At 66.8% G+C, this 113,316-nt stretch carries 106 protein-coding genes, 2 tRNA genes and 1 other RNA gene (2 of these 109 running past the window's edge); 64 read left to right on the forward strand and 45 right to left on the reverse strand.

Going from position 1 to position 113,316, the window contains the following annotated elements:
- Together QT386_RS04265 and QT386_RS04270 are read left to right on the forward strand one after the other, a co-directional pair.
- A protein-coding gene (locus QT386_RS04265; RefSeq protein WP_367401390.1) for a DUF502 domain-containing protein crosses the window boundary here: on the forward strand, window positions 1–483 show its 3' portion. Its footprint begins 138 nt before the window's first position; only the last 483 of its 621 coding nucleotides appear in the window; its start codon lies beyond the left edge, outside the window; it ends in the stop codon at window positions 481–483.
- Window positions 480–1,703, forward strand: coding sequence for an MFS transporter (locus QT386_RS04270; protein WP_289272503.1), 1,224 nt, complete (start codon window positions 480–482; stop codon window positions 1,701–1,703). Before QT386_RS04265 ends, QT386_RS04270 begins: the two co-directional genes overlap by 4 nt.
- On the opposite strand, the gene QT386_RS04275 is transcribed toward QT386_RS04270, so the two are convergent.
- From QT386_RS04275 to QT386_RS04305, 7 genes are all read right to left on the reverse strand, one after another.
- A complete protein-coding gene (locus QT386_RS04275) occupies window positions 1,704–2,696 on the reverse strand; it encodes a diguanylate cyclase (RefSeq protein ID WP_289272504.1) in 993 nt (330 codons plus the stop codon). It lies immediately after the preceding gene.
- Window positions 2,693–3,265 carry a chemotaxis protein CheB gene (locus tag QT386_RS04280; RefSeq protein ID WP_289272505.1) on the reverse strand — a complete coding sequence of 191 codons (573 nt, stop codon included), beginning with the start codon at window positions 3,263–3,265 and terminating at the stop codon, window positions 2,693–2,695. The genes QT386_RS04275 and QT386_RS04280 overlap by 4 nt, the downstream gene beginning before the upstream one ends.
- Entirely contained in the window at window positions 3,262–4,101 is an 840-nt protein-coding gene (locus QT386_RS04285) for a protein-glutamate O-methyltransferase CheR (RefSeq protein ID WP_289272506.1), read from the reverse strand. Before QT386_RS04285 ends, QT386_RS04280 begins: the two co-directional genes overlap by 4 nt.
- Before the next feature lie 68 nt (window positions 4,102–4,169).
- Window positions 4,170–7,757, reverse strand: coding sequence for a response regulator (locus tag QT386_RS04290; RefSeq protein ID WP_289272507.1), 3,588 nt, complete (start codon window positions 7,755–7,757; stop codon window positions 4,170–4,172).
- Complete coding sequence (locus tag QT386_RS04295) at window positions 7,754–8,188, reverse strand: TerB family tellurite resistance protein (protein ID WP_289272508.1); 435 nt, start codon at window positions 8,186–8,188, stop codon at window positions 7,754–7,756. Before QT386_RS04295 ends, QT386_RS04290 begins: the two co-directional genes overlap by 4 nt.
- Before the next feature lie 21 nt (window positions 8,189–8,209).
- Window positions 8,210–8,935, reverse strand: coding sequence for a hypothetical protein (locus tag QT386_RS04300; protein ID WP_289272509.1), 726 nt, complete (start codon window positions 8,933–8,935; stop codon window positions 8,210–8,212).
- Between the two features lie 60 nt (window positions 8,936–8,995).
- Window positions 8,996–9,673: an alpha/beta hydrolase gene (locus QT386_RS04305; protein WP_289272510.1), complete on the reverse strand. Its 678-nt coding sequence runs from the start codon at window positions 9,671–9,673 to the stop codon at window positions 8,996–8,998.
- 90 nt (window positions 9,674–9,763) lie between these two features.
- Between QT386_RS04305 and QT386_RS04310 the strand changes: the two genes are divergently transcribed.
- From QT386_RS04310 to QT386_RS04320, 3 genes are all read left to right on the forward strand, one after another.
- Window positions 9,764–10,528: a hypothetical protein gene (locus tag QT386_RS04310; protein ID WP_289272511.1), complete on the forward strand. Its 765-nt coding sequence runs from the start codon at window positions 9,764–9,766 to the stop codon at window positions 10,526–10,528.
- Between the two features lie 73 nt (window positions 10,529–10,601).
- On the forward strand, window positions 10,602–12,359 hold the full coding sequence (locus QT386_RS04315) for a hypothetical protein (protein WP_289272512.1): 1,758 nt from the start codon (window positions 10,602–10,604) through the stop codon (window positions 12,357–12,359).
- Window positions 12,360–12,367: 8 nt separating this feature from the next.
- Window positions 12,368–13,189, forward strand: coding sequence for a TatD family hydrolase (locus QT386_RS04320; RefSeq protein ID WP_289272513.1), 822 nt, complete (start codon window positions 12,368–12,370; stop codon window positions 13,187–13,189).
- A 302-nt stretch (window positions 13,190–13,491) separates the two neighbouring features.
- On the opposite strand, the gene QT386_RS04325 is transcribed toward QT386_RS04320, so the two are convergent.
- Window positions 13,492–14,634 (reverse strand): OmpA family protein, encoded by a 1,143-nt coding sequence (locus QT386_RS04325; protein ID WP_289272514.1) that lies wholly within the window; start codon window positions 14,632–14,634, stop codon window positions 13,492–13,494.
- 238 nt (window positions 14,635–14,872) lie between these two features.
- On the opposite strand from QT386_RS04325, the gene sohB reads away from it, so the two are divergent.
- The 9 genes from sohB (at window position 14,873) to QT386_RS04370 (ending at window position 20,731) form a co-directional block, all read left to right on the forward strand.
- On the forward strand, window positions 14,873–15,916 hold the full coding sequence (gene sohB, locus QT386_RS04330) for a protease SohB (RefSeq protein WP_289272515.1): 1,044 nt from the start codon (window positions 14,873–14,875) through the stop codon (window positions 15,914–15,916).
- Between the two features lie 73 nt (window positions 15,917–15,989).
- A complete protein-coding gene (locus tag QT386_RS04335; protein WP_289272516.1) occupies window positions 15,990–16,622 on the forward strand; it encodes a YbhB/YbcL family Raf kinase inhibitor-like protein in 633 nt (210 codons plus the stop codon).
- Between the two features lie 86 nt (window positions 16,623–16,708).
- Window positions 16,709–18,148, forward strand: a complete 1,440-nt coding sequence (locus tag QT386_RS04340; RefSeq protein ID WP_289272517.1) for a DegQ family serine endoprotease — start codon at window positions 16,709–16,711, stop codon at window positions 18,146–18,148.
- A 99-nt stretch (window positions 18,149–18,247) separates the two neighbouring features.
- A complete protein-coding gene (locus tag QT386_RS04345; RefSeq protein WP_117291013.1) occupies window positions 18,248–18,448 on the forward strand; it encodes a hypothetical protein in 201 nt (66 codons plus the stop codon).
- Window positions 18,445–18,771, forward strand: a complete 327-nt coding sequence (locus QT386_RS04350) for a cell division protein ZapA (RefSeq protein ID WP_289272518.1) — start codon at window positions 18,445–18,447, stop codon at window positions 18,769–18,771. Before QT386_RS04345 ends, QT386_RS04350 begins: the two co-directional genes overlap by 4 nt.
- An 84-nt stretch (window positions 18,772–18,855) precedes the next feature.
- Window positions 18,856–19,035: non-coding RNA, 6S RNA (ssrS, locus tag QT386_RS04355), on the forward strand.
- Between the two features lie 19 nt (window positions 19,036–19,054).
- Window positions 19,055–19,609, forward strand: a complete 555-nt coding sequence (locus QT386_RS04360; protein WP_289272645.1) for a 5-formyltetrahydrofolate cyclo-ligase — start codon at window positions 19,055–19,057, stop codon at window positions 19,607–19,609.
- A gap of 4 nt (window positions 19,610–19,613) precedes the next feature.
- Window positions 19,614–20,066 carry an EVE domain-containing protein gene (locus tag QT386_RS04365; RefSeq protein WP_289272519.1) on the forward strand — a complete coding sequence of 151 codons (453 nt, stop codon included), beginning with the start codon at window positions 19,614–19,616 and terminating at the stop codon, window positions 20,064–20,066.
- A 158-nt stretch (window positions 20,067–20,224) separates the two neighbouring features.
- On the forward strand, window positions 20,225–20,731 hold the full coding sequence (locus QT386_RS04370; protein ID WP_289272520.1) for an outer membrane beta-barrel protein: 507 nt from the start codon (window positions 20,225–20,227) through the stop codon (window positions 20,729–20,731).
- A 142-nt stretch (window positions 20,732–20,873) separates the two neighbouring features.
- Here QT386_RS04370 and ilvA read toward each other — a convergent pair whose 3' ends face one another.
- Window positions 20,874–22,433 carry a threonine ammonia-lyase, biosynthetic gene (gene ilvA, locus QT386_RS04375; protein WP_289272521.1) on the reverse strand — a complete coding sequence of 520 codons (1,560 nt, stop codon included), beginning with the start codon at window positions 22,431–22,433 and terminating at the stop codon, window positions 20,874–20,876.
- Between the two features lie 70 nt (window positions 22,434–22,503).
- Here ilvA and proC point away from each other — a divergent pair, with 70 nt between their 5' ends.
- The 6 genes from proC to QT386_RS04405 all read left to right on the forward strand — a co-directional run bounded on the left by proC (window position 22,504) and on the right by QT386_RS04405 (window position 26,872).
- Window positions 22,504–23,325, forward strand: coding sequence for a pyrroline-5-carboxylate reductase (gene proC, locus QT386_RS04380; protein WP_289272522.1), 822 nt, complete (start codon window positions 22,504–22,506; stop codon window positions 23,323–23,325).
- 9 nt (window positions 23,326–23,334) lie between these two features.
- Window positions 23,335–23,889, forward strand: coding sequence for a YggT family protein (locus QT386_RS04385; RefSeq protein ID WP_289272523.1), 555 nt, complete (start codon window positions 23,335–23,337; stop codon window positions 23,887–23,889).
- Complete coding sequence (locus QT386_RS04390; RefSeq protein WP_289272524.1) at window positions 23,886–25,028, forward strand: homoserine O-acetyltransferase; 1,143 nt, start codon at window positions 23,886–23,888, stop codon at window positions 25,026–25,028. Before QT386_RS04385 ends, QT386_RS04390 begins: the two co-directional genes overlap by 4 nt.
- Before the next feature lie 8 nt (window positions 25,029–25,036).
- Entirely contained in the window at window positions 25,037–25,645 is a 609-nt protein-coding gene (metW, locus tag QT386_RS04395) for a methionine biosynthesis protein MetW (protein WP_367401391.1), read from the forward strand.
- Window positions 25,646–26,074: 429 nt separating this feature from the next.
- Window positions 26,075–26,374, forward strand: a complete 300-nt coding sequence (locus QT386_RS04400; protein WP_289272526.1) for a hypothetical protein — start codon at window positions 26,075–26,077, stop codon at window positions 26,372–26,374.
- A 96-nt stretch (window positions 26,375–26,470) separates the two neighbouring features.
- On the forward strand, window positions 26,471–26,872 hold the full coding sequence (locus QT386_RS04405; protein WP_289272527.1) for an Imm39 family immunity protein: 402 nt from the start codon (window positions 26,471–26,473) through the stop codon (window positions 26,870–26,872).
- 70 nt (window positions 26,873–26,942) lie between these two features.
- Here the strand turns inward: QT386_RS04405 and QT386_RS04410 are convergent, their stop codons facing one another.
- The 3 genes from QT386_RS04410 to QT386_RS04420 are packed head-to-tail and all read right to left on the reverse strand — an operon-like array spanning window position 26,943 to window position 28,887.
- Window positions 26,943–27,839: an acyltransferase gene (locus QT386_RS04410; protein ID WP_289272528.1), complete on the reverse strand. Its 897-nt coding sequence runs from the start codon at window positions 27,837–27,839 to the stop codon at window positions 26,943–26,945.
- Window positions 27,839–28,417: a nuclear transport factor 2 family protein gene (locus QT386_RS04415; RefSeq protein WP_289272529.1), complete on the reverse strand. Its 579-nt coding sequence runs from the start codon at window positions 28,415–28,417 to the stop codon at window positions 27,839–27,841. The genes QT386_RS04410 and QT386_RS04415 overlap by 1 nt, the downstream gene beginning before the upstream one ends.
- Window positions 28,414–28,887 (reverse strand): protease complex subunit PrcB family protein, encoded by a 474-nt coding sequence (locus QT386_RS04420; RefSeq protein WP_289272530.1) that lies wholly within the window; start codon window positions 28,885–28,887, stop codon window positions 28,414–28,416. Before QT386_RS04420 ends, QT386_RS04415 begins: the two co-directional genes overlap by 4 nt.
- Before the next feature lie 187 nt (window positions 28,888–29,074).
- Here QT386_RS04420 and QT386_RS04425 point away from each other — a divergent pair, with 187 nt between their 5' ends.
- From QT386_RS04425 to QT386_RS23340, 3 genes are all read left to right on the forward strand, one after another.
- Window positions 29,075–30,877 carry a GspE/PulE family protein gene (locus QT386_RS04425; RefSeq protein WP_289272531.1) on the forward strand — a complete coding sequence of 601 codons (1,803 nt, stop codon included), beginning with the start codon at window positions 29,075–29,077 and terminating at the stop codon, window positions 30,875–30,877.
- 70 nt (window positions 30,878–30,947) lie between these two features.
- Complete coding sequence (locus QT386_RS04430; RefSeq protein WP_289272532.1) at window positions 30,948–31,382, forward strand: Hsp20/alpha crystallin family protein; 435 nt, start codon at window positions 30,948–30,950, stop codon at window positions 31,380–31,382.
- A 135-nt stretch (window positions 31,383–31,517) separates the two neighbouring features.
- Window positions 31,518–32,441, forward strand: coding sequence for a DnaJ C-terminal domain-containing protein (locus QT386_RS23340; RefSeq protein WP_289272533.1), 924 nt, complete (start codon window positions 31,518–31,520; stop codon window positions 32,439–32,441).
- Window positions 32,442–32,524: 83 nt separating this feature from the next.
- On the opposite strand, the gene QT386_RS04440 is transcribed toward QT386_RS23340, so the two are convergent.
- Window positions 32,525–33,535 (reverse strand): class 1 fructose-bisphosphatase, encoded by a 1,011-nt coding sequence (locus QT386_RS04440; RefSeq protein WP_289272534.1) that lies wholly within the window; start codon window positions 33,533–33,535, stop codon window positions 32,525–32,527.
- Between the two features lie 59 nt (window positions 33,536–33,594).
- On the opposite strand from QT386_RS04440, the gene QT386_RS04445 reads away from it, so the two are divergent.
- Both QT386_RS04445 and QT386_RS04450 read left to right on the forward strand, forming a co-directional pair.
- Entirely contained in the window at window positions 33,595–34,851 is a 1,257-nt protein-coding gene (locus QT386_RS04445; RefSeq protein WP_289272535.1) for an FAD-binding oxidoreductase, read from the forward strand.
- A 10-nt stretch (window positions 34,852–34,861) separates the two neighbouring features.
- The gene (locus QT386_RS04450) at window positions 34,862–35,317 is read left to right on the forward strand and encodes a PaaI family thioesterase (RefSeq protein ID WP_289272536.1); all 456 of its coding nucleotides are present in this window, start codon (window positions 34,862–34,864) and stop codon (window positions 35,315–35,317) included.
- A gap of 12 nt (window positions 35,318–35,329) precedes the next feature.
- On the opposite strand, the gene QT386_RS04455 is transcribed toward QT386_RS04450, so the two are convergent.
- The 3 genes from QT386_RS04455 to groES form a co-directional block, all read right to left on the reverse strand.
- A complete protein-coding gene (locus QT386_RS04455; RefSeq protein WP_289272537.1) occupies window positions 35,330–35,752 on the reverse strand; it encodes an SRPBCC family protein in 423 nt (140 codons plus the stop codon).
- 161 nt (window positions 35,753–35,913) lie between these two features.
- Window positions 35,914–37,557, reverse strand: a complete 1,644-nt coding sequence (groL, locus tag QT386_RS04460; RefSeq protein ID WP_289272538.1) for a chaperonin GroEL — start codon at window positions 37,555–37,557, stop codon at window positions 35,914–35,916.
- A 28-nt stretch (window positions 37,558–37,585) separates the two neighbouring features.
- On the reverse strand, window positions 37,586–37,873 hold the full coding sequence (gene groES / locus QT386_RS04465; protein WP_289272539.1) for a co-chaperone GroES: 288 nt from the start codon (window positions 37,871–37,873) through the stop codon (window positions 37,586–37,588).
- Window positions 37,874–38,174: 301 nt separating this feature from the next.
- Between groES and QT386_RS04470 the strand changes: the two genes are divergently transcribed.
- Entirely contained in the window at window positions 38,175–40,460 is a 2,286-nt protein-coding gene (locus tag QT386_RS04470; RefSeq protein ID WP_289272540.1) for a glycoside hydrolase family 3 C-terminal domain-containing protein, read from the forward strand.
- Window positions 40,461–40,469: 9 nt separating this feature from the next.
- Here QT386_RS04470 and QT386_RS04475 read toward each other — a convergent pair whose 3' ends face one another.
- Both QT386_RS04475 and QT386_RS04480 read right to left on the reverse strand, forming a co-directional pair.
- Window positions 40,470–40,709, reverse strand: a complete 240-nt coding sequence (locus QT386_RS04475) for a hypothetical protein (protein ID WP_289272541.1) — start codon at window positions 40,707–40,709, stop codon at window positions 40,470–40,472.
- Between the two features lie 167 nt (window positions 40,710–40,876).
- Entirely contained in the window at window positions 40,877–41,356 is a 480-nt protein-coding gene (locus tag QT386_RS04480) for a DUF962 domain-containing protein (RefSeq protein WP_289272542.1), read from the reverse strand.
- A 114-nt stretch (window positions 41,357–41,470) separates the two neighbouring features.
- Between QT386_RS04480 and QT386_RS04485 the strand changes: the two genes are divergently transcribed.
- The 11 genes from QT386_RS04485 (at window position 41,471) to QT386_RS04535 (ending at window position 52,098) form a co-directional block, all read left to right on the forward strand.
- Entirely contained in the window at window positions 41,471–42,454 is a 984-nt protein-coding gene (locus QT386_RS04485) for a response regulator transcription factor (RefSeq protein WP_289272543.1), read from the forward strand.
- Window positions 42,455–42,490: 36 nt separating this feature from the next.
- Window positions 42,491–42,805 carry a rhodanese-like domain-containing protein gene (locus QT386_RS04490; RefSeq protein ID WP_289272544.1) on the forward strand — a complete coding sequence of 105 codons (315 nt, stop codon included), beginning with the start codon at window positions 42,491–42,493 and terminating at the stop codon, window positions 42,803–42,805.
- Window positions 42,806–42,867: 62 nt separating this feature from the next.
- Complete coding sequence (locus QT386_RS04495) at window positions 42,868–44,196, forward strand: TolC family outer membrane protein (RefSeq protein ID WP_289272545.1); 1,329 nt, start codon at window positions 42,868–42,870, stop codon at window positions 44,194–44,196.
- A gap of 225 nt (window positions 44,197–44,421) precedes the next feature.
- A complete protein-coding gene (locus QT386_RS04500) occupies window positions 44,422–45,789 on the forward strand; it encodes an OprO/OprP family phosphate-selective porin (protein ID WP_289272546.1) in 1,368 nt (455 codons plus the stop codon).
- A gap of 83 nt (window positions 45,790–45,872) precedes the next feature.
- On the forward strand, window positions 45,873–46,871 hold the full coding sequence (locus QT386_RS04505; RefSeq protein WP_289272547.1) for a sulfate ABC transporter substrate-binding protein: 999 nt from the start codon (window positions 45,873–45,875) through the stop codon (window positions 46,869–46,871).
- Between the two features lie 59 nt (window positions 46,872–46,930).
- Complete coding sequence (locus tag QT386_RS04510; RefSeq protein ID WP_289272548.1) at window positions 46,931–47,944, forward strand: sulfate ABC transporter substrate-binding protein; 1,014 nt, start codon at window positions 46,931–46,933, stop codon at window positions 47,942–47,944.
- A gap of 185 nt (window positions 47,945–48,129) precedes the next feature.
- Window positions 48,130–48,360, forward strand: a complete 231-nt coding sequence (locus QT386_RS04515; protein WP_289272549.1) for a molybdopterin-binding protein — start codon at window positions 48,130–48,132, stop codon at window positions 48,358–48,360.
- Between the two features lie 31 nt (window positions 48,361–48,391).
- Complete coding sequence (locus QT386_RS04520) at window positions 48,392–49,015, forward strand: class II glutamine amidotransferase (protein WP_289272550.1); 624 nt, start codon at window positions 48,392–48,394, stop codon at window positions 49,013–49,015.
- 98 nt (window positions 49,016–49,113) lie between these two features.
- Window positions 49,114–49,974, forward strand: coding sequence for a sulfate ABC transporter permease subunit CysT (cysT, locus tag QT386_RS04525; RefSeq protein ID WP_301334146.1), 861 nt, complete (start codon window positions 49,114–49,116; stop codon window positions 49,972–49,974).
- A 27-nt stretch (window positions 49,975–50,001) separates the two neighbouring features.
- Window positions 50,002–50,916, forward strand: a complete 915-nt coding sequence (cysW, locus tag QT386_RS04530; protein ID WP_289272552.1) for a sulfate ABC transporter permease subunit CysW — start codon at window positions 50,002–50,004, stop codon at window positions 50,914–50,916.
- A 63-nt stretch (window positions 50,917–50,979) separates the two neighbouring features.
- Window positions 50,980–52,098, forward strand: coding sequence for a sulfate/molybdate ABC transporter ATP-binding protein (locus QT386_RS04535; protein WP_289272553.1), 1,119 nt, complete (start codon window positions 50,980–50,982; stop codon window positions 52,096–52,098).
- A gap of 327 nt (window positions 52,099–52,425) precedes the next feature.
- On the opposite strand, the gene QT386_RS04540 is transcribed toward QT386_RS04535, so the two are convergent.
- The 8 genes from QT386_RS04540 to prfB form a co-directional block, all read right to left on the reverse strand.
- On the reverse strand, window positions 52,426–55,020 hold the full coding sequence (locus QT386_RS04540; protein WP_289272554.1) for an efflux RND transporter permease subunit: 2,595 nt from the start codon (window positions 55,018–55,020) through the stop codon (window positions 52,426–52,428).
- Window positions 55,017–56,120 (reverse strand): YCF48-related protein, encoded by a 1,104-nt coding sequence (locus QT386_RS04545; RefSeq protein WP_289272555.1) that lies wholly within the window; start codon window positions 56,118–56,120, stop codon window positions 55,017–55,019. The genes QT386_RS04540 and QT386_RS04545 overlap by 4 nt, the downstream gene beginning before the upstream one ends.
- A complete protein-coding gene (locus QT386_RS04550) occupies window positions 56,117–57,958 on the reverse strand; it encodes a DUF1329 domain-containing protein (protein ID WP_289272556.1) in 1,842 nt (613 codons plus the stop codon). Before QT386_RS04550 ends, QT386_RS04545 begins: the two co-directional genes overlap by 4 nt.
- Before the next feature lie 155 nt (window positions 57,959–58,113).
- Window positions 58,114–58,353, reverse strand: coding sequence for a DUF3016 domain-containing protein (locus tag QT386_RS04555; RefSeq protein WP_289272557.1), 240 nt, complete (start codon window positions 58,351–58,353; stop codon window positions 58,114–58,116).
- The gene (locus QT386_RS23345) at window positions 58,320–58,874 is read right to left on the reverse strand and encodes a DUF3016 domain-containing protein (protein ID WP_367401382.1); all 555 of its coding nucleotides are present in this window, start codon (window positions 58,872–58,874) and stop codon (window positions 58,320–58,322) included. The genes QT386_RS04555 and QT386_RS23345 overlap by 34 nt, the downstream gene beginning before the upstream one ends.
- A 108-nt stretch (window positions 58,875–58,982) precedes the next feature.
- A complete protein-coding gene (gene recQ / locus QT386_RS04560) occupies window positions 58,983–60,848 on the reverse strand; it encodes a DNA helicase RecQ (RefSeq protein WP_289272558.1) in 1,866 nt (621 codons plus the stop codon).
- A gap of 79 nt (window positions 60,849–60,927) precedes the next feature.
- On the reverse strand, window positions 60,928–62,433 hold the full coding sequence (gene lysS, locus QT386_RS04565; RefSeq protein ID WP_289272559.1) for a lysine--tRNA ligase: 1,506 nt from the start codon (window positions 62,431–62,433) through the stop codon (window positions 60,928–60,930).
- A gap of 4 nt (window positions 62,434–62,437) precedes the next feature.
- A protein-coding gene (gene prfB / locus QT386_RS04570; protein ID WP_289272560.1) for a peptide chain release factor 2 occupies window positions 62,438–63,533 on the reverse strand; the annotation gives its coding sequence in 2 pieces (ribosomal slippage) (window positions 62,438–63,460 and window positions 63,462–63,533; 1,095 coding nt in all).
- 194 nt (window positions 63,534–63,727) lie between these two features.
- Here prfB and QT386_RS04575 point away from each other — a divergent pair.
- A complete protein-coding gene (locus QT386_RS04575) occupies window positions 63,728–65,215 on the forward strand; it encodes an OmpA family protein (RefSeq protein WP_289272561.1) in 1,488 nt (495 codons plus the stop codon).
- 81 nt (window positions 65,216–65,296) lie between these two features.
- Window positions 65,297–65,668: a YidH family protein gene (locus tag QT386_RS04580; RefSeq protein WP_289272562.1), complete on the forward strand. Its 372-nt coding sequence runs from the start codon at window positions 65,297–65,299 to the stop codon at window positions 65,666–65,668.
- A gap of 127 nt (window positions 65,669–65,795) precedes the next feature.
- Here the strand turns inward: QT386_RS04580 and QT386_RS04585 are convergent, their stop codons facing one another.
- The gene (locus tag QT386_RS04585; RefSeq protein WP_289272563.1) at window positions 65,796–66,971 is read right to left on the reverse strand and encodes an NAD(P)/FAD-dependent oxidoreductase; all 1,176 of its coding nucleotides are present in this window, start codon (window positions 66,969–66,971) and stop codon (window positions 65,796–65,798) included.
- Window positions 66,972–67,122: 151 nt separating this feature from the next.
- On the opposite strand from QT386_RS04585, the gene rluF reads away from it, so the two are divergent.
- Entirely contained in the window at window positions 67,123–67,821 is a 699-nt protein-coding gene (rluF, locus tag QT386_RS04590; protein ID WP_289272564.1) for a 23S rRNA pseudouridine(2604) synthase RluF, read from the forward strand.
- Between the two features lie 156 nt (window positions 67,822–67,977).
- Here rluF and QT386_RS04595 read toward each other — a convergent pair whose 3' ends face one another.
- A complete protein-coding gene (locus QT386_RS04595) occupies window positions 67,978–69,765 on the reverse strand; it encodes an acyl-CoA dehydrogenase C-terminal domain-containing protein (RefSeq protein ID WP_289272565.1) in 1,788 nt (595 codons plus the stop codon).
- 251 nt (window positions 69,766–70,016) lie between these two features.
- Window positions 70,017–72,068: a DEAD/DEAH box helicase gene (locus QT386_RS04600; protein WP_289272566.1), complete on the reverse strand. Its 2,052-nt coding sequence runs from the start codon at window positions 72,066–72,068 to the stop codon at window positions 70,017–70,019.
- Between the two features lie 316 nt (window positions 72,069–72,384).
- On the opposite strand from QT386_RS04600, the gene QT386_RS04605 reads away from it, so the two are divergent.
- The 5 genes from QT386_RS04605 to QT386_RS04625 are packed head-to-tail and all read left to right on the forward strand — an operon-like array spanning window position 72,385 to window position 77,838.
- Window positions 72,385–72,897, forward strand: coding sequence for a MarR family winged helix-turn-helix transcriptional regulator (locus QT386_RS04605; RefSeq protein WP_289272567.1), 513 nt, complete (start codon window positions 72,385–72,387; stop codon window positions 72,895–72,897).
- On the forward strand, window positions 72,887–74,212 hold the full coding sequence (locus tag QT386_RS04610) for a TolC family protein (protein WP_289272568.1): 1,326 nt from the start codon (window positions 72,887–72,889) through the stop codon (window positions 74,210–74,212). Before QT386_RS04605 ends, QT386_RS04610 begins: the two co-directional genes overlap by 11 nt.
- 16 nt (window positions 74,213–74,228) lie before the next feature.
- Window positions 74,229–75,338: an HlyD family secretion protein gene (locus tag QT386_RS04615; protein WP_289272569.1), complete on the forward strand. Its 1,110-nt coding sequence runs from the start codon at window positions 74,229–74,231 to the stop codon at window positions 75,336–75,338.
- A complete protein-coding gene (locus QT386_RS04620) occupies window positions 75,335–76,927 on the forward strand; it encodes a DHA2 family efflux MFS transporter permease subunit (protein WP_289272570.1) in 1,593 nt (530 codons plus the stop codon). Before QT386_RS04615 ends, QT386_RS04620 begins: the two co-directional genes overlap by 4 nt.
- 11 nt (window positions 76,928–76,938) lie before the next feature.
- The gene (locus QT386_RS04625) at window positions 76,939–77,838 is read left to right on the forward strand and encodes an alpha/beta fold hydrolase (RefSeq protein WP_289272571.1); all 900 of its coding nucleotides are present in this window, start codon (window positions 76,939–76,941) and stop codon (window positions 77,836–77,838) included.
- A gap of 112 nt (window positions 77,839–77,950) precedes the next feature.
- On the opposite strand, the gene QT386_RS04630 is transcribed toward QT386_RS04625, so the two are convergent.
- A complete protein-coding gene (locus QT386_RS04630) occupies window positions 77,951–79,348 on the reverse strand; it encodes a PLP-dependent aminotransferase family protein (RefSeq protein WP_289272572.1) in 1,398 nt (465 codons plus the stop codon).
- A gap of 382 nt (window positions 79,349–79,730) precedes the next feature.
- Between QT386_RS04630 and QT386_RS04635 the strand changes: the two genes are divergently transcribed.
- From QT386_RS04635 to QT386_RS04665, 7 genes are read left to right on the forward strand one after another with little or no spacing between them, the layout of a single operon-like run.
- Window positions 79,731–80,213: an MSMEG_0572/Sll0783 family nitrogen starvation response protein gene (locus QT386_RS04635; RefSeq protein ID WP_289272573.1), complete on the forward strand. Its 483-nt coding sequence runs from the start codon at window positions 79,731–79,733 to the stop codon at window positions 80,211–80,213.
- A gap of 28 nt (window positions 80,214–80,241) precedes the next feature.
- On the forward strand, window positions 80,242–81,270 hold the full coding sequence (locus tag QT386_RS04640) for a Nit6803 family nitrilase (protein ID WP_289272574.1): 1,029 nt from the start codon (window positions 80,242–80,244) through the stop codon (window positions 81,268–81,270).
- On the forward strand, window positions 81,270–82,415 hold the full coding sequence (locus tag QT386_RS04645; RefSeq protein WP_289272575.1) for an MSMEG_0568 family radical SAM protein: 1,146 nt from the start codon (window positions 81,270–81,272) through the stop codon (window positions 82,413–82,415). Before QT386_RS04640 ends, QT386_RS04645 begins: the two co-directional genes overlap by 1 nt.
- Complete coding sequence (locus tag QT386_RS04650) at window positions 82,405–82,977, forward strand: MSMEG_0567/Sll0786 family nitrogen starvation N-acetyltransferase (RefSeq protein ID WP_289272576.1); 573 nt, start codon at window positions 82,405–82,407, stop codon at window positions 82,975–82,977. Before QT386_RS04645 ends, QT386_RS04650 begins: the two co-directional genes overlap by 11 nt.
- Window positions 82,974–83,957: a sll0787 family AIR synthase-like protein gene (locus tag QT386_RS04655; RefSeq protein WP_289272577.1), complete on the forward strand. Its 984-nt coding sequence runs from the start codon at window positions 82,974–82,976 to the stop codon at window positions 83,955–83,957. Before QT386_RS04650 ends, QT386_RS04655 begins: the two co-directional genes overlap by 4 nt.
- The gene (locus QT386_RS04660; protein WP_289272578.1) at window positions 83,950–84,231 is read left to right on the forward strand and encodes an MSMEG_0570 family nitrogen starvation response protein; all 282 of its coding nucleotides are present in this window, start codon (window positions 83,950–83,952) and stop codon (window positions 84,229–84,231) included. The genes QT386_RS04655 and QT386_RS04660 overlap by 8 nt, the downstream gene beginning before the upstream one ends.
- A 13-nt stretch (window positions 84,232–84,244) precedes the next feature.
- Window positions 84,245–85,522 (forward strand): MSMEG_0569 family flavin-dependent oxidoreductase, encoded by a 1,278-nt coding sequence (locus tag QT386_RS04665; RefSeq protein ID WP_289272579.1) that lies wholly within the window; start codon window positions 84,245–84,247, stop codon window positions 85,520–85,522.
- Between the two features lie 7 nt (window positions 85,523–85,529).
- On the opposite strand, the gene QT386_RS04670 is transcribed toward QT386_RS04665, so the two are convergent.
- Together QT386_RS04670 and QT386_RS04675 are read right to left on the reverse strand one after the other, a co-directional pair.
- Window positions 85,530–85,982 carry a limonene-1,2-epoxide hydrolase family protein gene (locus QT386_RS04670; protein ID WP_289272580.1) on the reverse strand — a complete coding sequence of 151 codons (453 nt, stop codon included), beginning with the start codon at window positions 85,980–85,982 and terminating at the stop codon, window positions 85,530–85,532.
- 83 nt (window positions 85,983–86,065) lie between these two features.
- Window positions 86,066–86,248 carry a hypothetical protein gene (locus tag QT386_RS04675; RefSeq protein ID WP_289272581.1) on the reverse strand — a complete coding sequence of 61 codons (183 nt, stop codon included), beginning with the start codon at window positions 86,246–86,248 and terminating at the stop codon, window positions 86,066–86,068.
- A gap of 122 nt (window positions 86,249–86,370) precedes the next feature.
- On the opposite strand from QT386_RS04675, the gene QT386_RS04680 reads away from it, so the two are divergent.
- Entirely contained in the window at window positions 86,371–87,339 is a 969-nt protein-coding gene (locus tag QT386_RS04680; protein ID WP_289272582.1) for an NAD(P)-dependent oxidoreductase, read from the forward strand.
- 71 nt (window positions 87,340–87,410) lie between these two features.
- Here QT386_RS04680 and QT386_RS04685 read toward each other — a convergent pair.
- Window positions 87,411–87,486 (reverse strand) — tRNA-Asn (locus tag QT386_RS04685).
- Between the two features lie 149 nt (window positions 87,487–87,635).
- Window positions 87,636–88,823, reverse strand: a complete 1,188-nt coding sequence (locus QT386_RS04690) for a pyridoxal phosphate-dependent aminotransferase (RefSeq protein WP_289272583.1) — start codon at window positions 88,821–88,823, stop codon at window positions 87,636–87,638.
- A gap of 175 nt (window positions 88,824–88,998) precedes the next feature.
- On the opposite strand from QT386_RS04690, the gene uvrB reads away from it, so the two are divergent.
- The 3 genes from uvrB to QT386_RS04705 all read left to right on the forward strand — a co-directional run bounded on the left by uvrB (window position 88,999) and on the right by QT386_RS04705 (window position 91,625).
- On the forward strand, window positions 88,999–91,062 hold the full coding sequence (uvrB, locus tag QT386_RS04695; protein ID WP_289272584.1) for an excinuclease ABC subunit UvrB: 2,064 nt from the start codon (window positions 88,999–89,001) through the stop codon (window positions 91,060–91,062).
- A gap of 3 nt (window positions 91,063–91,065) precedes the next feature.
- Window positions 91,066–91,482 (forward strand): thiol-disulfide oxidoreductase DCC family protein, encoded by a 417-nt coding sequence (locus QT386_RS04700; protein WP_289272585.1) that lies wholly within the window; start codon window positions 91,066–91,068, stop codon window positions 91,480–91,482.
- 66 nt (window positions 91,483–91,548) lie between these two features.
- A tRNA-Val gene (locus QT386_RS04705) sits at window positions 91,549–91,625 on the forward strand.
- Between the two features lie 131 nt (window positions 91,626–91,756).
- On the opposite strand, the gene QT386_RS04710 is transcribed toward QT386_RS04705, so the two are convergent.
- Window positions 91,757–92,785, reverse strand: a complete 1,029-nt coding sequence (locus tag QT386_RS04710; RefSeq protein WP_289272586.1) for a PHB depolymerase family esterase — start codon at window positions 92,783–92,785, stop codon at window positions 91,757–91,759.
- Here QT386_RS04710 and QT386_RS04715 point away from each other — a divergent pair.
- The gene (locus tag QT386_RS04715) at window positions 92,784–93,077 is read left to right on the forward strand and encodes a hypothetical protein (RefSeq protein ID WP_289272587.1); all 294 of its coding nucleotides are present in this window, start codon (window positions 92,784–92,786) and stop codon (window positions 93,075–93,077) included. The genes QT386_RS04710 and QT386_RS04715 overlap by 2 nt on opposite strands.
- Window positions 93,078–93,195: 118 nt before the next feature.
- Window positions 93,196–94,200: an AraC family transcriptional regulator gene (locus QT386_RS04720; protein WP_289272588.1), complete on the forward strand. Its 1,005-nt coding sequence runs from the start codon at window positions 93,196–93,198 to the stop codon at window positions 94,198–94,200.
- Here QT386_RS04720 and QT386_RS04725 read toward each other — a convergent pair.
- The 3 genes from QT386_RS04725 to QT386_RS04735 form a co-directional block, all read right to left on the reverse strand.
- On the reverse strand, window positions 94,197–94,442 hold the full coding sequence (locus QT386_RS04725; protein ID WP_289272589.1) for a response regulator transcription factor: 246 nt from the start codon (window positions 94,440–94,442) through the stop codon (window positions 94,197–94,199). The two genes, QT386_RS04720 and QT386_RS04725, sit on opposite strands and share 4 nt — an antisense overlap.
- Before the next feature lie 38 nt (window positions 94,443–94,480).
- Window positions 94,481–95,485, reverse strand: coding sequence for a PHB depolymerase family esterase (locus tag QT386_RS04730; RefSeq protein ID WP_289272590.1), 1,005 nt, complete (start codon window positions 95,483–95,485; stop codon window positions 94,481–94,483).
- 726 nt (window positions 95,486–96,211) lie between these two features.
- Entirely contained in the window at window positions 96,212–97,831 is a 1,620-nt protein-coding gene (locus QT386_RS04735) for a right-handed parallel beta-helix repeat-containing protein (protein WP_289272591.1), read from the reverse strand.
- Between the two features lie 176 nt (window positions 97,832–98,007).
- Here QT386_RS04735 and QT386_RS04740 point away from each other — a divergent pair, with 176 nt between their 5' ends.
- From QT386_RS04740 to QT386_RS04765, 6 genes are all read left to right on the forward strand, one after another.
- Window positions 98,008–98,322 carry a hypothetical protein gene (locus tag QT386_RS04740; RefSeq protein ID WP_289272592.1) on the forward strand — a complete coding sequence of 105 codons (315 nt, stop codon included), beginning with the start codon at window positions 98,008–98,010 and terminating at the stop codon, window positions 98,320–98,322.
- 222 nt (window positions 98,323–98,544) lie between these two features.
- Window positions 98,545–101,997, forward strand: a complete 3,453-nt coding sequence (locus QT386_RS04745) for a response regulator (RefSeq protein WP_289272593.1) — start codon at window positions 98,545–98,547, stop codon at window positions 101,995–101,997.
- A 13-nt stretch (window positions 101,998–102,010) separates the two neighbouring features.
- A complete protein-coding gene (locus tag QT386_RS04750) occupies window positions 102,011–102,838 on the forward strand; it encodes a protein-glutamate O-methyltransferase CheR (RefSeq protein WP_289272594.1) in 828 nt (275 codons plus the stop codon).
- On the forward strand, window positions 102,835–103,455 hold the full coding sequence (locus QT386_RS04755; RefSeq protein WP_289272595.1) for a chemotaxis protein CheB: 621 nt from the start codon (window positions 102,835–102,837) through the stop codon (window positions 103,453–103,455). The genes QT386_RS04750 and QT386_RS04755 overlap by 4 nt, the downstream gene beginning before the upstream one ends.
- Window positions 103,452–104,555, forward strand: a complete 1,104-nt coding sequence (locus QT386_RS04760; protein ID WP_289272596.1) for a hybrid sensor histidine kinase/response regulator — start codon at window positions 103,452–103,454, stop codon at window positions 104,553–104,555. The genes QT386_RS04755 and QT386_RS04760 overlap by 4 nt, the downstream gene beginning before the upstream one ends.
- A gap of 53 nt (window positions 104,556–104,608) precedes the next feature.
- Window positions 104,609–105,697 (forward strand): DUF6670 family protein, encoded by a 1,089-nt coding sequence (locus QT386_RS04765; protein ID WP_289272597.1) that lies wholly within the window; start codon window positions 104,609–104,611, stop codon window positions 105,695–105,697.
- Between the two features lie 106 nt (window positions 105,698–105,803).
- On the opposite strand, the gene QT386_RS04770 is transcribed toward QT386_RS04765, so the two are convergent.
- From QT386_RS04770 to QT386_RS04800, 7 genes are all read right to left on the reverse strand, one after another.
- Window positions 105,804–106,571 (reverse strand): ABC transporter permease, encoded by a 768-nt coding sequence (locus tag QT386_RS04770; RefSeq protein ID WP_289272598.1) that lies wholly within the window; start codon window positions 106,569–106,571, stop codon window positions 105,804–105,806.
- On the reverse strand, window positions 106,568–107,506 hold the full coding sequence (locus QT386_RS04775) for an ABC transporter ATP-binding protein (protein ID WP_289272599.1): 939 nt from the start codon (window positions 107,504–107,506) through the stop codon (window positions 106,568–106,570). The genes QT386_RS04770 and QT386_RS04775 overlap by 4 nt, the downstream gene beginning before the upstream one ends.
- Before the next feature lie 188 nt (window positions 107,507–107,694).
- Window positions 107,695–108,039: a hypothetical protein gene (locus QT386_RS04780; protein WP_289272600.1), complete on the reverse strand. Its 345-nt coding sequence runs from the start codon at window positions 108,037–108,039 to the stop codon at window positions 107,695–107,697.
- Window positions 108,040–108,088: 49 nt separating this feature from the next.
- A complete protein-coding gene (locus QT386_RS04785; RefSeq protein WP_289272601.1) occupies window positions 108,089–109,063 on the reverse strand; it encodes a metal-dependent hydrolase in 975 nt (324 codons plus the stop codon).
- 34 nt (window positions 109,064–109,097) lie between these two features.
- A complete protein-coding gene (locus QT386_RS04790) occupies window positions 109,098–110,852 on the reverse strand; it encodes an SDR family oxidoreductase (RefSeq protein WP_289272602.1) in 1,755 nt (584 codons plus the stop codon).
- A gap of 28 nt (window positions 110,853–110,880) precedes the next feature.
- A complete protein-coding gene (locus tag QT386_RS04795) occupies window positions 110,881–111,750 on the reverse strand; it encodes a M24 family metallopeptidase (RefSeq protein ID WP_289272603.1) in 870 nt (289 codons plus the stop codon).
- 126 nt (window positions 111,751–111,876) lie between these two features.
- Window positions 111,877–113,316, reverse strand: partial view of an acyl-CoA dehydrogenase gene (locus QT386_RS04800; RefSeq protein WP_301334169.1) — the 3' portion only. The gene runs 348 nt beyond the window's last position; 1,440 of the gene's 1,788 nt are visible here — the last part of the coding sequence; the start codon falls outside the window, past its right edge — the gene reads right to left on this strand; it ends in the stop codon at window positions 111,877–111,879.

A 113,316-nucleotide genomic window follows, 5' to 3' on the forward strand; every position in this document is an offset into this window, starting at 1 on the left:
GGGCTGTACCTGCCGGGCATGGGCCTGCTGGTGTCGATCCTGCTGATCTACCTGGTGGGGCTCGGCATGAAGGGCCTGTTCGTGCAGCAGGCCTTCGGCTGGGTGGAGAGCGCGCTCAATCGCATCCCCCTGGTCAAGACGGTCTACGGCGCCGTGCGCGATCTCACTGGCTTCATGTCGAACAAGCGCGAGCGCAAGTTCGGCCAGGTGGTGCTGGTGCAGTTGCCCAACCTGCCGATCCGGCTGGTGGGTTTCGTGACCGTGGACGACCTGGGCGAAGCCGGCATCTCCGGCTGCGACACCGGCGGCTGCGTGGCGGTGTACCTGCCGATGAGCTACCAGATCGGCGGCTACACGGTGATGCTGCCGCGCGAGCACCTGACGCCGCTGGACATGGGCTTCGAGGAGGCGATGCGCTTCGTCATCACCGCCGGCATGTCGCGGCCCAACGAGGAACCGCCCAAGCCATCTTCGCCTGAATGAACCTGGGCCGCGGCTACAAGCTGGTGCTGCTGGGCAGCCTCTACCTGGCCCAGGGCCTACCCTACGGTTTCTTCACGCAGGCGCTGCCGGTGCTGATGCGCGAGGCCGGCCTGTCGCTGAAGACCATCAGCCTCACCAGCCTACTGTTCCTGCCCTGGGCGCTGAAGTTCCTGTGGGCACCGCTGGTGGACCGCACCGGCACGCGCCGGCAATGGATCCTGCCGCTGCAGCTCGGCGCGGCGGCCGGCGCCGGCCTGCTCGCCTTTGCTGACATCGGCGATTCCTTCATGCTGATCTTCGCGGCGGTGTTGCTGTTCAACCTGCTCGCGGCGATGCAGGACGTTGCCACCGACGGCCTGGCGGTGCGCCTGCTCGGCGAGAAGGAACGCGGGCTGGGCAACGGCCTGCAGGTGGGCGCCTACCGCCTGGGCATGGTGCTGGGCGGCGGCTGGCTGCTATGGGTGTTCGCGCAGTCCGGTTGGCAGGCGATGTTCCTGGCCATGGCCGGCATCCTGCTGCTGACCTGCATGCCGGTGCTGTTCCTGCGCAGCGATAGCGCCGAAAGCCACGCGCCGCCACCAGCCGCCGGACAGATCGCGCTGGGCTGGGCCCGGCGCCTGCGCCAGCCGGGCATGCTGGCCTTCATCGGCCTGATCTGCGCCTACAAGTTCGGCGACAGCATGGTGTCCTCGATGATCGGCCCCTTCCTGAAGGACTACGGCCTGTCCAAGGAGGAGATCGCGCTGCTCAAGGGCACGCTGGGCTCGGTGGCTGGCCTGGCCGGGGCCGCCGCGGGCGGCTGGCTGGCCTGGCGCCTGGGGCGCCGCGCGACACTGCTGGGCTGCGGCCTGCTGCAGACCCTGAGCCTGCTGCCCTATCTCGGCGCGGCGCTGGGCTGGGGCGGCAAGGAGTTGCTGTGGATCGGCTGCATCGGCGAACACCTGCTGGGTGGCATGGCGACGGTGGCGCTGTTCACACTGATGATGGATGCCAGCGATCCCGATCATGCCGGCACCGACTACACGCTGCTGGCCTGTGCGGTGGTCATGGGTACGGGCCTGGCTACCTTCACCGGTGCGGCGATCGCCGACGCGGCCGGCTACGCGCCGATGATGGGGCTGGGGCTGCTGCTGTCGGCGGCGGGCTGCATCGCCCTGGTCATGGCGCTGGATCGCGGCGCGGGGCCGGCGCGCCTGGCGCCAGTCTGGCGCCGGCGCTGATCAGTCGGATCCGCTCAGCACGCAACGGTTCTTGCCCGCGCGCTTGGCGCGGTACATGGCATCGTCCGCAGCGCGGACCAGGGAGTCGCCCGGCGTGGCCGTTCCCTCCACCGGCACATGCGGGTGGCAGGCGACACCGATACTGGCACCCACCGTGACCTCGATGCCCTCACCCAGGTCGTAGGGCTCGCGCAGCAGCAGGCACAAGGCCTCCGCCGCCGACAGGGCCGCAGCCGGCGCCTCGATCGCTTCCTCGAGTATCACCGCAAACTCGTCGCCACCGAGACGGGCGACGGTGTCGGACTTGCGCATACGCCCCAGCAGGCGCGCCGCGATCTGGCGCAGCAATTGGTCACCGACCAGGTGGCCATGGGTGTCGTTGACCGGCTTGAAGCCATCGATGTCGACGTACAGCAGCGCGAACGGCCGCTGCGAGCGACGCGAACGCTCCAGCGCGCCTTCGAGCCGGTCCAGGAACAGCGCGCGATTCGGCAGGCCTGTGAGCGGATCGTGCGTGGCCTGGTGCCGTACCTGCTCCTCGGCCTGCCGGCGGGTCGCCACCTCGTACTCCAGCTCGCTCACCAGCCGGCGCAACTGCTGCTTGCCGCGGTAGAGGTCCAGGAAGACACGCACCTTCGACAGCAGGATAGTGTCGTTGATCGGCTTGGCGATGTAGTCGACCGCGCCGAAGCTATAGCCTTTGAGGCGGTTGAGGTCATCGACCATGGCCGCGGTGACGAAGATCACCGGTGTGTTGCGCGTGCCTTCTTCCTCGGCCAAGTGGCTGGCGACCTCGAAGCCGTCCATGTCCGGCATGTTGACGTCCAGCAGCACCAGTGCGAACTCGTGATCCAGCGTCGCCGCCAGGGCGGCGTTGCCGGAAGCCGCCTCGACCAGTTCCGCATCGACCCTGGCCAGCAGGCGGCGCATGGCCACCAGGTTGGCGGGCGTGTCGTCCACGACGAGAATCTTGGGGCGAGACAGCTGGGTCATGCGTTGGCCCTCCCGGCCAGTTTCAGCAGCATTGGAGCGATTCGGTTCAGCGGCAGCACGTGATCGGCACCGGCCAGGCGCAAGGCCGCCGCGGGCATCTCCGGGGCCTCGGCCTCCTGCGGGTCCTGCACGATGAGCGTGCCGCCCAGGCTGCGCACCAGTGCGGCGCCACGCGCACCGTCGTCGTTGGCGCCGGTGAGCACCACGGCGGCGAGGCGCTCACGCCAGACCTCCGCGGCCGACTGGAACAGCACGTCGGCCGCCGGACGCACGTGGCAGACACGCTCGTCCACCGACAGGGCGAAGCGGTGCTGGCGCTCGACCAGCAGATGATAGCGAGGCGGTGCCAGGTAGACGTGCCCCGGCTGGATCGGCTCGCGTGACTGCGCCTCGCTGACCGGCAGCACACAACTGTCGCGCAGCAGGTCCACCAGCACGTTGAAACCCTCGGTCGCCGTGTGCTGCACGATGATCACGCTGGGGCGGAATCCCTTGTCCAGCCCCCGTAGCAGGCTGCGCAACGCGGAGACTCCGCCCGTGGACGCACCCACGACGCAGGCCTCCATCATGGAGCGTTCCGGGGCGCTGTGCGCCGGAATACCGGCAACTCGCGGCTGAGCAACTGGAAGTCAGAGGCCACGCCAGAGAAGCTCAGCGATTCCTTGATGCCGATGCACAGGTAGCCGCCACGCACCAGGCTGTCGCGGAACAGGCCCAGCACGCGATCCTGCAGCGGATCGGTGAAATAGATCAGCACATTGCGGCACAGGATCAGGTGCATCTCGCCGAACACCCCATCCGATACCAGATTGTGGTTGGCGAAGGTGATGTTGGCGCGCAGTTCGTCGTGCATCTTCAGCAGGTCGTACTTCTCGGTGCAGTAGTCCTGCAGGCGGGCCTTGCCGCCGGCCTTGCGGTAATTCTCCAGGTACAGCGGCATCTCGCGCGCCGGGTAGATGCCTTCCTGGGCCTTGGCCAGGGCCGCGTCACTGAAGTCGGTGGCGTAGATCTGGCAGCGCTCGTACATGCCGGCCTCGCGCAGCAGGATGGCCATCGAGTAGGCCTCCTCGCCGTGCGCACAACCGGCCTGCCAGATGTTGATATGGGGATAGCTCGCCAGCTCCGGCAACACCCGCTCGCGCAGCGCGACGAAGGTCTGCGGCTCGCGGAACAGCTCCGAAACCGGTACCGACAGGCGCTCGATGACGCTGTGGATGAAGGTCTCGTCGTGGATCACCCGCTCGGTCAGTTCGGAGACGGAACGCAGATGCAGGGCCGTCACCAGCCCCAGCACGCGGCGCTTGAAGGAGGCCGGAGCGTACTGGCCGAAATCATAGCCGTGGCGCTTGCGCAGGGCCTCGGTGAAGAGTGCGACTTCGATGTCCTGCCTGTCAGTGAGGTGCATTCTTCACCTTCGATTCATGCCGCCGTCCCGGGCGCGACTGCGATACCTGCGCCACGCGCCGGGGCGTATCAGCTGTCGCCCAGCAAGGCCTGCATCTGGCCGGTCAGCTGCTCGACGTCAATCGGCTTGGAGCAATACTCGTTGGCGCCGGCCTCCAGGCACTTCTCGCGGTCGCCCACCATGGCCTTGGCGGTAACGGCGATGATCGGCAAGGCCTGCCACTCCGACTTTTCGCGAATGCGGCGGATGGTCTCGTAGCCGTCCATGCCGGGCATCATGATGTCCATCAGCACCAGGTCGACTTCCGGGTTCGACTCCAGCTGTGCGATCGCCTTGTAGCCGTCCTGCGCCATCAGAACCTTGAGGCCGCGGCTGCGCAGGGCCTTGGACAGGGCGAAGATGTTGCGCATGTCGTCGTCCACCACCAGCACGGTCTTGCCGCTCAGGCCCGGCGCCACGGCACGCGGTGCGGCGGCAACGGGAGCGCCAACCTTGCGGATGCTGTGCAGGAACAGCGTCACCTCGTCCAGCAGGCGTTGCGGCGAAGGCGCGCTCTTGAGCACGATGGTTTCGGTGTACTCGCGCAGGCGCAGCCCTTCCTCGCGGGTCAGCTCGCGGCCGGAATGGATCACAACCGCCGGCAGCGGCCCGCGGGCGCTGGCGCGCTCCAGGAACTGGAACCCGTCCATGCCGGGCAGGCCCAGGTCAAGGATCAGCAGGTCGTAGGACTCCTGGGCGGTGCGGTCCATGGCCTCTTCCGCGCTGCCGACCTCGTCGATCTGCACCGACTCGCCGCGTAGCATCTCGCGCACCAGGCGCCGGTCCGCAGGGTTGTCGTCGATGATCAGGATGCGCCGCGCGCCGGTGGGAACCCCGGGCAGGCCATCGAAGACACGCTCGACATCTTCACGCGCCACGGGCTTCTTGAGATAGCCGGCGGCGCCGGCCGCGCGTGCGCGGCCCTCGGCGTCGGCGCCGGAAATGAAGTGGACCGGGATGCCGGCGGTCAGCGGGTCCGCCTGCAGGCGCTCCATCACCTGCCAGCCGTCCATCTTCGGCAGGCCGATATCGAGCAGGATGCCGGCCGGGCGATGCTTGCGCGCCAGCGCCAGTCCGGTTTCGCCGTCACGCGCCACCAGCGCCCGGTAATGGCGACCGCGCGCCAGGCCCGCCAGCACTTCGGCGAACTGGGCATCGTCCTCGACGATCAGCAGCGTGGTACCCGGCGGTTCGGCCGGGGGTTGCAGGGCGGCGGCGGGGGCCGCGGACGGGACGGCCGCAGTCTGGGGCGCCGCAACGGCCACGGCGCTCACGGCCGGTTCCGGCGACAGCGCGTCGGTACCGGGCGCCGCGGCCGGTAGGCTCACGGTGAAGGTCGAGCCCTGCCCCTGCTGGCTCTCCAGGCGAACCTCACCGCCCAGCAGCTCGACCAGGGCCTTGACGATGGACAGGCCCAGGCCAGTGCCACCGTAGCGGCGGCTGGTGCCGGAGTCGGCCTGCTCGAAAGCCTGGAAAATGCGCGCGAGCTTTTCCTGCGGGATGCCGATGCCGCTGTCGCGCACCCGCAGCAGCACGCCGCCGGCATGCGGGCCGTCGACCACCGGCAGGATGTCGAGCTTCACGCCGCCCTGGTGGGTGAACTTGAAGGCGTTGGACAGCAGGTTGGCGAGGATCTGGTTGATGCGGGCACCGTCGGAGCGCACCGTGGCGGGCAGGCCCGGTGCGCGGGACACCTCCAGCGTCAGGTGTCGCTGCTCGGCCAGCGCACGGAAATTGCGCTCGATGCCGGCGGCCAGTGCGGCCAGGTTCACGTCTTCCAGGACGACCTGCATCTTGCCGGCCTCGACCTTGGACAGGTCGAGGATGTCGTTGATCAGGTTGAGCAGGTTGCGGCCGCTGTCATGGACGATGCTGGCGCTCTCGATCTGCTCGGCCGTGAGATTGCCCTCCTCGTTCTCCGCCAGGCCCTTGGACAGGATCAGCAGGCTGTTGAGCGGCGTGCGCAGCTCATGCGACATGTTGGCCAGGAACTCGCTCTTGTAGCGGCTGGCCTGCTCCAAATCGACGGCCTTCTCCTCCAGCTCGGCCTGGGCGCGCTCCAGCGCCTGCTTCTGGCCATGCAGGGCTTCGCTTTTCTCCTCGAGGCTGACATTGGCGATGCGCAGTTCCTCGGCCTGGACGCGCAGTTCCTCTTCGCTGGCCCGCAGCTTCTGGCTCTGCTCTTCCAGCAGCCGCGACTTGTCGCGCAGCGCCTCGTTGGTGGCGCGCAGCTCTTCCTGCTGCGCGCGCAGGGCTTCCTCGGAAGCCTGCAGTTCTTCCTTCTGGTACTGCGTCTGGCGCAGCAGCTCCATGGTGGCCAGCCCCCGCTCCAGGGTCTCCAGCACCAGGGCAGCATAGCCGGCAGCCTGCTTCAGGAACTCCGCCTGCAGTGGGCCGGGATCGGCGAAGTAGGCCATTTCCACCACGCCCAGCACGCGCTCGCGCCCTGGCAGCGGCAGCAGCCGCAACGACGGTGGCACGACCTCGCCCAAGCCGCTGCGCACTCGCAGGTAGGACTCCGGCAGGTCGCGCACCACGCGCGGCTCGCCGTCCTGCGCGACCTGGCCCACCAGGCCTTCTCCCCGCGAGTAGCCGCGCGGCCCGCTGCCTCCGGGCAGGCTGTAGCTGCCGGAGGGTTCGTAGCGCTCGCGCGCCTCGTCCCAGCGGAAGAAGACGGTGCAGACCGCGCCACCGGAGAGGCTGAGCCGCTCGCTCAGCCGCTCGCCGAACTCCGCCAGCGTGGTGCAGCCCTGCAGCGCAACCGACAGGCTCGCCAGCTCGGTCTTGATCCACTCGCGTCCGGCCAGGTCCACGGTACTGCGGCGGAAGACCTCCAGGCCACGGGCCAGGGCGCCGATCTCGTCGCCATGTCCGCGATACGGAATATCGACGTCGGTTTCACCGGACGACAGGCGTGACATCAGCGAGGTCAGCTGCGTCACCGGACGCGTCACCGTGCGCGCCACCGCCCACATGGCCAGTGCCACGAAGGCAATGCCCGCCAGCAGCATCAGGTAGGTCAGTTCGCGGGTGCGGTCGAGCCGCGCCTGCAACCGTGAAGACCGCTCGTGCAGCAGGCTGCGCTCATGATCGCGCATCTGCTGGACCAGCACGCGGATGCCGTCGACGATGCGCTTGCCCTTGCCGGTGCGCACCAGCGCCAGTTCGGAGGCTTCGTCGTTGCGTCGCTTGTAGTCCAGCACCAACTCGGCGAAGTCGCCGCGCCAGCGCCGCATCTCGTCGCGCCACTGCTCCAGCGGCGCCTGCTGATTGGGGTTGTCGGCGGTCAGGGCCTTGAGCTCCCGCCAGGACTTCTCGAATTGCTCGCCGCCTACGCGGTAGGGCTCGAGGAACTCGTCACGCGAGGACAGCAGGTAGCCGCGCAGGCCGGTCTCCTGATCCAGCACCAGCACCAGCAAGCTGTCGATGGCCTGCAGCACCAACTCCGAATGATCCGTGGCTTGCCGGGCTTCCTCGACCTCGGTGAGGGCCGCGCGGAACATCAGGGCGCTGCCGGCGAATAGCAGCAGGATCACCGCGAACGCCAGGCCCAGGCGCGTCTGGATACCCAGCACTCCGCGCAAGGGCGATGGCAGGCTGCGGCGCTCGTTGCTCATGCCGGACCCGAGGCCAGCTTCTGGCGGATGAACTCGTGGTGAGGCACGTACAGCAGGTCGGCCACCCGGCGGATCAGAGCCTCCTCACCGGGATGGACGCGGCCGTCGGCGTGGGCCACGCGCCACATGCCACCGATCAGCTCGCGCTTGTCCTCGGCGGGCAGTACGGCGTTGAGCTCGGCGACGAAGGGATGCAGCGACACACTTTTGCGCACGGTGGCCTCGGCCTCGGCGAGCAGCGCCGCAGAGGCTGCCTCGTCCAGCACGCAAAGCTCGCGCAGGATGCCGCGCGCTGCTACCTTCTCCGCCTCGCCCTCGGCGAAGTCCGCGCGCAGGGTTTCGACGAGCAGCACAGCGATAGCAAGCTCGCGCCGCGGTACGGCCGATTCGACCCTGCCAGCGCCCAGCGCACGAACCAGTTTATCCCACACGAAGGCGGACCCTGCCCCTGATCAGAACGAAGCGCCAATCAGCAGGTTGAAGGTGTCGCGGCCCTCGATGTGCTCGTATTCCGGGGTGATGTCAAAGATCGCCAGGCCAAAGCGCAGGCCGGCGAAGAAGCGGCTGGCATCGACCTCTTCCTTCTGCAGGCCGACGACGCCCTTGGGGTCGACCTCGGACCAGACGTAGCCGTAGCCAGCGTAGGGCGTCAGGAAGGCGAAACCCTTGGAGATTGAGACGTCCAGGCCCATGGACTCGTAGTCCAGGTCGTCAATGCCACTGCTGCGGGTATAGGTGCCGCGCACGGCCAGGCCCGGCTCTGCGACGCCGCCCTCGAGGATGGCCCAGCGCACCTCACCGCCGAAGAGATCGGCGCTGGCACCCGGTACCGTCGCGTAGAAGGCGCCCAGATCGATGCCGAAGGGCAAGCCCTTGCGCACCACCACACCTGCCATGCCGATGGCATCCACGTCCTCGCCGGTCAGGCGGTTCCAGGCCTGGGGATCGTCCACATCGACGTAGGTCGCGAAGGCGCCGATGCCGATGCCGGTGATGCCGGTGGCTTCGGAAGGGCCCAGCGCCTTGTAGTTGAGCGCCGCGGTGATGTCCTCGGAGATGGAACGGAAATCGGCCTGGCAATTCGGATTGGCCGTGCAACTCAGGTCGAAGTTGGCGTCGAACGCGGTGGCCTGGGTGGCACCGGCGGCAAGGGCAAGGGCAAGCAGAAGACGGCGCATGACGATCTCCTAAAGGGGCAATGGGTTATAGGTCTGATGTGCGTCCGAGAATAGCACCGCTCAGGCACTGACGGACTGCAGGAAAGGTACCAGTACCGCGCTGATATCCTGCAGCCGGCCGTGGAAGAAATGCCCGGCCCCGTCCACCGTCACCAACTGCGGCGGCGGCGTGTAGCCGGCCAGGATTTCGTGGGTTTCGTCGTAGCTGACGGTGTCGTCGTCGCGGCTATGCACGACCAGCCAGGGGCAGCCCGGATGCCGCGGCGGCGCCTCGCCACCGAAGTACTTGCCGAAGGGCGGCGCGATGCTGACCAGGGCATCGGGGCGCAGCTCCGCCGCCGCCTTCAACGCGACGAAGGCCCCGAACGAGAAGCCCGCCAGCACTCGGGGGCCCTCCGGGAGCAGTTCCCGCATCAGTCCCGCCAGGTGCAGCACGTCGGCGGTCTCGCCACGCCCCTCGTCGTGCAGGCCGCCACTGCGGCCGACCCCACGAAAGTTGAAGCGCAGCGTCGCAAGGCCCGCCTGCAGCGCACCGGACGACAGGGTATAGACCACCTTGTTGCTCATGGCCCCGCCGAACAGCGGGTGTGGATGGCAGATTACGGCAAAACCCCGCGGCACCCCGCCCTTCGGCGCCGACAGCAGAGCCTCGATCCGGCCGGCGGGTCCGTCGACCAGCCATTCGCTGTTCTGCCCAGGCTGCGGCCATTGCACCGTCGATTCCTCCGTCGTATCCAAGGCCGCGATTCTGCACGACTCTTGCCTCTGGGAGTACGCCTCCCTATAGTTCAAGACACTTGAACAAATATTGCGTCGGGGGAGTTACACATGCGCACCTGGATCGTCTCGGCAGCTGCTGCCGCTCTGTTTGCGACCGCAGGCTCGGCCGTTGCGGCTGATATCAACGACAAGCAGCCGGAGTTCAAGGCCTACATCGACCTGAAGTTCGACGGCCGCGGCTACCATGCCCAGCAACTGAACTACGGCCTGCGCATGGACCATGATCGCCGCTTCCTGGAAGCGCCGCGTCCGGCCATCGCGCAGCTCGACTTCCGCGCCGGGCGCGAAGCCGGCCTGCAGAAGTTCGAGCTCAACGGCGCCCCGCTGGTGGAGCGCAAGGCCGAGCTGAACCAGGACGGCGAGCTGCAGTACGGCACCCTCGACTGGGCCCTGATCGCCGCGGCGGTGGTGGGCGTGGGCTGGATCGCCTACGAGACCTTCGACAACGGCGAGAGCCCGTCGCCGCCCAAGCCGGACACCCAGAACCCGCCTCCGACCGGCGGCCTGCAGCTGCCGAGCACCGTCGGCGAACTGCTGGAACAGATCCCGACGCTGGGCCCCATCCTCGCGCCTTACGTCGAGGGCGGCCTCACCGCCATCCTGTCGCTGCCGGCCAACACGCCGCTGGAAGGCCTGGTGGGCATGGTCGACGGCGGCGTGGCGACCATCATCCGCCTGCTGCCGGGCGTCGGCGGCAACAGCCTGTCGGAAGAGCTGCGCATGAAGGCGGAGATCGAGCGCAACACGCCGGCCTACCAGGCCTGGCTCGACGGCGGCACCGGCCACATGGGCGATCTGCTCGCGGCACACTAGAATAGGCATGCGTTCCACCCAAGGGGAGCCGCAGGCTCCCCTTGTCGTTTCCGCCGACCGAAAACCGCCGACGATGAGCCCCGACTTCGCCGCACGCCACCCGCGCCTCGCCGAGCTGTTCGGCACCGACCTGCGCAGCCTGGCGCTGTTCCGCTTCCTGCTCGGCAGCATCCTGTTCTGCCTGAGCCTGGGCAGCCTCTGCGATGTATCGGCCCTGTATAGCGATGGTGGTGTGCTGCCGCGCGGCTGGGTTATGGCGTCCGACAGTCCCTGGCGCCTGTCGCTCTACTTCCTCAACGGCACCGCCTGGTTTGCCGGCCTGCTGCTGCTGGCCCAGGCCGCCCTGGCGGCGATGCTAGCCCTGGGCTGGCGCACGCGCATGGCCGCGGTGCTGGGATTCCTGCTGCAGGCCTCCCTGCTGAGCCGCGCGCCGCTGGCGGCGGGGGCCGCCGACCTGCTGCTGACCTGCCTGCTGTTCTGGGCGGCGTTCCTGCCGCTGGGCTGCCGCTGGTCGGTGGATGCCGCGCTGGCGTCCAATCCTCCGGCGCTGCAGGAGCCGCACGTCTCCTGGGCCAGCGCGGGCCTGCTGCTGCAGGTGCTGTCGGTCTACTTCTTCTCCGCCCTGCTGCGCAGCGGGCCGGAATGGCGCGAGGACGGCACGGCGCTCTACTACCTGCTGTCGCTGGACGGCCACGCCACCGCATTGGGACGCTGGCTGCTGCACTACCCGGGCCTGCTGGAGGCGCTGACCTCGGCGCTGTGGTGGCTGTCGCTACTGGCCGCCCCCTTGGCCCTGATGCCGGTGATCAGCCGACATACCCGCCGGCTGCTGCTGCCCCTGCTGGTGCTGATGCAGCTGTTCCTGCTGCTGAGCTTGAGCCAGGGCGCCCTGCCGCTGCTGGGGCTCGCCGGCCTGGTGGTCCTGGTGGGGCCCGGCTTCTGGCAGTGGGCGGCGCGCCGCAGGCCGCAGCCGGTGGGCTTGCGCATCTACCATGACCGCGAACGCCCGGCGAGCCTGCGCCACAGCCTGCTATTGCAGCAGTTCCTGATTTTGCCTCAGGCCCAGATCGCGACGGCGCAGGATGCACCCCGTGCCCGGGCATTGCTGCAGGCCAACCGTTCCTGGGTGGTGATCGACACCGACGACCAGGCCTACCTGCGCTGGGCGGCGCTGGCGGCGCTGCTGCGCCACTCTCCGCTGTTCTTCTGGCTACACCGCCCGGCCCAACTGGGGAGTGTGCAGCGCTTCGGCGATCGCCTCCACGGCTGGCTCGCCTCCCGTCCCGCCAGGCCGGCGCTGTTGCGCCGCGAGGTGGCCTGGGAGGTTTCACCGCGCTGGCAGCGCGTTGCCGCGGTGTTCCTGTGGCTGGTGCTGGGCTGGAACGCCGCCACGGCAGGCCTGCTGCCCGCAGCCACGCAGACACTGCTGGCGCCGGTCATGCAGTCCTTGCGTCTGGACCAGTCCTGGGCCCTGGATGCGCCTTCGCCGCCGCGTGAGGGCGGCTGGTTCGTCGCCGTGGGCCGTACGTCGCAAGGCCGTGAGATCGACCTACTGGAGCCGTCCTCCGCTCCCGACTTCAGCCGCCCGGCGGACTATGGCGATGGCCAGCGATGGCAGCGACTGCGCGCGCGCCTGACCCTGGACGCCTACGCCGCCCACCGCCCCTACTACGCACGCTGGCTGTGCCGCTCCTGGAACGCCGGCGAGCATGGAAAGCTCGCCAGTGTCCGCCTGGTCTACGTGCTGCGCGCCACGCCGCCGCCCGGCGGAGCAGCGGTGCCGCCAGAGCAGCGCATCCTGCTGCAGCAGGACTGCAGCGCACGCGGCTGAGGCTTGAGATGGCAGGACTCATCGACATCGGGGCGAATCTCGCCCACGACAGCTTCGACGCCGACTTCGAGCCGATGCTGCACCGGGCCTGGCAGGCCGGGCTGGAAGCGATCGTGGTCACCGGCAGTTCCTTCGACAGCAATCCGAAGGCCCTGGCCCTGGCGCGGCAGCACCCGGGGCGGCTGTATGCCACCGCCGGAGTGCATCCGCACCACGCCAGTGAGTGGGACGACGCGCACGCAGCGCAGATCCGCGAGCTGGCGCGGCATCCCGAGGTGGTATCGCTGGGTGAATGTGGCCTGGACTACAACCGAAACTATTCCCCGCATGCCAACCAGCAGCGCGCCTTCCGCGCGCAACTGGATATCGCGGTGGAGACCGGCAAGCCGCTGTTCCTTCACCAGCGCGACGCCCATGTCGACTTCCTCGGCATCCTGCGCGAGTACCGCCCGCAACTGGGCGCGGTGGTGGTGCACTGCTTCACCGATACCCGTGAGGCGATGCGGGACTACCTGTCGCTGGATTGCCATATCGGCATCACCGGCTGGGTCTGCGACGAGCGCCGCGGCAAGGCGCTGTACGAGGCGGTGGTCGGCATCCCGGACGATCGGTTGCTGATCGAGACCGACGCGCCCTACCTGCTGCCGCGCAATGCGACGCGCGCCGAGGATGGGCAGCAGTGGCGCCCCCGAGGCGGCGAGCGCCGCAACGAGCCTGCGGCACTCCCGTGGGTGGTGAAGGCCCTGGCCCAGGCGCGCGGCCAGAGCGAGGAGCATGTGGCGGCCATCAGTCGCGACAACGCGCGGCGGTTCTTCGGGCTCGACGCCTAGTCCGGCCGGCAACCCGTGCAGGGAATCTGCCCCGCAGCGTGTCGGCGAAGGCCGGCTACATCCTGAGGTTGGTTACCCCCGAGGGACTGGGGGCCGGCTTTCGCCGGCATGACGCGCCTCGGCGTCCGCAGCCCTGAGCGGACACCCTCCAAGCGCGTTCAAATGAATCCGTGCCCCTGCGGCCTCGCGCCCCAGCGTGTGTCAGGCCCACATCCCAAACGACCCGCACGATTCCGTCACGCCCAAAGAAAAACCCCCGCCATCGCTGGCGGGGGTTTTTTTACTGCTGCCAACCGGGGCGATTACTCGCCGCGGGTGCGAACCTCAACGCGACGGTTCTGGGCGCGGCCCTCGTCGGTCTCGTTGGTCGCGACCGGCTTGGACTCGCCGTAGGCGTAGGTGTTGACGCGCTTCGCATCGACGCCCTTGCGGGTCAGGTACTGCTTGACCGAGTTGGCGCGGCGTTCGGACAGGGCCTGGTTGTAGCCGTCGGTGCCGATCCAGTCGGTGTGGCCGGAGACGTCAACCTTGAGGCTCGGGTACTGCTGCGACAGACCACCGATGGCCTTGGACGCGTTGTCCAGGATCGAGCGGGCGTAGTCGGTCAGGTCGGAGCGGTCGAACTCGAAGTGGACGTCCTCGAAGCGGCGGTTCGGGCCTTCACCGGGGCCATCCTTCGGGCAGCCGCTGGAATCGACCTTCACACCCTTCGGGGTGCCCGGGCACTTGTCGAGCGCATCCGGGATGCCGTCGCCGTCGGAATCGACCGGGCAGCCCTTGGAATCAACCTTCACGCCCTTCGGGGTGTTGGGGCACAGGTCCGCGTCATCCGGAACGCCGTCGCCGTCCGCATCCGGACCGCCGGCATCGCCCGCGCCGCCGGTCTTGGAACCGAGGGCGGCCACCAGACCGATCTTGACGACCGGCTCGAGCAGGGAGTTGTCCAGACCCGGGATATCGGTGTCGACATAGCGATAGCGCACGTCGGCACGCAGGCCGTAGCGGCTCTCGTCGCCGAAGTACTTGAAGAAGCCGACGCCCAGGGTGCCGAACGGATCGGTGTCCTCCGGCTGGCCGGCAGCGGTCTTGTTCTGGTTCTTCATGGCGCCGACGCCGAGGCTGACGTAGGGCGAGAAGGCGCGATCGCGCGAGTAGAAGAACAGGGCATCCAGGTGGCCGCCCAGCTCACGGAAATCATTGGTGCCGCCATTCTCGGCCTGGAACTGGTTCCAGAAGCCGCCGAATTCCACGCCCCAATGCTTGCTCAGGGCCTTGCCGGCGCTGAACGCATAACCATTGCCGTTGTCCGAAGCACGGTCGGCCTGGTCGGCTATGACGGCCTGGTAGCCGCCGAAGAGGTAGGGGCGCGTCTCGTCGGCCGCGACCGCCGGCAGCGTGATCGCCACCATGGCCAGGGTCAGAGCTGCGCGGGTTGTCTTATTCATTTTGAATCTCCAACCTGAAGATGAAAGCTGCCAAGAGTAGGCGGGGGTAATGACCCGCAAGCAAGTGCATTATGCATTTGCTTGTTGCAGCGCAGCAATACCCCTTGCGGAGTCTTTAACTGACTGAAAATATACTTGGATGCCCATTCAGGCTCCCCCGTCAGTGGATTTTGCCTGCGCTTCGGCGGATTTACCAGTCCTTTTTCCAGTCTTTTGATGATCTTCCAACGGATTTCCTGTGACCGAATTCCTTGCTGCATATGGTTTGTTCCTGGCCAAGACCCTGACCTGGACGGCGGCCCTGCTGGCTGTTGCCGCGGGGCTGGTGGCGATTCTGCGGAGTGCCCGGTCCGGCCAGGGGCCGGACCGGCTGGAGGTGCGAAATCTCAATGAACGCTACGAGCAGATGGCGGAAATCCTGAATGCCGACCTGCTGTCTGAATCTGAATTCAAGACCTTGCAAAAGCAGCAGAAGGCCGAGGAGAAGGCACGCCGCAAGGCCGGGAAGCGCGGGGAGCCGGCACCCCGCCCGCGCGTATTTGCCCTGAGTTTCGACGGCGACATCGCCGCCCACGCGGTGGATTCGCTGCGCGAGGAGATTAGCGCCCTGCTGCAGGTGGCCCGCGACAGCGACGAGGTGCTGCTGCGCCTGGAGAGCGAAGGCGGCATGGTGCACGCCTATGGCCTGGCAGCCTCGCAGTTGCAGCGCATCCGCAGCCGCGGCCTGAAGCTGACGGTGGCGATCGACAAGGTGGCGGCCAGCGGCGGCTACATGATGGCCTGCGTGGCGGACCGCATCCTGGCGGCGCCCTTCGCCATCGTCGGCTCGATCGGCGTGGTGGCCCAGTTGCCCAACTTCCACCGGGTGCTGAAGAAGCATGAGATCGATGTGGAGCTGCATACGGCGGGCGAGTTCAAGCGCACGCTGACGGTGTTCGGCGAGAACACCGAGGCCGGCCGTGAGAAGTTCCGCGAGGAGTTGGAGCAGACCCACCTGCTGTTCAAGTCCTTCGTCTCGGGCAACCGGCCACAGCTGGAGATCGACCGCGTGGCCACCGGCGAGCATTGGTACGGCAGCCAGGCCCTGGACCTGAAGCTGATCGACAAGCTGCAGACCAGCGACGACTATCTGCTGGAGCGCAAGGCCGATGCCGACCTGTACGAACTGAGCTTCAAGCGCCGCCACCCGCTGTCCGAACGGCTGGCACAGGGGCTGGTGCGGCTGGGCATGGGCCTGCGCGGCGGCATGGAGAAGGCCTGGTCCAGCCCCGCTCGCGGCTGAGCCACTCTTGAAACGGCCGCGACAGGCCGCAACCTGAATCCCCGACTGGCAACAAAAGAACCTGGAGAAGGACATGAAACTGACCAGCACGAGTTTCCGCAACAACGGCGTACTCCCCGGCCGCCTGGCGTTCTGCGTCAAGGACCCCAAGCATCGGGTACGCCTGTCGAAGAACCTCAACCCCCAGCTGGCCTGGTCCGGCGCGCCGGAGGGGACGAAGTCCTTCGTGTTGCTGTGCGTGGACGGCGACGTGCCGACCCGCCCGGACGACGTCAACCAGCCGGGCCGCGAGGTGCCCTTCGACCTGCCGCGCGGCGAGTTCCTGCACTGGGCGGTGGTGGATATCCCGGCGGACGTGGCCGAGATTGCCGAGGGCAGCTGCTCCCATGGCGTGACCGCCCGCGGCAAGACCGCCCCGGCTGGCCCGGAAGGCAGCCGCCAGGGCCAGAACGACTACACCGGCTGGTTCAAGGGCGACGCCGCGATGGAGGGCAGCTACCTGGGCTATGACGGCCCCTGCCCGCCCTGGAACGACTCGCGCGTCCACCACTACCGCTTCGAACTCTATGCCACCGACCTGGAGTCGGCGCCGGTGAAGGGCGCCTTCGGCCTGGCCGAGGTGCGCAAGGCCCTGGACGGCCACGTGCTGGCCCAGGCCCGCCTGAACGGACGCTACAGCCTGAATCCGCGCTTCAGCCTGAAATAAGCACGCCACGGCAGGAAACTCGCTGCAGGCTGCAAGGTCATAGCGATCGCCGCCCGTTGGCGGCTCTTTCCAGAGAACCACCCGACATGTCACGCAATTTTGCGATCAAAATCTTTGCGCCGCTGGCCGTTTCGGCCTCGATCATCGGCGCTGCGGCATTGCTGTCCGGCAATCCCCAGGCGGCTCGCGCCGACCTGCCGCCGGTCGGGGCCGTGGTCCAGGCCGTACCCCCCGTCCAGCAAGGCGTGCCGTCGCTGGCGCCCATGCTCAAGGTGGTGATGCCAGCGGTGGTCAACATCTCGGTCACCTCCAAGGTCGAAATCCAGAACCCGCTGATGCAGGACCCCTTCTTCCGCCGCTTCTTCGGCGCGCCAGAGCAACAGCAGCAGCCGCAGGAACGCGAGTCCCAGGCCATCGGCTCCGGCGTGGTGGTGGACGCCGCCAAGGGTTACGTGTTGACCAACAGCCACGTGGTGGCCGAGGCCGAGAGCATCTCGGTGCGCCTCAGCGACGACCGTGAATTCGAGGCCAAGCTGATCGGCAAGGACCCGGACACCGACGTGGCCGTGCTGCAGATCAAGGCGGACAACCTGACGGCGCTGAAGATGGCGGACTCCGACCAGCTGCAGGTGGGTGATTTCGTGGTGGCCATCGGCTCGCCGTTCGGCCTGCGCCAGACCGTGACCTCCGGCATCGTCTCGGGCCTGTCGCGCCAGACCGGCATCAGCGAGGGCGGCTACGAGGATTTCATCCAGACCGACGCCTCGATCAACCCGGGCAATTCCGGCGGCGCGCTGGTCAACCTGCGCGGTGAGCTGGTCGGCATCCCCAGCAACATCCTGTCGCGCTCAGGCGGCAACATTGGCATCGGCTTCGCGATCCCCACCAACCTGGCGCGCGAGGTCATGAACCAACTGGTGTCCAATGGCGAGATCCAGCGCGGTCGCATCGGCATCAACGGCCAGGACCTGACCCCGGACCTGGCCAAGGCCTTCGGCCTGACCAGCACCCGCGGCGCGGTCATTACCCGCGTGCTGCCCAAGTCGCCCGCCGACAAGGCCGGCCTGAAATCCGAGGACGTGATCCTGGAGGCCAACGGCCGCGCCGTCGACAACTTCGCCCAGTTGCGCAACCGCGTAGGCCTGATGCGCATCGGCGACAAGGTGACGCTCAAGGTGCTGCGCGAAGGCAAGCCGCGCGAGCTGACGGTCAGCATCGGCAAGGAGGAAGAGATCGCCGCCGATACGGCCAACCTGCATCCGCAGCTCAAAGGCGCCACCTTTGCCCCGCTGGACGAGGCGGCCCGCCAGAACGCTGGCGATACCCGCGGCGTGCTGGTGCAGGCGGTGGAGCCCCGCTCCCCGGCAGCCCGCGCCGGCCTGCGTCCGGGCGACATCGTGATCGCGGTCAACCGCCGCCCGGTCCAGGACCTGGAGGACTTCTCCAAGCTGGCCAACCCCAAGGCAACGGAACTGCTGCTGCACGTGCGCCGTGGCCCGGGAGCGCTGTTCATCCTGATCCGCTGAGGGTGACGGGGAGGCCCTTGTAGGGCACCCCCAACTGTCTAAGAGTGGGCGACGGTCTTATACTCAAGGCCGTCGCCCATTTTTTTGCCCGTGACCGGCATGCTCGAAGAAGAAGTCCAACAGCTCGAGGAACGCACGCAGCGCCTGCTGGCCGCCTACCGGCAGGCCCGGCTGGAACAGAAGCGTGCCCTGCAGGAGCGTGATCGCCTGCTGGCGCTCAACGCTGAATTGCGCCGCCGGATCGAGGGCATCGTCGAGAGAGTCCGCATGCTGGAATCCGAGCAGGAGTCGCCCCAATGAGCCCGACGCCCAAGGACCACAAGGACGAACCCCTGAGCGTGACCGTGCGCATCATGGGCAAGGAATACGCCGTGGCCTGTCCGCCCGAGGAACACGAGGCGCTGGTCAAGTCGGCCGACTACCTCAACGAGCGCATGAGCACCATCCGCAAGCGCGGCAAGGCGTTGGGCAGCGAGCGCATCGCGGTGATGGCCGCCCTGAACATTGCGCGCGAACTGCTTGAACTCAAAGGCGTCGAAGGTGTGACCCAGGTCAACCCGGAAGCACTGGCCAAGCTGCGCCAGATGTCGCTGGACATCGACTCCACGCTGTCTTTGGAGTAAGCGCTCGTCGGTGGCCGCCACACGGTGCGTTGAAGCCGACGACGGAACATCTGCGGAGACATTCGATGGTATCCTTGCACCAGGTGTCTCCTGCGGTGTGCGATGTCGGCTTGGTACCCTTGAGCCTATTTAAACACCCAGGGAGCTTTATCCGTGGCTGGCGTGCAGGCCCACCCCGTAGTGGGAAGCCCAAAGCCCGGTGCGGCGCCCACTTGAGACTCAGTCTCAAGGTCAAAAGTCGATGACGGCACTGGCGGGAGACACCGCTGATTCCAAGGCACAGCTGCGGCGCGAATACCGCCGCCGCCGTGCCGCGCTGGCGCCGGCCGAGCGCCGCCGCGCCGCCAAACGCGCCGCCCGCCGCCTGGCCGCCAGCCCGCTGTTCCGCCGCTCGCGCCATCTGGCGCTGTATCTGGCCCACGGCAGCGAACTCGATACCGAACCCTTGCTGCAACGCTGCCGCGCCGCTGGCAAGACCGTGTACGTGCCGCGTGTGCTGGACGGGCATCGCCTGCACTTCGAGCAGCTACCCCTTTCCGCCCGCATGCGCCGCAACCGCTACGGCATCCGCGAACCGGCGCTGCGGGGCAAGCGGCGCGGCGCGGCGGGCCTGGACCTGGTGCTGTTGCCGCTGAGCGCTTTCGATGCGCAGGGGCACCGCCTGGGTGCCGGCGGCGGCTACTACGATCGCGCCTTTGCGATGCGGCGTGGCGGCGGTCCCTGGCTGGTGGGCTACGCCTATGCGCTGCAACAGGCGCCGGCGCTGCCAGCGGAACCCTGGGACGTGCGGCTGGATGCCGTCGTCACCGACAAGACCTTTCTCGTATTCAGGAGCTGATGCGATGGCCTACTGGCTGATGAAGTCGGAACCCGACTGTTTCTCAATCGACGACCTCAAGGGGAAGAAGACCGCGCCCTGGGACGGTGTGCGTAACTACCAGGTGCGCAACATGTTCCGCGACGACATGAAGCCCGGCGACAAGGCCCTGTTCTATCACTCGTCCTGCGAGGTGCCGGGCGTCTACGGCATCATGAAGATCGCGTCGGTGGCCTACCCCGATCCGACGCAGTTCGACCCCAAGTCGGACCATTACGACCCCAAGTCGAAGCAGGAAGAGCCACGCTGGCTACTGGTGGACGTGAGCTTCGAGCGCAAGCTCAAGCGCCCGGTCACGCTGGCACAGATGCGCGACGACAAGAGGCTGGCCAACTTCCGCCTGCTCGCCACCGGCAATCGCCTCTCGGTGATCCCGGTTGGCAAGGAGCACTGGGACCATATCCTGTCGCTGGAGTGAGACGGCTTTCTGCAAGGAGCTGACAAGCCAACCCTGCATCCGGCATGCATGCGCCGCTGCACAGGACGCTGGGCCCGACCCATTGGTTCCCTCCGTTCAGCGTCGAGCAAGGCGCTGCGTCACAGTCTTGGATCTCCACAAGCACATGGAGGTGCGACATGCGGATCAGGACGATGGCTGCAGCGGTGATGTTGATGACGATGGCAGGTACCGCTGCGGCGGCCGAGATGGGCGGTTACCTCGGCGCCAGCTATGGTCGCGCCAGCTTCGACAACGATAACTTCGACGGTTCCGACGACGGCTACAAGATCATGGCCGGCGGCTATGCCGGCATCATCGGCGGCGAAATCGGCTACGTGAACTTCGGCAACCTGGGCGGCAACAGTGATGGCCCGGACGCCAAGGCCTGGACGCTGGCCGTGACGGCGGGCATCCCGCTGGGCGAGATCGCGCGCATCTACGGCAAGGTTGGCTACGCCTTCGCTGAAGTCGACGGCCAGAACGTGAGCCAGGAGATCGACGACGACAAGGACAACCTGTTCTACGGTGCGGGTTTGACCTTCCCGATCGCACAGAGCTTTGCGCTCAAGGCCGAATACGAACGCTACGAGGTGGGTCGCTCGGATCTCGACATGGTCTCCGCCGGCCTGGAGTTCCGCTTCTAGCCCAAGACGGGACAGGGACGAGGGACTGGCCAGGGACGGCCGGGCACCTGTGCCCTCCGCCAAGGAATAAGCCCGCGGGTGCCATGCATCCGCGGGCTTCTTTGCGCATGGCTCCAGGCCGGGTGAACGGCCCGGTTACCGCTCAGGGCTGGGTGCCCAGGAACAGCTTGTAGGCGGGGTTGTCGCTCTCCTCGACATACTCGTAGCCGAGTTCGTCAAGCGAGCGGCGGCACTCGGCCCATTCCTTCTTCGGCACCTGCAGCCCGCAGAGCACGCGCCCGTAGGCGGCGCCGTGGTTGCGGTAGTGGAACAGCGAGATATTCCAACGCGAGCCCACCGCCTGCAGGAAATCCAGCGCGGCGCCGGGGCGCTCGGGGAATTCGAAGCGGAACAGGCGCTCGTCGGCCAGTCCCGGGCAGCGTCCGCCGACCATGAAACGCACGTGCAGCTTGGCCATCTCGTTGCCGGTCATGTCGGTCACGGAATAGCCAGCCTCGCGCAGGCCCGCGAGCAGCGCCTCGCGCTCGGCCTGGCCCTCGGTCAGCTTCACGCCGACGAAGATGTGGGCCTCCCGGGCCGAGGCAAAGCGGTAGTTGAACTCGGTGACGGTACGCCGCCCGATATGCTTGAGGAAGGCCTTGAAGCTGCCCGGCTTCTCCGGGATGGTCACGGCGAGCAGGGCCTCGGCCTCGTCGCCCAGCTCGGCGCGCTCGGCAATGTGGCGCAGGCGGTCGAAGTTGACGTTGGCGCCGGAGATGACGGCCGCCAGGGTCTTGCCGGTGACACCCCTCTCCTGCACCCAGCGCTTGATGCCGGCCACGGCCAGGGCCCCCGCCGGCTCCGGCAGGGCGCGCTTCTCGTAGAACATGTCGCGAATGGCGGCGCTGATCTCGTCGACGCTGACCTGGATGGTCTCGTCCACCAGGTGGCGGGCGACGCGGAAGGTCTCTTCGCCGATCTGCTTGACCGCGACGCCGTCGGCGAACAGCCCCACCTGCGGCAGCGTGACACGGCGGCCGGCCTTCCAGGCGGCATCGAAGCAGTTGGAGTCCTGCGGCTCCACGGCGATGATGCGGGTCTTGGGGCTCACCGCCTTGATCCAGGCCGCGACGCCGGCCAGCAGGCCGCCGCCGCCCACGGGCACGAACACGGCGTCTATCGGCTCCGGGTGCTGTTCCAGCATCTCCTTGGCGATGGTCCCCTGCCCCGCGATCACTTCCGGATCGTCGTAGGGGTGGACCATGGTCATGCCCTTCTCTTCCACCAGCTTCAGGGCGTGCTCGCGGGCGTCGTCGTAGGCGTCGCCGTGCAGGATGGCCTTGCCGCCCAGCGCCTTGACCGAGTCCACCTTCAGCTGCGGGGTGGTGCGCGGCATCACGATCCAGGCCGTCAGGCCCAGGCGTTTGGCGGCGAGGGCCACGCCCTGGGCGTGGTTGCCGGCGGAGGCGGTGATGACCCCGCGGGCGCGCTCGGCGTCGCTGAGCTTGGCGATCTTGTTGTAGGCCCCGCGCAGCTTGAAGGAATAGACCGGCTGCAGGTCCTCGCGCTTGAGCAGCACACGGTTCTGCAGGCGCGCCGACAGCTTGGGCGCTTCCTCGAAGGGGGAGACGATGGCGACGTCGTAGACCCGGGCCGCCTCGATGCGGCTGCGGTAGCTGGACAGGAGCTTCTGGACGTCCGCGGAGGGCTTTTTCTGGCTCATAGTGTTAGCGGGCAGGGTGCAATATCATACGCTCCCTTTTTGCGCACCCTGCCGGACGCCCCCTAGAACGATGCTGCAGACGATTGCCTTCATTGGCGGTGGAAACATGGCGGCCAGCCTGATCGGCGGCCTGATCGCCGCCGGCCACCCGGTGGAACGCCTGCGTGTGGCGGAACCCGTGGCCGAGCGCGCCGAATGGCTGCGCCGGCAGTTCGGCCTGGAGGTTCGCTCCACGGCCGCGGAGGTGGTGCCCGGTGCCGGCGCCCTGGTGCTGGCGGTCAAGCCGCAGCAGATGGGCGAAGCCCTGGCCGGCCTGCAGGCCGACCCCGGCTGTGTGGTGATCTCCGTGGCGGCCGGCGTGCGCCTGGCCCGGCTGCGCCGCGCCCTGGGCGAGGCCGCCCACTACGTGCGCACCATGCCCAACACCCCGGCCCTGATCGGCAAGGGCATCACCGGCCTGTATGCCGTGGAGGGCACCCCTGCCCCGGCCCGTGAACTGGCCGAGACGGTGCTGGCCACGGCCGGCGCCACGGTGTGGCTGAAGCGCGAGGAAGACATCGACGCCGTCACGGCGCTGTCCGGCTCCGGCCCGGCCTATTTCTTCCTGCTGACCGAAGCCCTGCGCGAGGCCGGCGAGAAGCTGGGCCTGGACCGCGACACCGCCGCCCGCCTGGCGCTGCACACCTTTGCCGGCTCGGCGCAGATGGCGGCCACCGAGGGCGCGCGCGACGTGGTGGAGCTGCGCAGCCAGGTGACCTCCAAGGGCGGCACCACCGAGGCGGCCGTGAAGTCGCTGGAGGCTGCCGGCCTGCGCCGCAGCTTCGACGAGGCCCTGGCCGCCGCGGCCAACCGCAGCCGCGAGTTGGGCGACCTGCTCGACGCACAATCCTGAGGAAAGACCATGGGCGCCAACGCGACCAACGCGCTGTACTTCCTCGTCACGGCGGTGTTCGACATCGTGATGTGGCTGTTCCTGCTGCGCGTGATCCTGCAATACGTGCGCGCGGACTTCTACAACCCGCTGTCGCAGATGATCTTCAAGGCCACGCGCTACCCGGCCGATTCGCTGCGCCGGGTGCTGCCGCCCTGGCGCAACCTCAACCTCGGCGTGCTGCTGGTGGTGTTCCTGATCGCGCTGGTCTACGTGCACACGATCAGCGGCATCCTGAACCTGCGCCTGAGCCGCTACCCGGCGATGTGGTACGCGCTGCTCAAGCTGATCACCATGACGCTCAACCTGTACACGCTGACCATTGCCATCCAGGCGATCCTGTCCTGGCTCGGCCCGGGCGTGAACAACCCGGCCAGCAACGTGCTGTGGAGCATGAACGAGCCGCTGCTGCGCCCGGTGCGCCGCCTGTTGCCGCAGTCTGGACTGGACCTGTCACCGCTGGTGGTAGCCCTGGCACTGCAGGTGGTGGTGCGGCTGGTGCCGCTGCCCGGCATGTTCCGATGAGCGAAGCCTACCCTGCCGACTCGGTCGGCCTGGTACAGCCCTTCAAGGTCCTGATCCGGCATCCGCTGGCACTGGACTGCGGCCGCACGCTACCGCAGCACGAGCTGATGGTGGAGACCTACGGCCAGCTCAACGCGGCGCATTCCAACGCGATCCTGATCTGCCATGCGCTGTCCGGTGACCATCACGTGGCCGGCTACCACGAGGGCGCCAAGAAGCCGGGCTGGTGGGACAACTGCGTGGGCCCGGGCAAGCCGATCGACACCAACCGCTTCTTCGTGGTTGCGCTCAACAATCTCGGCGGCTGCCGCGGTTCCACCGGACCCAATACGATCAACCCGGAGACCGGCAAGCCCTGGGGGCCCGATTTCCCGCTGGTAACGGCCCGCGACTGGGTGCGTTCGCAGGCGCTGCTGGCCGACGAATTGGGCATCCAGAGCTGGGCCGCGATCATCGGCGGCAGCCTGGGCGGCATGCAGGTGATGCAGTGGACCCTCGAGTTCCCGGAACGCGTGCGCCACGCCTGCGTGATCGCCGCCGCACCGAAGATCTCGGCACAGAATATCGCCTTCAACGAGATCGCCCGCCAGGCGATCCTGTCGGACCCGGAATTCCACGGCGGCCATTTCTACGAGCAGGGCGTGGTGCCGGCGCGCGGGCTGAAGCTGGCGCGCATGCTGGGCCACATCACCTACCTGTCGGACGAGGCCATGCGCGCCAAGTTCGGCCGCGAGCTGAAGACGGCCGTGCCCAGCTACAACTTCGACGTCGAGTTCGAGGTGGAGAGCTACCTGCGCTACCAGGGGCAGTCCTTCGTGGACCGCTTCGACGCCAACACCTACCTGATCATGACCAAGGCGCTGGATTACTTCGACCCGGCGCGCGAGTACGGCAACGACCTGGCGGCGGCCTTCCGCCGTGCCAGCGCGCGCTTCCTGGTGGTGGCCTTCTCGTCGGACTGGCGCTTCTCGCCGCAACGCTCGCGCGAGATCGTCAAGGCGCTGGTCGATGCCGGCCGCGACGTGTCCTACGCGCTCATCGACTCGCAATTGGGTCATGACGACTTCCTGATGCCGATCCCGCAGTACCACCGCGTGCTGCGCGGCTACCTGGCCCGCGTGGCTCAGGAGACCGCATGACCACTGCCCTGCGTCCCGACCTTGCGCTGATCTGCGACTGGATCAAGCCGGGCTCGCGCATCCTCGACCTGGGCTGCGGCGACGGCGAGCTCCTGGCGCACTTGGCGCGCACGCACCAGGTCACCGGCTACGGCCTGGAGATCGACCCCGAGAAGGTCGCCTCCTGCGTCGAGCAGGGCATCAACGTGATCCAGGCCGATCTCGACGAGGGCCTCAAGGGCTTCGAGTCGCAGTCGTTCGACTACGTGGTGATGACGCAGGCGCTGCAGGCGTTGCAACGACCGGACCTGGCGATCGAGGAGATCCTGCGCGTCGGCCGCTTCGGCATCGTCACCTTCCCCAACTTCGGGCACTGGCGCGTGCGCATGGGCCTGGCCCAGGGTCACATGCCGGTGACGCCGACGCTCAACGAGCGCTGGTACGACACGCCGAACATCCACCTCTGCTCGGTGGACGATTTCGAGCGGCTCTGCGAGGACATCGGCTGGCGCATCCTGGACCGCCGCATGCTCAACCGCAGCCACCGCGAGGGCTGGCGCATCCGCCTGCGGCCGAACCTGTTCGGTGAGGTGGCGATGTACCTGCTGCAGGACAAGGAGCCAGCACCGGACCGATAGGTGTTGGGTGATTGCTGAAACGGAAAAGGCCCGCGACGCGGGCCTTTTTGCTTCCAGAAGCTTGCATGAACCTCGTCCCCGCTCATCCCGATACCTGATTCGGCCATCAGACTAACCATCGATTCACTGCCTGCTTGTCGCCGCAACGCGGAGGCGCGATAGTGGAGCAAGCATCAGAAAGGTTCAGCCCGTTCTAGCGGCCATTTCCAAATCGATATGGAAGGAGAAATCCATGACGTGTAACTCGACGGTGATTGCTTCTACGTCAAGGACTTGCCAGCACTTGCCCCAGATTAGGCATCAGAATGAAATCTAATTGGCGCTGGGCCTCATGAAACTCAAATACGATCTGGCTTCTCCTGCTCCGCCAAGCGAGATCGCGCGCCTGCGTCACGGCTTCCCCGGCTTGCCTTCCGACTATCTTGATTTTTGGCGCGTTCAAATGGTGGTGAGGGTTTTGTTGGTGTCGAGCCTGGCTACTTCGCATTGTGGCCGTCGGAAGACATTCCGGTCGCCAGCGATCAGTATCAGATAAATATCTATTGTCCCGAATTTATTGCGGTAGGGAGCAATGGCGGCGGAGAGTTATTCGTCTTTGCTCTTTCGGGCACGCCTAAGGGGCTGCATATGGTTCCCGCTATAGGTATGGACCCTAATGATATCTGGTTAGTCGCGCCAACATTCTCGGCGTTCGAGGCCGCGTTTGGCGGCGACTGCGAGAATCCATGATGCAGGACCGTCGACCCAACAGCAGGTTCCAGTGGGACGCCATCGCCTTCGGTGAGGCCGCCCCTGAACCTAAGCGTTGAGCCGCGAAGAACGACCATGAGCATTGAAGAGAAGAGGCGCCAGTTGCTTGTTGGCGGTTCGTCCACCCAGCGAGGCATGGCGCCTCGTAACGTAGGGCAAGCCACATTGCGCGCCCGGAACAACATTGAAGCAGAGCTAGAGAAGCACAACTTCCTGGGCAGCGCCCCGTTCAAGACAGTCAGCTTGATCATGCGATATGTCGATGTGGAGAACCTCAACCCCGAGGGGTGGGACATCAACAAAAAGCACAGCACTTTGAATCTTGCTGTTTCGCTTGATGGCCCACGGCTTAAATCCATGACTGAAGAAGAGCTTGAACTGGCGCTGCGCCTTGCGATGATTGAGGTTCTTTGCGATGTTGCCGCGAACTACGATCTTCCGTACGAATTTCTAGATCGCATGCGAGCTTCTTCATGAGTATCCGGGGAGTCGTGGCCCAAGAAGTTCTTCAAGCCGACGCGGCTGCACCGCGCGGCTTAATCTAGGCTTACTGCCCCGCCAGGATTTCCCCGACGCGCCGGTCCTTGCGCTCCCACAACTCACCGATCCAGGCCTGGAAGCGCTGGCGGAAGGCGGGGTCGTTCTCGTAGTCGCCGTTGTAAAGCTCGTGCGGAATCTTCAATTGGCGCACCTCGACGATGACCTTGGGCACCTGGCCTGACATGAGCCCCCAGATGCCCTGGGCGCCGCCCGGGTAGACGATGGTGATGTCCAGCAGGGAGTTCAGGCGCTCGCCGAAGGCGTTCATGGCGAAGGCGAAGCCGCCGGCCTTGGGCTTGAGCAGGTGCTGGTAGGGCGACTGCTGCTGGCTGTGCTTGGCGCGCGTGAAACGGGTACCTTCCAGGAAGTTGAGCACCATCACCGGCTGGTTGCGGAACTTCTGGCAGGCGCGCTTGGTGGTCTCCACGTCCTTGCCGCGCAGTTCCGGATGCCTGGCCAGCTTCTCGGCGCTGTAGCGCTTCATGAAGGGGTAGTCCAGGCCCCACCAGGCCAGCCCCAGTAACGGCACCCAGATCAGTTCCTGCTTGATGAAGAACTTGAAGAACGGTGCGCGGTGGCCGAAGGTCTTCATCAGCACGACGATGTCGTTCCAGCTCTGGTGGTTGGCGCAGGCCAGGTACTGGCCCCGCGGGTCGAGCTGCCCTTCGACCCGGATGTCCCACTCGGTCTTCATCAGCGTGCCGACGGCCCAGCTGTTGATGCCGGCCCAGGTCTGGGCCAGAGCGGCGGTCCAGCGCGACACGGCATCGCGCGGCGCGCCGGAGGGGGTGACTAGCTTGACCAGGATCAGCAGGTACACCGGCACGATCCAGAAGCAGGTGTTGATCACCAGGAAGCTGAAGATGACGGCGCCGAGCAGCGGCGCGGGCAGGAATTGCAGCATCACTCCCCCTGGGGAAGGTTCGGCGCCGTCGGCGCGGATTCAGGTGCCGGTGCCGGCACGGAGGCCGGAACTGGGGGCACGGCCGCCTTGGGCGGCAGTTCCGGCAGGTCTTCGCCCTCGGCGCGCGGGTGCGCCGAGCGGTGGATGTGCACGATCTTCCAGCCCAGGTCGGTGCGCCGCAGCACCAGGGTCTCGGTGTTGACCAACGCCAGCTTCTGCTCGCCGAAATCACCCGTCACGAAACTCAGCGTCAGCACCCAGGCGACATTGCCGTCTTCCCAGGCGTCGCGCCGCAGGACCTCGCGCTTCACCAGGCTGGCGAAGGTCATGTCGTTGGGCATGGAACCCGCGGCATAAGCATCTCGCCCGCGCTCGACGAAGCCCTGCTCGTAGATCATCAGGTCCGAGGCCAGGTACTGGACCGCGCCCTTGCGGTCGCCGCTGGCCAGGGCGGCCTGGAAGGCGTCCACCACTTCGGTGGGCACCATGCCCGGCTTTGCGGCGGGCGCGGCGGTTTGCGCCGCGGCCGGCAGCATCACCGCCGACAGCAGTAGCCCCCACAGGCGACGCAGGCTCATGGCGCCGCCGCGACGCTGCCGCGCAGGCGGCCGTCCTGGTCGACGATCTCGATGGTGTCGTAGCCCTCCCGCGGCAGACTGACCAGCACGCAGGGGCTGGTGATGGCCTGGGTGGACATGTCGTCCGCGCCCGGGGCCACGAAGGTGCCGCGCAGGATCAGGTCGCCGCTGCGGCGGCCGGCCAAACGGCTGATCGCCAAGCCGTAGCCGCCACTGTTGCGCTCTCCCATCTCCACCAGCGCAAAGGGGCCCTGCGGCAGGCGGGCGCCATTGAAGTCCACGCCGCGCTGCTCCTGCCAGGCCGTGACGGCGGCGGTATCCCGCAGCAGGCTGATGCGCGTTTCGGGCCCCTGGCTGTTGCACTGGGAGGACCGCGCCACCTCGCTGACCTCGACCGAGCTCTCTCGCTGCAGCAGGCCGCCGGCACAGGCGCTCAGCCCGAGGCTGAGCAGCAGGATTCCATACTTCATAGACGCATCCCTCTTGCAGGCCGCGGCCCGGAGGCCACAGCATGATCCAGTCGATCAGGCCGCCGATGCGGCGGCGTACGGGCGGAATTGTGCGGTGCAAAAGCGGGTGGGGCAAATCCTGCGGGGACCATGGGGCGGAACGGTATCGCTTCACAGGCCTCCGGCGCCGGGGTGTAAAGTTGGCGGGATGAACAGACCCATCCCTGAACACCGCCTGGACCTGCCGGAACTGCTCGATGCCCTGCTCGCCGACGGACTGGTAACGCGCGAGGCCACCCGGGAACTGCATATCCGCCTGGCCAGCCACCCCGATACGCGCCATCCGCTGGCGGTGATCGCGTCCGCGGACTGGGACAACCCGCAGATGCCGGGCCGCAAGCTGACCCTTGAGGTGCTGACGCAGTGGCTCGCCAAGCGGGCCGAACTGCCCTACCTGCGCATCGACCCCTTGTCGATCGATGTGGGCAAGGTCACCTCGGTGGTGTCCTACGCGTTCGCGACGCGCGCCCGGATCCTGCCGGTGAAGGTCACCGCCGACGAGGTGGTGCTGGCCACCAGCGAGCCGTACCTGCGCGAGTGGGAGCGCGACCTCCAGCCTCATCTCAAGCAGCAGATCCGCCGCGTGCTGGCCAACCCACTGGACGTGGAGCGCTACCTGGTGGAGTTCTACGCCCTGGCGCGCTCGGTGAAAGCGAGCCAGAAGGAAAGGGCCAGCGGCCCGGCCCTGGGCAGCGTGCAGAACCTGGAACAACTGACCCAGCTCGGGCGCAGCGGCAAGCTCACGGCGGACGATCACCATGTCGTCGCGATCGTCGACTGGTTGTTGCAGTACGCCTTCGAGCAACGTGCCAGCGACATCCATATCGAGCCACGCCGTGACGCCACCAACGTGCGCTTCCGTATCGACGGCGTGCTGCACGATGTCTACCAGGTGCCGGCCACTGTCGGTACCGCCGTGACCAGCCGCCTCAAGATCCTGGCGCGCCTGGACGTGGCGGAGAAACGCAAGCCTCAGGACGGCCGCATCAAGACGCGCTCGCCCGACGGCAAGGAGATCGAACTGCGCGTGTCCTCGTTGCCGACGGCGTTTGGCGAGAAGCTGGTGTTGCGCATCTTCGATCCGGAAGTGCTGGTGAAGGATTTCGCCGAACTGGGTTTTGCGGGCAACGATGGCGTGCGTTGGCAGGGCATGATCGACCAGCCCCACGGCATCATCCTGGTCACCGGCCCTACCGGCTCGGGCAAAACCACCACGCTGTATTCGACGCTGAGACACCTGGCGACCTCCGAGGTGAATGTCTGCACGATCGAGGACCCGATCGAGTTGGTGGAACCGCGCTTCAACCAGATGCAGGTGCATCCTGGCATCGACCTGACCTTTGCCTCCGGCGTGCGCGCGCTGATGCGCCAGGACCCGGACATCATCATGGTGGGCGAAATCCGTGATCTGGAAACCGCCGAGGTGGCGATACAGGCGGCGCTCACTGGACATCTGGTGCTGTCGACACTGCACACCAACGACGCGCCCAGCGCGGTGACCCGCCTGCTCGACCTTGGCGTACCTTCGTACCTGCTACGCTCGACCTTGCTCGGCGTGGTGGCGCAGCGACTGCTGCGCAAGCTGTGCAAGCACTGCAAGAAGCCGGTGGAACCCGATGTAAGCGCCTGGCAGGAACTGGTGGGTGGAGCGAGCATCGAACCGCCGAAGCAGATTCACCAAGCCGTGGGTTGCCTGGAGTGCCGTGAGACCGGCTATCTCGGACGCACGGGCATCTACGAGATGCTGACCATGACCCCGGGCCTCAAGGAAGCGATCCGCGACGACGCCGATCCGGTACACCTGCGCGATGCCGCGATGCGCAGCGGGATGATGCCTCTGCGCGTGGCCGGCAGCCAGAAGGTGTGGACCGGCATGACCACGGTAGAGGAAGTGATCCGCACGACCCCTCCTCCACCGCCGCGTGCTGCCGAGCCGGTCAAGGGGTCTTGAAATCGAGAATGCGATCCTCACCTTCAAAGTCAACGGCGACGGTCGCCGAACTGATCTGAGGAGGTTGTACATGAGCATTCTTCGCTACGAGCCCTGGGGCCTGCACCAGGCGCTGTTCCGTGAGTTCAACCGCGCGGTCGATCGCGCTGCACAAGACGATTCCAGCGGCGCCACCGCCGACTGGGCGCCGGCCGTGGACATCGAGGAGTACGCCGACAGGTTCGTGCTCACTGCCGATGTGCCGGGTGTCGATCCGGCGACGATCGAGCTCACGCTGGAGAAAGGCGTGCTGACGCTCAGCGGCAGCCGCGCTGCGGCCGCGGAGCCGGCGGGCGTCGAACGTCGCCGCGTCGAGCGTGCCACCGGCCGCTTCCACCGCCGCTTCGCATTGCCGGACACGGTGGACTCCGAGGCCGTCAGCGCCACCAACCGCAACGGCGTGCTCCAGATCACGATCCCCAAGCGCCCGCAGGCCCAGGCTCGCAAGATCGCGGTCACGCACTGAAGCGGCAGGCGGTATCCAGGCCGTATCGGGCGGGGCGCGAAAGCGCCCCGTTTTTCGTTGGTCCGCCACCTTGCACGCGCGCCGGTGCATCCCCATCTATGATGGCGATACCTTCACCCTTTTCCCGGAAGCACAGTGGAATACAAGGACTACTACAAGATTCTCGGCGTCGCACGTTCTGCCTCGGCAGACGAGATCAAGCGCGCCTATCGCAAGCTGGCACGTGAGTACCACCCGGACAAGAACAAGGCCGCGGGTGCAGAGGACAAGTTCAAGGAGATCAACGAGGCCAACGAGGTCCTGAGCGACGCCGAAAAGCGCAAGGCCTACGACACCTTGGGCCCCAACTGGAAAGGCGGCCAGCAGTTCACGCCACCGCCGGGCTGGGAGTCGATGTTCGGTGCCGGCGGCGGCCGCGGCCCGCGCGGCGGCGCCCGTGGCGGCCCGGGCTTCGGTGGTGGCGCTGGCGGCGGCAACTTCTCCGACTTCTTCTCGACACTGTTCGGCGGCCAGATGGGCGGCGGCGGCTTCGAGGACATGGGCGGCGGCTTCGGCGGCGGTGCGCCGCAGCCCAGCCGCGCCAAGATCGCCATCGCGCTGGAAGACTCCTACGAGGGAGCGCAGAAGACGCTGTCGGTCAACGGCCGCACGCTCAACGTGCGCATCCCCAAGGGCGTGACCGCCGGCCAGTCGATCCGCTTGTCCGGCCAGGGCAGCCATGGAGGCGACCTGCTGCTGGAGATCGAGTTCGCGCCGAGCGAACGCTTCAAGCTCGACGGCCGCAACGTCACCGTGCACGTGAACCTGGCTCCCTGGGAGGCCGCACTGGGCGCCAAGGTGCCGGTGCCGACGCTGGGCGGCACGGTGGAACTGACCATCCCCGCCGGCACGCAGACCGGCCGCAAGCTGCGCCTGAAGGGCCGTGGCCTGCCCGGCACGCCGGCGGGCGACCAGATCGTCAGCCTGCAGATCGTCACGCCGCCGGCCGAAGGCGACGAGGACAAGGCGTTCTACGAGGAGATGGCGAAGCGGTACGCGGGGTTTGATCCGCGCGCTTGATCCTGCAGCAGCCAGATTGCCGGCTCCCGCGAGAACGAAAAAGCCCCGCTTCAGCGGGGCTTTTTCGTTGCAGCAACGACGGCTTACTTGCCCGCCGCCTCGAGGTGATAGCGCGTGGCCACCTCGATCTCGTTCTTCGAGCCGAGGAACACCGGCACGCGCTGGTGCAGAGCGGTGGGCTGCACGTCGAGCATGCGCTGCAGGCCCGTGGTGGAAGCGCCGCCGGCCTGCTCGACGATGAAGCTCATCGGGTTGGCCTCGTACATCAGGCGCAGCTTGCCTGGCTTGCTGGTGTCCTTGAGATCCTTGGGGTAGATGAAGACACCGCCACGAGTCAGGATGCGGTGCACATCGGCCACCATGGAGGCGACCCAGCGCATGTTGAAGTCCTTGCCGCGCGGGCCGGTCTTGCCGGCCAGGAGTTCGGCGATGTACTTCTTCATCGGCTCCTCCCAGTGGCGCTGGTTGGACATGTTGATGGCGAATTCCTTGGTGTCCTCGGGGATCTTCATGCCCCGCTTGGTCATCAGGAAGCTGCCCAGTTCGCGGTCCAGGGTGAACTCATGCGTGCCGTTGCCCACGGTCAGCACCAGCAGGGTGCTGGGGCCGTAGACGGTGTAGCCGGCGCAGACCTGCGTGCTGCCCTTCTGCAGGTAGTGCTCGACTTCCGGGTCGGTGACGCCATCCGGGCAGTGCAGTACCGAGAAGATGGTGCCGACGCTGATGTTGACGTCGATGTTGGACGAGCCGTCCAGCGGATCGTAGAGCAGCAGGAAGTTGCCCTTGGGATAGACGTTCGGAATCTTGACCGGGTCGTCCATTTCCTCGGAGGCGCAGCCGGCCAGGTGGCCGCCCCACTCGTTGGCTTCCAGCAGGATCTCGTTGGACAGCACGTCGAGCTTCTTTTGTGCCTCGCCCTGGATGTTGCCGGTCCCGGCATCGCCCAGCACGCCGCCGAGGGCGCCCTTGCCGATGGAGTGGGAGATGCTCTTGCAGGCACGAGCGACGACCTCGATCAGCAGGCGCAGGTCGGCGTTGATGCGGCCGGCGCGCTGCTCCTCGATCAGGTAGCGGGTCAGGGAAATCGGTTTCATGGATTACGCGGTTGGGGTGAGGTGGCGCATTTTAGCGCGCCTGAGGGCATCATTCGCACATGAACTCCCGCAACACCGATGTGCTGATCCTCGGCGGGGGGGTAATCGGCCTGGTTTCCGCCCTGCGCCTGCTCCAGGCCGGCCGCAGCGTTACCATCCTGGAACGCAAGACGGTGGGAGCCGGCAGCTCCCACGGCAACTGCGGCACCATCACCCCCAGCCATGCCGCCCCCTTGGCGGCCCCCGGCGTCATCCAGCTGGCCCTGAAGTGGATGACCCAGGCCGATGCGCCCTTCTATGTCCGCCCCCGGGCCGACTGGCGGCTGCTGGGCTGGCTGACGCGCTTCGCCCGCCGCGCCAACGGCCGGGACTACCTGGCCGGCATGCACGCCAAGGCCCTGCTGCTGAACCGCTCCCGGGCCCTGCTGGAGCAACTGGTACGGGACGAGGGCCTGGCCTGCGAGTTCGAGACCGGCGGCACCATGTACGTGTTCCGCGATCTGCAGGCCATGGAGCTGGCCAACCCGCTGCTGGAGCCGCTGCGGGCCGAGGGCGTAGAGGCCCGGATCGTGGATGGCGCGGAGGCGCGGAGGCTGGAGCCGGCGCTGAACGACAGCATCGTGGGGGGGCACTACTACCACTACGACGCCCACCTGCGCCCGGAGCGGTACGTGGACGAGCTGGCGCGGCGCGTGCGTGAACTGGGCGGCCTGATCCTGGAGGGCCAGGAGATCAGCGGGTTCGAGAGCGAGGCAGGACGGCTGACGGCCGTGGTGACGGCCGCGGGCCAGCGCCATGCCGGACGCGAGGTCCTGATGGCCCTGGGGGCCTGGTCGCCGCTGATGGGCCGCCAGCTGCGCCTGGACCTGCCGATCCAGCCCGGCAAGGGCTACTCGATCACCATGAAGAACCCCAAGTCCTGGCCGCGGCTGCCGCTGGTGCTCAAGGAGCGCGGCGTCTGCGTGACCGGCTGGGAGAGCGGTTACCGCCTGGGCAGCACCATGGAATTCTCGGGCTACGACGACTCGCTCAACCGCACCCGGCTGGACGCGCTGCGCCGCGCCGCCGGGGAGTACCTGCGCAACCCGCTGGGCCAGGAGGTGCGCGAGGAGTGGTTCGGCTGGCGCCCGATGGTCTACGACGATCTGCCCCTGATCGGCCGTGCGCCGCGCTGGGACAATCTCTGGCTGGCTACCGGCCATGGCATGCTCGGCGTGACGATGTCGGCGGTGACCGGCGAACTGATCAGCCAGCTCATCACCGGCGCCGCCCCCAGCATCGACCCGAAGATCGTCGCACCCGGCCGCTTTGCCTGAGAACCCGCCCATGGACCGCATCAACCCGGACTACACCGCCGCGCTGTACGAGCTGGTCAACGGGGCGGCATTCCCCAAGCACATCGCCTTCCGCCTGGCGCAGATCGATTTCGACAGCTGCCGTATCGACCTGGACGTGCTGCCGCAGCATTTCCAGCCTTTCGGCATCGTCCATGGCGGCGTGCTGGCGACGCTGATCGACACCGCGACGTTCTGGGCCGGCTTCATGCGCCTGCCGGCCGATGCGGGGCTGGTGAACGTGGACCTGAAGCTCAACTACCTGAAACCGGCCATGGGCGGCCTGCTGAAGGCCGAGGGCCGCTGCATCCGCCCGGGGCGGCAGATCAGCTACACCGAGGCCTACGTGCGCGACGAGAAGGGCGAGTTGCTGGCCCATGGCACGTCGACGCTGATGGCCCTGCCCGGCAAGGGGCTGAAGATCACGGCGGCGAAGTTCCTGGGCTGAACCAGGCTCCGCCTAGACGCCGATCCGCGGCAGCAGCTGCTTCCACACATCGACGTGCTCCTGCGCATGCTGCGCGGAGGGCAGGCCATCATGGGTCAGCGTGAGGCGCGTTCCCTGCCCCTGCGGCTGCAGGTCCAGCGTGATGATGGACTCGCGCAGGTCGGTGCCTGGGGATATCCAGGTGAACATCAGGCGGCTGGGGCGATCGATCTCCAGGTAGGCGCCGCGCAGCGGCACCTCATCGCCCGCGCACTGCAAGCGTATCTCGAAGGCACCGCCGACACGCCGGTCAATCTCGACGCCACTCGGGGGCTCCGCCTCCATGCGCAGCCATTGCGACAACGCCTCCGGCCGTAGCCAGGAGTCGAAGACCTCGCCCAGCGGCAGGCCGTAGTCGTGACTGACGCTGACGCTGTGGAGAACCGGTCGCTGCATGCTGCCTTCTCCTCTATACCGTCTAGAGCGGCTGGAGCCATTCAAGCAATTCCGGATGACAGAAACAACAAGGCCCCGTTTCCGGGGCCTTGCTGATACTACGGACCGCTTGTTTTGAAAGTCGTGGCCAGGACGGCCACGTCTTTCATCAGGGACGATTATTAAAAATCGCCCATGCCGCCCATGCCACCCATGCCGCCACCGGCCGGCATCGCCGGTTCGGACTTCTGCGGCAGCTCGGCGATCATGGCTTCGGTGGTCAGCAGCAGGCCAGCGACCGAGGCGGCGTTCTGGAGGGCCAGACGCGTGACCTTGGCCGGGTCGATGATGCCCATCTCGATCATGTCGCCGTACTCGCCGGAACCGGCGTTGTAGCCGAACGAACCCTTGCCGTCCGCAACCTTGTTCAGGATGACGGAGGACTCTTCACCCGCGTTCTTCACGATCTGGCGCAGGGGCTCCTGGATGGCACGGCGCAGGATGTTGATGCCGACCGTCTGGTCGTCATTGGCACCCTTGAGCTTCTCCAGGACCTTGGCAGCGCGGACCAGCATGACGCCGCCGCCGGCGACGATGCCTTCCTCGACGGCCGCACGGGTGGCGTGCAGGGCGTCTTCCACGCGGGCCTTCTTTTCCTTCATCTCGACTTCGGTGGCAGCGCCTACCTTGATGACGGCCACGCCGCCGGACAGCTTGGCCAGGCGCTCCTGCAGCTTCTCGCGGTCGTAGTCGCTGGTGGAGGCGTCAACCTGGGCGCGGATTTCCTTGATGCGGGCGGCAATCGTTTCCTTCTTGCCGGCGCCGTCGATGACGGTGCTGTTTTCCTTCTCGATCTGCACGCGCTTGGCGGTGCCCAGGTCGTTCAGGGTGGCCTTCTCGAGCGACAGGCCCAGCTCCTCGGTGATGACGGTGCCGCCGGTCAGGATGGCGATGTCCTTCAGCATTTCCTTGCGGCGGTCGCCGAAGCCCGGGGCCTTGACGGCGGAAACCTTCAGGATGCCGCGCAGGTTGTTCACGACCAGGGTGGCCAGGGCTTCGCCCTCGACGTCCTCGGCGATGATCAGCAGCGGGCGACCCTGCTTGGCGACGCCTTCCAGCACCGGCAGCAGCTCGCGGATGTTGGAGATCTTCTTGTCCGTGATCAGGATCAGCGGGCTGTCCAGCTCGCACTGCTGCGACTGGGCATTGTTGATGAAGTACGGCGACAGGTAGCCGCGGTCGAACTGCATACCCTCGACGACGTCGAGTTCGTTGGCCAGGGACTTGCCCTCTTCAACGGTGATGACGCCTTCCTTGCCGACCTTGTCCATCGCATCGGCGATGATCTTGCCGATCTCTTCGTCGGCATTGGCGGACACGGTGCCGACCTGGGCAATGGCCGTGCGGTCCTTGCAGGGGGTGGCGTGCTTCTTGATCTCGGCGGTGACGGCCTCGACGGCCTTGTCGATGCCGCGCTTGATGTCCATCGGGTCGACGCCGGCGGTGACCGACTTCAGGCCTTCGTTGACGATGGCCTGGGCCAGCACGGTGGCGGTGGTGGTGCCGTCGCCGGCCTCATCGGAGGTCTTGGAAGCGACTTCCTTGACCAGCTGGGCACCCATGTTCTCGAACTTGTCCTTCAGCTCGATTTCCTTGGCGACGGAGACGCCGTCCTTGGTGACGGTGGGGGCGCCGAAGCTCTTGTCGAGCACGACGTTGCGGCCCTTGGGGCCCAGGGTGACCTTGACGGCGTTGGCGAGAACGTTGACGCCGGCGACCATGCGCGAACGGGCGTCATCACCAAACTTGACTTCTTTAGCAGCCATTGTTTAATCCTCTTTACAATTCAGTTACTTAGGCGACAACGGCGAGGATGTCATCCTCGCGCAGGACGACCAGATCCTGGCCGTCGACCTTGACCTCGGTGCCGGAGTACTTGCCGATCAGGACGGTGTCACCCTTCTTGACGTCGAGGGCATGGACCTTGCCGTCTTCGGTGCGCTTGCCCGGGCCGACCGCAACGACTTCGGCCTTCAGCGGCTTCTCGGCAGCGGCGTCGGGGATGATGATGCCGCCGGCAGTCTTCTTCTCTTCTTCCAGACGCTTGACGATCACGCGATCGTTCAAAGGACGCAGACTCATTGTAAATCTCCCAAATTCAAGGGTTTATAGACAGATAGCGAGTGCTTCGGGCTTTATCGTTGGCGCCGCTGTTAGCACTCGCCGCACGAGGCTGCTAATTCTTGAGGACGGCCCCAGCAGATTCAAGGGGTGAAGCGAAGTTTCTTTGCCGGGGCCCCTCCCTGGTCTGCCAGCCCCGGTCTGTTCCCGGGGGCGGACGATGGTAGAAAGCCCCTCGTCCAAATGCGGTAATCAGTATAATTTTCAAGCCCCTAGCATAGCTCCGACAGCGTGGCCGCCCGAGCCGCGCGCGGGGGAGAACATGATCATCCGGAATAACCGGAAGCCCGGCGGCCTGGCGGCCGCCGGCATCACCTTGGGCCTGATGCTGGGTGCCTGCGGTTCGTCCGACCCGGTGGGGTCGACGGGCCAGCCGCCCCTGCCCGGCCTGGGCCCCAGCCGCTGCGGCGACGTGCAGACCCGGCCCTGGTGCGATACGCGCCTGAGCCCGGCGGAGCGCACGGCGCTGCTGCTCGGCGAGATGACGCTGTCGCAGAAGCTGAGCCTGCTGGGGGGCGACAACATCGTGGCGGCGGCCACCGGCGATCCCTACGTGGGCATCAGCGAGGGCATCCCCGAGCTCGGCATTCCCGACCTGCGCATGTCCGACGGCCCGGTGGGCGTGCGCGGCAGCCCGGCCACCGCCTTCCCCACGCCACTGGCGCTGGCCTCGAGCTTCAACCCGGAGCTGGCGCGGCGCACCGGCAAGGCCGTGGCCAACGAGGTGCGCCACAAGGGCAACGACCTGCTGCATGCGCCGGTGCTCGACATCATGCGCAACCCGCTGGCGGGGCGGACCTTCGAGACCTACGGCGAGGACCCCTATCTGGCCGAGCGGCTTGGCGTGGCCTGGATCCAGGGCGCGCAGACCGAGGGCATCATGGCCAACGTCAAGCACTACGCCATGAACACCCAGGAGGGCCAGATCGGCCTGCCGCCGATCACCTCGCTGATCGGCGGACGCCAACTGGTCAACCACGTCATCGACGAACGCACGCTGCGCGAGATGCACCTGGCGCCGTTCGAGGCGGCGATCCACGAGGCGGACGTGGCGTCCTTCATGTGCGCCTACGGCTTTGTCAACGGCGCGGCGGCCTGCGGCAGCCACTTCCTGCTGCAGCAGGTGCTGCGCGACGAGTGGGGCTTCGACGGTTTCGTGGTGTCGGACTATGTGCTGGCCGTGAAGGACACGGTGATGTCGCTCAACAACGGCACCGAGATCGAGATGCCGCTGGGCATGTTCTACACGCCGCTGCTGCTGCAGACCGCAGTGCTGACCGGCCTGGTCTCGATGGAGACCGTGGATACACGCGTCGGCAACATCCTGCGCACGCTGTTCCGCTTCGGCTTCTTCGACCGCGCGGACTACGTGCGCAACGATGACCTGGTGGACGTGGAGGGCCATGCCGCAGTGGCTCGGGAGACCGCCGAACAGGGCGCGGTCCTGCTGCGCAATAACGGCGTGCTGCCGCTGGATGCCGCCGCGCTGCGCAAGATTGCCGTGATCGGCAGTTCGGCGGTAGAGCGGCCCAGTGGCGGCGGCTCGTCGGCGGTGGTGCCGCTACGCTTCGTGCCGCCGCGGGACGCGCTGGCCGCGCGCGCCGCCAGCGCCGAGACGCTCTATGCCGACGGCAGCGACGCCGCCGCGGCCGCGGCGCTGGCCGCCACGGCAGACGTGGCGATCGTTTTCGTCGCCGACAAGGCCAGCGAGGGCGTGGACAAGACCTGCCTGTCGCTGGACTGCCCGGCCCTGCCCTTGTCGGTGCTGGTGCCGGGCCTGCCGGAGCTGGGCGGCAAGCCGCAGGACGCGCTGATCCGCGCCGTGGCCGCCACCAACCCCAACACGGTGGTGGTGCTGCAGGTGGCCGGCCCGGTGCTGACGCCCTGGCGGGACCAGGTAGCCGCGATACTGGTGGCCTGGTACCCCGGCCAGGAGGCCGGCGATGCCCTGGCCCACGTGCTGTTCGGCGATACGGACGCGGGCGGGCGGCTGCCGCTGAGTTTCCCCAAGGCCGAGGTGGACACGCCCACGGCCGGCAACCCCCTGCGCTACCCGGGCGTAGCCAACCAGGCTTTCTATACGGAAGGCATCTTCACCGGCTATCGCTGGTACGACGAACAGCAGGTGGAGCCCGCCTTCCCCTTCGGCTATGGCCTTTCGTATACGCAGTTCGCCTACGAAGGCTTGCAACTGGAGGCCCGCAGGGGCCAGTTGCTGGCCAGCCTGACGGTGCGCAACACCGGCAGCCGCGCCGGCTGGGCCACGCCACAGCTCTACCTGGGGCTGCCGTCACCATCGGAATCGGTCCCCCAACCGCAGCGGGTGCTGAAGGGGTTCTCACGGCACTGGCTGGCGCCGGGAGCCTCGGCGCGCGCGAGCTTCATCCTGGACCAGCGGGCCTTCTCCTACTGGCATGTGAGTGCCGGCGGCTGGAAGATTGCTGATGGCTGCTATGCGATCCAAGCCGGCGCGCATTCGCGCGACCTGCCGCTGCGCGCCACGGCATCGTGGACGCAAGGGACGCTCAGGGTCGGCGCCTGTAGTTGAGGCGAGCGATCAGCGCTGCGCGACACGGGAGGGGTCCTCCCCGCGCGCCACGCGCTCGAAGCAGTCGATCTTCTGCGGGCGGCTGGCCAGGGCGTCGCAGTAGTCCAGGGCTTCGACGGCGCTGAGTGAAGTGCGCAAAGCGGGGGGCTCGCTCATGGCGCCGGAGCGGGCCAGCGCATCGCCGCCGCAGCCTGTCAGCAGCGGCGACACGGACAGTCCGAGCAGCAGGAGGGCAAGAGCAGGCCGCATGGTATTCCCCGGTAGATCACGGAGAATTCCCATCACGGTTCGTTCCAGCCCCTGGCACGCGCCAAGCTTTTGTTTTTACAGGGTCACGCCTGTCGTGAGTCGCGCGATTTGCCCGACCGGCGGCGCGGTGCGATGAAAGATGCAGGGGACGGCGCTCGCCGTCCCCGCTAGCGCCAGGACGGTACGCCGCCGACCGGAATCTGCAGGCGGCGATAGCGGTCCGCCAACTGCCACAGTGGTGCGATCAGGAACAGGCGCAGGTGCTGTAGCACCGACGACGGGCGATGCTCGCGACGATGTCCGATCCACTGCAGCAGCAGGGACGAGCCGAACAGCAGCACCGCCAGCGCAAACAACACTCCCGGGCCGCCGACCGCCGACTCCAGCAGCAGCGCCCCGGAGTACATGAAGGCGAATATCATCAGCATGCCCAGCGCCAGCTGCCAGGACAGGCAAAGATAGAACGCCAGCCAGCCGAGCAGCACCAGGCTCGCCGGATTCCACAGGGCGTCGCCGACCGGGATGGCCCGGAAAGCGCAGCACAACGCGAACACGGTCACGGGAATGCAGAGCCCGTGAATGGCACGATTGCCAGGGTCCGCATGGTGCTCGCCGTACTCGGCGAGCCAACTCGTCAGGTTCCTCATCGGGCCTCCCCTCGTATATGTCGCTGGCCGCGTGGGTCAATCCGATCAAGTATGCTTAGACTGTAGGACGGCACCGATAGTAAATAGCCCCCCCAAGCCCAAGTTATCAGGAAGATGACGAAAACCATACCGAACGACACCATCGACCCGGTGGACCGGGTGATTTCGCGCCTGTATCGCTGGGCCATGGCCGTCCCCCCTGGGCAGTACCGCAACTGGGCCCTGGAGCAGGTCGGCCGGGTCATCCCGCATGACGGGGCCCTGTGGGGCAGCGGCTCGCGCAGCACGCTGAAGTTCCATACAGTCACCCTGCAGAACCTGCCCAAGGACTACCCGGCGGCACTGGAAGCCACCACGGCGGTCAACCCGATCCTGCCGCACCTGCTGGAGCAGCTCGACGTGCCGGCGGACATGTCGGAGATGATGGCGGACGAGCGCTTCTACAACTCGGAGATCTACCGCCGCACCTTCCAGCCCTTCGGCATCGAACGCATCCTGTCGATGTCGCACCTGGACCGCCGCAGCGGCATCTATTCCCTGGTGTCGCTGTACCGCAGCGACCGCAGCAAGCCCTTTTCCGACCTGGAAAAGCAGCAGCACAAGCGGATCGCCTTCCACCTGTTCAACGCGGCCTCGCACGCCTACTTCCTGCACCTGCTCAAGACCCAGCCGGAGCGGCCCATGGGTGCCGGCGCGGCGGTGATCGACCAGCACGGCAACTTCCAGGAGACCCAGCCGAGGTTCCTGGAAATGCTCGACGAGCGCTTCCCCAACCGCCAGCCGCAGCAGCTGCCGTTCAAGCTGCCGGACCCCGGCCAGACGGTGGCCTTCCAGGACCTGATGGTGCGCTGCGAGCCGCTCAACGACCTGGCGCTGATCACGATCTGGCCGGCCGGCCCGCTGGACCGCCTGACGGGACGCGAGCGCGAGATCGTCTACTGCGTGGCCCAGGGCCTGTCGTTCAAGCAGGCCGCCAAGAAGATCGGCGTTGCGCCGTCCACCGTGGCCAATCATCTGTACCGCGTCTACCGCAAGCTGGGCGTGTTCAGCCGCACCGAGCTGGCCTCGCTGGTCTATCCGGGCTCCGACAAACAGTAAAAGTGCGGGCGTGGGGCGGTGGTAGACTCCGCCCCCATGAAGATCCTGACCGCCACCGACTTGAAGGCCCGGCTCGACGCCGCCCCGCTGACCGTTCTCGATGTACGCACCGCCGAGGAGCTGGCCATTGCCGCCCTGCCCGGCGCCCTGCACATCCCCATGCAGGAGCTCCCCGCCCGCCTGGGCGAGCTCAATGCCGCCGAGCCGGTGGCGGTGCTCTGCCATCACGGGGTGCGCTCCGAGATGGCCGGCCGCTTCCTGGAGAAAAACGGCTTTGCCGAGGTCTACTCGGTCGGCGGGGGCATCGACGCCTGGTCGACCGACGTGGACGGCTCCGTTCCCCGTTACTAGGTCAACCGATCACCCATGGCTGCGTTGATCCCCCTGTAAACCACAACAAGATCCTGTCGCCCATGCGTCTGAACGCCCTGCTGCTGAGCGCCGCGCTCGCCCTCCCCTGCGCGGCACAGGCCAATGAACTGCTGAAGATCTACGACCTGGCACTGCAGAACGACGCCACCTGGCGCGCAGCTGAGCATGCCCGTGACGCCTCGGTGGAGGCCCGCCCGCAGGCGCGCGCGCTGCTGCTGCCGCAGATCAACGCCAACGCCCAGAAAGGCCGCCAGCTCAGCGAGGTGGACAACGATCCCGGCACCACCACCAGGAGCGACGACGATCCCTGGTCCTATGGCTTGAGCCTGAGCCAGCCGATCTTCGATTGGGGCGCGATCCAGCAACTGCGGCAGGCCGGCGGACAGGTGGCACTGGCGGAAACCAATTACCGCAGCGTGGGCCAGGACCTGCTGCTGCGCGTGGCGCAGGCCTACTTCAACGTGCTGGCTGCCGCCGACACGCTGAGCTCCGCCCAGGACGAGAACAAGGCCGTGGCGCGCCAGCTGGAACTGGCACAGGCCCGCTTCGAGGTTGGCCTGTCGGCGATCACCGAGGTGCAGGAGGCCCAGGCGCGCTACGACCTGACCAACGCCACGGTGATCCAGTCGCAGCAGACGCTGAACACTGCCCAGTCAGCGCTGGCGGAGATCACCGGCCAGCCCTACCTGCCCCAGGCGCGCCTGGTGGATGACCTGCCCCTGACCCCGCCGATGCCCACCGACATCGAGGCCTGGGTCAAGACCGCCCGCGAGGGCAACCTGAACGTGCTGGCCGCCCGCCTGGCCGCCGACATCGCCGACACCGGCATCAGCATCGCCCGCGCCGGGCACCTGCCCACCGTGGACCTCAACGGCAACCACAACATCAGCGGCAGCTCGATCGACGCCAACGGCGGCGGCACGGTGGATCGCGAGATCACGTCGGACCGCGTCACCCTGCAGCTGACCCTGCCAGTCTTCTCGGGCCTGGCGACGCAGTCGCGCGTCAGGCAGGCCACCAGTACCCGCGAGCAGCGCCGTGCCGAGTACGAGGGCGCCCAGCGCCTGGCCGAGCGCCAGACCCGCGACGCCTACTTGGGCGTGCTCACCGGCAGCGCCCGCGTCAACGCGCTGAAGCAGGCAGTGGTGTCCAGCGTCACCGCCTTGGATGCCGCCCGCAGCGGCCAGGAGGTGGGTACCCGCACCTTCATCGACGTGCTCAACGCCCAGCAGCAGCTGTCGGCCGCGCAGCGCGATTATTACCGCTCGCGCTACGACTACCTGCTGGCCGGCCTGCTGTTGCGGCAGGCGGCGGGCAATCTCGGCCAGCCGGACATTGAGGCGGTGGACCGCCTGCTGACCACGCCGTGACCTGACCGGCTGCAGGTGAAAGGCCCGCCTCGGCGGGCCTTTTTTATGGCCTCAACACGCTTCGTAGGCCTCCCAAATGCATGGCAACACCCCTGGATCGGGTGTTTTGAAGGCCTTTATATTCGATATGGAAATATAATACTTCATTAATATTCTTTTACTGACTGACGAACCCCCGGCAAGATGCGCCCACTTTCCACAACGCATCAACTGGGGTTTGCAGAAATGAAAAAGGGAATCAAGCAGGCAGGCGTCGCAACGTTGGCGGTTATCGCCTCCGTGGGAGCGGCCCAGGCTGCCCAGGGCGCGTCCGCTGAGGAGCTGGACCAGCGCATCCGTATCCTGGAACGCAAGCTGGAGCTGGACAAGGAAGCCGCCGAGGCCAAGGCCAAGGACTCGCCCACCGTCAGCATCTCGGAGAAGGGTCTCTCCGTGAAGAAGGGCGACAACGAGTTTAAGTTCAACGCACTGGTGCAGTTCGACGGCCGTACCTACCTGGATGACAAGGCCACCCAGAACGATACCTTCACCTTCCGCCGCATCCGCCCGACCTTCCAGGGCTCGGTGGGTAAGCTGGTGTCCTATCGCCTGACCCCGGAGTTCGCCGGTGCAGGCGCCACCATCGTCGATGCCTACGTCGACCTGAAGTTCGACCCGGCCTACACGCTGCGTGCTGGTAAGGTGAAGGGTCCCGTAGGCCTCGAGCGCCTGCAGGGCGGCTCCGCCATCACCTTCATCGAGCGCGGCCTGCCGACCGAACTGGTCCCCAACCGCGACCTCGGCGTGCAGTTGCAGGGCGATGTGCTGAACAACACCCTGAACTACACCATCGGCTACTACAACGGCACCTCGGACGGCCGTGACGGCAACGCCACCGACACTGACAACCGCAAGGAAGTCGCCGGTCGCCTGTTCGCCGAGCCCTTCAAGAATGCCGGCGGCGTGCTGGAGAAGCTGGGCGTCGGCATCGCGGCCAGCCACGGTACCCAGATCGGCAACAACACCACCAATGCCCTGCCCGGGGGGCTGCGCTCACCCTCGCAGCGCAATTTCTTCGTCTACAACGAAGCCGGCGTCACCGCCAACGGCGACCACACCCGCATCAGCCCGCAGGCCTACTTCTACAACGGTCCGTTCGGCCTGTTGGCCGAGTACGTTCAGTCCACCCAGGAAATCGATCGCGTCACCGGCGGTGCCGTGGTCAACAGTGAGGACATCAAGCTTACGGCCTGGCAGCTGGCCGGCAGCTACGTGATCACCGGCGAGGACATCGGCTTCAAGGGTCTGTCCAAGGTGGCCCAGCCCTTCACCATTGGCGGCGAAGGCTGGGGCGCATTCGAGCTCGCGGCCCGCTACGGCGAGCTGAAGGTCGACGATGCTGCTTTTGACGGCGGTGCGGCCCTGCGCTTCGCCAATCCGGACGCGCAGTCCAAGAAGGCAAGCTCCTGGACCGCTGGCGTGAACTGGTATCTCAACACCAACGTCAAGCTGGCGCTGAACTACACCAACACCAGCTTCGATGGCGGCAAGGCCGGCGGCGCGGACCGTGACGACGACAAGACTGTCTTCACTCGCCTGCAGCTGAACTTCTAAGCATCAGGCCGATGGTCAGGGCAGGCGTCCGCCGCCTGTCCTGACCCCGGCAACAGAACACCTTAATTCAAGGACTCACCGACATGCGTATCATCAAGACTGCCATCGCGGCTGCGGCCCTGGCCCTTCCGCTGTTCGCCCATGCGGCGAGCTACGAACTCCTGAACGTGTCCTACGACCCGACTCGCGAGCTCTACAAGGAATTCAACGAAGCCTTCGCCAAGCAGTACAAGGCGAAGACTGGCGACACGGTCACCATCAAGCAGTCGCACGGCGGCTCGGGCAAGCAGGCCCGCGCCGTGGTGGACGGCCTGCAGGCCGATGTGGTGACCCTGGCCCTGGCCGGTGACGTCGACTCGATCGCCACCGCTGCCAAGCTGCTGCCCAAGGACTGGCAGAAGCGCCTGCCGGAAGGCTCGGCTCCATACACCAGCACCATCGTTTTCCTGGTGCGCGCCGGCAACCCGAAGGGCATCAAGGACTGGGACGACCTGGCCAAGCCGGGCGTGTCGGTGATCACCCCGAACCCCAAGACCTCCGGTGGCGCGCAGTGGAACTACCTGGCCGCCTGGGAATACGCCAAGCGCAAGTACGGCGGTGACGCCAAGGGCAAGGAGTTCGTCGAGAAGCTGTACAAGAACGTGCCGGTGCTGGATACCGGCGCCCGCGGCTCGACCACGACCTTCGTGCAGCGCGGCATCGGCGACGTGTTCATCTCCTGGGAGAACGAAGCGTTCCTCGCCCGCAAGGAATTCGGCGAGGACAAGTTCCAGATCATCGTTCCCTCGCTGAGCATCCTGGCCCAGCCGACCGTGTCGGTGGTGGACAAGGTGGTGGACAAGAAGGGCACCCGCAAGGTGGCCGAGGCCTACCTGCAGTACCTGTACTCGGAGGAGGGCCAGGACATCGCGGGCCGCAACTTCTACCGTCCGACCGGCGCGGCCGCCAAGGCCAAGTACGGCAGCCAGTTCCCGAAGGTCGAGCTGTTCACGATCGACGAGGCTTTCGGCGGCTGGACCAAGGCGAAGAAGGACCACTTCTCCGACGGCGGCAGCTTTGACCAGATCTACCTGAAGAACTGATGGATGACGGGCGGCGACATCATGTCGCCGCCCGTTTCACTCCCTGGACAAAGACAGCCATGACCCCGACCAACAAACTCAAGCGCATCGCAACGCTGGCCCTGGCGGCCGTGCTGACGGCCCCTGCCGCGCAGGCAGCCGACTACAAGCTGCTGAACGCCGCCTACGACGTGTCCCGTGACGTCTACAAGGACCTGAACCCTGTCTTCATCGCGGAATGGCAGAAGGCCAATCCCGGCAACACGGTGAAGGTCGACCAGTCCCACGGCGGATCAAGCAAGCAGGCCCGCTCGATCATCGACGGACTGCAGGCCGACATCGCGGCGATGAACAGCTCGCTGGACATCGACGCCATCGCCAAGGCCAAGCTGACCAAGGCCGACTGGTCCAAGCGCCTGCCCTACGCCAGCAGCCCGTCCTGGTCCACCATCCTGTTCCTGGTGCGCAAGGGCAACCCCAAGAACATCAAGGACTGGAATGACCTGGTGCGCTCCGACATCAAGGTCGTGATCCCGAACCCCAAGACCTCCGGCAACGCACGCTACAGCTATCTGGCAGCCTGGGAATACGCACGCCGGCAGCCGGGCGGCAACGACACGACGGCCCGCAACTTCGTCTCGCGCTTTCTGGCCAACGTTCCGGTGTACGACACCGGCGGCCGAGGGGCCACCACGACCTTCGTGCAGCGTGGCATCGGCGACGTGCTACTGACCTTCGAGAACGAAGTGCAGCTGATCACCTCCGAGTTCGCGGCCAACCAGTTCGAGATCGTCGTGCCGTCGCTGTCGGTGCGTGCCGACAACCCGATTGCCGTGGTGGATCGCGTGGTGGACAAGAAGAAGACCCGTGCGGTGGCCGAGGCCTACGCGAAGTTCCACTTCTCGCCTGCTGCCCAGGACATCTTCGCCAAGTACGGCCTGCGTCCGTCCGACCCGGCGGCGCTGGCGCGCAATGCCAGCCGCTTCCCGGAAGTGAAGCTGTTCACGGTGGACGAAGCTTTCGGTGGCTGGGAAACCGCGCACAAGACCCATTTCACGGACGGCGGCATCTTCGACCAGATCTACCTGAAGTAAGCAATGACTCTCCAGCTGACTTTGCTCATGCGTTGCATCGTCTGTCGCCCCATCGGCTGACACGCGACCAACGACGCACCCCCCTCTCCCGGTGAGTGAAGTCTTTCGGGGCGCGTGAGCGCCCCGTTCCTTTTTCGGCGTGAGAGCGCCTTTCAATCCCCCCAAGCGCAGAACAAGGAGTTCACATGTCCACCATCGCAGCGGTCAACACCCGCAATCAGTTCCGCGGCAAGGTAGTCGGCGTCAAGCGTAGCCCGGTCGTGTCCGAGGTCGAGATCGAGACCGGCGCCGGCATTGTCAGCGCTATCGTCACCTCCTCCTCACTCGAAGTGCTCGACCTCAAGCTCGGCGATCCGGTGATCGCGCTGTTCAAGGCCACCGAGGTCCTGATCGCCGCCGTCTCCGGCAACGACTGAAGCGTTCCCAGAGCCCCGCAAGGAAACCGCCATGTGCCTGATCATCCACAAGCCGGCCGGGCAGCCGATTCCGGAAGAACTGATCCGGGCCGCGCTGGAGTTGAATCGCGATGGCTGGGGGGCCATGGGTTTCGACGGCGACGGAAAACTGCTGCTCGAGAAGCAGCTGGAGCCGGATGCCAGGACGATCCTCGATTTCGAGCGGCGCCACCGCAACCATGAATACGTGCTGCATCTGCGGCGGCGAACCAAGGGCGGTGGTGGCCTCGACAACGTGCACCCCTTCCGCGTGGTGCCCGGCGTCTACCTGATGCACAACGGCACGCTGCCGCTGGAGCCCAAGCAGGCCGGGCGCTCCGACACCTGGCACCTGGTGGCGGAGATCCTGCGACCGCTCGCCCTGCGGCACGAATCGCTGCTCTCGGACCCGGCCTTCCTGCAGTTGCTGGAACTGGGCCTGAAATCCGAGAACAAGCTGGCGCTCTTGCACGAGGCCAAGCGGGAGATCGTTCTGGTGAACTGGCAGCACGGAGCCGAGTTGGATGGCCTGTGGCTGAGCAGCACCCGCTGGATCGACCGCCGCCGCTTCCCCCTGGCGCATGCGCCCCAGCCCCAGGAACAGGTCTACACACCCGGAGACCTGCATTTTCTTTAGATAAAAAAAGAATAAGCAAATGCGTTCATATTTTCTTTAGAAAAATTTATCCTAAGCAACATCCCGCGATATTCCACCGATACGGCCTTCTGCCTTCCATGACCGCCGCAACTCCTTCCTTTCAGCGTGCCCGGCGCGCCCGATCCGTGATCCCCGGATTCGGCCTCACCATGGGCTTCACGCTGTTCTACCTCAGCCTGATCGTGCTGATCCCGCTGGCCGGTGTGTTCTTCAAGTCCTCGCAGCTCGGCTGGGACGGCTTCTGGCACGTGGTCACCCACCCGCGCGTGCTGGCCGCGCTGAAGCTCAGCTTCGGCGCGGCGCTGATCGGCGCCCTGATCAATGCGGTATTCGGCACCCTGGTGGCCTGGGTGTTCGTCCGCTATCGCTTCTTCGGCAAGCGCTTCTTCGACGCCGTCATCGACCTGCCCTTTGCCCTGCCCACGGCCGTCGCCGGCATCGCCCTGACGGCGCTGTACTCCGCCAACGGCTGGGTCGGCCAATTCCTGGAGCCGCTGGGCATCAAGGTAGCCTATACGCCGCTGGGCGTGATCCTGGCCTGCACCTTCATCGGCCTGCCGTTCGTGGTGCGCACGGTGCAGCCAGTGCTGGAGGAAGCCGAGAAGGAGCTGGAAGAGGCCGCCGCGTCGCTGGGCGCCAACCGCCTGCAGACCATCGTCCGCGTAATCCTGCCGACGATCCTGCCGGCCATCCTGACCGGCTTCACGCTGGCTTTTGCCCGCGCCGCCGGTGAGTACGGCTCCATCATCTTCATCGCCGGCAACATGCCGATGGTGAGTGAGATCGCACCGCTGCTGATCATCATCAAGCTGGAGGAGTTCGACTACGCCGGCGCCAGTGCCGTGGCGGTGGCCATGCTGGGCCTGTCGCTCTTGCTGCTGCTGCTGATCAACGGGCTGCAGATCTGGTCCCGCCGCCGCCACGGTCAGAAGACCTGAACCCACGAATTCCGACGGACGCCCACCATGACCGCCGACGCTTCCTTGCAAGATCCCCCTGCCCTGCCGCCCGAGTTCCGGCCCGAGGGGCCGTTGTTACACCGAAACGCGGCCATCAGCGAGCCCGCCTGGGTGCAGCGGATCCTGATCTCCCTGGCCCTGCTGTTCCTGCTGGGCTTCCTCCTGCTGCCGCTGATCTCGGTGTTTGCCGAGGCGCTGCGCAACGGCTGGGTCACCTACAAGGACGCCCTGTTCGAGCCCGACGCTATCGCTGCGATCAAACTGACGCTGCTGGTGGCGGCGCTGGCGGTGCCGCTGAACCTGGTGTTCGGCATCGCGGCTGCCTGGGCCATCACCAAGTTCGAGTTTCGCGGCAAGTCGGTGCTGATCTCGCTGATCGACCTGCCGTTCTCGGTATCCCCGGTCGTGGCCGGCGTGATCTACATCATGATCTTCGGCCGGCATGGCTGGGCGGGGCCCTGGCTGGACGAGAACGACATCAAGATCGTTTTTGCCGTGCCGGGTATCGTGCTGGCCACAGTGTTCGTGACCTTCCCCTTCGTGGCGCGCGAGCTGATCCCGCTGATGCACGAGCAGGGCACCGACAACGAGCAGGCGGCCCTTACGCTAGGTGCCAGCGGCTGGAAGACCTTCTGGCACGTGACCCTGCCCAGCATCAAGTGGGCGCTGCTCTACGGCGTGCTGCTGTGCTCGGCGCGAGCCATGGGAGAGTTCGGCGCCGTCAGCGTGGTGTCCGGCCATATCCGCGGCCAGACCAACACCATGCCGCTGCATGTCGAGATCCTCTACAACGAGTACCAGTTCGCGGGTGCCTTCGCGGTGGCCTCCATCCTGGCCCTGTTCGCGCTGATCACGCTGGCGCTGAAGAGCTACCTGGAATGGCGGCACGGCGATGAGTTGGCTGCCACCCGCCGGCATTAAGTCGTCCCTGACCAAGATTCCGGCCATCCATGGCCGGGGGATTCAAGACAAGAAGGTCCGTTTATGAACATTCAGATTCGTGGTATCCACAAGGCTTTCGCCAGCTTCCCGGCCCTGGACGGCGTCAATCTCGATATCGAGTCCGGCGAGCTGATCGCCCTGCTAGGGCCGTCGGGCTCCGGCAAGACCACGCTGCTGCGCACCATCGCCGGCCTGGAATTCCCCGATGAGGGCGCGATCCTGTTCGGCGGCGAAGACATAGCCAACCGTCCGGTGCGCGAGCGCGGCGTTGGCTTCGTGTTCCAGCACTACGCACTGTTCAAGCACATGACGGTGGCCGAGAACATCGCCTTCGGCCTCAACGTGCGCAAGGACCGTCCCTCCAAGGAAGCGATCCGCCAGCGTGTGAACGAGCTGCTGGACCTGGTGCAGCTCTCCGGCCTGGACAAGCGCTACCCCACGCAGCTCTCCGGCGGCCAGCGCCAGCGCGTGGCCCTGGCCCGCGCCCTGGCGATCGAGCCCAAGGTGCTGCTGCTGGACGAGCCCTTCGGCGCGCTGGATGCCAAGGTGCGCAAGGACCTGCGCCGCTGGCTGCGCGAGCTGCACGACAAGACCGGCTACACCACGATCTTCGTGACCCATGACCAGGAAGAAGCCCTGGAACTGGCCGACCGCGTGGTGGTGATGAATCGTGGCCGTATCGAGCAGGTGGGCAACAACCAGCAGGTCTACGAGCAGCCGGCGACGCCCTTCGTGTTCGACTTCCTGGGCAGCGTCAACATTCTGCCCGGCGAGGTGAAGAACCGCGAGCTGCGCTTCGAGGGCAGCGACGATGTCTGGGACAGCGAGAGCAAGGAGACGGGCCTGGTGGACATCTACGTACGCCCGCACGACCTGCAGCTGGTCGAAGCCGCCGCCCCGGGCCTGGACGCCCAGGTGACCCTGGTGCAGCGCGCCGGCGCCGTGATCCGCATCAGTGCGAATCTGGCCAGCAGCGGCGAGCGTATCGAGCTGGAGCTGTCGCACCTGGACACCCTGGCCCGCAGCCGCCAGCCCGGCGATGCGATCCGCGTGGCGCCGATCACCTTCGGCCTGTTCCCGCGTGCGCCGCACCGCCAGCCCAAGACCCTGCCGGACGTGGTGCCGAACGCGCCGGCGGAGAGTCGGGAACGGGCGCGCTAGGCTCCGATCCATCGGAGTGCAGGAAGGAAAAGGGCGCGCCGCGAGGCGGGCCCTTTTTTGTGGGCTTTGGACGGGGGCGTCTGGCCTTGTTGGGGGCTGGCTTCGTATCAGGGAAATGCGACCCAGATGCGGTTCAGGATGACGCCTTGAAAGAGTGGCGAGGTGTGCGCCGCTCCGGCACCACTCTCACTCCAGCCCTCTCCCGCTGCCGGGAGAGGGAAGCGGCGACACTCGGAGTGAAGAAGCTGGTGGTGGATTCATGGCTTCACGGCTCCAATGAAAAGGGCGCGTCTCCCGACGCGCCCTTTTCAGTTACCACAACCGCTTTCAGCTTTTCTTCTTGCCGTCTTCCTCGGACAGGGCGTCATCCGCGCCCAGCGTCAGGTCATGGCCTGCGTACTTCAGCTCTTCCTTGCCCAGGAAGTGGGCCAGGGCCGGCAGGACGACGATGGCGCCGATCATGTTGGCGGTGAAGCCGAACAGCAGCAGCACACCCATGTCGCGCTGGAACTGCAGGCCGGAGAACAGCCAGAGCGCCACGCCGGAAGCCAGGCCCACGCCGGTGAACAGCGTGGCCTTACCGGTGGAACGCATCTTCTGGTAGTAGGCGTCCTCCAGCGTCATGCCCTTGCGCAGGCCGGCCGCGATCACGGAATAACTGTAGATGCCGTAGTCCACGCCGATACCGCAGGCGAAGGCCAGCACCGGCAGCGTGGCCACCTTCTGGCCGATACCCATCCAGACCATGACCGCATAGCCCAGCGCCGTCACCACCGACAGGGGGATGATCACGCAGAGCACGCCGGAAAGGGTGCGGAACGACAGCCACAGGAAGATCACGATCACGACGTAGACGTACGCAATCACCGGCAGCTCGTTGCGCTTGACCTCCTCGTTGGTCGCCGCCATGACGCCGATGTTGCCGGACGCCAGGCGGAACTTGACCCGGTGATCGTGCTGCGTCTCCTTGACGTAGGCCTTCACCGCGTTGGTGAGGTCGTCGATGGTCTTGGCCTTGTGGTCGGTGGTGAAGATGAACAGCGCCAGCGCCGAGCAGGTGTCGTTGAGGAAGCCCGAGGTGGGGGGCACCAGGGCCGTGGACTGCGCCAGCGACTGTGGCGCGCGCGGCAATACCTCGGCATCGAGGCGACCCTCGCTCAGGCCGGAGTTGGCGATCTTGGCCAGTTCGGGCAGCGACAGCACGTCACGCACGCCGGGCTGGTTCTTCATGTACCAACTGAAGCGATCCAGCTCGGACATCACGCCGTAGTCAACGCAGCCGTTGTCGAAGGACTCCGCGATCACCTTGAGGTGGTCCACGCCCATCGTGAAGTGCCGCGCCACTTCGGCCGCATCCTGGTTGAAGCGCGAGTCCGGCTTCAGCTCGGGCACGCCATCGGTGGTGTCGCCGATCTGCACGTTGTGGTACTGCGACGCGCCGTACACGCCCAGCAGCAGCGAGATGGTGATGGTGATGATCGCGGGCTTGCGGCGGCAGAACACCGTCATCTTCTTGAAGATCGAGTCGCCGATGCGCTCGCGCTTCTCGGTGGCGATGCGGAAGGCCGCCAGGTTGGGCAGCTTGATGAAGGACAGCACCGCCGGCAGCAGCACCTTGTTGACCATGATCACGCCGACCATGCCGAGGGCGGCGTTGATCGCCATCTCGCGGATGATCTGGATGTTGATCAAATAGATCGTCAGGAAGCCGACGACGTTGGTCAGCAGGGCTACCAGGCCAGGGATCGCCAGCGAGCGGAAGGTGGCAAGCGAGGCCTGATGGGAGCTGGCGTTGCGAGTCGAGATTTCATTGGCCCATGAGCTGACGTACTGCACGCCGTGGCTCACCGAGACCGCCATGATCAGGAACGGCACCAGCATGGCGAAAGGATCGAGCCCGTAGCCGACCAGGTGGAGCAGGCCCATCTCCCAGATGCAGGACACGAAGGACGTGGATACCACGATCAACGCCAGCGGCAGCGAGCCGAGGTAGATCCACAGCAGCGCGCCCATCACGATCAGGGCGATGAAGAAGAACCCTGCCACCTTGTACGACTCGCTGGTCATGTCATGCACGACCTTGGCGAAGCCGACGATATGGATGCTGGTGTTCTCCGACTCGTACTTCTTGCGGATCTCCTCGAGCTTCTCGCCGATCTTGACGTAGTCGAGGCTGGCCTCGCCCTCGCCCGGCTGGTTGGCCATGAGGATGCCACTGACGGCCTTGATGCGCTGCCCGAAGGAGGGACCGCCCTCCGGCGGCAACTCGCCCGGCCGGGCACCGCTGCTCCAGGCCGCGCGCAGGCGCTCGGACATCGGCTTGGACATCTCTTCGAGATCGGCCGTGGTGCCGCTGCTGGGGTCATGCTCGAGCAGCTCGAACTGCACCAGGGCGGATTCCTGGTCCTCCGAGACCAGGCGGCCGATGACGCTGGCCTTGCCGACGTTGATGCGGATGCGCTCCATCATCTCCGGCGTGGGCGTGTAGTCCGAGGGGATCACGTTCTCGCCCGACAGGCCACCCTCCACCACCTCCACGTAGAGGATGCTGGGGGAGAAGATGGAGGTGACGCGCGCACGGTCGACGCCCTGGACGTTGAAGACGTCCTCCTCGACCTTGCGCAGCGTTTCCATGAACTCCGGCTGGTAGATGTCGCCCTTCTTGTTGTGCAGGGCGATCAGCACCGTGTTGGCACCGCCGAAGTCCTTGTAGTACTCCATGAACGTCTGCATGTACGGGTGCTCTTTGGGCACCATCTTCAGCCAGCCCGCGTTCGGCTTGAGCTGCGAAGCCTGGAACATGAAGAACACAGTCAGCAGCGTCAGCAGGCCTAGCGTGAAGCTCCGGTACTTGAAGACCGGCGGCTCGACGACCCGCAGGATCGCCCGGGTCAGTTTGTTGGATGCGATTTCAGCCGTCACGGCAGGGCCCCCAGGTTTTGTACACCGCGACGCCCCACGGCGATCAGCTTGCCGCCATAGGGCAGCACATCGACCAGTGTTTCCGCCGCCGGCAGCTTGACCAGCTTGAGCGAACCCAGTGCCGGATCGGATTTGAGCGCAACGGCATTGATGCCCACCAGCAGCACGCTGCCATCGGGCAGGCGGGTGCCGCCGAACAGGCTCTCCTTCACCGGGCTGTCGACACGACGCCAGCCGAGCGCGGCGATGGCCGCGGGATCGGTGAGCGTCTCGGCCGTGTACGGGTCGTACTGGGCCGGGTCCTGCGTCGGTGCCGTGGTGACGTCCTGTGCGACGTAGACGTTACCGCGCATGCCGTAGATGATCACACTGCGCCCGCCCAGCGCGATCGCGCCGAAGTAGGAGCCGGCGTAGGGGGATTTCAGCATCTCCCAGTTGACGCCGCCGTCCATGGAGCGCGCCAGCAGGCCGCGCTCGCCGGCGGCGAACAGGGTCTGGGCATCCAGCCGCAGCAGGCGGTTGAAGTGCTGGCCCATCTCGGCCAGCGGGAAGTGCTGCTGCTCCCAGGTCTTGCCGCCGTCGGTGGTGCGGTAGAAGGCGCCGTAGGCACCGGCCGCGATGCCGGTCTGCGTGTCGAGGAACAGCACGTCGTACAACACGCGCGCCTCGGGATCGCTGTGCTGCAGCGTCCAGTTCAGGCCGCCGTCGGCGGTGTGCAGGATGGTGCCGTCATAGCCCACGGCCCAGCCCAGCTTGTCGGTGAGGAAGCGGACCCGCGTCAGCATCACGCTGGCCGGTGAGGGCACCTGCTTCCAGTTGGCGCCGCCGTCTTCGGAGACGACGATGACGCCCTGCTGGCCCACGGCCACCAGGCGCTTGCCGGCCTGGGACAGGTCCAGCAGGCGTGCCTTGGCGGCACCGGTCACCATCAGCGCGGGGCGCGGTACGTCGGTAGGAGCGGCCTGCTCGGCGGCAGGCGTCTCCGCGGTGGTTTCGTCGGCAGAAACGGCCGCAGGCGCCGAGAATTCCTCCTCGGCGCCCGCGACCGCTGCCCAGACCGCCAGCATGGCTGCGGCGGCCGGCAGCATCATCCGGCTCATTTCGACTTGGCCTTACGCTGCAGCGCGGCCGGCGTGAACATGGCGTCGTCGTACTTGACCTCGAAGTCCGAGATGGCGTCTTCGTTGGTCATGGTGGTGACGAAGTAGCGCTTGGACTGCAGGTCGTAGATCGTTTCCGGGATGCCCGAGACGGTCGGGATGAAGGGGATCGACAGCAGGTGCGCTTCCTGGACCTTCCAGAGCTGGCCGCGGTTGTCGTAGCAGTCCACGGCGGCGATCGCCCAGGAGTCCTCGTCCAGGTAGAAGCGGCGCTTGCCGAAGCGGTGGCGCTGGCCCTGCTTGAGGGTCGCTTCCACCACCCAGACGCGGTGCATCTCGTAGCGCGCCAGGTCCTGGTTGATGTGGCCGGGGCGGATGATGTCCTTGTACTTGAAGGTGGGGCTGTTGAGCATCCAGCTGTTGTACGGGATCAGCATCTCGCGCTTGCCGATGAGCTTCCAGTCGAAGCGCTCCAGCGAGCCGTTGAAGACGTCGATCTGGTCGTTGAACTGCTCGCCGTCGGAACCGATGGACGGGTTGTCGAAGCCCACGTCCGGCGCGCGGTTCACGCGGCCCAGGCCGGGCGAGTAGATCCAGGCCAGGCGCGAGTTGCCTTCACCACCGGCGGTTTCGTGCACCAGGATGATCTGGCCGGCGACGCGCGGCGGTTCCAGAACCTCCTGCAGGTAGTACGCGAACAGGCCGCCCTTGCGCATCTCGGCCGGCTCCTTGAGATTGGCGTACTTGAGCTTCACGTCCTCGACGAGCTTGGAGATCTTGTACGAGCCGTCCGGCTTGACGATGGCCTGGTTGTTGTAGCGCTTGACCGCGGAACCGCGGAACTTGAGCTTGTGGTTCCAGATCGGCTCGGCGCCGGACTTGGGGATCGGGAACGGGAAGCCCAGCTCGGCCTTCTGCACGTCGTCGGTGCCGACCAGCGTGGCGCGGGTGGCGTTGGCGACGGTGGCCTTGAGGATCTCATCCGGGAAGAACGCGTTCCGGTACGACGGGAACACGATCATCTTGTAGTCCGGGTAGGTCTTGAACATCGCCTTGTGGCCGTCGGTCAGCACCTTGTCGTACTGGGCCAGGTTGGCCTTGGTGATGACGTACAGCGGGCGCATGGAGGCCAGCGGATCGGCCGGCTTGCCCGGGACGTTGTACTGCAGGAAGCCCTTGACGTAGGAGGGCGTGTACTTGATCAGCAGCTCGTTGGCCTGCACGCGGGTCTTGGGATCGTCGACGATCGCCAGGATCTCCAGCACGCGGGCGATGTCGAAGGCCTTGACCAGGCGCGACATCCAGTCCTGCTTGCCCTTCATGCTCTGGATGACGGCGATGATGTCGTCCTTCAGGGCCGGCAGCTTGACCTGGCGCGACTTCACGGAGGCGATCAGGCCGTCCACGCTCTTGCCGCCGCGGGTCTTGAGGACCTTGTCGAACTCCGCCTTGAGCTGCGGGTCGGCGGTGAGCATCTGCTGGGTGATGGCAATGACCTTGTCGGCCTTGGCCGGCTCGGCGTCCATGATCGCCTGGCCCTGGTTCAGGATGTCACCGACCACGCCGGCGTCGCTGATCATGGCCTGGATGTCCTTCACCAGGCGCACGCGCAGGTCTTCCAGCTGGGCGCGGGTGATCTTGAGCATCTCGGGGCTGAAGGAAGCCTTGCCGACATAGGCCGGGATGGTGCCGTCCTTGTTGCCGGCGCGCTCGGCGCCGACTTCGGTCAGTTCCTTGCCCAGCTTGCCCGCCTCGGCGGCGGACACGACGGCGGACGCCGGTCCCGAAAACATCGCGGCCGCGACCAGCGCGGCACAGGTGACAACCTGCCGTTTCATGGGCTCTCCTCCCAGATGATGTTAAAAACGTTTACAGCGTCTAATGTTACACACGGCGCCCAGCCGGGGACTGTCCGTACAGACGTTCAGCGTTGTCAGAAACGTCAGCAACTGTCCACCAACCGAGGCCGGTGCAAGCTCCCTTATTCTTCTCTTCAGCCTGGCGGCCGACCGCCCCCAAAGCGGTCGCGGAACCAGGCTTCCAGCATGTTCTTTTCGTAGCGCAACGGATCGCTGACGCGGCCGGACGACGTGTCCAGGTAATTGCGGTCGCTGATGCTTTCCTCGCGCTGTTCCAGCGTCCGGCCACCCTGGGTCAGGCGGTAGCGCAGCTGCATGCGCGGCCAGGCGACGGCGTCCATCACGCGGACCTCGCCGCGGCTAGGGCCTGCCATCCATTCCCCCATCGCTGCGATGCCCCCAGATTTTCCGCCAGGCACGACGGGAGGAGGGAGCTTGGTGGTTCCAAGTGACCGACGACCAACACCGCATGGCGGAAAATCTGGGGGCACCCGGAGGGCGGGACCGTTTTGGCGCAGGGCGTTGTCCCGCCCCGCTTATGTACGTTAAGTACACCGCGCGTGACGGGACTTAGCCCTGCGCCAAAACGGTCTCCGTCGCAGCGACGGGGGAATGGATGACAGGCCCTAGCATCCCACCACTGGAAGCGGCCGGCCAGGTCCAGGTCGAGCACGTCGATGGACAGGTCACGGCCGGGCTCGAGGTACTGCTGGCCCAGGCGCTGCAGCTCGGCGGTCAGTTCACGCTTGAGGGGTTCGGACGGTGCGCGGCCCGGGGGGCGCTGGCCGGCGTCGGTGTACTTGTCGGGTTGGAGGTACTGCACCTCCACCGCGGCGCCCGTGGCCCAGGGCAGCGCGAGCAAGGCGGCGGCCAGCAGCTTCGACGGGAATCGCATGGCACCTCCTGGCGGCAGGGAGCGGGCCTTCGATCTTACTCTTCCGCCGGGCCAGGGGAAGTACCCTTAAAAGCCAGCGGATGGGCCGGTTTGTTCCGGATCCGGGGCCTAGCCTCTGACGTGCTCGCGGATCAGGGCGGTGAAGTCCCAGCCGTACTCGTCCAGCTTCTTGGCGCCGACGCCGGGGATGGCGGCAAAGGCGTCCTGGTCGGTGGGCTTCTGCCGCGCCATGGCTCGCAGGCTGGCGTCGTTGAAGACGACGTAGGGCGGCACGCCGTGGTCGGTGGCGATCTTCTTGCGCAGGGCGCGCAGGGCGTCGAACAGGGCGTCTTCCTCGGAGTCCGGCTCTGCCCCGGCGGCCACCGCCGCCCGGGCCGCCCTGCCCTTGCCCGAGGCCTTGGGCACGGCGGCCGGGGCCGCCATGCGCACGCTGCGCTCGCCCTTGAGCACTTCCCAGCTGGCGGCATTGAGCAGCAGCACGGGGTAGCCGTCGTGCGTCTCTTCCATCAGCCCCTGCTGCATCAGCGAACGCACCAGGGCGCGCCAGTCCTCCTGGGAGCGGCCGGCGCCGATGCCGTAGACCGTCAGGGTGTCCAGGCCGCTGGAGATCAGCTTCTCGGTCTTGGCGCCGCGCAGGATGTCGATCACGGTGCTGGCGCCGTAGCGCTGGCGGCGCTGGGCCAGGCGCGCCACGGCGGAGAGCATCTGCTTGGCCTCCAGCGTCCAGTCCTGCAGAGGGCGCGGGTTCAGGCAGTTGTCGCAGTTGCCGCAGCCGCCGGGATGGGGCTCGCCGAAGTAGCGCAGCTGCACGGCGCGGCGGCACTCGCTGCTGTCGGCGTAGTCCAGCACCTGGCGCAGCTGCTGGCGGGCGATGCGCTGTTCATCCTCCAGCGGCTCGCCGGTCTGGGGGTGGATCTTCTGCGCGATGAGGAATTCGGCAGTGCGGATGTCGCCCATGCCGAAGTACAGGACGCAGCTCGCCGGCTCGCCGTCACGCCCCGCGCGCCCGGCCTCCTGGTAGTAGCCTTCCATGGTCTTGGGCAGGTCGTAGTGCACCACCCAGCGCACGTCCGGCTTGTTGATACCCATGCCGAAGGCCACGGTGGCCACCATCACCTGCACGTCGTCGCGGATGTAGCGGTCCTGGTTCTCGCGGCGGGTCTCGCCGTCGAGTCCGGCGTGGTATGGCAGGGCCGAGACGCCAGCGGCCTGCAGATCGGCGGCGATCTCGTCCACGCGCTTGCGCGACAGGCAGTAGACGATGCCGGAACCCTTGTTGTGATAGCGGATGTGGCCCAGCAGCTCGTCGAAGGCGCGGCTTCCGCGCGGCTTCACGGCGTAATAGAGGTTGGGCCGGTTGAAGCTGGCCAGGTGCAGCGCCGGTTCGCGCAGGCCGAGCTGGCGCGCGATGTCCTCGCGCACCCGCTGCGTCGCGGTGGCGGTGAAGGCCAGGACCGGCACCTCGGGGAACCACTCGCGCAGCCGGCTGAGCTGGCGGTACTCGGGGCGGAAGTCATGCCCCCATTCGGAGACGCAATGGGCCTCGTCGATGGTGAAGGCGGAGATGCCCACGGTTTCTTGAAGGGGCAGCAGGAAGCTGTCGACGAAGCCGGAACTCAGCAGGCGCTCCGGCGCCAGGTAGAGCAAGCGGATCTCGCCGCGCCGCAGGGCCTGGATGCGCTGCGCCGCCTCGACGCCGCCCAGGGTGGAGTTGAGGAAGGTGGCGGCGATGCCGTTGTCCTCCAGCAGCCGCACCTGGTCCTGCATCAGGGCGATCAACGGCGACACCACCACCATGACGCCCTCTTGCAGCAGGGCCGGCAGCTGGAAGCACAGCGACTTGCCGCCGCCGGTGGGCATGATCGCCAGCAGGTCGCGCCCGGACAGGGCATCCCGCACCACGGCCTCCTGGCCGGGGCGGAAGCTGTCGAAGCCGAAGTGGCGCTTGAGGGCGGGAAGCAGGTCGTCGGTCATGCGCAGGAGTTGACCGTGCAGTGCGGAGTCCGTCCGTGCTTCGACAGGCTCAGCACGAACGGACTCTCCAGGGCGTCTCTCAGGCTTCCGGCCTCATCTGCGGAAACAGCAGCACGTCGCGGATGCTGGCCGAGTCCGTCAGGAACATCACCAGGCGGTCGATGCCGATGCCCACGCCGGCGGTCGGCGGCAGGCCGTATTCCAGGGCGCGGATGTAGTCGGCGTCGAACACCATGGCTTCGTCGTCACCGGCGTCCTTGGCCTGCACCTGGGCCTTGAAGCGGCCGGCCTGGTCGTCCGGATCGTTCAGCTCGGAGAAGCCGTTGGCGACCTCGCGGCCACCCATGAAGAATTCGAAGCGGTCGGTGACGTCGGGGTTGCTGTCGCTGCGGCGCGCCAGGGGCGAGACTTCCGTCGGGTACTGGGTGATGAAGGTCGGGTCCATCAGGGTGGCCTCGACCGTCTGTTCGAAGATCTCGGTCAGCAGCTTGCCCGGGCCGTAGTCCTTCTTGGCGTCGCCGCCCACCTTCTTGCAGAACGCCGCAAGGTACTCGCGATCATCGGCACGGCCGATGTCGAAGTCGGCGTTGTTGCGCAGCACCGCCTCCTTCATCGTCCAGCGGTTGAAGGGGCGCTCCATGTCGTAGTCGCGGCCGCCGTAGCTGAGCTTGCCGCTGCCGTTGACGGTGATGGCGGCGTCGCGCACCAGGGTCTCCACTAGGTCCATCGCGTCGCGATAGTCGGCATAGGCCTGGTAGAACTCCAGCATGGTGAACTCGGGGCTGTGCCGGGTGGACAGGCCCTCGTTGCGGAAGTTGCGGTTGATCTCATAGACCTTCTCGAAGCCGCCGACGACCAGGCGCTTGAGATACAGCTCCGGTGCGATGCGCAGGTAGAGATCGCGGTCCAGCGCGTTGTGGTGCGTGATGAACGGGCGCGCGGTGGCGCCGCCGGGGATCGGCTGCAGCATCGGCGTCTCGACCTCCTGGAAGCCCAGGGAATCGAGGAAGTTGCGGATGAAGCGCACGGTCTGGCCACGCTTCTCGAAGGCGCTGCGCACTTCCGGATTGACGATGAGGTCGACGTAGCGCTGGCGGTAGCGGATCTCGGTGTCGGTGAGGCCGGCCCACTTGTCCGGCAGCGGGCGCACGGTCTTGTTCAGCAGCTTGATGCTGCTGACGCGCAGCGACAGCTCGCCGGCCTTGGTGCGCATCAGCGTGCCCACGGCGCCGACGATGTCGCCCACGTCCCAGGTCTTGAAGTCGTTGTAGGCGTCTTCGCCCAGGGCGTTCAGCTGCACGAACAGCTGGATGCGGCCGGACTGGTCCTGCAGCTCGACGAAGCTGACCTTGCCCTGCCCGCGCTTGGCCATCAGGCGGCCGGCCACGCGGAACTCGGTGGTGTCGGCTTCCAGGGAGGCGGCGTCGCGCTCACCGTAGCTGCCGTGCAGGAACTCCGCCATGGTGTCGCGGCGGAAGTCGTTGGGGTAGGCGTTGCCCTGGGCGCGCAGCTTTTCCAGCTTCTCGCGCCGCGCCGCCATCACATAGTTTTCGTCCTGCGGCGGCTGGTTCTGTTCTTCGGTCATGGCGTTAGAGGCCTTGCTTCAAGCTTGCTTCAATGAAGAGATCGAGGTTGCCGTCCAGCACCTTCTGCGTGTCGGCGACTTCCACGCCGGTGCGCAGGTCCTTGATGCGGGACTGGTCGAGCACGTAGGAGCGGATCTGGCTGCCCCATTCGATGTCGCTCTTGGAGTCCTCGACCTTCTGCTTCTCGGTGTTGCGCTTCTGCAGCTCGACGTCGTACAGGCGCGCCGCCAGCATCTTCATGGCACGGTCGCGGTTGGCGTGCTGCGAGCGCTGCGTCTGGCAGGCCACGACGATGCCGCTGGGGATGTGCTTGATGCGGATGGCCGACTCGGTCTTGTTGACGTGCTGGCCGCCCGCGCCCGAGGAGCGGAAGGTGGCCACTTCAAGGTCTGCCGGGTTGATCTCGATGTTGATGTTGTCGTCCACCTCGGGCGAGATGAATACGCCGGCGAAGGAGGTGTGGCGGCGGTTGCCCGAATCGAACGGCGACTTGCGCACCAGGCGGTGCACGCCGGTCTCGGTGCGCAGCCAGCCATAGGCATAGGAGCCCTCGATGAACAGGCTGGCGGACTTGATGCCGGCGACTTCGCCGTCGGAACGCTCCAGCAGTTCCACCTTGAAGCCCTTGCCCTCGGCCCAGCGGATGTACATGCGCAGCAGGATGTCGGCCCAGTCCTGCGCCTCGGTGCCGCCGGCGCCAGCCTGCAGTTCGATGTAGGCGTTGGCGGTATCCATCTCGCCGCTGAACATGCGGCGGAACTCCATGTCGTCGGCCAGCTTGCCGAGCTTGAGCACGTCGCGCTCGACCTCGGTCACCGTGCCGGCGTCGCCTTCGGCCTCAGCCATGTCGAGCAGGTCACCGGCGTCGTTGAGGCCATTGGTGGCGCGGTCGATGGACTCGATCACCTCCAGCAGCATGGCGCGCTCGCGGCCCAGGTTCTGGGCGTACTCCGGCTTGTTCCAGACCTCCCCGCCCTCCAGCTCGGCGTTCACCTCGGCGAGGCGGTCCTTCTTGTTATCGTAGTCAAAGATAGCCCCGGAGCGCGTCGAAACGCACTCGCAGGGCTGTGATCTCGCTCTTGATCTGCTGGATTTCCATGATCGGCCGGAGGGCCCCGTCAGAGGGGCCGTGAAAATGAGCCGCGGATTATAGCCGCAGCGCCGCCGCATCGGTTGTCGGGCGCCGCGCCCGCATGATAGAAATCGAGGAATAGCAGACGGTTGCCACTGGCGACTGTTATATTTATCGAACAACTAGGGTTCCCGCCAGGGAAGAATCACAGGGGAGAAAGCATGAAACGTCGGTTCGGTCTTTTCGCAATGCTGCTGGCACTGGGCATGATCGCCCCGGTCCAGGCCCAGGACGAGGCCGCGCCGGCCGATCCGGCCGCCGAAGCCGCCCCTGCGGACGCTGCCGCCGAAGCCCCGGTCGAAGAGGCCAGCGCCGAGGCCGCCCCGGCTGACGCTGCTGCCGAGGCCCCGGCCGAAGAGGCGCCGGTCGAAGAGGCCGCCGCCCCCGCCGAGGAAGCCCCGGCGGACGATTCCGCCTCGTCGGACTCCTATGACGACGGCAGCGGCGAGTCCTCCGAGGAAGGCTCCGGTGCCGGCTCTGCCCTGGCCCACCGCCGCTGGTACGTCTCGCCGATGTTCTCCTACATCTATGCCGACGACGACCGCGGCACCGATGACGGCCTGGGCGGCGTCATCTCGATCGGCAAGAAGGTCACCAACGGCATGGCGCTGGAACTGATCGGCGTCTACGGCCAGATGGATGCCGAAGCCGGCGGCGGCTCGGCCGAGATCAAGGGTGTCGGCCTCGGCGCGCTGATCTCCTTCTTCAACAGCATGCCGAACCTGTACACCAAGCTGAACCTGATGCACGGCGCGGCCTCCAAGCACCCGGGCCCGATCCCCGACTACAAGACCACGCTGTTCGATATCGGCCTGGGCTACATGTACCCGCTCAGCGAGAAGATCATCCTGCGCGCCGAAGCCCTGTACCGCGTGGACGCCCACGGCCGCAACCTGGCCGGCACCACCCCGGACGAGAACAAGAGCTTCTATGACGGCGTGTTCAACGTCGGCGTCCTGATCCCGCTGGGCCACACGCAGAGGGCTGAAGAGCCGGCTCCGGAAGTGGTCGAGACGGTCTGCCCGCCGGCTCCGGAAGGCGCCACGCTGGACGACAAGGGCTGCGCGGTCGACTCCGACGGCGACGGCGTGCCTGATGGTCTCGACCAGTGCCCGGATACCCCGGCTGGCGCCAAGGTCAACGAGCAAGGCTGCACCATTGACGCCGACGGCGACGGCGTGCCCGACGAGATCGACGAGTGCCCGAACACCCCGGCCGGCGCCAAGGTCCTGGCCAATGGCTGCGCCCTGACCGGCGACTGCCGCAAGCCGCGCGCCGGCGAGCAGGTCGACGAGAATGGCTGCGCCGCCAACAAGTTCGTGCTCAAGGGCGTGAAGTTCGAGTTCGATTCGGACCGCCTGACCGAGGACGCCAAGACCATCCTGATCGACGTGGGCGCTACCCTGAATTCCTACCCGGAGATCAAGGTCGAGCTGGAAGGCCACACCGACAGCGTCGGCACCGACGCCTACAACCTGGGCCTGTCGGAGCGCCGCGCCAACGCGGTGAAGACCTTCCTCACCGGCCAGAGCGTCCCGGCCGACCGCATGACCCCGGTGGGTTACGGCGAGGCCCAGCCGATCGACACCAACGACACCGAGGCCGGCCGCGAGAACAACCGCCGCGTCGAACTGAAGGTCATTGAGTAAGAGTTGAGGCTTTGAGGAAAACCCCGCAAACCGGCGGGGTTTTTCTTTGGGCGCCCCGCCAGTGGCTGCTACCCTTCCCCCATGTCCGAACTCAACGACCCCCGCGTCCTGTTCGCCGCCGAGCGTACCCTGCTGGCCTGGAACCGGACCTGTCTCACCCTGATGGCCTTCGGCTTCGTGATCGAGCGCTTCGGTCTGTTCCTGCGCTACGTAGCGCCGGAGACGGCCGCGACACCGGGGCCGCGGCTGGCTTCGCACCTGGTGGGCGTGGGTTTCATCCTCTGCGGCGTGCTGCTGGCGCTAATGTCCAGCGCGCAGTACGTGCGGGTGCTGCGGAGCCTGCGCGGGGCGGAGATCCCTCAAGGGCACTGGGTGCACCTAGCCACGGTGACCAACGTGGTGACGGCGGCCTTGGGCGTGGCGGTGGCGGGGTATCTGTTCGCGCAGGCTTAGCTGGGGTTTGGGCTGAGCCCTTGAAACCCCGCGCATGAGTCTTAGTCGTAGGGGCGGCCGTTGGCCGCGACGAGGAGTGGTGTGATCGCCGGCTTGTCGCGGCCAACAGCCGCTCCTCTGGGCTGGGCTATACCGACTTGCCCGCGGCCACGCCGGACGCCCAGGCCCACTGAAAATTGAACCCTCCCAGCCATCCCGTCACGTCCATCACCTCGCCGACGAAGTGCAGCCCCGGCACGAGCCTGGACTCCATGGTGGCCGACGACAGCTCACGGGTATCCACGCCGCCCAGGGTGACCTCGGCCGTGCGGTAGCCCTCGGTGCCGGAGGCGGTGATCGGCCACTCTGTCAGCTGTGCGGCCAGGTCCTTCAATTCCTGCGGCCGGTACTGGCGCATGGGCTTGCTCTGGAACCAGGCCTCGCAGAGGCGCTGGGCGAAGCGCTTGGGCAGGGTCTCTCCCAGGATCGTGCGCAGCTCGGCCAGGGGGCGCTCCTGCTGCTGCTCCTGAAGCCAGGCCAGGGCGTCGCGGTCCGGCAGCAGGTCCAGTTGCAGCGGCTCGCCGGGTTGCCAGTAGCTGGAGATCTGCAGGATCGCCGGGCCGCTCAGGCCGCGGTGGGTGATCAGCATCTGGTTGCGGAAGGACTGGCGTCCGGCCCGCGCCTCCACCTCGAAGGACAGGCCGCTGAGGTCCTGGTATTGCTCCTGGGGCTTGCCGCTCAGGGTCAGCGGCACCAGGCCGGCGCGGGTGGGCAGCACAACGTGCCCGAACTGGCGGGCCAGCTGGTAGCCGAAACCGCTGGCGCCCATGCTGGGGATCGACAGCCCTCCGGTGGCCACCACCAGCTTCGGGGCACTGAAGCAACCGCGAGCGGTGCTCACCGCAAACCCTTCTCCCCGGCGGGCCACATCCCGCACCTCGCAGTCCACCTCGATGCGCACGCCAGCGGCGGCACATTCGTCCAGCAGCAGCCGGACGATCTGCTTGGAGGAATCGTCGCAGAACAGCTGGCCCAGTTCCTTCTCGTGGTAGGCGATGCCGTGGCTCTCGACCAGGGCGATGAAGTCCGCCGGCGTGTAGCGCGCCAGGGCGGATTTGCAGAAATGCGGGTTGGCGGACAGGAAATTCTGCGGCCCGGTGTGCAGGTTGGTGAAGTTGCAGCGTCCGCCGCCGGACATGAGGATCTTCTTGCCGACCTTGTTGGCATGCTCCACGACCAGTACGCGCCGGCCGCGCTGGCCGGCGGTCAGCGCGCACATCAGGCCGGCGGCGCCGCCACCGAGGATGATCAGGTCATGGTCCATAGCGCGCGCAGTGTCGGGGTTCCGGACGGGAGTTTCCACTCGCGGGAGCGACGCCAGTCGCGAAGCAAGGCGCCCGATCGCGGCTTGCGTCGCTCCCACAAGGAGGGTTTGCCGCTGGAAACCCGGCCCCGGAACCCCGAAACTGCGCGCCATGCGACTCAACAAGTACATCAGCGAGACCGGCATCAGCTCGCGGCGCGAGGCCGACAGCTGGATCGAGGCCGGCCGGGTGCAGGTCAATGGCCAGGTGGCGACGCTGGGCACGCAGGTCAACGCGGGCGACGAGGTGCTGGTGGACGGCCGGCCGGTGGGGCGGCGGGCGCAGAAGCACGTCTACATCGCCCTGAACAAGCCACCGGGCATCACCTGCACTACCGAGCGCCACGTGCGCGGCAACATCGTGGACTATATCGGCCACGCCGAGCGCATCTTCCCCATCGGCCGCCTGGACAAGGATTCCGACGGCCTGATCCTGCTGACCAGCAACGGCGACATCGTCAACGAGATCCTGCGCTCGGAGAACAACCACGAGAAGGAATACGTGGTGGACGTGGACCAGTGGGTGACCGAGGACTTCCTGCGGGGCATGGGCGGCGGCGTGCCGATCCTGGACCAGGTGACCAAGCCTTGCCGCGTCTGGCGGGCAGGGCCGCGGCGCTTCGGCATCGTGCTGACCCAGGGCCTGAACCGCCAGATTCGCCGCATGTGCGAGCACTTCGGTTACGAGGTGAGGCGGCTGCAGCGGGTGCGGATCATCAATATCGAGCTGGGCGAGCTGAGGCCGGGACAGTGGCGGGATTTGAGCCGCGAGGAATTGCAGCGCCTGCTGCCCGAGCGGACGCAGTGGTAGTGTCAGCCAGCTTGTAGCCAGGCGCCTGCGGTCGCCAGCAAGCTGGCTCCTACAGTACGGAATTGTTGTAGGAGCCAGCTTGCTGGCGACACGCCCGGCGCAACGAAGAAGGCCGCCTCGCGGCGGCCCTCCCCTGATCGCTTCAAGGCAGAAGCCTTAGAAGTTCTCGACGTCCAGCTCCATCAGCGAAGCCGAGCCGGCACGGGCCTGCTTGATCAGCGAGGCGGTCTCCGGATAGAGCTTGGCAAAGTAGAAGCGCGCGGTGGTCAGCTTGGCCTTGTAGAAGGCATCGCCGCTGTCCAGCTTCTTCACCGCCACGCCGGCGGCGTAGCACCAGGCGAACGAGAACACCAGGTGGCCGATGACGCGCAGGTAAGGCACGGCAGCAGCGCCGACCTCGTCCGGGTTCTTCATCGCCTTCTGGCCGATCTCCATGGTCAGCTTCTGCACCTCGCCCAGCAGGGCAACGAGCGGCTCGCTGAATTCCTTCATCGCCGGGTTCTCGGCGTGGAACTTGACCAGGTCCTGGATCACCTTGCCGAACTTCATCAGCTTGGCGCCGCCGTCGGCCAGCACCTTGCGACCCAGCAGGTCCAGCGCCTGGATGGTGTTGGTGCCTTCATAGATCATGTTGATGCGCGCGTCGCGTACGTGCTGCTCCAGGCCCCACTCGGCGATGTAGCCGTGACCGCCCAGCACCTGCATGGCGAGCGTGGTGGAGTCATAGCCGTTGTCGGTGATGAAGCCCTTGATCACCGGCGTCAGCAGCGCGACGAGGTCGGCGTTTTCCTTGCGCACCTTCTCGTCAGGGTGCTTGTGCTCCATGTCGATGGCCAGGCCGGCCCAGTAGCTGAAGGCGCGCGCGGCTTCGACGTAGGCCTTCTGCGTGAGCAGCATGCGGCGCACGTCGGGGTGCACGATGATCGGGTCGGCCGGCTTGTCCTTGGCCTTGGGGCCGGTCAGCGAGCGACTCTGCAGGCGGTCCTTGGCATAGGCCAGGGAGTTCTGGTACGCCACTTCGGCCAGGCCCACGGACTGCATGCCCACGCCCAGGCGGGCGCTGTTCATCATCACGAACATGGCGTTGAGGCCCTTGTTGGGCTCGCCCACCAGGGTGCCCAGCGCGCCGTCGAAGTTCATGACGCAGGTGGCGTTGCCGTGGATGCCCATCTTGTGTTCGATGGAGCCGCACTTGAAGTCGTTGCGCTTGCCGGGGTTGCCGTCGGCGTCCGGGATGAACTTGGGCACGATGAACAGGGAGATGCCCTTGGTGCCCGGAGGCGCATCCGGCAGGCGCGCGAGCACCAGGTGGATGATGTTCTTGGACATGTCGTGCTCACCGGCCGAGATGAAGATCTTGGTGCCGGTGATGCGGTAGGTGCCGTCGCCCACGGGCTCGGCCTTGGTCTTGAGGATGCCCAGGTCCGTGCCCGCGTGGGACTCGGTGAGGCACATGGTGCCAGTCCACTCACCGGAGACCAGCTTGGGCAGGTACAGCTGCTTCTGCTCCGGGGTGCCGAAGGCATGCAGGGCGTTGTAGGCGCCGTGCGACAGGCCCGGGTACATGGTCCAGGCCTGGTTGGCGGAGTTCATCATCTCCATGAAGGCGCTATGCACCACGTGCGGCAGGCCCTGGCCGCCAAAGTCCGGGTCCATGCCCAGGGCGCCCCAGCCAGCTTCCACGAACTGGGCGTAGGCTTCCTTGAAACCGGTGGGCGTAGTGACCACGCCGTCGCCCTTGTAGGTGCAGCCTTCGCGGTCACCGACCTGGTTGATCGGGTACAGCACCTCGGCGCAGAACTTGCCGCCTTCCTCGAGGATGGTGTTGATGGTGTCGGCGTCGATGTCGGCGTGCGCCGGCAGCTTCTTGAGCGCACCGGTGACGTTGAGCATCTCGTGCAGGACGAACTGCATGTCGCGAAGGGGCGGAGTGTACTGACCCATGAACGGTCTCCAAGTAGGAAGTGAAAGGAATAAGCCCGAATTTGAGGCCCGTACTCTACCGTATGTTGGTGCCGAAGCCCATGCCTGGGCTGGTTTTTCTTACCCCCGATGAATTCCTGTTCGCAAGCTCGCGCGGACCACAGCCTCTACAACGCAAATGGGAGCGGCTTCAGCGGCGATCTCCGGCCAAAAGGCCTGGAAGATCGCGGCTGAGGCCGCTCCCACGAAGGGCGTTGCGCTTAGCTGGGGGCTTAGTAGCGCGGCTTCTTCGGGCCGCGGTGCTCGGGCTTGCCGCCGCCGTGGCTGAAGCCACCCTGCCCGCGGGGGCCGGACTTGCCATGGCTGATGCGCTGCCCGCCTGAGGCGATGCGCGGCGTCATCGGCTTGCCCAGGCCCATGGGCTTGGCCGGCTTCTTCGACGGGGTGGAATACGGCAGCTCCGGCGTGTCGCCAGCGCGGCTGATGCGCAGCTGCTGGCCGCAGACCCAGGTCTTCTGCAGGTCGCGGAAGACGTCCTTGGGCATGCCCTGCGGCAGGTCCACGAAGCTGTGGTCCTCGCGGATATCGATGCGGCCGATGTACTCGCTATCCAGGCCCGCCTCGTTGGCGATGGCGCCAACGATGTTGCCGGGCTGCACGCCGTGGGTGTGCCCCACCTCGATGCGGAAGGTCTCGGTCGGCTCGTCGTTGTTCTTCTCGCGGCGCTGGCGCTCAGGGCGTTCGGCGCGCTCCGGGCGCGACCCGAAACGCTCGCTGCGCTCTGGACGCTCCGAACGCTCGGGGCGCTCCGTACGAACGGGCTTCTCGAAGCGCTCGGCGCGGGTCGGCGTCTCGACCGGCTCGGCACGGGCGGAATGCTCCGGACGCTCGAAGCGCTCGGCACGCACCGGACGCTCCGGGGCGGCGTAGTCGCGGCGCTCGGGGCGGCGTTCCTCGCGGAAGTCGCGCGCCGCCGGGCGGGCGGACGTCACCGGCGCGGTGGGGGCGGCCACCAGCAGCGGCGTGTTGCCCTGCACCAGGCGCGCCAACGCGGCGGCGATCTCCACGGCCGGCACGTTGTGCTCGCGCTCCACCGACTCGATCAGTTCGCGGAACACGTCCAGGCCGTCGCCGCCCAGGGCGTCGACGATGCGCTGCTTGAAGCGGCCGATGCGCTGGTCGTTGACCGCATCGGTGGTGGGCAGGTCCATGCGCTGGATCGACTGGCGCGTGGCGCGCTCGATGGCCTGCAGCAGGTGGCGCTCGCGCGGCGCCACGAACAGGATCGCGTCGCCGCTGCGGCCGGCGCGGCCGGTGCGGCCGATGCGGTGCACGTAGGACTCGGTGTCGGTCGGTATGTCGTAATTGACGACGTGGCTGATGCGCTCCACGTCCAGGCCGCGGGCGGCGACGTCGGTGGCCACCACGATGTCGATGGTGCCGTCCTTGAGCTTCTGCACGATGCGCTCGCGATCGCGTTGGGCGATGTCGCCGTTGAGCGCCACGGCGGAGAAGCCGCGTGCCGACAGCCTGTCGGCGAGGTCGGCGGTCTCGTTCTTGGTGCGGGCGAAAATGATCATGCCCTCGAAGCTTTCCACCTCGAGGATGCGGGTCAGCGCATCCAGCTTGTGCATGCCGCTGACCATCCAGTAACGCTGGCGGATGTTGGTGGCGGTGGTGGTCTTGGCCTTGATGGTGATCTCGGCCGGCTGCTTGAGGTAAGTCTGCGCAATGCGGCGGATCTGCGGCGGCATGGTGGCGGAGAACAGCGCCACCTGGCGGCTTTCCGGGGTCTGCTGCAGGATCTTCTCGACGTCGTCGATGAAGCCCATGCGCAGCATTTCATCCGCCTCGTCCAGGACGAGATAGCGCAGCGCGTCGAGCCTGAGCGTGCCCTTCTCGATGTGGTCGATCACGCGGCCCGGCGTGCCGACGATGACCTGCACGCCACGACGCAGGCCGGCCAGCTGCGGGCCATAGCTCTGGCCGCCGTAGATCGGCAGGACCTGGAAGCCGCGGATGTGCGAGGCGTACTTCTGGAAGGCCTCGGCGACCTGGATCGCCAGCTCGCGCGTCGGCGCCAGCACCAGCACCTGCGGCTTCTTCTGGCTCTCGTCCAGGCGCGACAGCGCCGGCAGCGCGAAGGCGGCGGTCTTGCCGGTACCGGTCTGGGCCTGGCCCAGCACGTCGCGGCCGGCCAGCAGCTCGGGAATGGTGGCGGCCTGGATCGGCGAAGGCGACTCGTAGCCGACCTCGGACAATGCCTGCAGCACAGGCTCGCTCAGGCCAAGATCGGCAAAACGGACGGAAGATTCGTCGGACATGGGGTACCCCTCGGGCGTCAGAAATGGGCTCTGAACGGCGACCGACCGCAGCGCAGAGTGCGCTGCCGGCATGCAGGCCGGCAACGCGGAAAAGTCTCGGCCTCAAGGGCAGAAGGCTTTTCCTCATGAAGGCGTCTGTGCGCCTTCGAAAGCCGGGGACCCAGGGGCTGCTCGATGAAAAAATTGCTGCAAATCATGCAGCAGCGCCCGTATCTTAACCGATTCCAGAGGAAATTGCTGCACAGCAGCAAAAATATCTTCAGGCAATCGGTTTAGTTGCATTGCATATAATCATTTTCAGTGATTATATTTGGCGATGAGCCTACCCTCCCCCGCCCCTCGTCCGCTGTTCAGCGACCTGCTGCCCGCCGAGTTCAAGGGCAACCTCAGCTTCCTGCTGGCCCGGACCCGCCAGGACCTGGCCGAGGAGATGGACGCCGTCTTCGCCGAGGAGGGCCTGGGCATCCGCCACTACGCAATTCTGAGCCTGCTGTTTCGCAAGGGCGGGCTGCGCCAGACCGACATCGCCGCGGTCATGAGCCTGGACCGCACCACCACGATGAAGGTGGTGGACGAATTGGAAAGCCGCGGCCTGCTGCAGCGCAGCCGGCACAGCGAGGACCGCCGCGCCAACGCCATCGACCTGACCGACGCCGGCCGCGCCTGGCGCGAGCGCTACATGGCCCGCGTGCTGGAGCAGGAACAGCGCTTCCTCTCCTCCCTGAGCCCCGGTGAACGGACGCTGCTGCAGGAACTGCTGCTCAAGCTGGTGGCAGGGGTGCACCAGCGCAGGAATCCGGATGAGGACATGAATACTCATGAGGGTTGAACATCTGCGTAGCCGTATTGGCGCGGCCCTGATCGCCGCTGCGCTGCTGGCGCCGCCGGCCATGGCGCAGGAGGGCGCGCCGCTGACGCTGCCCGCCCTGGTCAAGCGAGCCCTGGAGCTATCGCCGCCGCAGCGGATCGCGGAGGCTTCGGTGGGCCTGGCCGAGTCACAGCGCAACAATGCGCGGGCCGGCCTGCTGCCGCAGCTCGGCGCGGCCGTCTCGCAGACCCGGCAGACCACCAATCCGGCAACCCTGGGTTTCGAGTTTCCGGGGCTGCCGTCGCTGATCGGCCCCTACTCGGTGTTCGACGCACGCCTGAAGCTGTCGCAGGCGGTGCTGGATTTTGCCCAGAGCAGCGAACTGGCCGGCGCCGGCTTTGCGGTGGAGGCGGCCCGCGCGCAGGCCGAGCAGAGTCGCGAGCAGATCGCCGCGCAGGTGGCGCTGAGCTACATCCAAGTGCTGGCCGGCGAGCAGGCCGTGGAGGCGGCCCGTGCCGACCTGGTGCTGGCCGAGGACCTGTTGGCCCTGGCGCGCGACCAGCGCGAGGCCGGCGTGGCCTCGGGCGTGGACGTGGCCCGCGCGCAGACCGCCCTAGCGCAGGATCGCTATGCGCTGTCGGAGGCCGAGACCGCCATCGCCCGCTCGCGCCTGCAGCTGCAGCGTGCCGCGGTGCTGCCGATGGATGCACCGCTGCAGCTCGGCGGGCACCTGCAGGTTTCAGACGCGGCCGTTCCTGGCGCCGAACAAGCCCTGGAGGAGGCCAAGTCACATCGCGCCGAGCTCGCCGCGATCGATGCCGCGCTGAAGCAGGCCGACGCCGAGTTGCATGCTGCGCAGCGACGCCGCTGGCCCAAGCTCGCGCTGTTCGCCGACTATGGCCAGTCCTCCAAGACGCCGGTGCGCGGCGAGGAAGACACCTATCGCTACGGCGCCAGCCTGGAGTTGCCGATCTACAGCGGCGGCGCGCTGCGTGCCGGCGAGGATGCGGCCCGGCTGAAACTGGAACAGCAGCGCGAGCGCGCCGAGGACCTGCGCCAGCAGGTGGAACAGGACGTGCGCCTGGCCCTGGCCACGGTTCAGAACACCGCGGAGCAGGTAAAGGCCGCCACCGCCACGCGCGAGCTGGCCAGCCGCGAACTGGAGCTTGCGCGCGACCGTTTCCTGAACGGCGTAGCCAACAACGTGGACGTGGTCAGCGCGCAGGCCAGTCTGGCACGTGCGCGCAGCCAGTACATCGGCGCACTGGCGGCCTACCAGCAGGCACGCGTCAACCTGGCGGCGGCGCAGGGCCGCAGCCAGTCCTTCGAACTCTGAAGCGGCAAGACTCTCCATGGATACGAACCCGACTCCCTCGCCCGCCCCGCAAGCTGCCGGCCGACGACGCGTCATACTGCTGGCGGTGCTGGCCACCGCCGTCCTCGGCATCGGCGGCTGGTGGTGGCATTCGCGCAGCTACGAAACCACCGACGACGCTTTCCTGGAGGCCGACGTGACCATGGTGGCGCCGCGCGTCGCCGGCACCGTGGTGGCGGTACACGTGGAGGACAACCAGCAGGTCGAGGCCGGGCAGCCCTTGTTCGAGCTGGACCCGGCGGACTACCAGGCGCGGCTGCGCCAGGCCGAGGCCAATCTCGCCGCCGCCCAGGCGCAGGCCCGCTCGGCGCAGGCCGACCTCACCATGACCAACACCAGCGCTCCGGCCAATGTCGCGCAGGCGCAGGCGGCGGTGCGCGCGGCCCGTGCCCAGGCCGAACGCGCGCAGGCCGATGCCCGGCGCTACGAGTCGCTCTACGCCAAGGATGAGATTTCCGCGCAGGCGCTGGACCAGGCCCGCAGCACCGCGCATGCCCTGCAGGCTCAGGCCGAGCAGGCCTCGGCTCAACTGGCGATGGCCCAGACCACGCCGCAGCAGACCGCCGCCAAGGAAGCGCAGCTGGCCAGCGCCGAAGCCGCGGTGGCGCAGGCGCAGGCGGCGCTGGACCTGGCGAAGCTACAGCTCTCCTACACCCGCGTGGTCGCGCCCACGCCCGGCCGCATCACGCGCAAGAACCTGCAGCCCGGCTCGCAGATCGCCGCGGGCGGCCCGGTGATGGCGCTGGTGGGCACGCAGACCTGGGTGGTGGCCAACTTCAAGGAGACGCAACTGCAGCACATGCGCGTGGGCCAGCCGGTGAACGTGGAGATCGACGCCTACCCCGGCCGGGACTTCGCGGCCCGCGTACACAGCCTGCAAGCCGGCACCGGCTCGGCCTTCGCCCTGCTGCCGCCGGAGAATGCCACCGGCAACTTCGTGAAGGTGGTACAGCGCGTGCCGGTGAAGCTGGTCTTCGAGTCCGCCCCGGAGGCGACGCTGCACCTGGTGCCCGGCATGTCGGTGCAGCCGCGGGTGGACATCTCCGACGACGCGCACGGAGCCGCATTGCAGGCCGTCGCACGGTGAGCGCAACGGCCGCCACGCTGGAGGAGCCTGCCCGGCGCCCGGCGAAGGCCGGCGCGCGCTTCACCTACCTGATCGCCGTGGTCTGCGGCATGGCGGCGTTCATGGAGGTGCTGGACACCGCCATCGCCAACGTCTCGCTGGTGCATATCGCCGGCTCGCTGTCCGCCAGCACCGAGGAAGCCACCTGGGTGCTGACCTCCTACCTGGTCGCCAATGCCATCGTGCTGCCGATGACCGGCTGGCTGTCGGACACCATCGGCCGGCGGCGCTACTATATCGGCTGCATCGTGGCCTTCACCGTGGCCTCGCTGCTCTGCGGCCTGGCGCCATCACTGCCGGCGCTGATCGGCCTGCGCATCCTGCAGGGTGCCGCCGGCGCCGGCCTGCAGCCGGTGTCGCAGGCGATCCTGGCGGATTCCTTCCCGCAGGAACAGCGCGGCATGGCCATGGCGGTCTACGGCATGGCGGTGATCTCCGGCCCGGCATTCGGCCCGGCGCTGGGCGGCTGGATCACCGACCAGTTCTCCTGGCACTGGATCTTCCTGATCAACGTGCCGGTAGGCATCGCGTTGGTCACCATGGCCATGGCCCTGATCCGCGATCCGCCCGAGGCCCGCGAGATCACGCGCAAGCGCCGCGAGTCCGGTATCCGCGTGGACTACATGGGTTTCGCGCTGATCGCGCTGAGCATGGGCAGTCTGCAGCTGATCCTGGACCTGGGGCAGAAGCACGACTGGTTGGATTCGGACTTCATCGTCTCCAGCCTGATGGTGCTCGCGGTCTCGCTGGCGCTGCTGGTGTACCGCGAGCTGACGCACGAGCACCCGATCATCAACCTGCGGCTGTTGGGCAACCGCAACTTCGCCATCGCCAACCTGCTGGTCGCCGGCATGTCGATTCCGCTGATGGGCCTGTCGGTGCTGCTGCCGCAGATGATGCAGACCCTGCTGGGCTACTCGGCGATGGATGCGGGCATCGTCGTGTCGCCTGGCGCTCTGGTCACGGTGGTGATGATGCCGCTGGTCGGCATGCTGGTGACGCGCGTGGATTCGCGCATCCTGTCCAGCGGCGGCTACGTCTTCATCACGCTGGCCATGCTGGTGCTGACCACGATCGACCTGGATGTCTCGCAGGGACAACTGGTGGCCCTGCGCATGTTCCAGATGTTCGGCCTGGCCTTCGTGTTCATTCCGCTCAACGCCCTGGCCTATGCCGACACGCCTCCCGGCCAGACCAGCAGCGCTACCGCCATCATCAACCTGATGCGCAACCTCGGCGGCAGCATCGGCATCTCGATGGTGACCTTCTCGCTGGCGCGGGCGAACCAGGTCCATCATTCGCACCTGGCCGAACACATCGACCCGCTGAACCCGGCCTACCAGGCCACGATGCAGTCCATGAGCGCCAGCCTGGGCAGCGAGCAGGCGGCCCACGCCGCCATGGCCGGCATCATCGGCCGCCAGGCCGGCATGCTGGCCTACATCGACGTGTACTATCTGCTGGCAGCACTGACCGCGCTCATGGCGATGACCGTGTGGCTGGTGAAGCGCTCCAAGCCGCCGGCCAAGGCGCCGGTGGATTCACACTAGGAAAACCCGAGATGCCCTTCGTCAACGCCCGCGACGGCCAGCGCCTGCACGTGCGCGTCATCGGCCGCGGCCAGCCCGCACTGCTGCTGCACGGCATGGGCATGGACAGCCGCTACTGGTTGCCCTTCCTGCTGCCCTACCTGCACCGTTTCCGCTTTTACCTGCCGGACTTCCGCGGCGCCGGCCGCTCGGCCGGCGTGCGCCTGAACCAGGCCGACATCTTCCAGAACCACATGGAGGACGTGCAGGACATCATCAAGCACTTCGGCCTCCAGGATTTCCTGCTGGCCGGCTATTCCTTGGGCGGCAGCACCGCGCTGCACCTGCTGCACAGCGGCGGCTTTGGTGGCGTGCGGCGCTACCTGCACATTGACCAGTCGCCCTGCGTCGGCAATCGCGAGGGCTGGAACTACGGCCTCTGGGGCGAGCGCCAGACTGAGCTGTTCGGCGCACTGCAGCGCCTGCAGGACGTGCTGGCCAAGAATGCGCAGTCAGGACGCCTGACGGAACTGCCGCCACCCGCGCGGCGGCAGACAATGGACACGCTGGCCGATACCCTGTCGCAGATCGCCGGCAAGCCGGCCCTGCGCAGCACGCTGCGCGCCGCCTCGCACTGGCCCTGGCTGTTCTCGCGCCTGGTGCCGTCCACGCACCTGGGCGACCTGCGTGCGACGCTCGCGTCATATCTAAGCGGCGGGCACGACTACCGCCCCGCCCTCGCCGGCTGCCCGGTGCCGGTGACGGTGCTGGTGGGCATGCGCTCCGATCTCTACCACCCGGAGGGCCAGATGAGCATCGCTCGCCAGGTGCGGCAGGGCCGCATCGTGCGCTTCGAGAAATCCGGCCACGTACCGCTCAGCGACGAGCCGCTGCGCTTCATGCGGGAGCTGGGGCGATTCCTGAAGGGTTAGTTACGGGCCGCCAGTGTGGTCCCGGCTTGTCTGCGGCAACCGGGCTACGGGTGATGCGGATGCTGGCTAGCGGATTCCCGGTTCCGCGCGCGGGATCGAAGAAGCCCACCACTCACATCACCCGCGACATCATCGCCGGCGCCTGCTCGATGGCGTCCTCGATGATCTCCAGGGTGTGGCGGCATTCCTCGCGGTCGGCGGGGCCGCCCAGGCAGACTCGCACCGATTCGGGCGCGGTGCCGCTGACGGTGAAGGTGTCCGACACCACCACGCCGACCCCATGCGCACGCAGGTGGGTGGCGAACTCGATGCGCGTCCAGGCCGGCGGCACCGTCAGCCAGAGGTGGAAGGCCTCGGGTTTGGTGAAGTAATCGGCCTTGCGCAGCACCTCGGTGGCCAGCTGCTGCCGCGCCATCGATTCTTCGCGGATCGCCAGGGTCATGGCGCGCACGGTGCCGTCGTCGATCCAGCGCGTGGCCAGGCGCACCATCGGCGGTGGCGCCATCACCGTGGTGGTGCGCATGATCGCCGACAGGCGCGCGGTGTAGCGCGCGCTCGGCAACGAGACGTAGCCGATGCGCATGCCGGCGCCCAGGCACTTGGAGAAGCCGGTGACGTGGAAGGTCAGCTCCGGCGCCAGGGCCGCGAGCGATACCGAGCGTTGGCGCGGCAGGCGGGCGTAGGGGTCGTCCTCCACGATGGGCACGCTGTAGCGGCGGGCGATCTCGGCCACCGCCTCGCGCCGCTCCTGCGACATCACCGCGGTGGTGGGATTGTTGAACGTGGGATTGAGGTACAGGGCCTTGGGCGGATCAGCCGCGCAGAGCGCACCAAAGGCCTCGGGGTCGATCCCTTCGTCGTCGGCCGGCAGGCCGGCAAGGCGGATGCCGAGTTGCGCCGCCAGGCCCTTGATGCCGGGATAGGTCACGGCCTCGCAGGCGATGCTGTCGCCGGCCCGCGCCAACAGCGTGAACAGGGCCAGTAGCGCGCCCTGCGCACCAGGGCAGACCAGCACACGCCCGCCGTCCAGGCCCGGCACATGGCGCGACAGCCAGCGCGCGCCGGCCTCGCGGTCCTCCGGCAGTCCGCCGAACTCCTGGTAGCGCAGCATGGCATAGGGGTCTGCCTCCGCCAGGCTGGCGAAGCCCTCCCGCAAACGCTGCAGCAGCGCGCGGTCGCGCGGCTCCGGCGGCATGTTCATGGTCATGTCCACCAGGCCAGCCGGCGGCGAGCGCCGCACCGGACCGGAGCGCAGCGTCTCTCGCACGAAGCTGCCGCTGCCAGCGCGGCTGTCGATCAGGCCGCGCTGCTGCGCCTCGGCGTAGCCGCGGGCCACGGTGCTGAAGTTGAGGTCCAGGGCCAGCGCCAGCGAGCGCAGCGTGGGCAGGCGCTGCAGTGCCGCCAGCTTGCCGGACTGGATGTCCTCGGCCAACGCATCGGCCAGGGCGACGTAGGCCGGCTTGCTGCTGGCGCGGATGGCGGCGGCCCAGCGGCTGGTTTCATTGGACATGGGTGATCTCTCCGGTGGATCACCTGGCGCTCGCAACAACTGTTCCACATTGATTGCATACAAACCGCGATCAATTGGTCATGCGTTGCACGACGAATGCCCAGCGCCTGCACCGCCAGGCAGCGCGCGCGCCATCCTGATGCGGCACTTTATCCCTGCAAAACCAGGTGTTTCGCGGTGTTTCGCGCGATAGCGGGCGAGTGCGCTGCCGCGCCTGCGGCGAGTGCGAAGAAAATGTTTCGCAGATTCCGGAATGTCTCACATTGATCGCATTTTCCAGGCGACTCCGGCGAAACAATTGGCACATCGGTTGCGCTGTATCAGGTGCCGCGACAGGGAACGGCGAAATTCCCGAACCACCGCACACACCTGGAGAGTCACCATGCCCGCAGTCAGCACCCCCGCCACCAAGAAGGGCGATTTCTTCGTCGACTACGAGGAGAAGGTCTTCGAGGACGTGAAGGCCAAGCCCGGCGAGAAAGCGCTGGTCACCTTCCACACCGTGGCCTTCGAAGGCTCCATCGGCCTGGTCAACATCCTGCAGGGCAAGCGCCTGCAGCGTAAGGGCTTCGAGACCTCGATCCTGCTGTACGGCCCTGGCGTGACGCTGGGCATCCAGCGTGGCTTCCCCACCATCGGCGACGAGGCCTTCCCCGGCGCGCAGAACTTCAGCAAGCAGCTGGAATCGTTCATGGCCGAGGGCGGCAAGGTGTACTGCTGCCGCTTCGCGCTGCAGATGCTCTACGGCCACGGCGAGCACTCGCTGCTGCCGGGCATCCGTCCGATCAATCCGCTGGACGTGCTCGACCTGATCCTGCTCCACCGCAACGACAACGCCTTCATGATCCACACCTGGACCGTGTAAGGCCGACGCAAGCACGGAGCCCATCGCCATGACCGCGAGAAAAGTCCGCGCCGCCGCTGTCCAGCTCAATCCCGAGCTGGACAGCGCCGACGGCACCGTCAGCCGCGTGCTGGAGGCCATCGCCGAGGCCGCGCGCGAAAGCGTGCAGCTGATCGTGTTCCCCGAGACGGTGGTGCCCTACTACCCCTACTTCTCCTTCGTCACTCCCGCAGTGACGATGGGCGCGGCCCACCTGAAGCTGTACGAGCACGCGCCGACCGTGCCCGGCCCCGTCACCGACGCGGTGGCCGCGGCCGCGCGGCGCCACGGCATGGTGGTGGTGCTGGGCGTCAACGAGCGCGACCACGGCACGCTGTACAACACGCAGCTGGTATTCGACGCCGACGGCGCGCTGGCGCTGAAGCGCCGCAAGATCACGCCCACCTACCACGAGCGCATGGTCTGGGGCATGGGCGACGGCTCGGGCCTGCGCACGGTGGAGACCGCCGTGGGCACGGTTGGCGCCCTGGCCTGCTGGGAGCACTACAACCCCCTGGCGCGCTACGCGCTGATGGCGCAGCACGAGCAGATCCACTGCTCGCAGTTCCCGGGCTCGCTGGTGGGGCCGATCTTCTCCGAGCAGATGGAAGTGACCATGCGCCACCACGCGCTGGAGTCCGGCTGCTTCGTGGTCAACGCCACCGCCTGGCTGACCCCGGAACAGAAGAAGGCCGCCGCACCCTCGCCCGACATGGAGAAGGCCTTCAACGGCGGCTGCTACACGGCGATCATCTCGCCGGAGGGCAAGCACCTGGCCGAACCGTTGCGCGACGGCGCGGGCCTGGTGATCGCCGATCTCGACTTCGCGCTGATCGACAAGCGCAAACGAATGATGGATTCGGTGGGCCACTACGCGCGGCCGGAGCTGCTGAGCCTGCAGCTGGATCGCCGCGCCACCGCGCCGCTGGCCGAGCTGCCCGCCGCCACGGCCGCACCCAAGCCCATGCCGCTTCCCGCCGCCGACGGCGTGGAGTCTGCCTACATGAGCGCCATTGCCAGCCTGATGGGGAAACACTGATGGAAACCGCCGCCCTGCCCCTGGCCGCCCTCGGCCAGCAGCTGATCACCGAACTGCAGGCCAGCGGCCTGCGCCTGGAGAACCCGCAGGCCGGCGCCGCCGCGCGCAAGGGTGGCGCCGGCCCCACCGACCACAAGGCCGTGACGGTGGAAGGCCGCACGGTGATGGTGCCGGTGCACGGCGACGCGGCGCTGGCCTCGCCCTTCCTGGCGCGGGCACCGGATGCACGCGGCGTCAGCGTGCTGGAGCGCAACGGCCTGGCGGTGGGCCGCGTGGAATTCCCGCGCCAGCCGAAGTTCTACAAGCTGCAGACCCTGGACGGCATACCCTACTCCAAGATCGCGCAACTGCATGGCGCCGACGTGCTGGCCACCACGGTGCTGCAGACCTGCATCCGCTATGGCCGGCGCAGCACCTCCTGCCAGTTCTGCGCCATCGGCGAGTCACTGAGGGAAGGCCGCACCATCAACCGCAAGACGCCGGAGCAGCTGGCCGAGGTGGCGCGCGCGGCGGTGCTGCTGGACGGCGTGAAGCACATGGTGATGACCACCGGCACACCCAACTTCACCGACCGCGGTGCGGAGATACTCTGCGAGAGCGCCTTCGCGGTGAAGGCGGCGGTGGACCTGCCGATCCAGGCGCAGTGCGAGCCACCGGATGACGCGGCCTGGTTCCTGCGCCTGAAGGACGCCGGCGTGGATGCCCTGGGCATGCACCTGGAAGCGGTCACGCCGGAGGTGCGGCAGCGCGTCATGCCGGGCAAGGCCAGCGTCACCATCCCGGAATACCTGAAGGCCTTCGAGGACGCGGTGCAGGTCTTCGGCCGCGGCCAGGTCAGCACCTACATCCTCGCCGGCCTGGGCGACAGCGACGCGGCGATCCTGGAGATGTGCGAGCGCCTGATCGGTCTGGGCGTCTATCCCTTCGTGGTGCCCTTCGTGCCGGTGGGCGGCACGCCGCTGGCGCAGCACCCTTCGCCGAGCGCGGCGGCCATGCGCGGCCTGCTGGCGCCGCTGGGGCGCATGCTGGTGGCGGGCGGGCTGAAGTCGGCCGACATCAAGGCCGGCTGCGGCAAGTGTGGCGCCTGCTCCTCTCTGGCCTCCTACGAGCAGGGCGCCGCGGAGGTGCGCGCCCATGCCGGCTGACGGCGGGCTGCTGGACTGGGCGCCCGCCGGCGGCAGCGGCGCGGGCCTGTTCCTGCCCAGCGAGTACCTGGTGAAACCCGCGACCGAACGCTGGGAGCGGCGCGAGGCGCTGCGCCTGCGCCGCGAGGTGTTCTGCGCGGAGCAGGGCCTGTTCGGACGCGACGACCGCGACATCGTCGACCGCACGGCGCTGCTGCTGGTGGCAGTGTCCTGCCTCTCCGGCATGCCGGAGCAGGTGGTGGGCACGGTGCGCATCCACGAGAGTGCGCCCGGCCAATGGCAGGGCTCGCGGCTTGCGGTGCACGCGGACTACCGCCGCGTGGCCTGGCTGGGCAGCGAGTTGATCCGCCTGGCCGTGGGCATGGCGCATGCCCGCGGCGCCTGGCGCTTCACCGCGCAGGTGCAGGCGCAGAACGCGCCGTTGTTCCAGCGCCTGCACTGGCGCACGCTGGAGCAGATCGAGTTGCACGGCCGGCCACACCACCGCATGCAGGCGGACCTGGCGCACTATCCGCCCTGCGATGCCGCCGGCTTCGTCTCCATGCCCCGGCGCGCCGCATGAATCCGCATGCCTTGGTCGACGCCCTGCACGACAGCCGAGGGCTGGCGCAGAAGCGTGACATCACCGGCGTGGTGCAGGCGCTGGACGTCGGCGCCCATAGCGACGTGCCGGTGGGCGACGACTGCGCCGCGATCCCCGATGGTGAGGGCTGGCAGTTGCTGGCCATCGAGGGCTTCATCCCGGAGTTCGTCGAGCGCGATCCCTGGTTTGCCGGCTGGTGCGGCGTGATGGTTAACGTGTCCGACATCTACGCCATGGGCGGCCGCCCGCTGGCGGTGGTGGATGCGGTCTGGGCGCGCGACGCCGAACGACTGCAGCCGCTGCTGGCCGGCATGGCCGCGGCCTCGGCCGCCTACGGCGTGCCGGTGGTGGGCGGCCACAGCAACCTGCGCGGCAGCGGCGAGAACCTGGCGGTGTCGATCCTGGGCCGCGCGCGGCGCCTGCTCTGCAGCTTCGACGCGCAGCCGGGCGACGTATTGCTCTGCGCGGTGGACCTGCGCGGCGCCTACCGCGAACCCTTTCCGCACTGGAACTGCGCCGTGGGCACCGACCCGGCACGCCTGCGCGGCGACCTGGAACTGCTGCCCACGCTGGCCGAAGACGGCCTCTGTGCCGCCGCCAAGGACATCAGCCAGGCCGGGCTGATCGGCACCGCGATGATGCTGCTGGAATGCTCCGGCATCGGCGCGCTCATCGACCTGGACGCCATCCCCTGTCCGCCGGGCGCCGATCCGCAGCGCTGGCTGCTGTCGGCCTTCCCCAGCTACGGCTTCATCCTGTCGGTGCCGCCGCGCCACGTAGACGAGGTGATCGCGCGCTTCCGCGGCCGCGACCTGGCCTGCGCTGCCATCGGCCGCTGCGATGACACGCGGCGCCTGGTCCTCGAAGGCGGCGGCAGCCATGCCCTGGCCTGGGACTTCCGCCGCGAGGCCGTCATCGGCTGCGGCCCTACGTCACTGCCGGAGCGGCGACATGCCTGAAACCCTGTTCCTGGTGCGCTGGCCCGACGACTCCACCAGCCGCTGCTACTCGCCCTCCAGCACGATCCGCGAGGCCTTCGAGCCCGGGCGGCGCTACCCGCTGGCGGACTTCGTCGAGCGCAGCCGCGCCGCGCTGGAGCACGCCAGCGCCCGCGTGACGCAGAAGTACGGCTTCGGCTGCGGCCAGGCGCTGGCGCAGATCCGCGCCATCGAGCAGCGCGCCACCCTCTATCCCGACGGCGGCCACGTGGTCGTCGAATCCTTCGAATCCTGAGCCCGAGATGTCCATGAGTACCCCGATCTCCGCCGTACCCGAACCCCGCCGCATCCCCGTCGCCATCGTCGGCGGCGGGCAGGCCGGTCTGTCGATGAGCTGGCACCTGAAGCAGGCCGGCATCGAGCACGTGGTGTTCGAGCGCGACCGCTGCTTCAGCGAGTGGCGCAAGGCACGCTGGGATTCCTTCTGCCTGGTGACGCCCAACTGGCAGTGCCGCCTGCCGGGCCACCCTTACGCCGGCCCCGATCCGCAGGGCTTCATGCTGCGCGAGGAGATCGTGGACTACCTCGACGCCTACGTGGCGCGCTTCGACCCGCCGGTGCTGGAAGGCGTGGAGGTGACGCAACTGCAGCGCGGTGCCGACGGCCGCTTCCTGCTGGCCACCAGCGCCGGCGCCTGGATCGCCGAGCAGGTGGTACTGGCCAACGGCGTCTACCAGAAGCCGGTGATCCCGCGCGAGGCCGAGCGCCTGCCGGCGGACATCCTGCAACTGCACTCCTCCAGCTACCGCAACCCGCAGTCGCTGCCGCCCGGCGCGACGCTGGTGGTGGGTAGCGGACAGTCCGGCTGCCAGATCGCAGAGGACATCCACCTGGCCGGGCGCCAGGCGCATCTCTGCGTCGGCCGGGCGCCGCGTTCGCCGCGCATCTACCGCGGCCGCGAAGTCACCGACTGGCTGACCGAGTCGGGCTACTACGACATCCCCTACGAGAATCACCCGCAGAAGGCCACGGTGCGGGAAAAGACAAACCACTATCTCACCGGCCGCGATGGCGGCCGTGAGATCGACCTGCGCCGGCGTGCGCTGGAGGGCATGAAGCTGCACGGCTCGTTCCGCGGCGTGGACGGCAGCCAGCTGTTGTTCGCACCCGATCTGCGCCACAACCTGGACGAGGCGGACCGCTCCTACAACAACATCCGCACGCTGGTGGACCAGTACATCGCGCAGGCTGGCATCGACGCGCCGCAGGAGCCGGCCTACCAGCCGCCCTGGGCACCTGCCGAGGAAGTCACCACGCTGGATTACGCCGCCGCCGGCATCACGAGCATCGTCTGGGCCATCGGCTTCACACCGGACTACGGCTGGGTGGACCTGCCGGTGTTCAACGGCCGCGGCCACCCGGTGCAGCGCCGCGGCGTCACGCCGGTGCCCGGCGCCTACTTCCTGGGCCTGTCCTGGCAGAACACCTGGGGCTCGGGCCGGCTGGCCGATGTCGGCAAGGATGCGGAACACCTGCTCGGCAGCATCAGCCGCCTGGCGGGCCTGCCGGAGGCCGCAGCAGCCTGATACGGCTTCAGCCCGGCAGCCGTGCGCGCAGGCCCGGCAGCGCGATGCCGGCAACGCCGCGTAGCGAGGCGCGGCCGATGTCCATCCAGTCGAAGTAATCGCGCCACAGCACGATGCGGCCGTCCTGCACGCGGAAGGTGCCGCAGACCCAGAAGCACATCTGGAAGGGGCCGACCTTGAGCAGGTCGGTGCGCTCGGTCAGCACGGTGTCGCCGTTGACGGCGATGGAGTGGATCTTCACGCCGAAGCCACCGCCGCGGCGCAGGCCCTGCTCGAACAGGCGCGCCGCCTTCTCGCCGCCACGAATCGTGGGCAGCGAGACGTTGGTGTAGACCAGGTCCGGATCCAGCAGCGCCGCCATGGTGGCGTAGTCGCGGTCCGCGATGGCGTGCAGGAAGCGCGAGACGATGGCGTCCGGCTTGGCGATGGATTCCACTTTGCTCTTGCGGGTGCTGGCCATGGGCATGCTCGGTCAGGGTTGGCGGTGAATCCTAGCGCCGTTGGCCGCAGCGGTGACTGGCCTGCGCGCCCGGGCGGCGCGGCTCAGAAAACCTGATGGCATTCACCGTCCATGCAAAGCTCCGGTGACGGGCCGCTGAAAGTCCAGGCCGCCAGCGCGACCAGCAGCAAGGCCAGGACCAGAAACAGCCAGTTTCGGACGCTCTCGGACATGGGCAGCAGTTTGCGGGCCTGGGCCATCATCGGTCCTTTCAGGTATTTGGACATGGACCGTCCGACAAGTGCCAAGGCGGGCAAGGCGCACTGCGTTTGCAGGGGGATTCGGGAAGGGGCCGGCAGGTAACTTGTGCCAGATTATCGGGGCCACGGGTCCCCCACCTGGAGCAAGCATGTCCAAGACCGTTCTCCTGACGGGAGCCTTCGGCAACATCGGCACCCACGTCCTGCAGCACCTGCTGGCAGCCGGGCATCACGTGGTCTGCCTGGAGCTGGCCTCCGACAAGAACCGCCGTACCGCCGCCACCTTCGGCGACCGCGTGCGCGTGATCTGGGGAGACCTTCAGCAGCCGGAGGTCATCCGCGCCAGCCTGGCCGGCGTGGACACCGTGGTACACATGGCCGGCATCATCCCGCCGCTGTCCGAACACAACCCGGCCCTGGCCACCGCCGTGAATGTGGACGCCACCGCCGGGCTGATCCGCGCGATGGAGGAATCCGGGCAGGCACGCCGGCTGGTGTTTGCCTCCAGCATGGGCGTGGCCGGCCAGGAGCAGCACCGCCGCCAGCCACCGCTCACCGTGGACCTGCCGCCTTCCCCCTCCGACCACTACGGCCAGACCAAGGTCCGCTGTGAGGAACTGATCCGGGCCAGCGCGCTGCAGTGGTCGATCCTGCGTATCGCCGCCTGCCCGCCCATGGACCTGGGCACCGGAGACCCCACTCAACTGGCCATCATGTTCGAGGCCACGGTGGACGGCCGCGCGGAGTTCGTGCACATGGACGACGCCGGCCTGGCCTTTGCCAACGCCGTGGACTGCGATGCCGCCATCGGCAAGGTGCTGTTCATCGGCGGCGACGAGTGCTGCCGCACCCGCGCCCTGGATTTCTACAACCGCTTGATCGGCACCATGGGCCTGGGCCCGCTGAAGCCGGAAAAATTCCGCCCCGGCCCCAGCTACTTCTTTGGCGACTGGCTCGACACGCAGGAGAGCCAGGCCCTGCTGCGGTTCCAGCGCCATAGCCTGGACGACTACTTCGCAGCCATGCGGCAGCGCGTGGGGTTCAGGCGGCACCTGATGCGGCTGGTGGCGCCGCTGGCGAACCGGCATATCGAGAAGCACTCGCCGTATGGCCGGTAAGCCGGGCGGCGGAAACAAAAAAGCCCAGCTTTTCGGCTGGGCTTCTTGCTTGGTTCATAAAACCTTGTAAATGGCTCCGCGACTTGGACTCGAACCAAGGACCCAGTGATTAACAGTCACTTGCTCTACCGACTGAGCTATCGCGGAACAGCGGGGTGCGCATTGTAGTGAGGCGAGACCGCAGTTGCAATACCGCCTCGCGTTCAAAGACTTACAGGTTACTTTTTGACCGGAGGTCAAAGGGTTGCCGCCCGCCCTTCGATGAACTCAGGGCGAGCGGCAACCTCGGAGCCGGCTCAGGCTCCGGCGGCCAGGGCCTTCATGCGCTCGACGCTGCCCTTCAGCACCTTGTCGGAGGTGGCGAAGGACAGGCGCAGGTGGCCGGGGGCGCCGAAGGCGGAACCGGGCACCACGGCGACCAGGGCCTTTTCCAGCATCAGGTTGGACAGCTCCAGGTCGGTCTTGCAGCCGAGCTTGGCCATCAGGCCTTCCACATTCGGGAAGGCGTAGAAGGTGCCGTCGCCGGCCAGGCAGTGCACGCCCGGAACCGTGTTGAGGTCCGCCACCAGGGCATCGTGGCGAGCCTTGAAGGCCTTGACCATCTCGGTGACGCAGGTCTGGTCGCCCGACAGCGCGACTTCCGCCGCCACCTGGGCGATGGAGTTCGGGTTGGACGTGGACTGACTCTGGATGTCGGCCATGGCGGTGATCAGCTTAGCGGGGCCGCAGGCCCAGCCGATGCGCCAGCCGGTCATCGAGTAGGTCTTGGACACGGCATGGATGACCACGGTGCGGTCATACAGGTCCGGGCAGACGTTGATGATGTTGGCATAGGGCTCGGCGGTCCACAGGATCTTCTCGTACATGTCGTCCGTGGCGATGACGATCTGCGGGTGCTTGCGCAGCACCTCGCCCAGCGCCAGCAGCTCGGCGCGGCTGTAGGCCATGCCGGAGGGGTTGGACGGCGAGTTCAGCCAGATCATGCGGGTGCGCGGCGAGATCGCCCGTTCCAGCTGCTCGGGCGTGATCTTGAAGCGCTGCTCGGCGGTGGTCTCGATGAACACCGGGGTGGCGTCGGCCAGCAGCACCATGTCCGGGTAGGACACCCAGTACGGCGCCGGCACGATCACTTCGTCCGTGGCGTTGAGCAGGGCCTGGCACAGGTTGTAGCAGGACTGCTTGCCGCCGTTGGAGACCAGGATCTGGTTGGGCTTGTAGTCCAGGTCGTTGTCACGCTTCATCTTGTCGATGATGGCCTTCTTCAGGCTGGCGGTACCGCCGACCGGCGTGTACTTGGTGAAGCCCTTCTTGATCGCCTCGTGGGCGGCGTCCTTGATGTGCTGGGGAGTGTCGAAGTCCGGCTCGCCGGCACCCAGCGACAGTACGTCCTTGCCCTGCGCCTTCAGCTCGGCGGCCTTGGCGGTGACGGCCAGGGTCGGCGAAGGCTTGATGCGGCTGTTGCGGAGGGCGAGAGTCAGTTCCACGGCGATTCCTTTTTGGGGGTCGAAAAAGCGCGCGGAATGATACCGGACGGGGGCGGCGGCGCCTACCTGCCCGGGCAAAAGGCAACCCACCCCGCCCGCGGCCGGGCGGCGGCATTGAACCCCGGGGGTTCGCCCCCAGTTATGCTAGGTCCCCGCCTGCCCCGCCCTGCCTCCCATGAAAGAAGGCTCCCGCGAAACCCTTTCCGACGTAAAGACCGCCCGCCTGGCCCGGCGCGCGGATGACCGTTTTCACCTGAAAGCGGACTGGAAGCCCTCCGGCGACCAGCCCACGGCTATCGCGCAACTGGCCGAGGGGCTGTCGGACGGCCTTGCCCACCAGACCCTGCTGGGCGTGACCGGCTCGGGCAAGACCTTCACCATCGCCAACGTCATCCAGCAGTTGCAGCGTCCGGCCATGATCCTGGCGCCCAACAAGACCCTGGCGGCGCAGCTCTACGGCGAGTTCCGTGAGTTCTTCCCGGAGAATTCGGTCGAGTACTTCGTCAGCTACTACGACTACTACCAGCCGGAAGCCTACATCGCCAGCACCGACACCTTCATCGAGAAGGATTCGTCGATCAACGAGCACATCGAGCAGATGCGCCTCTCCGCCACCAAGGCGCTGATGACGCGCAAGGACTCGATCATCGTGGCCTCGGTCTCGGCGATCTACGGCCTGGGCGACCCCGAGAGCTACTTCTCGATGACGCTGCACCTGATCAAAGGCGAGAAGCTGCCGCAGCGCGAACTGATCCGGCAGCTGACCACGATGCAGTACACGCGCAACGAGATGGCGCTGGAGCGCGGCACCTACCGCGTGCGCGGCGACGTGATCGACATCCACCCCGCCGAAGAAAGCGAAGCGGCGGTGCGCGTGGAGCTGTTCGACGACGAGATCGAGACCATCTCGCTGTTTGACCCGTTGACCGGCGAGGTCCGCGCCAAGGTGCCACGCGTCACGGTGTTCCCCAAGACGCACTACGTGACGCCGCGCGAGAAGATCCTGGCGATGATGGACGAAATCCGCGCGGAGCTCGATGGCCGCATGAAGGTCTTCCGCCAGGCCAATAAGCTGATCGAGCTGCAGCGCATCGAGCAGCGCACCAACTTCGACCTGGAGATGATCCAGGAGATCGGCTACTGCAACGGCATCGAGAACTACTCGCGCTACCTCTCGGGGCGACGCCCGGGCGAGGCACCGCCCTGCCTGTTCGACTACCTGCCGCCGGATGCCATCGTGGTGATCGACGAATCGCACGTCACCGTGCCGCAGCTCGGCGCCATGTACAAGGGTGACCGCTCGCGCAAGGAGACGCTGGTGGAGTACGGCTTCCGCCTGCCCTCGGCACTGGACAACCGGCCACTGCGCTTCGACGAGTTCGAGCGCCTGGCGCCGCAGACCATCTACGTCTCCGCCACGCCGGGCCCCTACGAGCTGGAGAAGTCCGGCGACGCCATTGCCGAGCAGCTGGTGCGCCCCACCGGCCTGATCGACCCGCCCACCGAGATCCGCCCGGCCTCCTCGCAGGTGGATGACCTGCTCGGCGAGATCCGAGTGCGCGTGGAAGCCCAGGAGCGCGTGCTGGTCACCGTGCTGACCAAGCGCATGGCCGAGGATTTGACCGAGTACCTGCACGACAACGGCGTGAAGGTGCGCTACATGCACTCCGACGTGGACACGGTGGAGCGCGCCGAGATCATCCGCGACCTGCGCCTGGGCAGCTTCGACGTGCTGGTGGGTATCAACCTGCTGCGCGAGGGCCTGGACCTGCCCGAGGTCTCGCTGGTGGCGATCCTCGACGCCGACAAGGAAGGCTTCCTGCGCTCCGAGCGCTCGCTGATCCAGACCATCGGCCGCGCGGCACGCAACCTCAACGGCAAAGCGATCCTCTATGCGGACCGCATGACCCACTCGATGGAGCGCGCCATCGGCGAAACCAACCGCCGCCGCGAGAAGCAGGTGGCCTACAACCAGGCCCACGGCATCACCCCCAAGGGCGTGCAGAAGCGCATCGCCGACGTCATGCGCTACGGCTACGAGGACCTGGTGCCCACGCTGAAGGCCGCTGAGGCCCGCGCCAAGTACGAGGTCATCCCGCCGGAGCAACTGGCCAAGCGCATTTCCAAGCTGGAGAAGGAAATGAAGCAGCACGCCATGAACCTGGAGTTCGAGGCGGCGGCCAAGATCCGCGACCAGATCCGCAAGCTGCGCGAACAGGCGCTGATGAACCCGAACTGAGCCATGTCCGTCGACCAGGCCTTGCCCTCGCGGGTCATCGTCTATGACGGCGCCTGCCGCTTCTGCGACGGCTGGGTGAAGTTCCTGCTCCGGCGGGACCGGCAGGCGCTGTTTCACTTCGCGCCCATGCAAGGTGCCTGCGGCAGCCGTCTGCTGGCCGCGCAGGGCCTGGACCCGACCGATCCGGCCAGCTTCCTGTACCTGGAACACGGCCGCGCCTACGTCGACTCGTCGGCGGTACTGCGGGTGCTGGGCCAGCTGGGCGGGGTCTGGCCGCTGGTCCGCCTGCTATGGTTGGTGCCGACCTTCCTGCGCGACCCGGCCTACCGTCTGGTAGCGCGCAACCGCTACCGCTGGTTCGGGCGCAAGGACCGCTGCGAACTGCCGGCCCCGGGGGCGGCAGAACGCTTCATTGATTGAAAAATCAGCAGGAAGTTGCCCACCGCGGCTAAAACAGGTATCTTTCGCGCCCTTCGTAAGACCCATAGGCGCGTAGCTCAGCTGGTTAGAGCACTACCTTGACATGGTAGGGGTCGTTGGTTCGAGTCCAATCGCGCCTACCAACTTAGTTGGTAGAAAGCCCCCGAGATGATCGGGGGCTTTTTTCGTTGGGCCACCCTCCTCGGACTCTCACCATCGCCCCCCCGGGGCGTGGTTGTTTGGTTCATCCATGAGCCTCACCCCTTGCTTGAGTTCAAGGCTCCCCTGCTCCGGCCGCCGGGTTGCCTTCCACGCAAGGCAGCGAGGTGCCGGACTTTCGGTAGCGCTTGAGGAAGTCCCACACGGCTTCCGACGCGCTCATGGCGCGGGGCTCGATGAAGGCCGGCAGGTCCGGGTCGTCGGAGCCGCCGGGGTACAGGTGCTGCAGCCCCTGTATGCGGATATGACGTACCACGAGGCATCCCTCGGGATCGCGATAGTCATCCACCTCGTAGGGGAAGTCCTTGCCCTGGTCATAGGCTTTCGTTTCGCTGGGGGTCAGCGGGAATGGGCCCGTCCTCGATCCCGATGCGACCAGGTTGTTGGTCATCAGCCACTGCTGCACGGCGTTGTCACCGTTCACCGGGTAGATCGTGGTGTCCGCGTCGCCGTGGATTTCCAGCAGCGGGACTATGCGAGCACGCGGACCCATCGCCAGGTAAGCCAGTTGCGCCTGCAAGGCCGGGTTCGCCAGGGCCGGGATCAGGGGATTGGCGGCGTCGAGGAAGGTGGAGGCATAGGGGCCACCCGCGAGATTGGCCATGGCCGCGTAGAGGTCCGGGTAGGCGGCACCCAGGATGCTGGTCAGGAAGGCGCCGGACGATCCCCCCGTGACGTAGACCCGTTCCGGATCGACGGACCAGCGCTCCATCACCATGCGCGTCAGCCCGACGACGCCAGCGGCATCGCCCTGGCCGCGGGTCCATTCGGTCGGCAGGTAGAAGCGCCAGCAGACCAGCGGGTGGCTGTCCTGATCGACGAAATCGGGGTAGACGACGATGAAGCCCTCGCGCTGGGCAATCTCGTCGAACAGGGTCCCGGCCTGCTGCAGCTCGGCGGTCTGGGCGCAGCCGTGAATGTTGACCACCACGGGCACCGGCGTGCCCGGCCTGTAGCTCGCGGGAATGTGCACCAGCGCCCGGTACTCGTTGATGCCGCTGCCGTAGCGGATCTCCACAGTCTCGCCACCGGCTGACCCGGATGGGGCCGTGGAGTCATGGCAGCCCGACAGCAACGCGGCCATGCAAAGAGTGACCAAAACCCATGTCCGGCTGGCACCCGCAATCACTGCATTCATCGGCAACTTTTCCTCGCATCGCCCCTGCCCTGCCATGCTGACCCTGCGGCATGAAACATATCCGGCCACGGCCCTGCAAGGCTCTCCTTCAGCCATTGTCCCGGCCGTGGAATGGGCTGCAAAGGTGTCCTTCCGGACGATTCATGTGATTTCCGGAAACGCTACGTTGCCCAGCACGCCGCCTCCAGCGCATGAAAGGAGCAAAGATGACTTTCCCAAAATTTCACGCGAATATTGAGGCTTAGCGGCCGATCTGCTCGGCGAACGCGAACATGCCTCTGGATACTGGGTGAACAAGCGTGGTTGTGATGTTCGGACACTCCAGGCGCCCCTGCGACGGATCGCGGTGACAGGACATGCAAATTTCCCGAAGCATCTACAGTGTGGTGCAGATGGTGGACACGGCAGCCGAATGCGGCCTGAGCACCCATGCCTGCCTGGCCGGCTCGAACATCGAGCCCGAGCAGTTGCTGCAACTGGAATCCCAGATCTACCCGCAGCAGGAATTTGCCGTCATCGCCAACATCGTGCGCGAGCTTCCGCATGTGCCGGCACTGGGCCTGCGCATGGCGGCGCGCTTCCACATGCCGGTCTATGGGGTGCTGACTTTCGCCATGTGCAGTTGTGCCACGGCAGGTGATGCCATCGACCTTGGCCTCAGCTATCACGAGCTGAGTTTCACCCTGGTGGAAAAGCACCAGCAGGTGATCGGCAACGATCTGGTCTTCACCTTCGGCGATCGCCACATCCCGGCCCCGCTGCGCCAGATCATCGTGGAGCGGGACATGTTCGCCCTGCCCCGTGTCATGGACGAGGTGTTCTCGCGCCAGATGCCCAAGCGCCAGGTGCGCTTCGCCTTCAGCGCGCCGCCGCATGCGAAGCTCTATTCGGAACTTCTGGGCCTCGAACCTGAATTCGATGCGCCTGCGCATCAGATCGTGGTGGATGCGGATTTCCGGAAGATCCCCATGCCCCAGGCCAACGCCGCCACGCTGCGGCATTGCCAGGCACAGTTGCAGGCCATCGTCGCCAAGCACAAGACCTGGGGCGGTACCTCGGGCCGGGTGCGCGACATGCTGCTGCGCCACCCCGCGATGGGCCCGGACATGGAAGCCGTGGCGGCGGAGCTGCGCATGACCTCGCGCAACCTGCGCCGCATGCTGGAGGCGGAGAACACATCCTTCCGCGAGATCGCGGACGAGGTGCGGCAGACTCTCGCCGAGGAATTGCTGGGCCTGGGGAAGTTCAGCGTGAAGGACGTCGCGGCCCGGCTGGGTTACAGCGAGGTGTCGAGCTTCACCAATGCCTTCAAGCGCTGGACCGGCCGCGCCCCGCGCGACTGGCGTTCAGGGCAACGCTAGCCCCTGGCAGCTTCCAACGGCACGAGGGCACTTTCACGCGCGATGCGGACGGCATCGCGCTTTCCGCTGGCGCCTAGCTTTCCGTAGATATTACGGAGGTGGCATTTCACCGTGCTGCGGCTGATGCTCAGCTCATGGGCGATATCGTCCGTGGAGCCTCCCGTCAGCAGACCTGACAACACCGCCTGCTCGCGCGAGGTCAACGGCTCCCTACCTCCGGCCATCACCTGCATCCTGCGCATCCGCATCACTCCCCGTCCGCCGGCATTGCCGCGCGAGCTCAAGACCGGGACTTTACGCAGGGCAGCGAGGTGTCCGACAGGCGGAAGCGCTTGAAGAAGGCCCAGGTCAGCTCCGCCCCGCTGGGCGCCAGCGGATCGGTGAAGCCGCGCAGTTGGGGGTCGTCCGATCCACCGGGCCAGTAGTGCGCCATCTCTTCGATCCGCACCTGTTCGAGAATGCGGCATCCATCCTCGTCCTGATAGATGTCGATGTGGTACGGATATCCACTCGGCGGCGTCACATCGACGGTTTCCGTGGGAGACAGCGGGAACGGAGCGTTCAGGTTGCCGGACGCCACCAGGTTGTTCGTCATCAGCCACTGCCGGACGGCATGTACGCCACTCGCGGGCGTGGCGGCGGGGTCCTTGTCGCCCTGGATGTTGATGACCGGCAGTACGCGCGTGCGCGGGCCCATCGCCTGGTAGGCCGCCAGCGCCAGCAGTTCGGGACGCAGCAGCAAGGGGCCGAGGGGCTGGCCAATGCCTGCCAGGCCGATCCCGTAGGCGCCGGATTCCACCAGGCCGATGGCAGCATACAGATCGGGATAGGTCGCGCCCATGATGCTGGTCATCCATCCCCCGGCCGACATGCCCACGATATAGACGCGCTCCGGGTCCACGTTCCACGTGGCCATGGTCTGGCGCGTGAGCTCCGCGATAGCCTGGGCATCTCCGACATCCCGCTGCATCTCCAGCGGGTTGTAGAAATGCCAGGACTGCAGCGGATGCTGGCCCAGGGCGCTATCGGTCTCGTGATCCGGATACATCACGATGAAGCGTTCACGCACGGCAATCGGATCGAACAGGTTCGACGCACGCTGCTGCTCGGCCGTGGTGTTGGCACCATGCAGGACCACCACCAGGGGCGCCGGATTGCCGGGCCGCAGGGAACCCGGCACGTAGACCAGGCTGCGGTACTGCCCGAAGGCGTTGGAGTAGTAGATCTCCGCGTTCGTGTCCGGCGGCTCGACCTCGTCCGATCTGCCGTTTGAACATCCGGCCAAGCAGAGCGCCAGGAGCCCGAAAGCAATTGCCAGCCGGCCATGCTGCCTGCCGATGACCTTCATGTTTCTCTCCTCCCATGACTTTTTATGTGCCGTCAGGCCGCTTGCGCCGGAGAACGGCGCCGCGCTGCAGCGATATCTGGAACTGGCCGGGCCCGGGAGTGGCTTGGCGCAGGAACAAAAGTACTCAAGAAGGCCGGCAAGGCCAATGGCTCAGCCCCCCGCGCGCGCCGGAACTGCCGAAGCCCGTCGGCGCCCAAGCCTCGGCGGAGCCACGGTGCCGGCTGGCGATGCTGGTGCAGCCGGCTGGGCTTCCTGGGGGACAGCCACCCCGGTGATCATCTGGTAGACCCTCGATGCGTCGGCAAAGGAAAAGAAGTCGCCCACGGCGATCGCCGGCCGGCCCGACGCAAGTCCGAAGAGACACCAGAAAGCCCTGCCCCGGCTCGTGAATGCCATCTTCAATGCCGCATCGCGGCTGGCGCAGCGCTGTACCAGTCCGTTCTGCCCGTCCTCGTAGACGGGGCAAATCTCGTATCGGGAAAATCGGTCGGCGGCCAAAGGCACTTCCATTCATGCGGCAGACTGCATCGACACACCCTGCCGGCGCAGATTAGGAATTTGTGGAGCGCATTCAAATGCTCGCACCGGACGCGAGTTGTTCTTTCCGGCCATTGATGACCCGCCGCGGCCTGCTGCATCGCAGCACCGCGGCGGGGATCCGGCTCAGTTCGGTTGATGGAAGCCGCGTGTCGGTGCGACGGCTGGCGACAGCGGATTACCGAAGTAGTCGCGCGCGCCGTTATCCGTGATGAAAGCACCCGCGCCCACGGCCGGTGAGCCAGGCAGCAGCCCGTAGCCCGCCACCGTGTAGAGGCCGTCCGGCGCCACCGTCAGTGGAGCGATCATCTGCGGGTCGGCGGTGATCTTGTAGGCGTCGGCCGGCTCGCCCGCCGTGTGATTGCCGAAGATGAGGTTGTGGCTGATCGTGGTGCCGCGGCCCTTCGGCTGTTCCCAGGCACCCGTACCGTGATTGACGATCACGTTGTTCTGGAAGCTCCAGGTGTTGTTGTTGTCGCCGTCCCAGCCGAGCTGGAAGGTGGGGCGCGACGAGAGGCCCGGCGCGATATAGACCGTGTTGTTGTAGATCTTCGAGCCGGACAGCAGGCCACTGGAGAGCGTGAAGACGCCGTTAGTGACGAACGCGTCGTTGACGCTGAGGTTGTAGCGCACGGTGGCGTTCGAGCCGGAGAAGTTTCCGCCCATCAGCAGGACCATGCCGCCTTCGTTGTCGTGGCTGTAGTTGTACTGCACGATGGAGTTGTAGGCCATCAGGTCGACATCGTAGGCCTGGCCGTCGACGACGTTGTGGCGCACGCCGGAGACCTCGTTGAACTGCATGATGCTGTTCGTGGTCTTGGCGATGAACATGCCGACGGTGCCCGGCTGGGTCGTCCCTGCCACCGTGACCAGGCCGGCCGTGTCGATGCGGTTGCGCTCGATAAGGTTGTTGATCGAGCCCGAGAGGATGATGCCGTCGCCCTCGATGTCCTTCAGCCGGTTGCCGGCGATCGTGACGTTCTTGCTCAGCATGGCCTGGTTCACGATGTAGAACAGGATGCCCGTCGAGTAGTCGTTGAAAGCGATGCCGGTGCGGCCAACACGCTCGATGACGTTGTCCAGGACCTGCACGCCATCGAAGCTACTGCCGCCGTTGGAGAGGCCGTTCATTACGTCGGCGATGACGGCGATGCCGCCGTTGGTCTGCGGGTTGGCGCCGGTGCAGACGAAGCAGCCGTTGACATCGTGCACGTAGTTGTCGCGGATGATGATGCCGGACCGGAGCTGACCGCTGGCGTTGTAGACCATGATGCCGCTGCGGTTGCTGCCCGGCTGCATCACGGTGCCCACGTTGTTCTTGCCCGTGTCGTTGGTGACCTCGAGCCCGCTCACGGTCCAGTAGGAGACGCTCTTCAGCAGTACCGCGGCCCCACCCGCGCCACCACCGGCCACGTCGCGCCCGTCGATGATCGGGCGCGGGCCTTCGCCGTAGGAGCCGATGGTGATGGGATTGCCGCTCACGCCCGAGCCCTTGGGGTTTAGCTGTTCCACCCACTGCTGCCCGGCCCGCAGCAGGATCTTGTCTCCCGCCGAGAAGGTCGTGGCGTTGACCTTGGCCAGCGTCTTCCAGGGCGCTGCCTGGCTGGTGCCGGGATTGCCGTCCGCTCCGGCAGTGGCGTCAATGTAGTACGTCGTGTTCAAGGCGGATGCCGCCGTGGCGGCGAACAGCGCGCCCATGCCCATGAGAGCGCCAGCCAGCGCCCCGATCCTGCGATTGCTACCCATCAGAGCTCCCTCCCTGGTGTGATGGTCCCGGTTGGGACGCTGCGCACATTAAGAATTCACGGGGCCGCTTCAAATGCTCGCGTCGGACGGCAATTGCTTAATTCGGACATTGACGACGGTCTGCCTGCCCGAGGCCTTCACCTTAATACTTGACTTAAGTCACATTTAAACATTGAATGGGCCATCAGATAACGCAGCGACACGATGTCATGGCCTGTGGCGTCGGCACCCTGGCCTTTGTCGACTGCAACCCCATCATCGGCGGGACGCCGCTGGTACAGCAGGTGCTGCAGGCCATCTACGGCAACGTACTGTTGGCCTGGAACCTGGGGCAATTGCCGATCTTCCTGCAGGTGGCCCCACAGCAGGCCGAGGCCCGCAAGATCTACAACACCCACCTGTACAGCCAGGGCAACCAGGGCCACGACTTCACCACCGTGCTCACCGACACCGAGCGCGAGGCGATCATCGAATACCTGAAGACCCTGTAGAAGATCCCGCGGGAATCCTGTAGCGACACGTCCGGCATGGACCGAATCGCGCTTTCGCATTGGCCCTGAGGCCGCCTGATCAGCTAATGTCCGGCTGATACAGGCGGCCTCGTTGCCACACCCTCCAGGGCGTGCAATCTGCAATGCGGACGCCCTTCGAGAACTCATTGCCAGGAAGGCTGGAAGTTTTCCGGCAGTCCCCGCCCGCTACAGGATTCGCCGATGAACCCGCAGTCGCCTGCCCCCGCCGCCGTCTCCGACCTGCGCAGCATTCCCTGGCTGCCGCCGCGCGCGACGCTGGCCTTCGCGGTAGCCGTGATGGCGGTGATTTCGATCGCGGGCATGTCCTTCAGCGCCCTGCAGGCCCGCAGCGCCAGCCGCGAGGCGATTGCGCGCACCATGACCACGCTGGAGAGCCTGCAGCGTGCCATTTCGGCGGTAAAGGACGCGGAAACCGGCCAGCGCGGCTTCCTGCTCACCGGCGAGGAGCCCTACCTGGCGCCGCACTCCCAGGCCACTGCCCAGATTCCCGGAGAAATCCAGGGACTGCGGAATCTCATGAAGGGCAACGAGGCGCAGACCCGGCGCGTGGACAAGCTGGAGAACCTGATCCAGCAGAAGCTGGATGAACTGGAGCGCACCATCGCCCTGCGCCGCGACAAGGGCATCGAAGCCGCCTTGGCCGCCGTCTATTCCGACCGCGGCAAGGAAGTGATGGACGACATCCGCACCCTGGTCACCCAAATGGAAGCGGCCGAACGTGCGGAGCTTGCCACTCGACAGGACGAATGGACCGGTGCGGCCACCCTGTCCTCGCTGGTGACCTGGGGTGGCTCTGGCCTGCTGCTGGCGCTGATCCTGATCGGCGCCGTCTTCGCCTCCCGCGACTACCGCACTCGCGAAAAGGAGATCTGGCTCAAGGCCGGGCAGATGGGCCTGGCCATGCGCCTGCAGGGCGAGCAGCGCCTGGACCAGCTCGGCGAGAGCCTGCTGTCCTTCCTCGGCCAGTTCCTGAGCGCCCAGGTGGGTGCGGTCTACATGCCGGATCACGGCCGCCTGCGCCGCTTTGCCGGCTACGCCCTGCCGGGCGACGACAGCACGGCGGAACTGCGCGCCACGGAGGGGCTGGTGGGCCAGGCCGTACGTGAGCAGCGCACGCTGCTGGTACGCGAGGTGCCGCCGGGCTACCTGCCGGTCAGCTCCAGCCTGGGCCGCGCCGATTCGACCACCCTGTTGATCGCGCCAGCGGTTGTGGATGGCAAGACCCAGGCCGTCATCGAGCTGGGCTTCTTCCGTCCACTGCTGCCGGAAGAGCAGGAGCTGATGGACCGCGTCTCCGAGATGCTGGCCGTGGCGGTGCGCACTTCGCGCGATCGCACCCGGCTCGAGGAACTGCTGGAGGAAACCCAGCGCCAGAGCGAGGAGCTGCAGTCCCAGCAGGAGGAGCTGCGCGTCAGCAACGAGGAGCTGGAGGAGCAGAGCCGCGCCTTGCGCGAATCCGCCGTGCGCCTGGAGTCGCAGCAGACCGAGCTGGAGCAAACCAACAGCCAGCTCGAGGAGCAGACGCAGATGCTGGCGGCGCAGCGCGACGAACTGGAGCGCGCGCAGACCAGCCTCGAGCACAAGGCGCGGGACCTGGAGCGATCCAACCAGTACAAGAGCGAGTTCCTGGCCAACATGAGCCACGAGTTGCGCACGCCGCTGAACTCCTCCCTGATCCTGGCCAAGCTGCTGGCGGACAACAAGCAGGGCAACCTCAGCGAGGAGCAAGTGCGCTTCGCACAGACCATTTCCTCCGCCGGCAACGACCTGCTGGCACTGATCAACGACATCCTCGACCTGTCGAAGATCGAGGCGGGCAAGGTCGAGGTGCTGGTGGAATCCATGCCGGTCGCGCGCACGCTGGAATCGCTGGCGGCCGGCTTCGAGCCGGTGGCGCGGCAGAACGGCCTGGATTTCGGCATCCACGTGGAGCCGGGCACGCCCGAGTTCATCGACACCGACCCGCAGCGACTCGGGCAGATCCTGCGCAACCTGCTGTCCAATGCCCTCAAGTTCACCGAGAAGGGCCGCGTCAGTGTGACGACCCGCAGCCTGCCGGGCCAGCGCATCAGCTTCACCGTGCGCGACAGCGGCATCGGTATCCCGGAGGCACAGCAAGGCATCATCTTCGAGGCCTTCCGCCAGGCAGACGGCAGCACCCACCGCAAGTACGGCGGCACCGGCCTGGGCCTGTCGATCTCGCGCGACCTGGCGCGGCTGCTGGGCGGCGACATCACGGTGGAGAGCACGCCCGGACAGGGCAGCGCCTTCACGGTGGAACTGCCGCTGAAGGCCCCGGCACCGGGAACGGTGGAGTTGCCGCGTCCCACCCCCTCCCCCATGCCGGTGCCGCTGCCGGCCGCGCCGACCCGCGCCGAGATGCCGCCAGCAGCACCCCTGCCCTCGGCTGGCTTCGCCGACGACCGTGCCAGCCTGGTCAAGGATGCCCGCCTGGTGCTGGCAATCGAGGACGACCAGCGCTTCGCCGCCATCCTGCGCGACCTGGCCCACGAGATCGGCTTCCAGTGCATCGTCGCCGTCTCGGCCAGCGAGGGCCTGGCCGCCGCGGCGCACTACCGGCCCGATGCGATCCTGCTGGACATGAACCTGCCGGATCACTCCGGCCTGGGCGTGCTGGACCAGCTCAAGCACAACTCGCAGACCCGCCACATCCCCGTGCACGTGGTCTCGGTGGCGGACTACGCGCAGGAAGCGCTGGAACTGGGCGCCATCGGCTATGCGCTGAAGCCGGTCAAGCGCGAGTTGCTGGTAGAGGCCTTCCGCCGCCTGGAGCAGAAGGCCTCGCAGGTCTTGCGCCGCGTGCTGGTGGTGGAGGACGACGAGCGGCAGCGAGAGAGCATCGGCCAACTGCTGGGCGACAGCGAGGCCCAGATCGTGGGCGTGGGCAGTGCCGCAGAGGCCCTGGATCAACTGCAGTCTTCCACCTTCGACTGCATGGTGATGGACCTGAGCTTGCCAGACTTCAGCGGCTACGAGCTGCTGGAGCGCATGGCAGCGCAGGAGGAGCTGGCCTTCCCGCCGGTGATTGTCTACACCGGCCGCTCGCTGACCCGCGACGAGGAACAGAAGCTGCGTCGCTTCTCGCGCTCCATCATCGTCAAGGACGCGCGCTCCCCAGAGCGTCTGCTGGACGAGGTGACGCTGTTCATCCACCAGGTGGAGTCGCGCCTGCCACCCGAGCGGCAGCGCATGCTTCAGGTCGCGCGCGACCGCGAGTTGGTGCTGGAGGGCAAGCGCATCCTGGTGGTAGAGGACGACGTGCGCAACATCTTCGCCCTGTCCAGCGTGCTGGAGCCCAAGGGTGCGAAGGTGGAGATCGCACGCAATGGCCGCGAGGCGCTGGAGTCGCTGCGCCGCAGCTATGGCCAGCCGGGCTCGACGATCGACCTGGTGCTGATGGACATCATGATGCCCGAGATGGATGGCTTCACCGCGATGCGCGAAATCCGCCGCAACCCGGACTGGAAGCGTCTGCCGATCATCGCGCTGACCGCCAAAGCCATGAAGGACGACCAGGAGAAATGCCTGGCCGCCGGCGCCAACGACTACATCGCAAAGCCCCTGGACGTGGAGAAGCTGCTGTCCCTGGTCCGGGTCTGGATGCCGAAGTAAGGAGCGCCAGACCGTGCCGCACCGCAACTTCGACATCGAGCTGCAACTGCTGATCGACGCGATCTACCTGAAGTATCACTACGACTTCCGGGGATACGCGCAGGCCTCGCTGAAGCGCCGCCTGACCACGGCCATGAGCCGCTTCGGCTGCCGCACGCTGTCGCAGCTGCAGGACCGCGTGCTGCACGATCCTGCCGTGTTCCAGCCGCTGCTGGACTACCTCACGGTGCAGGTCAGCGATCTGTTCCGCGATCCCGCCTACTTCCTGGCACTGCGCGAGAAGGTGGTGCCGCTGCTGCGCACCTATCCCTCGCTGCGCATCTGGGTGGCGGGCTGCAGTACCGGCGAGGAGGTCTACTCGCTGGCCATCCTGCTGCGCGAGGAAGGGCTGCTGGAGCGCTCGCTGATCTACGCCACCGACATCAACGCCCAGGCCCTGCAGATGGCACAGGCCGGCGTCTACGACATCGAGCGCCTGCCCGGCTTCACCGAAAACCACCGACGCTCCGGCGGCCGCTCCTCGCTGTCGGACTACTACAGCGCGGCCTACGGCAAGGCCGTTTTCGACAAGAGCCTGCGCAAGCAGATCGTATTCTCCGACCACAGTCTGGCCACCGACAGCGTCTTCGCCGAGGTACAGCTGGTGTCCTGCCGCAACGTGCTGATCTACTTCAACCGCGAGCTGCAGGACCGCGCCTTGGGCCTGTTCCGCGAGGCGCTGTGCCGCAAGGGCTTCCTGGGCATCGGCGCCAAGGAGTCGCTGCGCTTCTCTTCGCATGCCGAGGCCTTCGCGGACTACGCACTGGCCGACCGCATCTACCAAAAGAAGGACCTGCCGTGAGCGCGCCCGTCCTGTCGCGCCACATCGCCGCCGTGGCCATCGGCGCCTCCGCCGGTGGCGTAGAGGCCTTGTCACAGTTGCTGACGGCATTGCCCCGCGGATTCCCGGCGGCGGTGTTCATCGTGCTGCACCTGTCACGTGAGCGGCCCAGCATGCTGGCGGAGCTGTTCCAGGCACGCTGTGCTTTGCCGGTGCGCGAAGCCGCAGACAAGGAGCCGATACAGGCCGGCACGGTCTACCTGGCGCCACCGGACTATCACCTGCTGGTGGACGCCGGCCCGCAGCTGGCGCTGTCGGTGGACGAGCCCGTGCAGTACTCGCGTCCCTCCATCGACGTGCTGTTCGAAACCGCTGCCGACGAGTATGGCGATCGCCTGCTGGGCATCGTACTGACCGGCGGCAACGACGACGGTGCGCGCGGCCTGGTGGCCATCCGTGCCGCCGGTGGCCTCGGTGCCGTACAGGATCCCGCTACTGCCCTGGTCCCCGCCATGCCGCTGGCGGCCCAGAGCGCCGCCACCCCTGAGTACGTACTATCGCTGGACGGACTGGCCGCGCTGCTGCGCAGCCTGGCCTCTCCAGTCTCCGCTTCCCCTGCCGCCGAACGACCGAGATGAGCCAAGCCACCGTCAAATGCCTGTTGGTCGATGACCTGGAGGAGAACCTCCTGGCCCTGTCGGCCCTGCTCGGCCGAGAAGGCGTCGAGATCCTCACCGCGCGCTCGGGCAGCGAGGCCCTGGAGCTGTTGCTGGAGCACGAATTCGCCTTGGCACTACTGGACGTGCAGATGCCCGAGATGGACGGCTTCCAGCTCGCCGAGCTGATGCGCGGCAGCGAGCGCACGCGCCATATCCCCCTGATCTTCGTCACCGCCACCTCGCGCGACCAGCACCGCCTGTTCAAGGGCTACGAGACCGGCGCTGTGGACTTCCTCTACAAGCCGGTGGAGCCGCATATCCTGCGCAACAAGGCGGAAGTGTTCTTCCAGCTTCACCGCCAGAAGCAGGAGCTGGCGCAGCAGCTGCATGAGCGCACCGAGGCGCTGCGGCTCAACGAGATGTTCATGGCGGTGCTAGGCCACGACCTGCGCGACCCGCTGCATGCCATCGTGCTCTCCGCCAGCCTGCTGCAGACCCAGTCCTCCGACCCCAAGATCCGCAAGACCACCGACATGGTACTGGCCAGCGGCATGCGCATGACCCGCATGATCGAGGATCTGCTGGAAGCCGCCCGCGCCCGCCTCGGTGGCGGCATTCCAGTGCGGCCGGAGCGCATGGACATGAGCCTGCTGCTGCAGCGCGTGCTGGACGAATGCCGTGCCGGCAACCCTGGCCGCCAGGCGGAGCTGCTGTTGCAGGGCGACACGCAGGGCGAATGGGACCCCGATCGCATGGGCCAGGTCGTGGCCAATCTCGTGGGCAACGCCTTCCATCACGGCGAATCCGGTGTGCCGCTGCAGGTGCTGCTGGACGGCAGCCAGCCCGACCAGTTCCGCCTGTCCTTCGTCAACGCCGGTCGTATCGCGCCGGAGTTGCTGCCGCACATCTTCGATCCTTTCCGCTCCGGCCAGGGCCGCTCGGGCCGTGGCCTGGGCCTGGGGTTGTACATCGTACAGCAGGTGGTGCTGGCCCATGGCGGAGGCATCGATGTGCATTCCGGCGAGGACCAACGCATCCGCTTCGAGATCTGGCTGCCGCGCCAGTCCAAGGCAAGCTGAGGCTCCCGGCAAGTCGCGTATGCTGACCGCCTGATCCATCGGCGGGGGTACTCATGCTGTCCCGACTCAAGCGCTTGCGCAGCGACATCGGCCGCCGCGGCTGGGAGCTGTTCCTCGACCGCGCCTACCCGCTGGCCGACACCACCGCCGCGGAGGAAGGCCGTCCGGTCCCGGCCGACTGCCCGATGCCTCCGTACGTGCATTCCAAGCGCTACGGCTGGACCCACTACGGCGTGATGATCCCCAACCTGCCGGCACCGCACCGCTTCTTCTCGATCATGTCCATCGTCGGCACGCCGGGCGCGCTGGCCTTCGACACCGACCACGCACTGAAGGACACGCCACGGGGCAACGCCACCGTGGTCAGTGGCACAGCGGCCACCCGTCCGGCCCACTTCTCCGGCTATTCCATCGCACACGACTGCGAGATGGCGGAGGACGGCAGCGTCATCCGTTTCGGCAACGAAGTGGAGATCCGCGGCCGTTATCCCGAGTATCGCGTGCGCGCCGAATACGCCGGCCTGCGCCTGGACCTGGAAATCCGCAATACCGACAAGATCAGCTGGTTCATGAAGACGCCGGTCTACGACCACTTCAGCCTGCTGTCGGAGTACCGCGGCGAGCTGCGCTGGCAGGGCAAGACTCGCGAGATCGCCGGCCTCTGCACCTTCGAATACGCCGCCTGCTTCAGCCCCTACCTGCTGCGCGACAGGCCCCTGCCCCCGGCACTGAAGCTGCCGCTGGATTTCTTCACCTACCAGATCATCAATCTCGACGAGAAGACGCAGCTGCTGCTGACGCGCGTGTCGATGGGTGGCGCCACGGCGGTCAGCCGGCTCTACGTGCGCTCGCTGGACCGCTATAGCCTGCGCCACGAGGCTGAACTGCAGGTGGTGGAGTACCGGGAGGAGCCGGGCATCGCACCCGACGGGCGACGCATGCGCCTGCCCCGGTGCTTCCGCTGGAACGTGCCGGGCGAGGACGGCATCCCGCTGATGAGCATCGACTGCGAGGTGGACACGCCCTTCACCTACGGCCTGGGCAGCGGCTATGTCGGCGGGTATCTGTACGCCGGCGAGTACGAGGGCAAGCCAGTGTCGGGGCGTGGGTATGTGGAATACATCGACCGGACGGATGGGTAGACCATCGCTCGAAGGCCGTTCGCGCTGAGCCTGTAGAAGCGTGAACGGTCCGGCACCAGCCGTTCATCCTTCGACAGGCTCAGGACGAACGGCCTCTGGCATCGCTCTAGTTCTTCAAGCGATACCCGCTCTTGAAGATCCAGCCCACCACCAGCAGGCACAGCCCGAAGAAGCCCAGCGTGGCCAGCAGGCTGACCTCGATGGCGACGTCCGATTCGCCGTAGAAGCTCCAGCGGAAACCGGAGATCAGGTACACGATGGGATTGAACAGGCTGAAGGTGCGCCAGGCCGGCGGCAGCATGTCGATGCTGTAGAAGGCGCCGCCGAGGAAGGTCAGCGGCGTCACGATCAGCATCGGGATCACCTGCAACTGCTCGAAGCCCTTGGCCCAGACGCCGATGATGAATCCGAACAGGCTGAAGGTGACGGCCGTGAGGATCAGGAAGGCCACCATCCAGAATGGGTGCAGGATCTGCACCGGCACGAAGAAGTTCGCCGTCAGCAGGATCACCGAACCGATCAGCATCGACTTGGTCGCCGCCGCGCCCACGTAGGCCAGCACGATCTCGGCCGGCGACACCGGTGCCGACAATATCTCGTAGATGGTGCCGGTGAATTTCGGAAAGTAGATGCCAAAGGACGCGTTGAAAATGCTCTCGGTGAACAGCGACAGCATGATCAGGCCGGGCACGATGAAGGCGCCATAGGGCACGCCGTTGACCTCGCTCATGCGCGAGCCGATGGCAGCACCGAACACGATGAAATACAGCGAGGTGGTGATGACCGGGGTCATCAGGCTCTGCCAGACGGTGCGGCGGAAGCGCGCCAGCTCGAAATGGTAGATCGCCCAGACGCCATGGCGGTTGAATCTCATGACGCGCTCTCCGTGCGGGTGCTGACCAGGCTGACGAAGATGTCCTCCAGCGAGCTCTGCTCCGTGTTCAGGTCCTTGAAGCCGATGCCCAGCTCGCCCATGCGGCGCAGCAGCTCGGGGATGCCCGACTTCTCCTCGTGGACGTCGAAGCTGTACTCCAGCCCATGGCCACCGTCGCGCAGCGTCAGGTTCCAGTCCGACAACCCCTCGGGGATGGCCTGCATCGGCTCCTGCAACTGCAGCGTCATCTGCTTGCGACCCAGCTTGCGCATCAACGTGGCTTTCTCCTCCACCAGGATCAGCTCGCCCTTGCGGATGACGCCGATGCGGTCGGCCATCTCCTCGGCCTCGTCGATGTAGTGCGTGGTGAGGATCACGGTCACGCCCTCGTCGCGCAGGCGGCGCACCATGGCCCACATGTCGCGGCGCAGCTCCACATCGACGCCGGCGGTGGGCTCGTCCAGGAACAGGATACTGGGCTCGTGCGCCAGCGCCTTGGCGATCATCACGCGGCGCTTCATGCCGCCGGACAGCGTCATGATCTTGTCCTTGCGCTTGTCCCACAGCGAGAGGTCGCGCAGCACCTTCTCCACCAAGGCGGGATTCGGCGCACGGCCGAACAGGCCGCGGCTCAGCGTCACCGTGGCCCAGACGGTTTCGAAGGTGTCGGTGGTCAGTTCCTGCGGGACCAGCCCGATCTTCATGCGGGCGTCGCGGTAGTCGCGGACGATGTCATGGCCGTCGGCCACCACCGTGCCGGAACTGGCCGTGACGATGCCGCAGACGATGCTGATCAGCGTGGTCTTGCCGGCCCCGTTGGGGCCCAATAGGGCGAAAATCTCGCCCTTGCGGATTTCCAGGTCAACTTTCTTGAGTGCCTGCAGGCCCGACGCGTAAGTCTTGGTCAGGCCGGATATCGAGAGGATCGCGGACATGGGCGCGACCTTAGCAAAGCGCCGCGTCCGGGGCCATCTTGGGCCGCAAGAATCCGGATACCCTGTTCAGCGGATCGCCCCCTCAGCCGTTCGCCCAGAGCCTGTCGAAGCATGAACGGACCGACCGGCAGTCACCCGGTTACCGCTCACCCTTCGACAAACTCAGGGCGAACGGCAACTCTGCACCCCTACTTCAGCCTCACCTTGCCGTTGTCCGGCCCGCCCTGGGGCTCGGTCCAGACCCGCGTCACCCGCCCGCGGATCAGTTCCACCCAGAGCGTCTGTGCCGGCTTGCCCTGGCCGATGAACATCCACTGCTCGCCGATGGGCAGGCCTTCGGTGGGATTGAGCGGCACAGCCCGGTCCGGATACTTGCCGGCCACGGCGCGTACCTGCGCCTCGGCGTCGCCCAGTTTCACCACGCCATCGTTCCAGGGCACCGGCTTGTCGGTCACCAGGGGCGCGGCGGACGGGCCGGCCGTCCAGGCCAGGGCCAGCACGGCGAGCCAGCACGGGTTCAAGCGCCTGTTCATGAAAACGCTCCTGCGGCGGGTCCAGGCCGCCGCAGGAGCATCATACGCCTCAGGCCGCTACGCGCGCCGCGGCCGGCGAGGAGTTCAGGTAGGCCAGGGCCTGCTCGGTGGAGCCTTCCTTGACCGGGTCGTACCAGGGGCTGAAGAACGGCAACTGCTTCAGAAAGATGAGCCAGAAGGGATTGGGCAGCTGGCCAGTCTTGCTGACCCGCAGCCACTCGCGCCAGATCCAGGGCTTCCACAGCGCCGGCTTCTTGCCGGCGAAGCGCGGATCCTGCCCCATCAGGTTGGCGGCGCCGTCCACCCACAGGCCGAAGACGGCGGGCGTGGCGATACAGGCCAGGTAGTAGCGCGAGGGATAGCTGCCGCCCAGGTGCTGGTAGAGATCGAAGGCGACACTGCGGTGTTCCACTTCCTCGGCGCCGTGCCAGCGGATCAGGTCCAGCAGCACGGGGTCGGCGCCCGCCTGGTCCCAGTGCTTGTTCTCCAGCGCGTACTGGCCCAGCACGCAGGTCATGTGCTCCACCGCGGCGATGATGCCCAGGCGGAACACCAGCCATTCCTTCTGCAGGAACTTGGGCAGCTTGCGGCCGAAGGGCTCGTCCGCCAGCACCTGCTCGAACAGGAAGTCCATGACGCGCTCGTTGCGCTCGGTCCGGATGCCGCGCTGCTTCAGGTAGCCCTCGATGGCACCGGAATGGGCGCGCGCATGCATGGCCTCCTGGCGCATGAACATCTGGATGTCGTCGCGCAACTTGGCGTCGGTGACGTAGGGCAGCGCCTTGTTGTACAGGCGGCAGAACCAGAACTCGCCGGCCGGCAGGATCGTGTTGATCTCGTTGATGAAGTAGCTGGCGAAGGGATGGCCCGGGATCCAGTCGGTGGGGGTCTCCTCCCAGTCGAACTGCACCTTGCGCGGGATCAACCGGCCCTGCGTGTTGGACGCGGACTTGGGCGTGGACTTGGGCGCTTTCGCGGACTTGAGGGTCTTGCCGAGGTTCTCGGTGATCTGGCTGACGGACATGTTCGGGCTCCGGCTTCGTATTCTTGTCTTCGGATCAGGGCGCGACGTCGAGGCGTGCCAGGCGGCGCGACAGCGCCGGGAAGAAGCGCGACAACAGGCGTGAGCCATGGGCTTCCACGCCCACCGGCACCTCGGCGCGCTTGTGCTCCACCGCGTCCAGGATGGCGCGCGCGATGGTCTGCGGCTTCAGGTTGCGCTTCTGGTAGAGCTTGGTGGCGTTCTGCTGGCGGCGCGTCTCCTCTTCCGGCGTGGTGCCGACGAAGCGCGTGCTCTGCGTGATGTTGGTGATCGACAGCCCCGGACAGATGGTGCTGACCTCGATCTTGTGGTCGGCCAGCTCGGCGCGGATGCAGTCGCTCAGCATCATCACGGCGGCCTTGCTGGTGTTGTAGGCCGACATGAAGCGGGACGGGGTGAAGCCGCCCATGGAAGCGACGTTGACGATGTGGCCACGCTTGCCGGCGGCGATCATCTGCTTGCCGAACAGGCGCGAGCCGTGGATCACGCCCCAGAGGTTCACGCGCAGCACGCGCTCCCAGTCGGCGTCGCTGGTGTCGAAGAACGAGCCGGCCACGCCAATGCCGGCGTTGTTGACGACGATATCCGGCGCGCCCAGCTCCTTCTCCACCCAGCTGGCCAGGGTCTGCATCTGCTCGATGCTGCCGACATCGGTCTGGCGGGCCCAGGCCTGCGCGCCCAGCAGGCGCGACAGCTCGGCGGTGCGCTCGGCCGCTTCCAGGTTGATGTCCACGGCGATGATGTCGGCACCGGCCTCGGCGAACAGCAGGGCCGTCTCGCGGCCGAAGCCGGAACCGGCCCCTGTGATCACCACCAGCTTGCCGCTATGGGGCTTGCCGCGGCGCTCCTCGCGCACGCGGGCGCGCTTGAGCGCCGGGGTCTCCTCGCCGCTCTCGACGAAGTCCACGAACTCGGCGGCCTGCACGGCGACCAGCTCGGGGTGGCTGACCTGCAGCCAGTGGCCCGCATCCACCTCGCGGCGCCACAGGTTGGGCACCCACTGCGGAAGATCGTCCCAGATCTCCTGCACCATGAACTTGTCGCCGCGCGGCACGATCAGCTGCACCGGCAACTCGGTGCGGCGTTCCTGCGGATTGATCAGGCGCTGCACGAAGTTGGCGCGGTAGAGGTTCACGCCGTTGGCGCCGTCGCGGGTCTGCGTCGGGCTGGCCTCGACCTCGCCGATGCCCTCGACTTTCTCCAGCAGGGTCGGCCAGAGCTTGTCCAGGCCGCCCTTCCACAGCGCCGGTGCCAGTACCGGCAGCTGGAACATGCCGATGTACCAGCTGTGCGCCAGCTGGCGGCCGACCTGCGCGATCTTTTCCGGCGAGCCGCTGCGCAGCCGGTTCATGATCCAGTAGCTGGCGTGATCGATGCTCGGACCCGAGATCGAGGTATAGGAAGCGATGCGGCCCTCCATGCGCTCCGTGGTCACCGCTTCCCAGCACTGGATCGAGCCCCAGTCGTGGCAGACCAGGTGCACCGGCTTGTCCGGGCTGGTGGCATCCACCACCGCGGCCAGGTCCGCCACCAGGTGATCCAGGGCATAGGCGGCCGTGTGGTCCGGCGTGGTGGAGCGTCCGGCGCCGCGCACGTCATAGGCCACCACGTAGTAGCGCTTCGACAGGATTTCCGCCGTGGCCTTCCACACGCTGGCGGCGTCGGGGTAGCCATGCACGAGCACGATGGTCGGCTTCTTCTTGCCGGGCTTGCCCCATTCGTAGACGGCGAGTTCGATGCCGCCCGACTGGACGATCTGGCTGGGTGTCATAACCTTGCTCCTCTCGAAATCTGTTTTCTTACGCCGCCTGTTTCCACAGGCCACGCTGGGCCCAGCGCCGCACATGCGGCACGTCGTCGTCCAGCCAGAAGGCGTCGCTGTCGGTCACCACCAGCAGCTCCTCCCACTTGGCGCCGACATCGCGGAAGCCCAGGTGCGGCTCCACCGCCCAGAGACCCGGGGTGGGCACGTGTTGGGAGGCGTCGCTGCTGTTCCAGATCGGGTTCCAGCCCTCGCGGGCCCCGCGGATCTTGTCGCGCAGCAGTTCACTGATGTTGCGCACGCCGAAGTTGGCGATCTTCAGGTGGCTCTTCTTGCCGTCGTCCCTCAGCTTCTCGATGCGGTGCGCCAGCGTCTCGAAGGGATAGGCCTTGTGGCGCGGGTCGTAGCCGTGTTTCGCGCAGAGGGCATCCACCGCACGACTGATCTCGGCCAGCGGACGTCGCGCCTTCACCTGCTCCAGGATCAGTTGGCGGTACTCGATCAGGTCGTCCATCAGGCGATCCAGGATCGCGTTGTGGCCGATCACCCCGCAGTAGCCGATGTCGGCCGTGCAGCCCTGGATCGTCGGCGCGCAGTCGAGGATGAACGGCATGTTCTCCTCCAGGCGGCGCAGGCCCGGATAGAACGCGGGGTTGAAGCCGCCGAGCTGCTTGACCGCGATCAGGCCGCGGAAGGCCGTGCGGTCGCCAAACCAGGCGAAGGGCTCGTGAAAGCAATCGTCCGCGCCGTGGTCCAGAAGGTATTCCTTCATGCGTGCGGCGACATGACGCTCGGTCATGCCCGGCTTCATCTCGGCGCTGATGGCCTCGGCACAGTCATAGGCCAGTCGCTGGGCCTTGCGGAACCCGGCCAGTTCCCCGGCCGACGGAATCCATGCCTCGCTCATGATTGCTACCCCAAATAAATGTGACATCGAACGGTGTCACATTATGCCTGGGATGTCATTGCCCGTCAGCCGGACGGCGCTGGCGAGCAGGCCATTGCCGGCCCGGCTCGCCAAGAGCGCCCCCACTCAGAACTCGTCCGTCGCCATGGCCAGGCAGGTGTCGTCGAGCTTCGCCAGCAACTCCGCCTGGCGCGCCGCCTTGGGCAGCTCGTAACGGAAGAAGTAGCGACAGGCGCGCAGCTTGCCGGCGTAGAAGGCGCGATCTGCCACCCCCACCCCGCCCTGTGCCGCCTGTGCCTTGAGGGCCTGCTCCAGCCACAGCCAGGCGATCACGGTGTGACCCATCATCTCCAGGTACAGGTGCGCGTTGGCCAGGAACAGGTCCACCTTGCCCTGCATCGCCGCCTGGCCCAGCGTCATCGTGACCTGGGCGGCGGTGTCGGCGGCCTGCTTCAGGGCCTGCGCGTACTCCGTCAGTTCCGGCACCGCGGCGGCGATCTTCACGGCGGCGCTGATGCGGCCCAGCAGCAGGCGCAGCGCGGCGCCGTTGTGCATCGTCACCTTGCGACCCAGCAGGTCCAGGCCCTGGATGCCGTTGGTGCCCTCGTGGATCGGGTTGAGGCGGTTGTCACGGTAATAACGCTCCACCGGGTAGTCGCGTGTGTAGCCGTAGCCACCCAGCACCTGGATCGCGAGCTTGTTGGCCTCCAGGCAGAAATCGCTGGGCCAGGCCTTGGCCATCGGCGTCAGGATCTCCAGCAGCAGGTGCAGTTCCTCGCGCCGCTTAGGGTCCTGCTCGACGGACTGCTCGTCCACCAGCTTGGCGCAGTACAGGCAAAGCGCCAGGCCGCCTTCGACGTAGGACTTCTGCTGCAGCAGCATGCGGCGCACGTCGCTGTGCTCGATGATCATCACCGGCTTGGTGGCCGGGTCCTTGGCCGAAGCCGGCCGACCCTGCGGGCGGTTGCGCGCATAGTCCAGGGAGAACAGGTAGCCGGCGTAGCCCATCGTGGCGGCGCCCATGCCGACGCCGATGCGCGCCTCGTTCATCATGTGGAACATGCAGGCCAGGCCCTGCCCGGGCGTGCCGACGATGTGGCCCACGGCCGGCACGGTCTCGCCGAAGTTGAGCGCGCAGTTGGTGGTGCCGCGATAGCCCATCTTGTGATTCAGGCCCGCCAGGCGCACGCCGTTGCGCTCGCCCACGCTGCCGTCCCCGTTCACACGGCGCTTGGGCACGATGAACAGCGAGATGCCCTTCACCCCGGGCGGCGCGCCATCAATGCGCGCCAGCACCAGGTGCACGATGTTCTCCGACAGGTCCTGTTCGCCACCGGAAATCCACATCTTGTTTCCAACGATATGGAAGCTGCCATCCGGCTGCGGGATCGCCCGCGTGCGGATATCGCCCAGCGAGGAACCCGCCTGTGGCTCCGACAGGCACATGGTGCCGAACCAGCGGCCTTCCAGCATCGGCTGCATGTAGCGCGCCTGCTGCTCCGGCGTGCCGTGGGCACGCAGCAGGTTGGCGGCGGCCGAGGTCAGGAACGGATAGCCCGAGGTGCC

Origin of the sequence: Solimonas sp. SE-A11 (genome assembly GCF_030345715.1) — a bacterium.
Classification (GTDB): domain Bacteria; phylum Pseudomonadota; class Gammaproteobacteria; order Nevskiales; family Nevskiaceae; genus Solimonas_A.

Coding starts and splice junctions, on each gene's coding strand:
- QT386_RS04605 (WP_289272567.1), top strand. CDS start 72,385: ATGAGCCTACCCTCCCCCGCCCCTCGTCCGCTGTTCAGCGACCTGCTG.
- QT386_RS04425 (WP_289272531.1), top strand. CDS start 29,075: ATGAACAGACCCATCCCTGAACACCGCCTGGACCTGCCGGAACTGCTC.
- QT386_RS04610 (WP_289272568.1), top strand. CDS start 72,887: ATGAGGGTTGAACATCTGCGTAGCCGTATTGGCGCGGCCCTGATCGCC.
- QT386_RS04700 (WP_289272585.1), top strand. CDS start 91,066: ATGTCCGTCGACCAGGCCTTGCCCTCGCGGGTCATCGTCTATGACGGC.
- QT386_RS04675 (WP_289272581.1), bottom strand. CDS start 86,248: ATGTCCAAATACCTGAAAGGACCGATGATGGCCCAGGCCCGCAAACTG.
- QT386_RS04285 (WP_289272506.1), bottom strand. CDS start 4,101: ATGCACCTCACTGACAGGCAGGACATCGAAGTCGCACTCTTCACCGAG.
- QT386_RS04575 (WP_289272561.1), top strand. CDS start 63,728: ATGAAACGTCGGTTCGGTCTTTTCGCAATGCTGCTGGCACTGGGCATG.
- QT386_RS04580 (WP_289272562.1), top strand. CDS start 65,297: ATGTCCGAACTCAACGACCCCCGCGTCCTGTTCGCCGCCGAGCGTACC.
- QT386_RS04520 (WP_289272550.1), top strand. CDS start 48,392: ATGTGCCTGATCATCCACAAGCCGGCCGGGCAGCCGATTCCGGAAGAA.
- QT386_RS04495 (WP_289272545.1), top strand. CDS start 42,868: ATGCGTCTGAACGCCCTGCTGCTGAGCGCCGCGCTCGCCCTCCCCTGC.
- QT386_RS04795 (WP_289272603.1), bottom strand. CDS start 111,750: ATGAGCGAGGCATGGATTCCGTCGGCCGGGGAACTGGCCGGGTTCCGC.
- QT386_RS04790 (WP_289272602.1), bottom strand. CDS start 110,852: ATGACACCCAGCCAGATCGTCCAGTCGGGCGGCATCGAACTCGCCGTC.
- QT386_RS04415 (WP_289272529.1), bottom strand. CDS start 28,417: ATGAGCCTGCGTCGCCTGTGGGGGCTACTGCTGTCGGCGGTGATGCTG.
- QT386_RS04490 (WP_289272544.1), top strand. CDS start 42,491: ATGAAGATCCTGACCGCCACCGACTTGAAGGCCCGGCTCGACGCCGCC.
- rluF (WP_289272564.1), top strand. CDS start 67,123: ATGCGACTCAACAAGTACATCAGCGAGACCGGCATCAGCTCGCGGCGC.
- QT386_RS23345 (WP_367401382.1), bottom strand. CDS start 58,874: ATGCGATTCCCGTCGAAGCTGCTGGCCGCCGCCTTGCTCGCGCTGCCC.
- QT386_RS04760 (WP_289272596.1), top strand. CDS start 103,452: ATGAGCCAAGCCACCGTCAAATGCCTGTTGGTCGATGACCTGGAGGAG.
- QT386_RS04390 (WP_289272524.1), top strand. CDS start 23,886: ATGAGCGAAGCCTACCCTGCCGACTCGGTCGGCCTGGTACAGCCCTTC.
- ilvA (WP_289272521.1), bottom strand. CDS start 22,433: ATGAGCCAGAAAAAGCCCTCCGCGGACGTCCAGAAGCTCCTGTCCAGC.
- QT386_RS04645 (WP_289272575.1), top strand. CDS start 81,270: ATGGAAACCGCCGCCCTGCCCCTGGCCGCCCTCGGCCAGCAGCTGATC.
- groES (WP_289272539.1), bottom strand. CDS start 37,873: ATGAGTCTGCGTCCTTTGAACGATCGCGTGATCGTCAAGCGTCTGGAA.
- QT386_RS04555 (WP_289272557.1), bottom strand. CDS start 58,353: ATGGCAGGCCCTAGCCGCGGCGAGGTCCGCGTGATGGACGCCGTCGCC.
- QT386_RS04780 (WP_289272600.1), bottom strand. CDS start 108,039: ATGAACAGGCGCTTGAACCCGTGCTGGCTCGCCGTGCTGGCCCTGGCC.
- QT386_RS04720 (WP_289272588.1), top strand. CDS start 93,196: ATGCAAATTTCCCGAAGCATCTACAGTGTGGTGCAGATGGTGGACACG.
- QT386_RS04365 (WP_289272519.1), top strand. CDS start 19,614: ATGGCCTACTGGCTGATGAAGTCGGAACCCGACTGTTTCTCAATCGAC.
- QT386_RS04280 (WP_289272505.1), bottom strand. CDS start 3,265: ATGATGGAGGCCTGCGTCGTGGGTGCGTCCACGGGCGGAGTCTCCGCG.
- QT386_RS04640 (WP_289272574.1), top strand. CDS start 80,242: ATGACCGCGAGAAAAGTCCGCGCCGCCGCTGTCCAGCTCAATCCCGAG.
- QT386_RS04510 (WP_289272548.1), top strand. CDS start 46,931: ATGACCCCGACCAACAAACTCAAGCGCATCGCAACGCTGGCCCTGGCG.
- QT386_RS04595 (WP_289272565.1), bottom strand. CDS start 69,765: ATGGGTCAGTACACTCCGCCCCTTCGCGACATGCAGTTCGTCCTGCAC.
- recQ (WP_289272558.1), bottom strand. CDS start 60,848: ATGACCGACGACCTGCTTCCCGCCCTCAAGCGCCACTTCGGCTTCGAC.
- QT386_RS04630 (WP_289272572.1), bottom strand. CDS start 79,348: ATGTCCAATGAAACCAGCCGCTGGGCCGCCGCCATCCGCGCCAGCAGC.
- QT386_RS04315 (WP_289272512.1), top strand. CDS start 10,602: ATGAGCCCCGACTTCGCCGCACGCCACCCGCGCCTCGCCGAGCTGTTC.
- QT386_RS04615 (WP_289272569.1), top strand. CDS start 74,229: ATGGATACGAACCCGACTCCCTCGCCCGCCCCGCAAGCTGCCGGCCGA.
- cysW (WP_289272552.1), top strand. CDS start 50,002: ATGACCGCCGACGCTTCCTTGCAAGATCCCCCTGCCCTGCCGCCCGAG.
- QT386_RS04385 (WP_289272523.1), top strand. CDS start 23,335: ATGGGCGCCAACGCGACCAACGCGCTGTACTTCCTCGTCACGGCGGTG.
- QT386_RS04765 (WP_289272597.1), top strand. CDS start 104,609: ATGCTGTCCCGACTCAAGCGCTTGCGCAGCGACATCGGCCGCCGCGGC.
- QT386_RS04270 (WP_289272503.1), top strand. CDS start 480: ATGAACCTGGGCCGCGGCTACAAGCTGGTGCTGCTGGGCAGCCTCTAC.
- QT386_RS04775 (WP_289272599.1), bottom strand. CDS start 107,506: ATGTCCGCGATCCTCTCGATATCCGGCCTGACCAAGACTTACGCGTCG.
- QT386_RS04485 (WP_289272543.1), top strand. CDS start 41,471: ATGACGAAAACCATACCGAACGACACCATCGACCCGGTGGACCGGGTG.
- QT386_RS04745 (WP_289272593.1), top strand. CDS start 98,545: ATGAACCCGCAGTCGCCTGCCCCCGCCGCCGTCTCCGACCTGCGCAGC.
- cysT (WP_301334146.1), top strand. CDS start 49,114: ATGACCGCCGCAACTCCTTCCTTTCAGCGTGCCCGGCGCGCCCGATCC.
- proC (WP_289272522.1), top strand. CDS start 22,504: ATGCTGCAGACGATTGCCTTCATTGGCGGTGGAAACATGGCGGCCAGC.
- QT386_RS04310 (WP_289272511.1), top strand. CDS start 9,764: ATGCGCACCTGGATCGTCTCGGCAGCTGCTGCCGCTCTGTTTGCGACC.
- QT386_RS04535 (WP_289272553.1), top strand. CDS start 50,980: ATGAACATTCAGATTCGTGGTATCCACAAGGCTTTCGCCAGCTTCCCG.
- lysS (WP_289272559.1), bottom strand. CDS start 62,433: ATGACCGAAGAACAGAACCAGCCGCCGCAGGACGAAAACTATGTGATG.
- QT386_RS04420 (WP_289272530.1), bottom strand. CDS start 28,887: ATGAAGTATGGAATCCTGCTGCTCAGCCTCGGGCTGAGCGCCTGTGCC.
- QT386_RS04710 (WP_289272586.1), bottom strand. CDS start 92,785: ATGGCCGCGTTGCTGTCGGGCTGCCATGACTCCACGGCCCCATCCGGG.
- groL (WP_289272538.1), bottom strand. CDS start 37,557: ATGGCTGCTAAAGAAGTCAAGTTTGGTGATGACGCCCGTTCGCGCATG.
- QT386_RS04545 (WP_289272555.1), bottom strand. CDS start 56,120: ATGAGCCGGATGATGCTGCCGGCCGCCGCAGCCATGCTGGCGGTCTGG.
- QT386_RS04770 (WP_289272598.1), bottom strand. CDS start 106,571: ATGAGATTCAACCGCCATGGCGTCTGGGCGATCTACCATTTCGAGCTG.
- QT386_RS04455 (WP_289272537.1), bottom strand. CDS start 35,752: ATGCAGCGACCGGTTCTCCACAGCGTCAGCGTCAGTCACGACTACGGC.
- QT386_RS04785 (WP_289272601.1), bottom strand. CDS start 109,063: ATGTCCGTCAGCCAGATCACCGAGAACCTCGGCAAGACCCTCAAGTCC.
- QT386_RS04470 (WP_289272540.1), top strand. CDS start 38,175: ATGATCATCCGGAATAACCGGAAGCCCGGCGGCCTGGCGGCCGCCGGC.
- QT386_RS04475 (WP_289272541.1), bottom strand. CDS start 40,709: ATGCGGCCTGCTCTTGCCCTCCTGCTGCTCGGACTGTCCGTGTCGCCG.
- QT386_RS04680 (WP_289272582.1), top strand. CDS start 86,371: ATGTCCAAGACCGTTCTCCTGACGGGAGCCTTCGGCAACATCGGCACC.
- QT386_RS04300 (WP_289272509.1), bottom strand. CDS start 8,935: ATGCGCCGTCTTCTGCTTGCCCTTGCCCTTGCCGCCGGTGCCACCCAG.
- QT386_RS04290 (WP_289272507.1), bottom strand. CDS start 7,757: ATGAGCAACGAGCGCCGCAGCCTGCCATCGCCCTTGCGCGGAGTGCTG.
- QT386_RS04450 (WP_289272536.1), top strand. CDS start 34,862: ATGGACCGCATCAACCCGGACTACACCGCCGCGCTGTACGAGCTGGTC.
- QT386_RS04660 (WP_289272578.1), top strand. CDS start 83,950: ATGCCTGAAACCCTGTTCCTGGTGCGCTGGCCCGACGACTCCACCAGC.
- QT386_RS04550 (WP_289272556.1), bottom strand. CDS start 57,958: ATGAAACGGCAGGTTGTCACCTGTGCCGCGCTGGTCGCGGCCGCGATG.
- QT386_RS04715 (WP_289272587.1), top strand. CDS start 92,784: ATGCAAAGAGTGACCAAAACCCATGTCCGGCTGGCACCCGCAATCACT.
- QT386_RS04405 (WP_289272527.1), top strand. CDS start 26,471: ATGAGCATTGAAGAGAAGAGGCGCCAGTTGCTTGTTGGCGGTTCGTCC.
- QT386_RS04335 (WP_289272516.1), top strand. CDS start 15,990: ATGAAACTGACCAGCACGAGTTTCCGCAACAACGGCGTACTCCCCGGC.
- QT386_RS04410 (WP_289272528.1), bottom strand. CDS start 27,839: ATGCTGCAATTCCTGCCCGCGCCGCTGCTCGGCGCCGTCATCTTCAGC.
- QT386_RS04625 (WP_289272571.1), top strand. CDS start 76,939: ATGCCCTTCGTCAACGCCCGCGACGGCCAGCGCCTGCACGTGCGCGTC.
- QT386_RS04505 (WP_289272547.1), top strand. CDS start 45,873: ATGCGTATCATCAAGACTGCCATCGCGGCTGCGGCCCTGGCCCTTCCG.
- QT386_RS04480 (WP_289272542.1), bottom strand. CDS start 41,356: ATGAGGAACCTGACGAGTTGGCTCGCCGAGTACGGCGAGCACCATGCG.
- QT386_RS04735 (WP_289272591.1), bottom strand. CDS start 97,831: ATGGGTAGCAATCGCAGGATCGGGGCGCTGGCTGGCGCTCTCATGGGC.
- QT386_RS04500 (WP_289272546.1), top strand. CDS start 44,422: ATGAAAAAGGGAATCAAGCAGGCAGGCGTCGCAACGTTGGCGGTTATC.
- QT386_RS04440 (WP_289272534.1), bottom strand. CDS start 33,535: ATGAAACCGATTTCCCTGACCCGCTACCTGATCGAGGAGCAGCGCGCC.
- QT386_RS04740 (WP_289272592.1), top strand. CDS start 98,008: ATGGGCCATCAGATAACGCAGCGACACGATGTCATGGCCTGTGGCGTC.
- QT386_RS04430 (WP_289272532.1), top strand. CDS start 30,948: ATGAGCATTCTTCGCTACGAGCCCTGGGGCCTGCACCAGGCGCTGTTC.
- uvrB (WP_289272584.1), top strand. CDS start 88,999: ATGAAAGAAGGCTCCCGCGAAACCCTTTCCGACGTAAAGACCGCCCGC.
- QT386_RS04370 (WP_289272520.1), top strand. CDS start 20,225: ATGCGGATCAGGACGATGGCTGCAGCGGTGATGTTGATGACGATGGCA.
- QT386_RS04515 (WP_289272549.1), top strand. CDS start 48,130: ATGTCCACCATCGCAGCGGTCAACACCCGCAATCAGTTCCGCGGCAAG.
- QT386_RS04600 (WP_289272566.1), bottom strand. CDS start 72,068: ATGTCCGACGAATCTTCCGTCCGTTTTGCCGATCTTGGCCTGAGCGAG.
- QT386_RS04345 (WP_117291013.1), top strand. CDS start 18,248: ATGCTCGAAGAAGAAGTCCAACAGCTCGAGGAACGCACGCAGCGCCTG.
- QT386_RS04585 (WP_289272563.1), bottom strand. CDS start 66,971: ATGGACCATGACCTGATCATCCTCGGTGGCGGCGCCGCCGGCCTGATG.
- QT386_RS04670 (WP_289272580.1), bottom strand. CDS start 85,982: ATGGCCAGCACCCGCAAGAGCAAAGTGGAATCCATCGCCAAGCCGGAC.
- QT386_RS04350 (WP_289272518.1), top strand. CDS start 18,445: ATGAGCCCGACGCCCAAGGACCACAAGGACGAACCCCTGAGCGTGACC.
- QT386_RS04320 (WP_289272513.1), top strand. CDS start 12,368: ATGGCAGGACTCATCGACATCGGGGCGAATCTCGCCCACGACAGCTTC.
- QT386_RS04275 (WP_289272504.1), bottom strand. CDS start 2,696: ATGACCCAGCTGTCTCGCCCCAAGATTCTCGTCGTGGACGACACGCCC.
- QT386_RS04665 (WP_289272579.1), top strand. CDS start 84,245: ATGAGTACCCCGATCTCCGCCGTACCCGAACCCCGCCGCATCCCCGTC.
- QT386_RS04445 (WP_289272535.1), top strand. CDS start 33,595: ATGAACTCCCGCAACACCGATGTGCTGATCCTCGGCGGGGGGGTAATC.
- QT386_RS04635 (WP_289272573.1), top strand. CDS start 79,731: ATGCCCGCAGTCAGCACCCCCGCCACCAAGAAGGGCGATTTCTTCGTC.
- QT386_RS04340 (WP_289272517.1), top strand. CDS start 16,709: ATGTCACGCAATTTTGCGATCAAAATCTTTGCGCCGCTGGCCGTTTCG.
- QT386_RS04325 (WP_289272514.1), bottom strand. CDS start 14,634: ATGAATAAGACAACCCGCGCAGCTCTGACCCTGGCCATGGTGGCGATC.
- QT386_RS04725 (WP_289272589.1), bottom strand. CDS start 94,442: ATGCGCAGGATGCAGGTGATGGCCGGAGGTAGGGAGCCGTTGACCTCG.
- QT386_RS04650 (WP_289272576.1), top strand. CDS start 82,405: ATGCCGGCTGACGGCGGGCTGCTGGACTGGGCGCCCGCCGGCGGCAGC.
- QT386_RS04655 (WP_289272577.1), top strand. CDS start 82,974: ATGAATCCGCATGCCTTGGTCGACGCCCTGCACGACAGCCGAGGGCTG.